The organism is Pseudomonas sp. ASL9, assembly GCF_056680335.1.
Genome location: NZ_CM155277.1, coordinates 4,880,172 through 4,995,514 on the forward strand (window position 1 = coordinate 4,880,172; position 115,343 = coordinate 4,995,514).

General features: G+C 57.7%; 103 protein-coding genes (2 of these 103 cut by a window edge). 82 read left to right on the forward strand and 21 right to left on the reverse strand.

The features are described 5' to 3' along the window. The 60 genes from AC1ME2_RS22460 to AC1ME2_RS22755 form a co-directional block, all read left to right on the forward strand. Positions 1-1,144, forward strand: the 3' portion of a protein-coding gene (locus AC1ME2_RS22460; protein ID WP_480436881.1) for a flagellar hook-associated protein 3. Its footprint begins 458 nt before the window's first position; the window shows 1,144 of its 1,602 coding nt (coding positions 459-1,602); its start codon lies beyond the left edge, outside the window; its stop codon occupies positions 1,142-1,144. Positions 1,145-1,260: 116 nt separating this feature from the next. Next, positions 1,261-4,848 carry a glycosyltransferase gene (locus tag AC1ME2_RS22465; protein WP_480436882.1) on the forward strand — a complete coding sequence of 1,196 codons (3,588 nt, stop codon included), beginning with the start codon at positions 1,261-1,263 and terminating at the stop codon, positions 4,846-4,848. Between the two features lie 215 nt (positions 4,849-5,063). Further along, positions 5,064-5,837 (forward strand): glucose-1-phosphate cytidylyltransferase, encoded by a 774-nt coding sequence (gene rfbF, locus AC1ME2_RS22470; RefSeq protein ID WP_480436883.1) that lies wholly within the window; start codon positions 5,064-5,066, stop codon positions 5,835-5,837. Then, positions 5,819-6,901, forward strand: coding sequence for a CDP-glucose 4,6-dehydratase (gene rfbG, locus AC1ME2_RS22475; RefSeq protein ID WP_480436886.1), 1,083 nt, complete (start codon positions 5,819-5,821; stop codon positions 6,899-6,901). The genes rfbF and rfbG overlap by 19 nt, the downstream gene beginning before the upstream one ends. Further along, entirely contained in the window at positions 6,898-7,458 is a 561-nt protein-coding gene (locus tag AC1ME2_RS22480; protein WP_480436888.1) for a dTDP-4-dehydrorhamnose 3,5-epimerase family protein, read from the forward strand. Before rfbG ends, AC1ME2_RS22480 begins: the two co-directional genes overlap by 4 nt. Continuing rightward, positions 7,455-8,678, forward strand: coding sequence for a methyltransferase domain-containing protein (locus AC1ME2_RS22485; protein ID WP_480436890.1), 1,224 nt, complete (start codon positions 7,455-7,457; stop codon positions 8,676-8,678). The genes AC1ME2_RS22480 and AC1ME2_RS22485 overlap by 4 nt, the downstream gene beginning before the upstream one ends. Further along, positions 8,675-9,802: a DegT/DnrJ/EryC1/StrS family aminotransferase gene (locus AC1ME2_RS22490; RefSeq protein ID WP_480436893.1), complete on the forward strand. Its 1,128-nt coding sequence runs from the start codon at positions 8,675-8,677 to the stop codon at positions 9,800-9,802. Before AC1ME2_RS22485 ends, AC1ME2_RS22490 begins: the two co-directional genes overlap by 4 nt. Then, complete coding sequence (locus AC1ME2_RS22495; protein WP_480436896.1) at positions 9,799-10,464, forward strand: acetyltransferase; 666 nt, start codon at positions 9,799-9,801, stop codon at positions 10,462-10,464. The genes AC1ME2_RS22490 and AC1ME2_RS22495 overlap by 4 nt, the downstream gene beginning before the upstream one ends. A gap of 29 nt (positions 10,465-10,493) precedes the next feature. Further along, the gene (locus AC1ME2_RS22500) at positions 10,494-11,222 is read left to right on the forward strand and encodes a cephalosporin hydroxylase family protein (protein WP_480436899.1); all 729 of its coding nucleotides are present in this window, start codon (positions 10,494-10,496) and stop codon (positions 11,220-11,222) included. Positions 11,223-11,277: 55 nt separating this feature from the next. After that, positions 11,278-14,208, forward strand: a complete 2,931-nt coding sequence (locus AC1ME2_RS22505; protein WP_480436900.1) for a TIGR00180 family glycosyltransferase — start codon at positions 11,278-11,280, stop codon at positions 14,206-14,208. Between the two features lie 30 nt (positions 14,209-14,238). Then, positions 14,239-15,240 carry a UDP-N-acetylglucosamine 4,6-dehydratase (inverting) gene (pseB, locus tag AC1ME2_RS22510; protein WP_480436902.1) on the forward strand — a complete coding sequence of 334 codons (1,002 nt, stop codon included), beginning with the start codon at positions 14,239-14,241 and terminating at the stop codon, positions 15,238-15,240. After that, positions 15,237-16,406, forward strand: a complete 1,170-nt coding sequence (pseC, locus tag AC1ME2_RS22515; protein WP_480436904.1) for a UDP-4-amino-4,6-dideoxy-N-acetyl-beta-L-altrosamine transaminase — start codon at positions 15,237-15,239, stop codon at positions 16,404-16,406. The genes pseB and pseC overlap by 4 nt, the downstream gene beginning before the upstream one ends. 734 nt (positions 16,407-17,140) lie before the next feature. After that, positions 17,141-17,761 carry a pseudaminic acid biosynthesis-associated methylase gene (locus tag AC1ME2_RS22520; protein WP_480436906.1) on the forward strand — a complete coding sequence of 207 codons (621 nt, stop codon included), beginning with the start codon at positions 17,141-17,143 and terminating at the stop codon, positions 17,759-17,761. Then, positions 17,758-18,468: a pseudaminic acid cytidylyltransferase gene (pseF, locus tag AC1ME2_RS22525; RefSeq protein ID WP_480436908.1), complete on the forward strand. Its 711-nt coding sequence runs from the start codon at positions 17,758-17,760 to the stop codon at positions 18,466-18,468. Before AC1ME2_RS22520 ends, pseF begins: the two co-directional genes overlap by 4 nt. Next, positions 18,465-19,973, forward strand: coding sequence for a UDP-2,4-diacetamido-2,4,6-trideoxy-beta-L-altropyranose hydrolase (pseG, locus tag AC1ME2_RS22530; protein WP_480436909.1), 1,509 nt, complete (start codon positions 18,465-18,467; stop codon positions 19,971-19,973). Before pseF ends, pseG begins: the two co-directional genes overlap by 4 nt. Then, positions 19,966-21,018: a pseudaminic acid synthase gene (gene pseI, locus AC1ME2_RS22535; RefSeq protein WP_480436912.1), complete on the forward strand. Its 1,053-nt coding sequence runs from the start codon at positions 19,966-19,968 to the stop codon at positions 21,016-21,018. The genes pseG and pseI overlap by 8 nt, the downstream gene beginning before the upstream one ends. 229 nt (positions 21,019-21,247) lie before the next feature. After that, positions 21,248-22,174 carry a ketoacyl-ACP synthase III gene (locus tag AC1ME2_RS22540; RefSeq protein WP_480436913.1) on the forward strand — a complete coding sequence of 309 codons (927 nt, stop codon included), beginning with the start codon at positions 21,248-21,250 and terminating at the stop codon, positions 22,172-22,174. 81 nt (positions 22,175-22,255) lie between these two features. After that, positions 22,256-23,548, forward strand: a complete 1,293-nt coding sequence (locus tag AC1ME2_RS22545; RefSeq protein WP_480436915.1) for a motility associated factor glycosyltransferase family protein — start codon at positions 22,256-22,258, stop codon at positions 23,546-23,548. Beyond that, positions 23,545-23,808, forward strand: coding sequence for a hypothetical protein (locus tag AC1ME2_RS22550; protein ID WP_480436917.1), 264 nt, complete (start codon positions 23,545-23,547; stop codon positions 23,806-23,808). The genes AC1ME2_RS22545 and AC1ME2_RS22550 overlap by 4 nt, the downstream gene beginning before the upstream one ends. A gap of 371 nt (positions 23,809-24,179) precedes the next feature. Then, positions 24,180-25,322, forward strand: coding sequence for a flagellin N-terminal helical domain-containing protein (locus AC1ME2_RS22555; protein ID WP_480442286.1), 1,143 nt, complete (start codon positions 24,180-24,182; stop codon positions 25,320-25,322). Between the two features lie 290 nt (positions 25,323-25,612). Then, entirely contained in the window at positions 25,613-26,470 is an 858-nt protein-coding gene (locus AC1ME2_RS22560; protein ID WP_480436919.1) for a flagellin domain-containing protein, read from the forward strand. Between the two features lie 72 nt (positions 26,471-26,542). Continuing rightward, a complete protein-coding gene (locus tag AC1ME2_RS22565) occupies positions 26,543-26,899 on the forward strand; it encodes a flagellar protein FlaG (protein ID WP_480436921.1) in 357 nt (118 codons plus the stop codon). 81 nt (positions 26,900-26,980) lie between these two features. After that, the gene (gene fliD, locus AC1ME2_RS22570) at positions 26,981-28,396 is read left to right on the forward strand and encodes a flagellar filament capping protein FliD (protein ID WP_480436922.1); all 1,416 of its coding nucleotides are present in this window, start codon (positions 26,981-26,983) and stop codon (positions 28,394-28,396) included. A gap of 128 nt (positions 28,397-28,524) precedes the next feature. Beyond that, positions 28,525-28,905, forward strand: coding sequence for a flagellar export chaperone FliS (gene fliS, locus AC1ME2_RS22575; RefSeq protein ID WP_480436925.1), 381 nt, complete (start codon positions 28,525-28,527; stop codon positions 28,903-28,905). Between the two features lie 26 nt (positions 28,906-28,931). Further along, positions 28,932-29,228, forward strand: a complete 297-nt coding sequence (gene fliT / locus AC1ME2_RS22580; protein WP_480436926.1) for a flagellar protein FliT — start codon at positions 28,932-28,934, stop codon at positions 29,226-29,228. Positions 29,229-29,395: 167 nt separating this feature from the next. Further along, positions 29,396-30,871 carry a sigma-54 dependent transcriptional regulator gene (locus AC1ME2_RS22585; RefSeq protein WP_480436927.1) on the forward strand — a complete coding sequence of 492 codons (1,476 nt, stop codon included), beginning with the start codon at positions 29,396-29,398 and terminating at the stop codon, positions 30,869-30,871. Between the two features lie 140 nt (positions 30,872-31,011). Beyond that, entirely contained in the window at positions 31,012-32,208 is a 1,197-nt protein-coding gene (locus AC1ME2_RS22590) for a sensor histidine kinase (RefSeq protein ID WP_480442287.1), read from the forward strand. Next, the gene (locus AC1ME2_RS22595; protein ID WP_480436928.1) at positions 32,208-33,653 is read left to right on the forward strand and encodes a sigma-54-dependent transcriptional regulator; all 1,446 of its coding nucleotides are present in this window, start codon (positions 32,208-32,210) and stop codon (positions 33,651-33,653) included. The genes AC1ME2_RS22590 and AC1ME2_RS22595 overlap by 1 nt, the downstream gene beginning before the upstream one ends. Positions 33,654-33,843: 190 nt before the next feature. After that, positions 33,844-34,170: a flagellar hook-basal body complex protein FliE gene (gene fliE / locus AC1ME2_RS22600; RefSeq protein ID WP_480436930.1), complete on the forward strand. Its 327-nt coding sequence runs from the start codon at positions 33,844-33,846 to the stop codon at positions 34,168-34,170. A gap of 14 nt (positions 34,171-34,184) precedes the next feature. After that, a complete protein-coding gene (gene fliF / locus AC1ME2_RS22605) occupies positions 34,185-35,969 on the forward strand; it encodes a flagellar basal-body MS-ring/collar protein FliF (RefSeq protein WP_480436931.1) in 1,785 nt (594 codons plus the stop codon). Then, a complete protein-coding gene (gene fliG, locus AC1ME2_RS22610; protein ID WP_480436934.1) occupies positions 35,962-36,981 on the forward strand; it encodes a flagellar motor switch protein FliG in 1,020 nt (339 codons plus the stop codon). The genes fliF and fliG overlap by 8 nt, the downstream gene beginning before the upstream one ends. 10 nt (positions 36,982-36,991) lie before the next feature. Then, positions 36,992-37,816, forward strand: coding sequence for a flagellar assembly protein FliH (gene fliH / locus AC1ME2_RS22615; RefSeq protein ID WP_480436935.1), 825 nt, complete (start codon positions 36,992-36,994; stop codon positions 37,814-37,816). Then, on the forward strand, positions 37,806-39,164 hold the full coding sequence (gene fliI, locus AC1ME2_RS22620; protein ID WP_480436937.1) for a flagellar protein export ATPase FliI: 1,359 nt from the start codon (positions 37,806-37,808) through the stop codon (positions 39,162-39,164). The genes fliH and fliI overlap by 11 nt, the downstream gene beginning before the upstream one ends. Positions 39,165-39,170: 6 nt before the next feature. Next, complete coding sequence (gene fliJ, locus AC1ME2_RS22625; protein WP_480436939.1) at positions 39,171-39,620, forward strand: flagellar export protein FliJ; 450 nt, start codon at positions 39,171-39,173, stop codon at positions 39,618-39,620. 91 nt (positions 39,621-39,711) lie between these two features. Next, a complete protein-coding gene (locus tag AC1ME2_RS22630; protein WP_480436940.1) occupies positions 39,712-40,017 on the forward strand; it encodes an STAS domain-containing protein in 306 nt (101 codons plus the stop codon). A 3-nt stretch (positions 40,018-40,020) separates the two neighbouring features. Then, positions 40,021-41,727 (forward strand): ATP-binding SpoIIE family protein phosphatase, encoded by a 1,707-nt coding sequence (locus AC1ME2_RS22635; RefSeq protein WP_480436942.1) that lies wholly within the window; start codon positions 40,021-40,023, stop codon positions 41,725-41,727. An 81-nt stretch (positions 41,728-41,808) separates the two neighbouring features. Beyond that, entirely contained in the window at positions 41,809-42,117 is a 309-nt protein-coding gene (locus AC1ME2_RS22640; protein ID WP_480442289.1) for an Hpt domain-containing protein, read from the forward strand. 71 nt (positions 42,118-42,188) lie between these two features. Further along, positions 42,189-43,613 (forward strand): flagellar hook-length control protein FliK, encoded by a 1,425-nt coding sequence (locus AC1ME2_RS22645; protein WP_480436943.1) that lies wholly within the window; start codon positions 42,189-42,191, stop codon positions 43,611-43,613. A 197-nt stretch (positions 43,614-43,810) separates the two neighbouring features. After that, the gene (gene fliL, locus AC1ME2_RS22650) at positions 43,811-44,305 is read left to right on the forward strand and encodes a flagellar basal body-associated protein FliL (RefSeq protein WP_480436944.1); all 495 of its coding nucleotides are present in this window, start codon (positions 43,811-43,813) and stop codon (positions 44,303-44,305) included. A gap of 9 nt (positions 44,306-44,314) precedes the next feature. After that, positions 44,315-45,283, forward strand: a complete 969-nt coding sequence (gene fliM, locus AC1ME2_RS22655) for a flagellar motor switch protein FliM (protein ID WP_480436945.1) — start codon at positions 44,315-44,317, stop codon at positions 45,281-45,283. Positions 45,284-45,345: 62 nt separating this feature from the next. Next, the gene (gene fliN / locus AC1ME2_RS22660; protein ID WP_480436946.1) at positions 45,346-45,813 is read left to right on the forward strand and encodes a flagellar motor switch protein FliN; all 468 of its coding nucleotides are present in this window, start codon (positions 45,346-45,348) and stop codon (positions 45,811-45,813) included. A gap of 21 nt (positions 45,814-45,834) precedes the next feature. Then, a complete protein-coding gene (gene fliO / locus AC1ME2_RS22665; RefSeq protein ID WP_480442290.1) occupies positions 45,835-46,260 on the forward strand; it encodes a flagellar biosynthetic protein FliO in 426 nt (141 codons plus the stop codon). Continuing rightward, positions 46,260-47,018, forward strand: a complete 759-nt coding sequence (fliP, locus tag AC1ME2_RS22670; RefSeq protein WP_480436949.1) for a flagellar type III secretion system pore protein FliP — start codon at positions 46,260-46,262, stop codon at positions 47,016-47,018. The genes fliO and fliP overlap by 1 nt, the downstream gene beginning before the upstream one ends. A gap of 19 nt (positions 47,019-47,037) precedes the next feature. Then, on the forward strand, positions 47,038-47,307 hold the full coding sequence (gene fliQ / locus AC1ME2_RS22675; protein WP_480436951.1) for a flagellar biosynthesis protein FliQ: 270 nt from the start codon (positions 47,038-47,040) through the stop codon (positions 47,305-47,307). 5 nt (positions 47,308-47,312) lie between these two features. Then, positions 47,313-48,098 (forward strand): flagellar biosynthetic protein FliR, encoded by a 786-nt coding sequence (gene fliR, locus AC1ME2_RS22680; protein ID WP_480436954.1) that lies wholly within the window; start codon positions 47,313-47,315, stop codon positions 48,096-48,098. A gap of 1 nt (position 48,099) precedes the next feature. Further along, positions 48,100-49,236 carry a flagellar biosynthesis protein FlhB gene (flhB, locus tag AC1ME2_RS22685; RefSeq protein ID WP_480436956.1) on the forward strand — a complete coding sequence of 379 codons (1,137 nt, stop codon included), beginning with the start codon at positions 48,100-48,102 and terminating at the stop codon, positions 49,234-49,236. A 210-nt stretch (positions 49,237-49,446) separates the two neighbouring features. Continuing rightward, the gene (gene flhA / locus AC1ME2_RS22690; protein ID WP_480436958.1) at positions 49,447-51,579 is read left to right on the forward strand and encodes a flagellar biosynthesis protein FlhA; all 2,133 of its coding nucleotides are present in this window, start codon (positions 49,447-49,449) and stop codon (positions 51,577-51,579) included. Positions 51,580-51,590: 11 nt separating this feature from the next. Next, on the forward strand, positions 51,591-52,913 hold the full coding sequence (gene flhF / locus AC1ME2_RS22695) for a flagellar biosynthesis GTPase FlhF (protein ID WP_480436961.1): 1,323 nt from the start codon (positions 51,591-51,593) through the stop codon (positions 52,911-52,913). 111 nt (positions 52,914-53,024) lie between these two features. After that, positions 53,025-53,858, forward strand: a complete 834-nt coding sequence (fleN, locus tag AC1ME2_RS22700; RefSeq protein ID WP_480436963.1) for a flagellar synthesis regulator FleN — start codon at positions 53,025-53,027, stop codon at positions 53,856-53,858. Beyond that, complete coding sequence (gene fliA, locus AC1ME2_RS22705) at positions 53,855-54,595, forward strand: RNA polymerase sigma factor FliA (RefSeq protein ID WP_480436964.1); 741 nt, start codon at positions 53,855-53,857, stop codon at positions 54,593-54,595. Before fleN ends, fliA begins: the two co-directional genes overlap by 4 nt. Before the next feature lie 261 nt (positions 54,596-54,856). Then, positions 54,857-55,231: a chemotaxis response regulator CheY gene (locus tag AC1ME2_RS22710; protein WP_480436966.1), complete on the forward strand. Its 375-nt coding sequence runs from the start codon at positions 54,857-54,859 to the stop codon at positions 55,229-55,231. 19 nt (positions 55,232-55,250) lie between these two features. Beyond that, entirely contained in the window at positions 55,251-56,039 is a 789-nt protein-coding gene (locus tag AC1ME2_RS22715) for a protein phosphatase CheZ (RefSeq protein WP_480436967.1), read from the forward strand. A gap of 33 nt (positions 56,040-56,072) precedes the next feature. Continuing rightward, positions 56,073-58,298: a chemotaxis protein CheA gene (locus AC1ME2_RS22720; protein WP_480436970.1), complete on the forward strand. Its 2,226-nt coding sequence runs from the start codon at positions 56,073-56,075 to the stop codon at positions 58,296-58,298. 51 nt (positions 58,299-58,349) lie between these two features. Continuing rightward, positions 58,350-59,504, forward strand: coding sequence for a protein-glutamate methylesterase/protein-glutamine glutaminase (locus tag AC1ME2_RS22725; RefSeq protein WP_480436971.1), 1,155 nt, complete (start codon positions 58,350-58,352; stop codon positions 59,502-59,504). Further along, positions 59,504-60,244: a flagellar motor protein gene (locus AC1ME2_RS22730; protein ID WP_480436972.1), complete on the forward strand. Its 741-nt coding sequence runs from the start codon at positions 59,504-59,506 to the stop codon at positions 60,242-60,244. Before AC1ME2_RS22725 ends, AC1ME2_RS22730 begins: the two co-directional genes overlap by 1 nt. Positions 60,245-60,254: 10 nt before the next feature. Beyond that, on the forward strand, positions 60,255-61,142 hold the full coding sequence (motD, locus tag AC1ME2_RS22735) for a flagellar motor protein MotD (protein WP_480436974.1): 888 nt from the start codon (positions 60,255-60,257) through the stop codon (positions 61,140-61,142). Between the two features lie 45 nt (positions 61,143-61,187). Beyond that, positions 61,188-61,976 carry a ParA family protein gene (locus AC1ME2_RS22740; RefSeq protein ID WP_480436976.1) on the forward strand — a complete coding sequence of 263 codons (789 nt, stop codon included), beginning with the start codon at positions 61,188-61,190 and terminating at the stop codon, positions 61,974-61,976. Between the two features lie 105 nt (positions 61,977-62,081). Next, positions 62,082-62,900 (forward strand): CheW domain-containing protein, encoded by an 819-nt coding sequence (locus AC1ME2_RS22745; RefSeq protein WP_480442292.1) that lies wholly within the window; start codon positions 62,082-62,084, stop codon positions 62,898-62,900. 54 nt (positions 62,901-62,954) lie between these two features. Then, positions 62,955-63,434: a chemotaxis protein CheW gene (locus AC1ME2_RS22750; protein WP_003343961.1), complete on the forward strand. Its 480-nt coding sequence runs from the start codon at positions 62,955-62,957 to the stop codon at positions 63,432-63,434. After that, positions 63,435-63,863, forward strand: coding sequence for a DUF2802 domain-containing protein (locus AC1ME2_RS22755; protein ID WP_480436977.1), 429 nt, complete (start codon positions 63,435-63,437; stop codon positions 63,861-63,863). Positions 63,864-63,880: 17 nt separating this feature from the next. On the opposite strand, the gene AC1ME2_RS22760 is transcribed toward AC1ME2_RS22755, so the two are convergent. After that, positions 63,881-64,204 carry an EscU/YscU/HrcU family type III secretion system export apparatus switch protein gene (locus tag AC1ME2_RS22760; protein WP_480436978.1) on the reverse strand — a complete coding sequence of 108 codons (324 nt, stop codon included), beginning with the start codon at positions 64,202-64,204 and terminating at the stop codon, positions 63,881-63,883. Then, positions 64,204-65,781, reverse strand: coding sequence for a flagellar hook-length control protein FliK (fliK, locus tag AC1ME2_RS22765; protein ID WP_480436980.1), 1,578 nt, complete (start codon positions 65,779-65,781; stop codon positions 64,204-64,206). Before fliK ends, AC1ME2_RS22760 begins: the two co-directional genes overlap by 1 nt. 198 nt (positions 65,782-65,979) lie before the next feature. Between fliK and ccmA the strand changes: the two genes are divergently transcribed. The 11 genes from ccmA (at position 65,980) to AC1ME2_RS22820 (ending at position 74,167) form a co-directional block, all read left to right on the forward strand. After that, positions 65,980-66,615 carry a cytochrome c biogenesis heme-transporting ATPase CcmA gene (gene ccmA / locus AC1ME2_RS22770; protein WP_480436981.1) on the forward strand — a complete coding sequence of 212 codons (636 nt, stop codon included), beginning with the start codon at positions 65,980-65,982 and terminating at the stop codon, positions 66,613-66,615. After that, complete coding sequence (gene ccmB, locus AC1ME2_RS22775; RefSeq protein ID WP_480436982.1) at positions 66,612-67,283, forward strand: heme exporter protein CcmB; 672 nt, start codon at positions 66,612-66,614, stop codon at positions 67,281-67,283. The genes ccmA and ccmB overlap by 4 nt, the downstream gene beginning before the upstream one ends. A 77-nt stretch (positions 67,284-67,360) precedes the next feature. Beyond that, the gene (locus AC1ME2_RS22780) at positions 67,361-68,146 is read left to right on the forward strand and encodes a heme ABC transporter permease (protein ID WP_480442294.1); all 786 of its coding nucleotides are present in this window, start codon (positions 67,361-67,363) and stop codon (positions 68,144-68,146) included. Next, on the forward strand, positions 68,143-68,319 hold the full coding sequence (gene ccmD, locus AC1ME2_RS22785; protein WP_480436984.1) for a heme exporter protein CcmD: 177 nt from the start codon (positions 68,143-68,145) through the stop codon (positions 68,317-68,319). The genes AC1ME2_RS22780 and ccmD overlap by 4 nt, the downstream gene beginning before the upstream one ends. Further along, positions 68,316-68,783 (forward strand): cytochrome c maturation protein CcmE, encoded by a 468-nt coding sequence (ccmE, locus tag AC1ME2_RS22790; protein WP_480436985.1) that lies wholly within the window; start codon positions 68,316-68,318, stop codon positions 68,781-68,783. Before ccmD ends, ccmE begins: the two co-directional genes overlap by 4 nt. Before the next feature lie 4 nt (positions 68,784-68,787). After that, positions 68,788-70,761 carry a heme lyase CcmF/NrfE family subunit gene (locus tag AC1ME2_RS22795; RefSeq protein ID WP_480436987.1) on the forward strand — a complete coding sequence of 658 codons (1,974 nt, stop codon included), beginning with the start codon at positions 68,788-68,790 and terminating at the stop codon, positions 70,759-70,761. Next, positions 70,758-71,294: a DsbE family thiol:disulfide interchange protein gene (locus tag AC1ME2_RS22800; protein WP_480436988.1), complete on the forward strand. Its 537-nt coding sequence runs from the start codon at positions 70,758-70,760 to the stop codon at positions 71,292-71,294. The genes AC1ME2_RS22795 and AC1ME2_RS22800 overlap by 4 nt, the downstream gene beginning before the upstream one ends. Further along, entirely contained in the window at positions 71,291-71,761 is a 471-nt protein-coding gene (locus AC1ME2_RS22805; RefSeq protein WP_480436989.1) for a cytochrome c-type biogenesis protein, read from the forward strand. The genes AC1ME2_RS22800 and AC1ME2_RS22805 overlap by 4 nt, the downstream gene beginning before the upstream one ends. Beyond that, entirely contained in the window at positions 71,758-72,996 is a 1,239-nt protein-coding gene (ccmI, locus tag AC1ME2_RS22810) for a c-type cytochrome biogenesis protein CcmI (RefSeq protein ID WP_480436990.1), read from the forward strand. The genes AC1ME2_RS22805 and ccmI overlap by 4 nt, the downstream gene beginning before the upstream one ends. A gap of 12 nt (positions 72,997-73,008) precedes the next feature. Continuing rightward, positions 73,009-73,416, forward strand: a complete 408-nt coding sequence (locus AC1ME2_RS22815; protein ID WP_480436992.1) for a hypothetical protein — start codon at positions 73,009-73,011, stop codon at positions 73,414-73,416. Positions 73,417-73,585: 169 nt separating this feature from the next. Beyond that, complete coding sequence (locus AC1ME2_RS22820) at positions 73,586-74,167, forward strand: hypothetical protein (protein ID WP_480436993.1); 582 nt, start codon at positions 73,586-73,588, stop codon at positions 74,165-74,167. An 85-nt stretch (positions 74,168-74,252) separates the two neighbouring features. Here the strand turns inward: AC1ME2_RS22820 and AC1ME2_RS22825 are convergent, their stop codons facing one another. The 6 genes from AC1ME2_RS22825 to gcl form a co-directional block, all read right to left on the reverse strand. Then, positions 74,253-75,251: a sulfate ABC transporter substrate-binding protein gene (locus tag AC1ME2_RS22825; RefSeq protein WP_480436995.1), complete on the reverse strand. Its 999-nt coding sequence runs from the start codon at positions 75,249-75,251 to the stop codon at positions 74,253-74,255. A 111-nt stretch (positions 75,252-75,362) separates the two neighbouring features. After that, positions 75,363-76,196, reverse strand: a complete 834-nt coding sequence (locus AC1ME2_RS22830; RefSeq protein WP_480436997.1) for an ion transporter — start codon at positions 76,194-76,196, stop codon at positions 75,363-75,365. Between the two features lie 46 nt (positions 76,197-76,242). Continuing rightward, positions 76,243-77,109 carry an urea transporter gene (locus tag AC1ME2_RS22835; protein WP_480436999.1) on the reverse strand — a complete coding sequence of 289 codons (867 nt, stop codon included), beginning with the start codon at positions 77,107-77,109 and terminating at the stop codon, positions 76,243-76,245. A gap of 126 nt (positions 77,110-77,235) precedes the next feature. Continuing rightward, entirely contained in the window at positions 77,236-78,129 is an 894-nt protein-coding gene (locus tag AC1ME2_RS22840) for a 2-hydroxy-3-oxopropionate reductase (RefSeq protein WP_480437001.1), read from the reverse strand. Between the two features lie 72 nt (positions 78,130-78,201). Next, complete coding sequence (gene hyi / locus AC1ME2_RS22845; RefSeq protein WP_480437002.1) at positions 78,202-78,984, reverse strand: hydroxypyruvate isomerase; 783 nt, start codon at positions 78,982-78,984, stop codon at positions 78,202-78,204. Between the two features lie 70 nt (positions 78,985-79,054). Next, entirely contained in the window at positions 79,055-80,830 is a 1,776-nt protein-coding gene (gcl, locus tag AC1ME2_RS22850) for a glyoxylate carboligase (RefSeq protein WP_480437003.1), read from the reverse strand. Positions 80,831-81,066: 236 nt separating this feature from the next. Here gcl and AC1ME2_RS22855 point away from each other — a divergent pair, with 236 nt between their 5' ends. Continuing rightward, positions 81,067-81,507, forward strand: a complete 441-nt coding sequence (locus AC1ME2_RS22855) for a GlcG/HbpS family heme-binding protein (RefSeq protein ID WP_480437004.1) — start codon at positions 81,067-81,069, stop codon at positions 81,505-81,507. Between the two features lie 109 nt (positions 81,508-81,616). Here the strand turns inward: AC1ME2_RS22855 and AC1ME2_RS22860 are convergent, their stop codons facing one another. Further along, positions 81,617-82,225, reverse strand: a complete 609-nt coding sequence (locus AC1ME2_RS22860) for a TetR/AcrR family transcriptional regulator (RefSeq protein ID WP_480437005.1) — start codon at positions 82,223-82,225, stop codon at positions 81,617-81,619. Between the two features lie 274 nt (positions 82,226-82,499). Between AC1ME2_RS22860 and AC1ME2_RS22865 the strand changes: the two genes are divergently transcribed. The 5 genes from AC1ME2_RS22865 (at position 82,500) to AC1ME2_RS22885 (ending at position 92,886) form a co-directional block, all read left to right on the forward strand. Next, positions 82,500-83,627 carry an efflux RND transporter periplasmic adaptor subunit gene (locus AC1ME2_RS22865; protein ID WP_480437006.1) on the forward strand — a complete coding sequence of 376 codons (1,128 nt, stop codon included), beginning with the start codon at positions 82,500-82,502 and terminating at the stop codon, positions 83,625-83,627. A 13-nt stretch (positions 83,628-83,640) separates the two neighbouring features. Next, positions 83,641-86,757 (forward strand): efflux RND transporter permease subunit, encoded by a 3,117-nt coding sequence (locus tag AC1ME2_RS22870; RefSeq protein WP_480437008.1) that lies wholly within the window; start codon positions 83,641-83,643, stop codon positions 86,755-86,757. After that, positions 86,754-89,885, forward strand: coding sequence for an efflux RND transporter permease subunit (locus tag AC1ME2_RS22875; protein ID WP_480437009.1), 3,132 nt, complete (start codon positions 86,754-86,756; stop codon positions 89,883-89,885). Before AC1ME2_RS22870 ends, AC1ME2_RS22875 begins: the two co-directional genes overlap by 4 nt. Further along, positions 89,886-91,385 carry an efflux transporter outer membrane subunit gene (locus tag AC1ME2_RS22880; RefSeq protein ID WP_480437010.1) on the forward strand — a complete coding sequence of 500 codons (1,500 nt, stop codon included), beginning with the start codon at positions 89,886-89,888 and terminating at the stop codon, positions 91,383-91,385. Between the two features lie 475 nt (positions 91,386-91,860). Further along, on the forward strand, positions 91,861-92,886 hold the full coding sequence (locus AC1ME2_RS22885) for an IS110 family RNA-guided transposase (protein WP_480437011.1): 1,026 nt from the start codon (positions 91,861-91,863) through the stop codon (positions 92,884-92,886). Positions 92,887-93,231: 345 nt separating this feature from the next. Here the strand turns inward: AC1ME2_RS22885 and AC1ME2_RS22890 are convergent, their stop codons facing one another. From AC1ME2_RS22890 to puuE, 7 genes are all read right to left on the reverse strand, one after another. Beyond that, positions 93,232-94,017 (reverse strand): outer membrane protein OmpK, encoded by a 786-nt coding sequence (locus tag AC1ME2_RS22890; protein ID WP_480437013.1) that lies wholly within the window; start codon positions 94,015-94,017, stop codon positions 93,232-93,234. Positions 94,018-94,351: 334 nt separating this feature from the next. Further along, the gene (locus AC1ME2_RS22895; protein WP_480437014.1) at positions 94,352-95,713 is read right to left on the reverse strand and encodes a nucleobase:cation symporter-2 family protein; all 1,362 of its coding nucleotides are present in this window, start codon (positions 95,711-95,713) and stop codon (positions 94,352-94,354) included. A gap of 140 nt (positions 95,714-95,853) precedes the next feature. Beyond that, on the reverse strand, positions 95,854-97,044 hold the full coding sequence (locus tag AC1ME2_RS22900) for a urate hydroxylase PuuD (RefSeq protein WP_480437016.1): 1,191 nt from the start codon (positions 97,042-97,044) through the stop codon (positions 95,854-95,856). A gap of 26 nt (positions 97,045-97,070) precedes the next feature. Continuing rightward, complete coding sequence (locus tag AC1ME2_RS22905; protein WP_480437017.1) at positions 97,071-97,595, reverse strand: ureidoglycolate lyase; 525 nt, start codon at positions 97,593-97,595, stop codon at positions 97,071-97,073. 131 nt (positions 97,596-97,726) lie between these two features. Next, positions 97,727-98,722, reverse strand: coding sequence for an allantoicase (gene alc, locus AC1ME2_RS22910; protein WP_480437020.1), 996 nt, complete (start codon positions 98,720-98,722; stop codon positions 97,727-97,729). Between the two features lie 43 nt (positions 98,723-98,765). Then, positions 98,766-99,281: a 2-oxo-4-hydroxy-4-carboxy-5-ureidoimidazoline decarboxylase gene (gene uraD, locus AC1ME2_RS22915; protein WP_480437021.1), complete on the reverse strand. Its 516-nt coding sequence runs from the start codon at positions 99,279-99,281 to the stop codon at positions 98,766-98,768. Further along, complete coding sequence (gene puuE, locus AC1ME2_RS22920; RefSeq protein ID WP_480437023.1) at positions 99,278-100,210, reverse strand: allantoinase PuuE; 933 nt, start codon at positions 100,208-100,210, stop codon at positions 99,278-99,280. Before puuE ends, uraD begins: the two co-directional genes overlap by 4 nt. A gap of 373 nt (positions 100,211-100,583) precedes the next feature. Between puuE and uraH the strand changes: the two genes are divergently transcribed. From uraH to AC1ME2_RS22935, 3 genes are all read left to right on the forward strand, one after another. Then, positions 100,584-100,937, forward strand: coding sequence for a hydroxyisourate hydrolase (uraH, locus tag AC1ME2_RS22925; RefSeq protein ID WP_480437026.1), 354 nt, complete (start codon positions 100,584-100,586; stop codon positions 100,935-100,937). Between the two features lie 215 nt (positions 100,938-101,152). Next, on the forward strand, positions 101,153-101,620 hold the full coding sequence (locus AC1ME2_RS22930; RefSeq protein ID WP_480437028.1) for an actin-binding ADF family protein: 468 nt from the start codon (positions 101,153-101,155) through the stop codon (positions 101,618-101,620). 196 nt (positions 101,621-101,816) lie between these two features. Continuing rightward, positions 101,817-105,899, forward strand: coding sequence for a dermonecrotic toxin domain-containing protein (locus tag AC1ME2_RS22935; RefSeq protein WP_480437030.1), 4,083 nt, complete (start codon positions 101,817-101,819; stop codon positions 105,897-105,899). A gap of 147 nt (positions 105,900-106,046) precedes the next feature. Here the strand turns inward: AC1ME2_RS22935 and AC1ME2_RS22940 are convergent, their stop codons facing one another. Next, positions 106,047-107,393, reverse strand: a complete 1,347-nt coding sequence (locus AC1ME2_RS22940) for an NCS2 family permease (protein ID WP_480437031.1) — start codon at positions 107,391-107,393, stop codon at positions 106,047-106,049. Between the two features lie 368 nt (positions 107,394-107,761). Between AC1ME2_RS22940 and AC1ME2_RS22945 the strand changes: the two genes are divergently transcribed. Then, a complete protein-coding gene (locus AC1ME2_RS22945; RefSeq protein ID WP_480437033.1) occupies positions 107,762-108,526 on the forward strand; it encodes a GntR family transcriptional regulator in 765 nt (254 codons plus the stop codon). Between the two features lie 92 nt (positions 108,527-108,618). Here the strand turns inward: AC1ME2_RS22945 and guaD are convergent, their stop codons facing one another. The 4 genes from guaD to xdhA are packed head-to-tail and all read right to left on the reverse strand — an operon-like array spanning position 108,619 to position 114,678. Beyond that, a complete protein-coding gene (gene guaD, locus AC1ME2_RS22950; RefSeq protein ID WP_480437034.1) occupies positions 108,619-109,950 on the reverse strand; it encodes a guanine deaminase in 1,332 nt (443 codons plus the stop codon). A gap of 7 nt (positions 109,951-109,957) precedes the next feature. Continuing rightward, positions 109,958-110,797 carry a xanthine dehydrogenase accessory protein XdhC gene (gene xdhC, locus AC1ME2_RS22955; RefSeq protein WP_480437035.1) on the reverse strand — a complete coding sequence of 280 codons (840 nt, stop codon included), beginning with the start codon at positions 110,795-110,797 and terminating at the stop codon, positions 109,958-109,960. A gap of 13 nt (positions 110,798-110,810) precedes the next feature. Further along, positions 110,811-113,231: a xanthine dehydrogenase molybdopterin binding subunit gene (xdhB, locus tag AC1ME2_RS22960; RefSeq protein ID WP_480437036.1), complete on the reverse strand. Its 2,421-nt coding sequence runs from the start codon at positions 113,229-113,231 to the stop codon at positions 110,811-110,813. Next, positions 113,224-114,678, reverse strand: coding sequence for a xanthine dehydrogenase small subunit (xdhA, locus tag AC1ME2_RS22965; RefSeq protein WP_480437039.1), 1,455 nt, complete (start codon positions 114,676-114,678; stop codon positions 113,224-113,226). Before xdhA ends, xdhB begins: the two co-directional genes overlap by 8 nt. A gap of 278 nt (positions 114,679-114,956) precedes the next feature. On the opposite strand from xdhA, the gene AC1ME2_RS22970 reads away from it, so the two are divergent. Continuing rightward, positions 114,957-115,343, forward strand: partial view of a GntR family transcriptional regulator gene (locus AC1ME2_RS22970; RefSeq protein ID WP_480437041.1) — the 5' portion only. Its footprint extends 273 nt past the window's final position; the window shows 387 of its 660 coding nt (coding positions 1-387); its start codon is at positions 114,957-114,959; its stop codon lies beyond the right edge, outside the window.

Consider the following 115,343-nt stretch of genomic DNA (forward strand, 5'->3'; position numbering starts at 1 on the left):
CTACAGCTATAAGGGTGATCAGACCTCGGTAAACCTGCCTATCGGCGACGGGCTTTCGGTGGCGAGCAATACCACGGGTTGGGATGCTTTCGAGCAAGCGATTAATACCACGCGCACGTCGAGCACCCTGACGTCGCCAATGGTGAATGACGGCAAGGTGAGTTTGTCTGGGGGGGTTGTGACCTCCAGTCCAACCTATAACTCCAAGTTTGTTGCTGGCCAGCCCTACACGGTGGCGTTTCTCAGCAGCTCGCAGCTGCAAATCACCGATGCGGGAGGCAACGATGTGACGGCTGAAGCCAGTCAGTCCGGTGCATTCAGTTCGGCAAATGCAGCGGATCAGCCTGTCAGTTTTCGTGGCGTCAATTTGAACTTGAACATCAACCTGACCGCTACGGAACGGGCAACCACCGCCACCGCCGATGCCGCCATCGCGGGTCACAGCTTTCAATTGGTTGCCACCCCGAGCAGTATCAGTACGTCGCGCAGCCCGGGTAACCCTTCGGCCGCAACGATCACCTCTGCATCGCCTGGCACCACTGCTGCGGACACGACTGCGTATAACAACAGTTTTCCGGCGGGTGGGGCGATTCTCAAGTTTAGTAACGCAACCGACTACGATCTTTATGCCGCACCGATCACGGGCAGCAGTACACCGGTTTCCAGCGGCAGCTTGGGCGGTATTACCGGTACTACTGCGAACGCGTCAGGCGTCAATTTTACCGTGAGTGGAACGCCAGCGGCGGGCGATCAATTCGTGGTCCAGGCCAATACCCATCAGACTCAGAACATTCTAAATACGCTGACGTCTGCTATTACCGCGCTGAACACGCCAGCCGATGGCGACCCGGTGGCCATGCAGAAATTGAGCGCTTCGCTGGATTCGGCGCTGGGCAACTTGACCAGTGGCACCGAACAGATAAGTACAGCGATTGCCTCCGGGGGGGCACGTCAAAACGCGGCGACCGACCAGGGCACCACCAATGACAGCCTGCAGGCCTCCAACAGCACGAACCAGTCTGCGATTACTGCCTCCGACCCGGTAGATGCTATCGCCCGTCTGACCATGCAGAAAACCATGTTGCAGGCTTTGCAGTTGGTGTTTACCCAAGTCTCTCAATTGAACCTGTTCAGCAAAATTTAAACGTCTGCCCGGGCGGTAGCGCGACCGTCGCTACAGCCCCGAGCGATAATCGTTCTTTAGCGGTTTCAGGGGGCTCGCTCGACTGAGTGGGCGCCCGCCGCTCGTGAGTCTGCGCCGTGAATCCAGTACCTCTCGTCAGCATTGTCATCCCCGCGTTCAATCCGCATTTTTTTAAAAAAGCATTAGTCAGCGCTTTGAACCAAAGCTACGGCAACCTGGAAATCATTATTTGTGACGACAGTCGCAGTGATGAGATCAAGGCTATCGTCGAGTCATTTGTGGGAATTACAACTGTCTCCCTGCGTTACGTGCGAAACCCGCAGCATTTGGGTTTCGTCGGTAACCTACAGGCCGGACTGGGGGAGGCGAGAGGCGAGTTCATCAAGTTTCTGTGTGACGATGATCAGCTGTTCCCTGCGATCATCGAGCGACAGGCGCAAGTATTTATCGAGCACGCGGATGTCAATTTGGTGCTGGCTCAGCGAATGTTCTGGGATGCCGACGATATTCAGCTGTCTGCCCGCCTGGAGAATACGCCGCTGGCGCCAACCAGCGGTTTGTTCAAGGGCGAGGATTTACTGGCGATTTTTGAGGCCTTCCCGGTCAATTTTCTGGGTGGTTTCAGCAATGCCCTGCTGCGTCGTCTGGATGTCCTGGAGTTTTTACCTGCCTTGACCCAATCCGGCCAGGGTTTTGCGGCACTGCTCGATTTTGCCTTGTACATTTGTTTGTTGCGGCGCGGGAACATGGTTTCGCTGAACCTGATTCTAAGTGTCGAGCGTCTGTACCCGGAGCGGCTGAGTCGGCAGCAACCGATGAGGGACGCGGCGGCGATTGAAATGCAGTGGCTAGTACAAATGCTCAAGGCGCGTAGCGGCGAGTCGGCTCCGGCCAGCGGTTGGGCTCGTTACGTCCCCTTGAAGCGCGCGGGCGGGTTGCCGCGAGACTGGGATGAGCTGCCTTTGAATCGCATGCTTGGTACCAGGCAGTCCGCCCTGAAATGGCGGGTGGGCGTTGCGAGTGAGAGTTTTGCCGAACTTTACGCGCAATGGCTGGCATGCCGTACGCTTTCTGGCGCGCAGCGCAAATTGCTGCCGGAAATCCTTGCGGGCTGGCCGCAGCAGCCCAAAATTGTTCCGGTTATTATTGATGAACAGGCCAGCAGCGCCGGCCTTGACGTCACCCTTCAGAGCCTTGCCGGTCAGCTCTATCCTCCTGAGCTGGTGCTGGTGTTGTCCAGCGCCTGTAGTGAGGCCTCGCTCGACGGGCGCGTTTTCAGCTTGCCGCTGCAGGACAATTGGCAGCAGCAACTCAATGGGCTTCTGCCGCAGCTCGAAGGCGCACACTGGTTCTATTTGCTGGGTGCCGGGGATCGCCTGGTGGCGCCTGCGTTGCTGGTACTGGCCGAACGCATTGCCATGTCCCCAGGTGCACTGTGCGTCTACAGCGACGAAGGCGCCCTGCGTGAGGGCGAGTCCGTCGAGCCGGTTTTCAAGCCTGATTTCAACCTGGACTTGCTGCGTAGCTATCCCTACGTGGGTCGGAATTTAGCCTTTCAGCGCCAGCGCGTTCTTGAATTGGGTGGCTTCAATCCGCTTTATGGCGCGCTCGCTGCCCAGGATCTGCTCTGGCGTCTGGTTGAGAATGATGGCCCTCAGACCATAGAGCATATTGCCGAAATTCTGCTGGAGTCATCGCTCTCCCTTTCCCGGTGGTTGTCTTTGCCCGAAGTGGTCGAGCAAAATCCTCTGGTGCTGGCGGCGCATCTGCAGCGTATGGGCATTGCTCATGAAATCAGGCGCGGCAGCATGCCGTTGCTCAATCGGGTTGATTACCTTCACACCAAGCGGCCGCTGGTGTCGATCATCATCTCTTGCAAAGATCAGTTGGCGGTGCTGCAACGCTGTGTTGAAAGTCTGCTGGAGAAAACGGCCTATAGCGAATACGAGTTGTTGATCGTTGACAGGGCCAGTGAAAGTACTGACGCCCGCGCCTGGCTGGCCAGTATGGCGCAGTTGGGCAGCGACAAATTACGTGTTCTGGACTATCCGTTGGAGCCCAATGCCGCGGCAATCGGTAACTTCGCAGCGCAGCAGGCACGCGGTGAATACCTACTGATGCTCAGCCCCTATGCGGTGATCACCAACGCCGACTGGCTGGAAGCTTTGCTCAACCATGCGCAGCGTCCAGAGGTCGGGGTAGTAGGCGCCAAGCTGTTCAGTCCTAATGGCTGTGTCCTGCATGCAGGATTGATTCTCGGTCTTCAAGGTCCCGCTGGGGTCCCGTTCTTCGGGGAGCCCATGTATGCAGCTGGCTACATGCAGCGCTTGCAAGTGGCCCACGATTTGAGCGCCGTCGGTGGCGATTGCCTGATGGTGCGTAAACAGGTCTTCGACGAAGTCAGCGGGCTGGATGAGGTGAACTTCGCGCAGACCTTCAATGAGGTGGATCTATGTTTGCGGGTGCGCCAACAGGGCTATCTGGTGGTCTGGACACCCTATGCCCAACTGGCTTTGGGTGCGCGGCCTGTTGCGGTGCAGGATGTCACGCTCGAAGAGCGACAGCTTGAGGAGCAAAAAAGGTTCTACCAGCACTGGTTGCCGACTATTGCCAAGGATCCTGCGTATAACCCGAACCTGGCCCTCACCAGTTCCAGCTTCAGCCTGGAGCCTGGGTTGAATTCGGGGTGGAACCCGTTCTCCAATCGTCAGTTACCGAATGTCCTGGCGTTGCCCATCAATGCCTCGGCGATTGGGCATTATCGCGTGACCCAGCCACTTATCGAGTTGCAGGCGGCGGGCCGGGCGGTCGGGCGTATTAGCTATGACATGCCATCGATTGTAGAGGTTGAGCGCCAGTCGCCTGACGTTATCGTTTTTCAGGGGCGCTACAGCGAAGGGCCGATCAATGAGATCGTCGTTTTGAAAAACTACTCTAACGCCCGGCGAATTTTCGAGCTGGACGACTATGTCATTAGCCCTACAAAAAAAAATGCCCATATTCGTAATATGCCGGACAACGCGGAGATGGAGCTTCTGGTTCGACGGGGTATCGGTTTGTGTGATCGAGTGGTGGTCTCGACTCAGCCTCTGGCCAATGCCCTGGCGCACATGCACCACGACATTCGTGTCGTGCCTAATATGCTGGCGCAAGATTTGTGGGCCGGACTGAGCAGTCAGCGCCGGACATCGAAAAAACCCCGGGTAGGCTGGGGTGGCGGTACCAGTCACTCTGGTGATCTGGAGATCATTGCCGAGGTCGTTCGCGAGTTGGCCAATGAAGTGGATTGGGTGTTCTTTGGAATGTGCCCGGACGCGTTGCGGCCTTACCTGCACGAATTCCATGGCGTGATCGCCCTCGATATCTACCCGGCGAAGCTGGCCAGTCTTAATCTTGACCTGGCCTTGGCACCGCTGGAATTCCATATATTCAATGACTGTAAAAGTAACCTGCGCTTGCTGGAGTATGGCGCTTGTGGATACCCGGTGGTGTGCACCGATACCGAGGCCTATCGGGGTTACCTGCCGTGCACCCGGGTAGTCAGCAACAGTACCGAGGAATGGTTGCAGGCCATTCGCATGCACCTGGCGGATCCGCAAGCCAGCTACCGCATGGGCGATGAACTGCGTGAAGCGGTACTGCGCGATTACATGCTGCAAGGGGACAACTTGCGGTATTGGGAACATGGCTGGTTGGCAGATTAAATCTCGCGGATTTAAGGGCTGTTTTGAGTCAATAATCTGCCAGCTCGGGCAATCCGAGCTGGCGCGTTTCCTGCAGGTCCCCCAGATATCGTCATAAAACGTGTGTTTTTCGGCGTTGCCAGAAGAACCATGAGCGGCGTTGAAGGTTTTATCTCGACGGCCTGCAGAGCCCATAAAAGCTTGGCTGAGCCCTGTGACAAACAATAGGGGACACGATGAAGGCAGTTATTCTGGCGGGCGGCCTTGGCACGCGCATCAGCGAGGAGTCGCACCTCAAGCCCAAGCCGATGATCGAGATCGGCGGCAAGCCAATTCTCTGGCACATCATGAAGCAATATTCTGCCCACGGAATTCACGACTTCGTGATCTGCCTTGGCTACAAGGGTTACGCGATCAAGGACTTTTTCGCCAACTATTTCCTGCACACCTCCGACGTCACCTTCGACATGTGCAACAACCGCATGGACGTTCATCAGAACTACAGTGAACCCTGGCGGGTGACACTCATCGACACCGGCGAAGAGACCATGACCGGTGGTCGTCTACGTAGGGCCAGTCGTTATCTGGAAAACGAAGAGGCGTTCTGCTTCACCTATGGTGACGGTGTTTCCGATCTGAATATCGGTGCACTGGTGGACTTCCACCTTTCCCACGGCAAATTGGCCACCGTCACGGCGGTACAGCCGCCCGGTCGCTATGGTGCTTTGGAGCGCGACGGCAATCTGGTCCGCGGGTTCACCGAAAAACCCCGTGGCGACGGTGGCTGGATCAATGGCGGCTTCTTTGTGTTGTCGCCCAAAGTACTGTCCCTGATTACCAGCGATGAGACGGTCTGGGAATCCGAACCGTTGACCGGTTTGGCCGAACGCGGGCAGTTGACAGCGTTCCAGCACGATGGCTTCTGGCACCCAATGGACACCCTACGCGACAAAAACTACCTTGAAAATCTGTGGCAAAGCGGGGAGGCCCCATGGAAGCAATGGGACTGAGCCCTGAGTTCTGGCACGGCAAGCGGGTACTGCTGACCGGCCATACCGGTTTCAAAGGCAGTTGGCTGGCGCTCTGGTTGAAGAGCCTCGGCGCTCACGTTACCGGCTTCGCTCTGGAGCCATCCACTGAGCCGAGCTTGTATGCGTTGGCCCGCGTCGGCGACAGCATCAATGATCAACGTGGTGACCTGCGCGACCTTGGCGCGTTGCTGGAAATACTGACTGACGTCGAGCCGGAAATCGTTCTGCACCTGGCCGCTCAACCGCTGGTGCGCGAAGGCTATCGTGATCCGTTGGGCACCTATTCCAGCAACGTCATGGGCACTCTCAACCTGCTCGAAGCGATTCGTCAGGTAGGGTGTGTGCATGCCTGTGTGTTGGTCACTACCGACAAGGTCTACGCCAACCAGGAATGGTTGTGGCCCTATCGCGAAAACGAACCGCTCGGCGGCCACGACCCTTACAGCAGCAGCAAGGCGTGCTGCGAGTTGCTGGCGCAATCCTATGCCGCGTCCTTCTTTGCTGCTGATCGCTACGCAGAGCACGGTTTGGCGTTGGCCACGGCGCGGGCCGGTAATGTCCTCGGTGGCGGTGACTTTGCCCCGGAACGTTTGATTCCCGACGTGCTCAGAGCATGGTCAGCAGGTGAACCGGTAACTTTGCGTTATCCCCAGGCCGTCAGGCCTTGGCAGCATGCATTGGAACCCTTGGCGGGCTACCTGCAACTGGCTGCGGCGCTGTATGAACACGGACCTGATTTTGCCGGGGCGTGGAATTTTGGCCCTGGCGAAAGCGACATGTGCAGCGTCGGCGATGTAGTTGAGCTGCTTGCCCAACGTTGGCCACAAGCACCAGGGCTGCGCATCGAACCCAGCGATTTGCATGAGGCGGGCCTGCTGCGTCTGGACAGCAGTCGTGCTCGTCAGTTGCTGAAGTGGCAGCCGCGATGGTCATTGCAGCAGTGTCTGGAGCAGACGCTGGATTGGCACCTGGCCTGGAAGAATGGCGAGGACATGCGTGAAGTAACGCTCGCTCAGCTGAACCTGTATCGGGGGCAGTTGTGAGCGAGTTTTTGTTGACCCCATTGCCGTTGGCTGGTTTGTTCAGCGTGCAGCACAAGCACCATGCCGATCAACGCGGGCAGTTTTCCCGGTTGTTCTGCGAAGGCAGCCTGAGTGCCTTCGGCCAGCCGTTTCATATTCGCCAGATCAATCATTCCTGCACCCGCGAGCGGGGCAGTGTGCGCGGCCTGCACTATCAGAAAGCCGAGCAACCGGAAGCCAAGTTGATTACGTGTCTGCGCGGTGAGGTCTGGGATGTGGCGGTGGATCTGCGCCCTGACTCCGAGACGTTTCTGCACTGGCATGCTGAGCACCTATGCGCCGCGGATGGCCGCAGTTTGTTGATCCCGGCGGGCTTTGCCCATGGCTTTCAGACCCTGACCGACGATGCTGAATTGCTTTATCTGCACAGTGCAGACTATGCCCCGGAACATGAGGGCGGTCTTTCAGCGCAAGACCCGCAGTTGGCGATAGCTTGGCCGTTGCTTGTCAAAAATCTGTCAGTACGGGATGCCTCGCATCCCTTGCTCGATCCTCAGTTCGCTGGAGTGCGTCTATGAACTGCCGAGGTTGCGGCACCCCATTGACCTTGTCTCTGATTGATCTCGGCACGTCGCCGCCCTCCAACGCCTACTTGCGTGCCGAACAGCTTGAACTGTCAGAGCAATGGGTGCCGTTGAAGGTGCAGGTGTGTCAGGAGTGCTGGCTGGTCCAGACCGAGGACTACACCAGTGCCGCCAGCCTGTTCGATGACGATTATGCCTACTTCAGTTCCTATTCCAGCACCTGGCTGGCCCATGCCGAGCGCTATGTGGCGGAGATGGTCGAGCGCTTTGGCCTGACGACTGACAGTCGGGTGGTGGAAATCGCCGCCAACGATGGCTATCTGCTGCAATACGTGGCCAAACGCGGCATCGCCTGCCTCGGCGTCGAGCCGACCCGCAGCACGGCTAAGGCTGCGCGGGAAAAGGGCCTGGAGATTCGCGAGCTGTTCTTCGGTCGAGAAACCGCTTTGCAATTGCTTGAAGAAGGCTGGGCGGCGGACCTGATGGCGGCCAACAATGTGTTGGCGCATGTCCCGGACATCAATGACTTTCTAATCGGCTTCGCTACGTTATTGAAGCCCACCGGTGTCGCGACCTTCGAGTTTCCGCACCTGCTTACGCTGATGGCAGGTGCCCAGTTCGACACGCTCTATCATGAGCATTATTCCTACCTGTCGCTGACCGCCGTGCAGCGGTTGTGCGAACGCAATGGCCTGGAAGTCTTCGATGTCAGCGAACTCCCGACCCATGGCGGTTCGCTGCGAGTCTTCGTTCAGCGTGCCGACGGTGTCCGCCCGCTGCAACCGGCGGTACAGCGTCTGCTGGGTATTGAGCTGGCCGCCGGGGTGAAAAACCCCGGGTTCTACGCCACCCTGGCCCCCGCCGCCGAACGCATCAAACACGAACTGCTGCGCTTCCTGTTGCAGGCCAAAGCGGAAGGCAAACGCGTGGTCGGCTACGGCGCAGCCGCCAAAGGCAACACCTTGCTCAACTATGCCGGGGTCAAACCTGATCTGCTGGCCTGGGTGGCGGATGCCAACCCGCACAAGCAGGGCAAGTTCTTGCCGGGCAGTCGCATCCCTGTGGTCTCTCCCGATCATATCGAGAAAGAAAAACCGGATTACGTACTGGTGTTGCCATGGAATCTGCTGGATGAAATCACCCAGCAGTACGCCTGCGTGAGCGCGTGGGGCGGTCGTTTTGTCGTTGCGGTTCCAGAGTTGAGCTACCGATGAGCAGAATTCATTACACCAAACCCAGCGTGGGTGAGCTTGAAGCGTCCTATGTACTGGATGCGGTGCAGAACGGTTGGGGCGAGCGCTGCTACGAATACATCACCCGGTTCGAGAAGGCCTTTGCCGAACACATGGGGGTGCCTTACGCGATCGCGACTTCAAGCTGCACCGGTGCCTTGCATATGGGGATGGCCGCACTTGAGATCGGGCCGGGCGATGAAGTGATTCTGGGCAACACCAACTGGATCGCTTCGGCGGCACCGATTACCTACCTTGGCGCCACCCCGGTGTTTGTCGATGTATCGCCGGACAGTTGGTGCCTGGACCCGCAAAAGGTCCGCCAGGCCATCACTCCCCGTACCAAAGCCATTGTCGCGGTGCACCTCTACGGCAATCTGTGTGATATGGACGCGTTACTGGCGATCGGCCGCGAGTTCGGCATTGCAGTGATCGAAGATGCTGCCGAAGCTATCGGTTCCCAGTGGCGCGCCAAGCCTGCCGGTTCGCTAGGGACTTTTGGGGCGTTCTCTTTTCATGGCACCAAGACCCTCACCACGGGCGAAGGCGGTATGTTCGTGACGTCGGACAGGGCCGTGTATGAGCGGGTTCTGACCTTGTCCAATCATGGTCGGGTGAACGGCAGTACGCGTCAGTTCTGGCCAGATTTTATTGGTTTTAAGTACAAGATGAGCAACCTGCAGGCCGCCATCGGCTGTGCTCAGATTGAACGGGTCAATGATCTGATTGAGCGCAAGCGCGCCATATTCGCCAACTACGCCAGTGCTCTGCTGGAGATCCCGGGTATTTCAATGAACCCGCAGCCGGATCATTCACGCAATGGCTATTGGATGCCGACGCTGGTGTTCGAAGACAGCACCGGGATTACTCGTGACACCTTGATCGAGGCTTTCAAAGCAGCCGATATCGACGCGAGAGTGTTCTTCTGGCCGTTGTCGTCGCTGCCGATGTTCCACGCGATGGATGTCGATACACCGGTGGCTTTTTCGCTGTCGGAGCGCGCGATCAATCTGCCGAGTTATCACGATATGACTGACTCGGATCAGCATCGGGTCATTGCAGTGGTTCGCGCTGTCTGCGCAAGCAGGGGGCTGGGGCTGCTGTGAATATTTACTTGTTGGGTGCGGCGAATCCTGAGGCCGTACGCATGATTCGTTCGGTGCAGCGTGCGAACCCGAACGTCGAGTTTTCGTTTCTGGACAATAACCCGGCCAAACAGGGCGGTGCTTTTTTTGGTGTTCCTGTGGTCGGTGGCACTGATCGTGTGGCTGATCTGAAGGGCCCGGACACCCTATTCGTCAACCTGATTACCGGCTCTACCGAGCTTCGCTATGAGACAACCTGCCAGATCGTCGAGGCTGGCGGAACCTTGGGTAACTTTGTGCATCCTGGCATTGATCTGACGATGACCCGAATGGGCGTTGGCTGCTATCTGCAGGAGGGTGTGATCATGCAGGCCGACGTCTCGTTGGGTGACAACACCAGTATCAGTGCAGGAAGCGTGATTGGGCATGAAGGCCGGATTGGTCATTCAGTGTTCATGGCGCCTGGGGTCTGTATCGCTGGCTGTGTCGAGATAGGAGACGGTGCCTTCATCGGCATCAATGCGACCATTTTGCCCCGTTTGCGCATTGGTCGTTGGGTCACTGTCGGCGCTGGGGCGGTCGTCACCCAAGACGTTCCTGACTATGCAGTGGTGGTGGGTAATCCCGCCAGAATCATCAGGTCGAATGCTGTTTCCTATCAGGATGGCCGGGTTTTCAAGTAAAGCCGCCCCTATTTTTTGGAGAGTTTCCTATGAATCCTCATGAACTGTTTCGTGAAGAAGTAAAACAAAATATTGAAGGCCTGGAGCAGGATAAAGAACTTCAAGCCACTTCTCTGGGTTGGGTGGGTACGACGGCAAAACACAAATACACCTACAACTTCAGCTGGATGGGGCGGCCGATCATTCAATTTCCTCAGGACATGATCGCCATGCAGGAAATCATCTGGTCGCAGCGGCCTGATGTGATTATTGAAACCGGAATCGCCCACGGCGGCTCCCTGGTGTTTTATGCATCAATGCTTGAATTGATAGGACACGGTGAAGTGGTGGGTGTTGATATTGATATCCGCCAGCACAACCGTGAGGCGATTGAAGCACACCCGATGAATCATCGAATTCATATGATCCAGGGATCGAGTATCGATCCGGCCATTGTTGAACAAGTTCGGGCACGTATCGCGGGTAAAAAAGTCCTGGTAGTGCTCGACTCCAACCACACCCACGAACATGTTCTCGAGGAATTGCGCCTCTACGCGCCGCTGGTTTCGATCGGTAGCTACTGCGTGGTCATGGACACCGTGGTTGAAGATATGCCGGAAGATGCCTTTCCGGATCGTCCATGGGGCAAAGGTGATAACCCGAAAACTGCGGTCTGGGCTTACCTGAAAGAAAATAGCGACTTCGAGATCGACTCTGCGATCCACAGCAAGTTGCTGATTACCGTCGCACCGGACGGTTATCTGCGTCGAGTTCGTTAAGTAACACTATTATCGTTGGGTTTTTTTTGCGATTCGCCGACTGTGGAGAAAGGTTATGCAAGGCAAGTACGGTTCTGAACACGCGTTACCCCTGAGTGAACTATTGACGGTGGTGGTGATTACCCACAACCGTCCAGCTTTTTTGCGCAGAGCACTGCAGTTCTATAGCACTCTGCCTTGCAAGGTTCTGGTACTGGACTCGTCGACACAGCCATCCCAAGGCGTGGCCGGGAATTTTGCGTCGGTTGACTATCAGTACCTTCCACAGTTCAGCTACTGGGGGATTCAGACCAAACTGGCCTATGGCGTCGAGCAAGTGACCACGCCTTATATGGTGTTCGCTGCGGACGACGACTTCATCGTGCATGAAGCACTCAACAAGTCGGTAGCGTTTCTGGAGGAGAACCAGGACTACGGGATGTGTCATGGTTACTGCCTGATGTACCTGGCTTTGGCCAATAGAGTGAACTACTACCGACGCGACAAAAAAGTCTGTGAAGACTACTCATCCGAGAATGCCCAGGACCGTGTGCTTGATTACATGGGCCAGTATATTCCACCGTTTTATGCCGTTACCCGCACGGCGATAATGCGTGACTGGTATGAGGCGATGCCGGAAGGTACCATTTTCCAATGGCAGGAAATCGGCCATGTGTACTACCTGCTAGCCCGTGCCAAGGCGCGGATCCTGCCGATTCCGTATGTTGTGCGGGAGATCAATTACGGCCGGTCGGACCACAATACTGAGGTGTATACCTCGCTCAGTTATACCGATTCAAAATCAGTGGTTGAGCGCGAAGCTTTTGCTGAGTTTCTGGCATCGCTACCCACCGGTATCAAAGACCTCGACCCTGAGCAGACCAAGCAGTTTGCGCTCGAGAGCTTTGCGGCGATGACCGATAGTTTGCGTAAAGGTAACGCACTGGCGTCGCAGCTGATCATCGAGTCCACATGGATGACTGCGGATGCTGAGCCGGTGCGGCACTTCGGGGCTAGGCAATATGTGGAAATGCCGTTCTACAACCAGGCGTTCTTTGATCAGTTGACTCAGTTCGAGTTTCTGATTCATGCCATGCCGGCTGGCCGTGTGCAGCTTCAGGAACTGGAAGGCGTTTGGACACGGCAGGAAGACTTGCTTCATGCGCGCAACAACGACACGGCCGAGAGCGTTGTTGACCGTTTGTGGCTGGCGCAGGACTGTAATGTTTTTAACCGGCACGTGGTCAAGCGTTTGGTAAAACAACTGGAAGACCTTGATCAGCATGATGAGGCCAGGTCGATGCGCGACTGGGCTCAGCGTCTGGAGTCAGTGTCGCCTTCTGACTACCGGCAAACATTCGACAGCATGCTTTCTGGTCGCCTGCTCAAGTGGCTGGACGCGCGCGGGCCGAATGCTGAAGAGGCCGAGTCTATTGCTGGGTATCTGGCAGCCCATGAGGGTGGTCCGCAGTTCGGTATTCTGTTGCTTGACCTGGATAATAACGTCGACAAACTGCAGGTCACCCTCGACAGTCTGGTAGAGGGAGGCTGCAAGAAATTCAAGATTGTGGTGTTCACCACCGGTGAACCGCAGGCGGCTACCACCGCGCAAAACGTCCTGCACTTCGTCAAGGTCACCGCTGCAAACTACATAGACAAGCTGAATCAAGTGGCTCGCCAATCATCCTGCGACTGGATGCTGCTGGCTGAGGCAGGAGACCAGTTCACCGCCAGCGGTTTGTTGCGCGCCAGCCTCGAACTGCGAGCTGTCCCCGAGTGTCGCGCCGTGGCTGCGGATGAAATTCACCGTCAGCCCAACGGTTCGCTGGTCGATGTATTTCGCCCAGGCTTCAACCTCGACTTGCTGCAAAGCCTGCCGACGCTGATGGCGCGGCACTGGCTGATCCGTCGCGATGTGCTGGTGGAGGCAGGCGGGTACTCGGCTGACTTCAGCAAGGCACTTGAACTCGACTTGCTGCTGCGGGTGATTGAGCAGGGCGGTATGGCCGGGCTGGCGCACCTGGATGAACCCTTGCTGATCTGCCCTGCCCCTGTTCTCGAAGACAATAACCATGAGCGCCTGGCGTTGATCCGGCACCTTGCGACCCGTGGTTACAAGGCGCAAATCAATTCGGCGGTGCCCGGTACCTGGCAGATTGATTATCGCCATACTGAGCGTCCGCTGGTGTCCATCATTGTGCCAAGCCAGGACAACCTCCCGCTGCTGGCGCGTTGCCTGGACAGCGTCCTGCAACGAACACGCTATCTGCGCTACGAAGTGTTGGTCATTGACAACCAGAGTCAATCGTCTGCGGTCGCGACCTGGCTGGACGGTCAGGAGCAAAAAGCCGGTAAGGTGAGGGTACTAAGATCCGAACAGCGCCTCAGCGCGTCAGCGCTGTACAACTCGGCCTGTCAGCAGGCGCAAGGCGAATACCTGATCCTGCTGGCGGCCGACAGCGAAGTGGTCAACCCCAACTGGATCGAGACCTTGCTCAATCAGGCGCAGCGTCCAGAGGTTGGCGTGGTTGGGCCCAAACTGGTCGACCGCGACGGCAGTATCATTCAGGCCGGGCTTATTCTTGGCATGCATGACGCGGTCGGCTCGGCCTCTGTCGGTGAACCTGCCAAAGCCATGGGTTATCTGCATCGTCTAGTCGTCGAGCAAAACTATTCGGCGGTATCCGCTGCGTGCCTGATGGTTAGCAAGGCGCTTTTTGACGAAGTCGGTGGGCTCGACGAAGGGGCTTTCGCCGAGGCTTATAGCGATGTCGATCTGTGCTTGAAAGTGGCCGAGGCTGGCTACCTGATAGTCTGGACAGCGCAGGTGCAAGTCATTTATCCGGGCACCTTACCAGCGTCGTCAGCCGCCCTGGAGGCCCTGCGTGATAAATGGGCCGGACCGTTCCAGCACGATCTGGCTTACAACAAGAACCTCGCCTTGACCGGTAAGGGTTTTACCCTTGGTAGCGCTTGCAGTGTGAACTGGGCGCAGTTGCTTGCTTAAGCCTGGCTCACAGGAAAAAGGACTCACGGCATGTTCAACGGCAAATCAATTTTTATCTCGGGTGGCACCGGTTCGTTCGGTCGCAATTTTATCCGCTGCCTGCTTGAGCACTATCAGCCCAAGCGTGTTGTGGTGTTCTCGCGCGATGAGCTAAAGCAGTACGAGATGCAGCAGATGTTCAACGCGCCGTGTATGCGTTATTTTCTGGGGGATGTGCGCGATGCCGAGCGGCTGCGTCTGGCCATGCGCGGGATCGACTATGTGGTGCATGCGGCGGCCTTGAAACAGGTGCCGGCCGCCGAGTACAACCCGACCGAATGCATCCGCACTAACGTCAATGGTGCGGAAAATATCATTGCCGCGGCCATCGATAACGGGGTGAAAAAGGTCATCGCCTTGTCCACCGACAAGGCGGCCAGCCCGATCAATTTGTACGGCGCAACCAAGCTGCTGTCGGACAAGCTGTTCGTGGCGGCGAATAACATTGCCGGTGACCAGCCGACTCGTTTTGCCGTCGTGCGCTATGGCAACGTGGCGGGGTCTCGAGGCTCGGTGGTGCCGTTTTTCAGTAAACTGATCAGCGAAGGTGCGCGGGAGTTACCCATCACCGACGTGCGCATGACACGCTTCTGGATCACCCTGGATCATGGCGTGCAGTTCGTGATGGACAGTTTTGCGCGTATGCACGGCGGCGAAGTATTTGTGCCGAAGATTCCTTCGATCCGGATTATCGATCTGGCCCTGGGCATGGCGGAGCATCTGCCACACAAAAATGTCGGGATTCGCCCAGGTGAAAAACTTCATGAGTTGATGGTGCCGCTCGACGATGCGCGAATGACCCTGGAGTTCTCTGATCACTACACCATCCAGCCGTCGATCCGCTTTACCAGCGTCGACGTCGACTATGCCGTCAATGGCCTGGGTGAGCGTGGTATCCCGGTCGATGAAACCTTCGAGTACCGCTCCGATACCAATCCTGAGTTTCTGAGCGTGGGTCAGATAGCGGATCTGCACGCTGAGCTGCATTCATGATTCAACACTCGATTCCCTATGGCCGACAGAGCATCGACCAAGCGGATATCGACGCTGTGGTGGAGGCTCTAAAGTCTCCATGGCTGACCCAGGGCCCAACCGTCGAGCGCTTTGAAACGGCGATGGCTGAACGCTGCCAGGCTGATTTTGCGGTCGCGGTGTGCAATGCCACTGCGGCGTTGCATATCGCCTGTCTGGCGGCAGGGCTGGGGCCTGGTGATCGGCTATGGACGACACCCAACACCTTTGTAGCCTCCGCCAACTGTGGACGTTACTGCGGCGCCGACGTGGATTTTGTCGACATCGACCCGCACACCTGGAACCTCGATGCAGGGTTGCTGGCGCAAAAACTCGACGCGGCCGAGGGTGCAGGGCGGCTACCGAAGGTGGTCGTGGCGGTCGCGTTTTCGGGACAGAGTTGCGACATGCGCGAGATGGCCCAGCTGGCTGAGCGCTATCGGTTTACGCTGATCGAAGACGCTTCCCATGCGGTGGGCGCCGCCTACCTTGGACGCCCCGTGGGCTGCGGCGCGTATGCGGCGATGACGATTTTCAGTTTTCACCCGGTGAAGATTATTACCTCGGGTGAAGGGGGGATGGTCCTGACCAACCGGCCAGAGCTTGCCGAGCATTTGCGTCGGTTGCGCAGCCATGGCATTACCAGCGATCCGGCGCAAATGTCGGTGCCCGATCACGGTCTTTGGTACTACCAGCAACTGGAGTTGGGTTTCAATTACCGGATGACCGACCTGCACGCTGCCCTGGGCCTTTCGCAAATGCTCAGGCTCGACGGGTTTATCGCCAGGCGGCGCCACCTTGCCGCCCGTTATGACCGCCTGCTGGCAGACCTTCCGTTGACGTTGCCCGCGATTCAGGTTGGCGCTGAGTCTGCTTGGCATTTGTATGTGGTGCGTGTGCGGTTTGATCGAGTCAAACTTAGCCAGCGCGAACTTTTCGAGGCGCTGAGGGCCGCCGGGATTGGTGTGAATCTGCACTATATTCCTGTGCACCTTCAGCCTTACTACCGCGCGTTGGGGTTCGCTGATGGCGACTATCCAGAGGCCGAGCATTATTTTAGCGAGGCGATCAGTTTGCCGTTGTTCCCGGACCTGACTGACGAGCAACAAGACTATGTGATCGAGCAGTTGCGTAGCCTGATGGGCTAAGCGCTGGTCCGGGATCTGTTGATGAGAGGCCTCGCGGCGTCTTCGACGCTGCGCTGTCGCGCAGCAAACAGGGGATGCGATTTGTGTGTCGTGATCGATGGTGGTGTGTCAGATGAGCCGCCTTCGCGAATAAATTCGCTCCCACCGGGATCTTGATTAGTCTTTGGTTTTTGTGTGAATTGACTGTCGAATTACGGTAAGGCCCCTTTTCCAGGAGGCCGAGCGCAGGCGTTGCGCAGGGGGTAACGAGGCAGGACGCCGAGTTAGCCGCACGGGGCCATGGACGGCCCCTTGCGGCGCCCCCCGGAGCAACGCCGGAGCGAGGGAAATCCGAGCTTAAGCGAGGATCCGTATGGTGGGGAAAAGCGTTTTGGCGGGACCTTTTTGCGGTTCGGCGTCCCGACGTTTGTAAAAGGTTCCTCGCTGTAAAAGCGAAACCATAAGCCCAGCAACCACATATGCCGGATATTCACACGAAGCAAAGCGCCAAATCATTGTTTTTAAAGGATTAAAAATCAGTTTGATGAGAGCTGCCGAAGGCTGCGATAGGCCGGGGTCGCGGGCGACCGGCACGACCTTCAGCGATCTAAAGAAAGCGACCGGTTCCGTCGGACGCGACCCCGGGGCGATCGCAGCCTTCGGCAGCTCCTACAGGGTCAGTGTTTGGCTGAAAAATTTGTGTGATTTATACTTTATTTTTCAATTACTTACAGGCTGTTTGATAAGAGTGACCCATGCGTGAATTAAGTGAGCAAGAACAGTTCTGGCAGGGTGAGTTCGGTGATCACTACGCAGGGCGTAATCAGGGCCAGCCGCTGATCGCTGCCAACCTGGCATTGTTTGCCAAAGCGCTGGCGCGAACCTCGCGGCTGGAGAGCCTGTTGGAGTTGGGCACCAACACCGGGAATAACCTGCAAGCCTTGCATCAGCTATTGCCAGGGTGTGTCCTGCAGGGCGTCGAGATCAATGCCCAGGCTCAGGCCTACGCTCAGGCGCTGGGGGTTGCAGATGTCTGGCATGGCTCCCTGTTCGACTATCCCCATGATCGGACGTACCAGTTGACCCTGAGCAAGGGGGTACTGATTCACCTCGCGCCCGAACTGTTGCCGGCGGCCTACGCTCAACTCTATCAACTGAGCCAGCGCTATATTCTGATGTGCGAATATTACAACCCGGTGCCGGTCGAGGTGTCCTACCGCGGTAATAGCGGTAAGTTGTTCAAACGTGATTTTGCCGGAGAAATGCTGGATCGCTACAGTGATCTGCACCTGCTCGACTATGGGTTCAGCTATCACCGCGATCCGCAGTTCCCGACCGACGATATTAACTGGTTTCTATTGGAAAAGCGCCCGTGACAGCGGTAGCAATCATCCCGGCGCGGGGTGGCAGCAAGCGGATCCCGCGCAAGAATATCAAGCTGTTCAACGGCCAGCCGATGATCGTCTGGTCAATTCGGGCTGCGTTGCGCAGCGGGTTGTTCGATCAGGTTGTGGTCAGCACCGACGATGAGGAAATCGCTACTGTCGCCAGGGCTCACGGTGCGCAAGTGCCCTTCATGCGCCCGGCGCAACTGGCCGATGATTTCACCGGTACGGCGGCGGTGATCAAGCATGGCGTGGCGACGCTGCAGGCGCAGGGGCACTGCTTTGATTACGCCTGCTGTATCTATGCCACGGCGCCCTTGTTGCAAGTGCGCTACCTGCGCGAAGGCTTGGCAATCCTTGAGCAGAACCCGGAAAAATCCTTTGCCTTTTCCGTGTGCGGTTTCGGCTTTGCGGTGCAGCGTGCGCTGAGTCTGAATGAGCAGGGCGCCCTGCAACCGCTGTACCCGGAGTACCGGGAAACCCGATCCCAGGACCTGCCTGTGGCCTATCAAGACGCCGGACAGTTTTATTGGGGGCGAACCGAGGCGTGGTTGCGTGGTGATGTATTGTTTTCGGAGCAGAGTTTGCCGGTGATCTTGCCCCGGCATCTGGTCCAGGATATCGACAGCGAAGAAGACTGGACCCGGGCAGAGTACCTCTACGCGGCGTTGCAGGCGGGTGGAGAGCTGGAGTCATGAGAGTGCTGATCCGCGCGGATGCCTCGCACGCCATTGGCAGCGGTCACGTTGCCAGGTGCTTGACCTTGGCCAAGGTGCTGCGTGATGGCGGGCATGACGTGGCTTTTGCCTGTCGCTTATTGCCCGGGCATTTGCTCGAGCATCTCGCGACTCAAGGATGGCGCGCTTATGGGTTGCCTGCGACGTACGCTGAGCAAGCCAATACTGGGCAAGACATCGAAGCCGCGCTGCCTTGGCAGGCGGACATTGCGGCACTGCAGCGGTTGCTGACGGTAGAGGATGCATTCGACTGGATCATCGTCGATCACTACGGCCTCGATCATCATTGGCAGACCGCCGCCCGACAATGGGCACCACGGATCGCCGCAATCGATGATCTGGCCAACCGCCGTCATGCCGTTGATCTGTTACTCGACCAAAACTTCAGCGGCACGCCGAGCGCTTATGCACCGTGGGTGCGACCCGAGTGCCAAACGTTGTTCGGCCCACGCTTTGCCATGATTCGCGATGAGTTCAAGCGCGACCCGGTGCCGATTCAGGCCCGGGCGCATCGGGTTTTGGTGAATTTCGGCGGCTTCGATGCCGCAGGGGAAACCTGGAAGGCGATGTTGGCGCTGAGTGAACTCGACGGGCTGGAAGTCGACTTTATCGCGGGCACCGGTAACCCCGAGTGGACGCGGATGCAGGCACTGGCCTCAGGACGCTCCACTTGGCGATTGCAAACCCACACGGACCAGTTCGCTGAATTGATGGCGCACGCCGATCTGTTTGTCGGCGCGGGCGGCGGTACCAGTTGGGAGCGTGCAGCCTTGGGACTGCCAACGATCTGTATCGCTGTGGCGGCCAATCAACAGGCCAACGCTGAACGTTTGGCTGAGGTCGGCGCGCACCTGTACCTGGGGCCGCGTGACCAGGTTTCTGTTGAGTCATTGCGTCAATCGATCAGTGTGTTGTTGGCCAACCAGGGTTTGCGCCGGAGTTTTGCCGAGCGCTCTCGCCAGATGGTCGATGGCTGTGGCGCACGTCGTGTGGCAGCGGCCTTGGCCGGTGAGTTTCTGCAATTGCGCCCGGCGACGATGGACGACGCACGTATGCTGTTCGATGGGCGCAACGCTGAAGATGTCCGGCGCTGGTCGGTGGAATCACACGCCATTGATTGGGCCAGTCATCTGATCTGGTTGGCTGCCACCCTCGTAAATGACCAACGCCTGCTGTTGGTTGCAGAAACAGTCGACGGCCCGGTGGGCGTGCTGCGCTATGACAGGGTGGATACACGGGCCGACGTATCGATTTACCTGTTCGAAGGGCGGTTCGGTCTGGGCTGGGGCAGGGCGCTACTGGCCGGAGGGGAGCGATTCATCAAGGGTTACTGGCCGCAACTAAGAGTGATCGATGCGCAGGTGCTGCCGGCCAATCAGGCGTCGATCAACCTGTTTCGCGATGCGGGCTACCAGCAGAGCGCCTGTCGCTTCGAGCGCTTATTAAAGGATCATGCAGATGACTAGTTTCAAGATAGGCTCGCGCTCGATTGGTGCTGATGCAGCGCCGTTCATCATCGCGGAGATGAGCGGCAACCATAACCAGTCATTGGAGGTCGCTCTGCAGATAGTCGAGGCGGCGGCCAAGGCCGGTGCTCATGCCTTGAAGCTGCAAACCTACACCGCCGACACCATGACCCTGGACCTTGAGCATGGCGAGTTTTTTATCAAGGACCCCAATAGCCTATGGGCCGGTTCGTCGCTCTACGCGTTGTACGAGAAAGCGCATACACCCTGGGCGTGGCACGCGCCGATTTTCGCCCGGGCCAAAGAGCTGGGGATGCTGGCGTTCTCCACGCCATTCGATGACACCTCGGTGGATTTTCTTGAAAGCCTGGACGTGCCGGCTTATAAGATCGCCAGTTTCGAAAATACCGACTTGCCGTTGATTCGCCGGGTAGCGTCGACGGGTAAACCGTTGATTATCTCCACCGGCATGGCCAGCATTGCCGAGCTGGACGAGACGGTCCGCGTTGCCCGTGCCGCCGGGTGCAAGGACCTGGTATTGCTCAAGTGCACCAGCACTTATCCGGCCTCGCCAGCAAACAGTCACTTGCGCACCCTCCCGCATTTACGCGAGTTATTCGGTTGCGAGGTGGGATTGTCTGATCACTCCATGGGTGTCGGTGTTTCGGTGGCGGCCGTGGCGCTCGGGGCAACGGTGATCGAAAAACACTTCACCCTGGACCGTGCCGCTGGCGGGGTCGATGCGAGCTTTTCCCTGAATCCAGCGGAAATGGCCAGCCTGGTTATTGAAACCGAGCGCGCCTGGCAGGCCATGGGCCAGGTCCGTTATGGCGCCACTGAGGCAGAGCTCACGTCACTGGTCTATCGCCGATCGCTGTATGTGACTCAGGATATGGTCGTCGGTGAGGTGTTCAGCAACGACAACCTGAGAGCGATTCGTCCCGGCTTGGGATTGGCCCCTAAACACCACGATGCAGTCATCGGGCGACGCGCCCGACAGGCCTTGAAACGTGGTACACCCCTGGACTGGTCGTTGGTCGAATAACAGCTTCTCTGGCTGATTCGGCAAAATAGAGTGACCTGCGAGTCATAACGCGCATCTTCACTGTATTGTATTGACACGGAATGATGGCGCTTGGCTCTTTATTGGCCCGGCGATTGCCATTTATTTTCCGGGCTGCCGCTCCTTGTGGACGACAGAAGATTTCTATTTTGCCGGCGCCCTCGATTGCTGCGAGCGGTGATATTTAGCTGTTTATGATTGGGAAGCCATAATGATTGGCATAAAAAGCATAGCGAGTTACGTGCCGGTAGCCGGCGTCGATAACTACGCCCAAGGTGCCAAATTCGACAAGGATGAAGAGTTCATCCTGGGCAAGATCGGTTCAGCCTTCCTGCCGCGCAAAGACGCCGAACAGGAAACATCGGACCTGTGCGTCGAGGCCGTCAATGCCTTGTTTGCAAAGAATCCTGACCTCAAGCGCGAATCCATTGACGTGCTGATCCTCGTCACCCAGAACGGTGACGAAGAGGCCTTGCCCCATACCTCTGCCATCGTTCAGGACAAACTCGGCCTGTCGACCCATGTGGCCGCGTTCGATATCTCCCTCGGTTGCTCGGGTTACGTCTATGGCCTCTATGCGCTCAAGGGCTTCATGGAAGCTACAGGGCTGAAGAATGGGCTGCTGGTGACCTGCGACCCGTACTCGAAAATTGTCGACCCCGAAGATCGTAATACCACCATGCTGTTTGGCGATGCTGCGACGGCCACGTGGATGGGCGAAGGGGCTGCCTGGCAACTGGGCAAGGCCAAGTTCGGCACCGACGGTTCCGGCGCACCGCACCTGAAAGTCAGTAACGGCGTGTTCTTCATGAATGGCCGACAGGTCTTCAACTTCGCCCTGCTCAAAGTGCCTGCGCACCTGCACGAGTTGCTGGATGAGTCTGGCTTGCAATCGGCCGATATCGACGCCTTTTGCATTCACCAGGGCAGCGCGGCGATTGTCGACGCGGTGGCCCGACGTTTTGAAGGCGATCCGGAGAAGTTTCTCAAGGACATGCTGGAAACCGGTAATACCGTTTCTTCGAGCATTCCTTTGCTGCTGGAAAAACACGTGCTCGACAGTACATGGAAACGGGTCGCGATAAGCGGCTTTGGTGTCGGCTTATCCTGGGGCTCGGCGATCATTCATCGGCCGTGACGGCATAAAGCATCTAAAGTAGCGCTTCAGGTGAGTTAACCTTGAGCGCTATTTTTTTGCGTACGTTTTGAGTGAGGCAGCATGAGCGAGGGCTTTCAGCGAAATGCCGAGGTGCTACTGAGTCGCTGGCCGGAGGTGTTCTCCCGGCTGGTGGCCGAAGACAGCGAGTCATTGCAGGTCGAACTGGTGGAAGGGCTGGGTTCGACCCTGAAGGTTGCCGGTATTCAGCTGACCAGCCGCCATGACCGCATTGCCGAAGCGCGCCTGCAAGCGGCCAGTTTGCCACCTGAGAGTCCGACGCTGCATGTGTACGGCACGGGCCTGGGTGATTTGCAGCAGGTCTTGCTGGAAAATCCCAGGCTGCAGCGTCTACAGGTGCACATCCTCAATGGTGGGTTGTTCGCTTTGGTCCTCAACCTGCTCGACCAAACGCCGTGGCTCAGTGATCCTCGGGTCGAACTGAGCTATGCCGCCGATTACCGGGAAATCCAGTTGCCGTTCTTTGCGCTGCCGTCCGAGCTGGAGCTGGCGGATGAGTTGAATGCCAAGATCCGTGATCGACTGGTCAGTGAAGTGCACTTGGGCTTCAATAATCGTGAGTTCGATCCGCAATCGCCGCTTATTCTCCAACGCTTGCAGAGCAGTCTTGAACTGATGCGCAGTGATCGTGACGTCGCTGAGCTGTTCGGCTCGCAGGCGGGCAAGGAAGTCTATGTGATCGGTACGGGGCCGAGCCTTGAGCAGCACTTCGAAAAGCTTCTGGCTATTCGTGCGCGGGTACAGCGGCCTCTGTTTATCAGTGTCGATACGGCCTATCGGCCGTTAATTGAGCACGGCATCAAACCTGACCTGGTGGTGAGCATCGATAAGGGGATCACTGCTCGGCACTTACCGTCATCGGACTCCGACACTGTCCTCCTGGTGTATCTGCCGATGAGCGACCCACAGGTGTTGCGGGCCTGGAAGGGCATGCGTTATTCCGGGTACTCCGCCAGTCCGATCTATGCCGAACTGCGCCAGCAGGTTGCCAGAGCGCAGTTATACGTCGGCGGTAGCGTGCTTCACCCCGCAGTGGATCTGGCGGTGAAGATGGGCGCGGCGCGTATAACCTTGTTTGGTGCCGACTTTGCCTTCCCGATGAACAAGACTCACGCAGGCTGGAATGACGGCGATCTAGGGCCTGGCGTTAGCCTCGCCAGGCACTGGGTGCTCGATGGTCATGGGCAGCGGGTCAAGACGCAGCTCAACTTCCGCCGCTACCTGAGCGAACTGGAGCGCTACATCGCCGGGCATCCAGAGGTGCGCTTTCTGAACAGCAGCCGTGCGGGCGCAATGATCGCCGGTACGGCCTTTAACCTGGAGTTTGCGCAATGAGCCCGCTGGCACGGTGTGTCATCGACTGTCGGCAGTGTGCCGGGTTGTTTCGTCTTGGGCGTAATGTTGAGGCGGCATTGGCCATGGTCGATCTGTTCGACGAAGCGCAAAGCCTGCTAAGCCGAGGCACGCCAGCATCCCAGCAACAATGGTTGCAGTTATTGCCACCGGTACTGGCCTGCCAGGAAGGTCAGGACTGGTTGGGCTTGGCTGACTATCTGGAGTATGAGTTGGTGGCGCTGCTGGAGAGCGAATCGTAGTTCGAGCACTTCATGTCTTGCATGCCTTTGGCCCTTTCTCAATTCCGTACCTCGGCCCTCTGTAGATGCATCACGAATTTTTTTCATCGGATCCCCGACCGGAGATAGGTGGGTTGGAGGGTTTTTTTCGATTTTTTTTCATCTTTTTTTGGAAAAAATCCGCAAAAAATAAAACCTTTAAAAACCATCGTTTATACCCGAAATACCCTACATTTGTCGGGTATGTAATTGTTTTAATTCCTAATAGGTCTTAAAAAGACAGTTAAAGCCACTTGTAATTTTTCCGATAAACATTTTGTAGGTTTTCAGGGTGTGCCGGATGCAGCCTGTTTTTGAAAGCCAGCAATCTTTTTTTTGCGAGGAATTTCACGATGGCTTTAACCGTAAATACCAATGTCGCTTCGTTGTCGGTTCAGCGGAATCTGAACCGCTCTTCCGATGCCCTCAGTACTGCGATGTCACGTCTGTCTTCCGGTCTAAGAATTAACAGCGCCAAAGACGATGCGGCTGGACTGCAGATTGCGAGTCGTTTGACTACTCAGATTCGAGGGATGACCGTAGCGGCCAGAAATGCGGGCAACGCGATTTCCATTGCGCAAACGGCGGAGGGGGCATTGCAGGAGTCGACCAATATTCTGCAACGAATGCGGGAGCTGGGGATTCAGTCGAAAAATGGTGATAACAGTCAGAAGGAGCGGACGGCGCTCAACGCTGAGTTTAAAGAATTGACTGCGGAGTTGACCCGCCTTTCAAAGAGCACCTCATTCGGCAGTGATTTGAAGTTGCTGGATGGCAGTGCTGGCACGATGACGTTTCATATTGGGGCCAATGTGGGTGCAACTGAAGAGATTAGTTTATCGCTGACGGATGATTTCTCAGCTGCATCCTTATTCAAGGCTAAGGATGCCGGGGTTGCATCGGTAGCCGTTTTAGGCACGGCGGAAGTCAAAGAGGTCAAGGGCGTCCTGCCGGTTGCGGCTGTTGCCGCCGTCCCGGCAGATCCGACGGCCACTCCGCCAACCCTGGGGTCGCCAGCTATCGCAGAAGTCCTGGAGGTGCTGGCTGTCGCTGCAAGCCCGGCCGTTCCACCCGTATTAGGCCGGCGTGCCTACGCCATCGGAGATGAGCTGATTCCTGGCATCGATGGGAAAGGTCTCTATGAAGGTTTGGCCCGTGTTGATGAAAAAAAACCTACGGCACTGGAACTGGAGCTTGAAGACGCGGTGGTCGCGGCAAACATCGGTGAAACGATCAAGCAGATCGACACCGCACTGGAAACCATCAACGCTGCTCGCGCCAATCTGGGTGCCAAGCAAAACCGTTTCGCCAGCACCATTTCCAACCTCAATAATATGGTCAAAAACACCACTGCCGCGCGCGGCCAAATCGAAGACGTCGACTTCGCCGCCGAAACCGCCGAACTGACTAAACAACAAACCCTGCAACAAGCGTCGACGGCCGTCCTGGCTCAGGCCAACCAGTTACCGGCTGCAATTCTTAAATTGCTGCAATAAAGAGAACGCCTTCGGGCGAGTGTCCAAGCCTGGCATCCAAGCAAGGGTGCCAGTCCTCGAATAATGGGAGGTGCAGGGCTGGCGTGTGGTTAAAAGCGAGTGGAAAGGTAAGGCGAAAATACTCTGCAACCCCCGACAACTGTAGGGATGTCAGGGTGGTGGCAATATTTTTTTAAAAAGCCCTCAAGCTCCTTGCTATCTCGACGATAACTATTACGAAGGTTCTCTAGGCCACACCCGGCGCTTGCCAGGGCCGGAAGCCGCAGTACCCAATCATTGAGGAACTCATCATGTCTTTAAGCGTAAACACCAACGTCACATCTTTGATTGTTCAGCGGAACCTGGGCAAAGCAGCAGATGCCCTGTCTACCTCTATGACTCGCTTGTCTTCCGGCCTGAAAATCAACAGCGCTAAAGATGACACCGCAGGCCTGCAGATCGCTACCCGTATGAGCAGCCAGATTCGTGGTCAGACCGTGGCAGTGAAAAACGCCAACGACGGTATCTCGATGGCTCAGACCGCTGAAGGCGCTCTGCAAGAGTCCACCAACATTCTGCAACGTATGCGTGAACTGGCTGTACAGGCACGTAACGGCACCAACGGCAGTGCGGATCAGTCTGCAACTAACTCAGAATTCGCAGCGATGTCTGACGAACTGACCCGTATCTCTGCCAGCACCAACTTGAACGGCAAGAACCTGCTCGACGGTTCTGCCGGTACCATGACCCTGCAAGTGGGTTCCAACGTAGGCACAGCTAACCAGATCAGCCTGGACCTGAGCAGCAAGTTTGACGCTGCCAGCCTCTCCGTGGACAGCGGCACGCTTGTACTGACCGGTACCAGTGGCGCTGCAGGTACTGCAGGCACCAACATTGATAACGCGATCACTGCGATCGATGCGGCTATCGCCTCAATCGGTTCGACTCGCGCAAACCTGGGTGCTTCACAAAACCGTCTGACCAGCACCATTTCCAACTTGCAGAACATCACTGAAAACGTGACCGCTGCACAAGGTCGCGTACAAGATACTGACTTCGCCGCTGAAACTGCTCAGTTGACCAAAAGTCAAACCCTGCAGCAAGCGTCCACCGCTGTGTTGGCTCAAGCCAACCAGTTGCCTTCTTCTGTACTGAAGCTGCTTCAGTAATTTCAGAATGAGTTTGGCGGGGGAGTGCGCTTGTCGTGCTCTCTCGCTTTTTTACTTTAGGAGGTCATGGACATGGATATGAGCGTCAAACTGAACTTGTCTTATCCCGCTGTTGCGCCGTCGAGCAGTGCTGCTAATAAGCCGACTGTGGCGCCTGCGCCTCTGGTCGATAGCGTGGCAGCGTTGCCTGCGAGTAAGGACGCGGACTCGAGCAAGTTGAAAATAGCCGTTCAAGAGATTGAGAAATTCGTTCAATCAGTCAAGCGTAACCTTGAGTTTTCGATTGACGAATCATCCGGGAAGGTTGTGGTAAAAGTGATCGCCAGTGAAACCGGTGAGGTGGTCAGGCAGATTCCCTCGGAAGAGGCGCTGAAGTTGGCAGACAACTTGAGCAATGCAAGCAGCGTGTTGTTCAACGCAAAAGCTTGAAGCTGGCATGAATAGTGTCTGCATATTCTTTTGTTCGTTGTAGTGGTCAAAAGACCGACGAAAAACTGAAAGGAGACGCACATGGCAAGTCCAATTACTCCAAGTGTAGGCCTTGGCTCAGGCCTTGATATTGGATCTATCGTCACTGCATTGGTCAATGCCGACAAGTCGGCCAAGCAAACGCAAATAAACAGTCAGACGACCCTTACGACGTCGAAGATTTCCGGGGTGGGCTCGCTGCAAAGCGCGTTGACAGCTTATCAGAGCGCGCTGACCAATCTTGGTAGCGCCACAAATCCGGCTTTTTCTGGTTTTGCGGCGACCTCATCGACCCCTGCAACCCTGACCGCGACCTCGGACAACACGGCGGTTAATGGCAGTTACAACATTGTTGTTCAGAATTTGGCTACCAGTTCCAAAGTCGCTACGGCTTCGTTCTCTGGAGGGGCTACCAGTGCTATTCCGAGTGGTAACTTGACTATCACTCAAAATAGCACTGCGACCAGCTTCGCGATTCCAGCGAACTCGACGCTGCAGTCGGTTCGTGATTTGGTCAATACCCAGACGGCAACCAGTGGCGTCAGTGCCAACATCGTGACTGATAACACGGGGGCCTCGCGTTTGGTGTTTGGTTCTACGACCACAGGTGCCGGTTCGGATATCACCACCACCAGTGATGTCGCTGGCCTGACGATTGCCAGCAACACTCTGCTCGATTCAACAACCCCTGGCAGTGCTGGCTATATTGGCAATCAGGCGGTCGATGCAAAACTCACCATTGATGGATTGGCGGTCAAGAGTTCGTCCAATACGGTGAGCAACGCAATCAGTGGCTTGAACATGACGCTGGTTTCAGCCAACAGCTCGACGGTGACGGTTGCGACCAATACCGATGGCTTGAAAACCTCGTTGCAGTCCTTTGTCGATGCCTATAACGCGGTGGTCAAGACAATTACCTCCTTGACTCAGGCCACTGCGGACGCCAGTGGTAATCTCACCGTTGCGGCTCCGATGACGGGTGACTCCCTGCCACGCACATTGCTCGCGTCGTTGCGTGACCAATTGGTCACGCCGGGGCCTGGTAGTCAGTTGTCTGTACTGTCTCAGTTGGGTATTCAGACGGACCAGAAGGCCGGTACGCTGAACTTCGACAGCACCAAGTTCACTGCTGCGATGACCAACAATAGCTTGGGAGGTCAGGTTCAGCAGCTGTTCAGTGGTACTACCAGTACCAATGGTTTGCTGGCGCGGATGGGGGCTGTCCTTACGCCCTATACCCAGACTGGGGGTATTCTCGCTACCCGTTCGAGCAGTTTAAATACGCAGAAGAGTGCGCTCACCGATCAGCAGGCTGCTCTGGATCTGCGGGTAACGAACATGACCGCCACCTTGACTGCCAAGTACAACGCGATGGACTTGTTGGTGGGCCAGATGAAGGCGACGGCGACCAGCATTACTTCATTCTTCACTGCGTTGAGCACGTCGAAGACGGGCTAATTTCTGTATCAATGCCAAAAGCCCGGCTGCGTTAATCGCATGCCGGGTTTTTGGCTTCAGGCCTAAAGTTTTGTGAGGTTACGTCGATACCTTGGGTATACGAACTATTGAGTTTGATGAGGCAGAACATGAACCCGATGTTAGCTCTTCGGCAGTACCAAAAAGTAAACGTCCATGCCCAGACCTCTGAGGCTAATCCTCATCGTCTGGTGCAGATGCTGATGGAGGGCGGCCTGGATCGCATCGCCCAAGCTAAAGGTGCGATCGTACGCAAGGACATTCCTGGCAAAGGCGTGCTGATCAGCAAGGCTATCGGGATCGTGGGTGGCTTGCGCGAAGGGCTGGATTTAGAGAACTCGGCGGATGCCCTGGGTAATCTGGACAACCTGTACGTTTACATGATGAAGCGCCTGGCTGAAGCTAATATCAAGAGCGATCCGACAGCGCTCGACGAAGTCAGCGATTTACTGCGCACCATCAAAGATGGGTGGGATGCGATTGCTCCCTAATAGCCCGCTGTTTTGAGGAGATCGCCATGAGTCTTGCGTTGCAGCGTATTGAAGAAACCCGTGAAGCATTGGTTGGGGCACTGGCCGAGCGCGACTGGGAAACTATCGGTAAGCTTGATCTGGCTTGCCGTGCCTGTGTTGACGATGTCATCAGCGAGGCGCCGCAAAATGAGCCTGAGTTGCGCAGTAATCTGGAGGAGCTGCTGGGGGTTTATCGGCAGCTGATTGAGGTCGCGACGGGGGAGCGTCAAGCGATAGTCGATGAGATGATGCAGATCCAGCAAGCGAAGAGCGCGGCAAAGGTTTACCATCTGTTCGGTTGACGCTCTGTTGATCTAAAAAAAAATACGCCATAAAATTGACTATGTGCGGTTTTTTGACTTAACTAGTGTGGTTAACTGTTTGTGACGTCTAAATGCCGCATTGGTCATTGACGCCAAGCTTGCCCCATTTTATGGGCATTGAGTTTGACTAGGGAAGTTGCTATTGCATGTGGCGTGAAATCAAGATTCTACTGATCGATGACGATAGCCAGCGCCGCCGGGACATGGCGGTCATTCTGAATTTTCTTGGCGAAGAAAATTTGTCCTGCTCTAGCCTTGACTGGCAGCAGGTAGTCGGTTCTTTGTCCTCTACCCGAGAAGTGCTTTGCGTGCTGGTTGGCGCGGTGAGCGAGCCGGGCAGTGTTCAAGGACTGCTTAAGACCGTCGCTGCCTGGGATGAGTTCCTTCCCGTCATGTTAATGGGCGATATTTCTGCCACTGACATGCCGGATGACTTGCGCCGTCGCGTGCTGTCGACCCTGGAAATGCCGCCCAGCTACAGCAAGCTGCTCGATTCCCTGCACCGTGCTCAGGTGTACCGTGAAATGTACGATCACGCACGCGAGCGTGGTCGTCATCGTGAGCCGAACCTGTTTCGCAGCCTGGTAGGTACCAGTCGCGCTATTCAGCATGTCCGGCAAATGATGCAGCAGGTTGCCGATACGGATGCCAGCGTGCTGATCCTGGGCGAGTCCGGCACCGGCAAGGAAGTGGTCGCACGCAATCTGCACTATCACTCCAAACGCCGCGACGCGCCGTTCGTGCCCGTCAACTGCGGAGCGATACCTGCCGAACTGCTGGAGAGCGAGCTGTTTGGCCATGAGAAGGGGGCATTCACCGGAGCGATCACCAGTCGTGCCGGGCGCTTCGAGCTGGCCAACGGTGGCACGTTGTTCCTCGACGAAATCGGCGACATGCCGCTGCCCATGCAGGTCAAGCTGTTGCGTGTACTGCAAGAGCGCACCTTCGAGCGCGTCGGCAGCAATAAAACCCAGAGCGTCGATGTGCGAATCATTGCTGCGACGCACAAGAACCTTGAGAGCATGATTGAGGTCGGCACGTTCCGTGAAGACCTGTACTACCGCCTGAACGTATTCCCTATCGAGATGGCCCCACTGCGTGAGCGTGTCGAAGACATTCCGTTGCTGATGAACGAATTGATCTCGCGCATGGAGCACGAGAAGCGTGGCTCGATCCGTTTCAATTCGGCGGCCATCATGTCGCTTTGCCGCCACGCATGGCCAGGCAACGTCCGCGAACTGGCCAATCTGGTCGAACGCATGGCGATCATGCATCCCTATGGGGTGATCGGCGTTGCCGAGTTGCCGAAGAAGTTCCGGTACGTCGATGATGAAGATGAGCAGCTGGTTGATAGCCTGCGCAGCGATCTGGAAGAGCGTGTCGCTATCAACGGTCACGCGCCCAATTTCGCTTCCAGTGCCCTGTTGCCGCCTGAAGGTCTCGACCTCAAGGATTATCTGGGTGGGTTGGAGCAGGGCCTGATCCAGCAGGCGCTGGACGATGCCGGTGGTATTGTGGCGCGTGCCGCTGAGCGTCTGCGTATTCGCCGTACAACGCTGGTGGAAAAAATGCGCAAATACGGCATGAGCCGTCGTGATGGGGATGAACAGGCGGAGGATTGACGCCTGTTTTGTTTCCCGGATAATTAAACCCCTGATAAATCAGGGGTTTTTTTTAGGCACGGGTATTGCTATGTCTCTTGAAACATACCGTTTAATGACGGTTCTCCATGCGAGAGATTACTATGCCGCAGTCCGCCCAGATGTTTTCTGTCCTTCCTGGCGAAGCGCAGCCGTCCCTAGATCAGGGAAATCGGACTGGGCTTGAGCAGGCGTTCTTACTGTTCAATCAGGTGTCGAGCCAGTTGAGTGACTCCTACAGTCTGCTCGAAGCGCGGGTGACTGAGCTCAAGGGTGAATTGGCGGTCGTCAGCGCCCAGCGGATGCAGGAACTGGCAGAAAAAGAGCGTCTGGCCAATCGCCTGCAAAATCTGCTGATGCTGTTGCCCGGTGGCGTCATTGTCATGGATGGTCAGGGTATGGTGCGTGAAGCCAATCCTGCTGCATGCGGTCTGTTGGGGGAGCCATTACTCGGTGTGCTCTGGCGGAATGTGATCAATCGTTGTTTCGCGCCACGCAAAGACGATGGTCATGAAGTTTCCCTCAAGGATGGGCGACGCTTGTCTATTGCGACTCGCTCACTGGATGCCGAGCCCGGCCAATTAGTGCTGCTCAACGACTTGACCGAGACCCGTCATTTGCAAGAACAGCTGGCTCGCCACGAACGCCTGTCTTCCTTGGGGCGAATGGTTACCTCCCTGGCTCATCAAATTCGTACACCCCTTTCCGCAGCCTTGATCTATGCCAGCCATTTGGCCGAGCAGGAGCTGCCGGTGGCGACGCAGCAACGTTTTGCCGGGCGCTTGAAGGAGCGCTTGCATGAGCTTGAGCATCAGGTGCGCGATATGCTGGTCTTTGCTCGTGGCGAGTTGCCGCTTACCGATCGCCTGACGCCCGATCTGTTGTTCCAGTCGTTACAGGCAGCAGCCCACACGCATGTGCAGGGTTTGCCGGTGCGCTGGCAGTGCGACAGTCGCGAGGGTGAGGTGTTGTGCAATCGCGACACACTGGTGGGTGCGCTGCTCAATCTAATTGAAAACGCTGTGCAGGCCAGTGCCGGTAAAACTCGCTTGAAAATCCATCTCTACAGCCGCGACAACACTGTGCGCTTATGTATTAGCGATAATGGCAGCGGGATTGACGCCTCAGCACTGGCGCGTATAGGCGAACCATTTTTCACCACCAAGTCCAACGGTACCGGGTTGGGTCTGGCGGTTGTCAATGCGGTGACCCGTGCACATCAGGGACAGTTGCAGATTCGCTCCCGTCCTGGTCGTGGCACCTGCGCGATTGTCACGTTGCCATTGATTTCGGCTGCCAGTGACCGGGGTGTGAACTGATGGCAATCAAGGTTTTGCTGGTCGAGGATGACCCCTCATTGCGTGAGGCTCTGGGCGAAACCTTGATGTTGGCCGGTCACGATTTTCGTGCCGTCGGTTCTGCCGAAGAGGCGCTTGAGGCGGTGGCCGAGGAGTCTTTCAGTCTGGTGGTCAGCGACGTCAACATGCCAGGCATGGACGGTCATCAATTATTGAGCCTGTTGCGCAGCCGTCATGCGCAATTACCTGTGCTGCTGATGACTGCGCACGGTGCGATCGAACGCGCGGTAGAGGCGATGCGGCAAGGGGCTGTGGATTATCTGGTCAAGCCTTTCGAGCCCAAAGCGTTCATGGCGCTAGTGGCGCGCCACGCGCTGGGTCGTCCTGGGCCTGCTGACGGTGAAGGGCCGGTGGCGTTCGAGCCTGCAAGTGCACAATTGCTGGATCTGGCCAGTCGCGTGGCCAGGAGCGATTCTACTGTGCTGATTTCCGGTGAGTCGGGTACGGGCAAGGAAGTGTTGGCGCGATTTATTCACCAGCAATCGACTCGGGCCAACAAACCGTTCATCGCCATCAACTGCGCGGCGATCCCGGACAATATGCTCGAAGCAACGCTGTTTGGTCATGAAAAAGGCTCTTTTACCGGTGCTATCGCGGCGCAGCCGGGCAAGTTTGAACAGGCAGATGGCGGCACGATCCTGTTGGATGAGATTTCTGAAATGCCCCTAGGCCTGCAAGCCAAATTGCTGCGTGTGCTTCAGGAGAGGGAAGTGGAACGTGTAGGTGCGCGCAAACCCATCGCCCTGGATATTCGCGTGCTGGCGACCACTAACCGCGATTTGGCGGGTGAAGTGGCGGCAGGGCGTTTTCGCGAAGATCTTTATTACCGGATTTCGGTGTTTCCACTGGCTTGGCGGCCATTGCGCGAGCGTACTGCCGACATTCTGCCGCTGGCCGAACGGCTACTGTCCAAGCACGTCAATAAAATGAAACACGCCGCTGTGCGGCTGTCAGCAGACGCACAAGCCTGCCTGGTTGGCTATCCATGGCCGGGTAATGTACGAGAGCTGGATAACGCGATTCAAAGGGCATTGATTCTGCAGCAGGGCGGGGTGATCCAGGCGCAGGATTTCTGTTTGGCGACCCCGGTCACCCCATCGCCATTGCCAGCGCTGGGTGTTCCATCGCAGCCGCGCATCGCCGCACCTGCGCCCGAGTCTTCATGTGGGGTGTCTTCAGTCCCGGTAGGGGAACCGCAAAATCAGGTCGGAGAATCTGCCGGCGCCTTGGGTGATGATTTGCGGCGGCGAGAGTTCCAGATGATCATCGATACCCTGCGCGCTGAGCGCGGTCGGCGCAAAGAAGCGGCTGAGCGCTTGGGCATCAGTCCTCGTACTTTGCGTTACAAATTGGCGCAAATGCGCGAAGCAGGAATGGATGTCGAAGCATACCTGTTCGCTACTTGAGGTCGTGTCGTGTATAACGCGCATCTCGTCTAACAATTCGCAGGCAAACGCGGGCTCCCATAGGCTTCATTCCAGTTTGATGCAGGGAGGGCGGCTAAAGGCTATTACTCGGCTGGCACTCTTGTTGCTTTGTCATTAATAGCCGCTTGCCGAGTGTCAAAAATATGCGGCCCCTAGTGAGAGAAACGTCATGAGCCAAGGTGTTGAATTTAATCGCTTGATGTTGGACATGCGCTCCATGCAGATGGACGCCATGGCTATGCCAAAAGCAGCAAGCACCCCGGAAATCGGCGGCAGCAGCTTTTCCGACATGCTTGGTCAGGCGGTCAACAAGGTCAACGATACCCAGCAGGCCTCCAATCAATTGTCGAATGCGTTCGAAATCGGCAAAAGTGGCGTTGATCTCACCGACGTAATGATCTCCTCGCAGAAAGCAAGCGTCTCGTTCCAGGCGTTGACCCAAGTTCGCAACAAGCTGGTTCAGGCGTATCAAGACATCATGCAGATGCCGGTTTAAGGACGTATTGAGTCATGGCTGAAGCAGTCACCGATAACGTGCCGGCTAAATCGGGTGCCTCCCAAGGCAAGCCGCCGTTGTTTGGTTTGTCTTTTCTGGAGAATCTCTCCGAGATGACCATGTTGCGTCAGGTGGGCCTTATGGTCGGCCTGGCAGCGAGCGTGGCGATTGGTTTTGCCGTTGTGCTTTGGTCCCAACAGCCTGATTATCGGCCGTTGTACGGCAGCCTTGCAGGTATGGACGCCAAGCAGGTTATGGACACGCTGGCGGCCGCTGACATCCCTTATACCGTTGAGCCAAATTCTGGTGCCTTGTTGGTCAAGTCGGATGACTTGCAGCGTGCCCGGATAAAACTGGCTGGCGCGGGTGTAGCGCCGGGTGACGGCAACATTGGCTTCGAAATTCTCGACAAGGACCAGGGCCTGGGCACCAGCCAGTTCATGGAAGCTACGCGCTATCGTCGCGGCCTTGAAGGTGAGCTGGCGCGGACCATCTCCAGCCTCAATAACGTCAAGGGTGCCCGGGTGCATCTGGCGATCCCGAAAAGCTCGGTGTTTGTGCGTGACGAACGCAAGCCAAGCGCTTCTGTGCTGATCGAGTTGTATGCCGGCCGATCATTGGAGCCAGGTCAGGTGCTGGCGATCATCAATCTGGTGGCAACCGCTGTTCCTGAGCTGAGCAAGTCACAGATCACTGTGGTCGATCAGAAGGGCACTCTGCTGTCCGATCAGGCTGAAAACTCCGAATTGACCATGGCCGGCAAGCAGTTTGATTACAGCCGCCGCATGGAAACCATGCTCACTCAGCGTGTACAGAACATCCTGCAACCGATTTTGGGCACCAATCGCTACAAGGCCGAAGTCTCTGCCGATGTGGATTTCAGTGCTGTTGAGTCGACAGCGGAAAGCTTCAACCCTGATCAACCCGCGTTGCGTAGCGAGCAGTCAGTCGACGAGCAGCGCTCGTCCGGTTCGGGTTCGTCAGGTGTTCCGGGCGCGTTGAGCAATCAACCACCGGGGCCTGCCTCTGCACCGCAGAAAGCCGGTCAAGGCAGTGATGCCGCAAGCGCTATACAGCCAGGTCAGCCGTTGCTCGACGCAAATGGCCAGCAGATCATGGACCCGGCGACCGGTCAGCCGATGCTGGCACCTTATCCTGCGGACAAGCGTAAACAATCAACCAAAAACTTCGAGCTGGACCGCTCCATCAGTCACACCAAACAACAGCAGGGCCGCGTGAATCGCTTGTCCGTGGCGGTGGTCGTGGATGATCGGGCCAAAGTTGATCCCAAGACAGGCGAGACAACGCTCACGCCGTGGAATGCCGACGAACTGGCACGTTTTACCCGGCTGGTGCAGGATGCCGTTGGGTTCAACGCGAGTCGTGGCGACAGCGTCAGCGTGGTCAATGTGCCATTCTCTGCCGAGCGCGGCGAAGTGATCCCGGAGATTCCTTTCTATTCTCAGCCATGGTTCTGGGACATCGTCAAACAAGCGCTGGGCGTATTGTTCATCCTGGTGCTGGTCTTCGGTGTTCTGCGGCCGGTGTTGAACAACATCACCAGCGGCAAAAACAGGCAGTTGGTTGGCGTCGACGGCGATGTCGAATTGGGTGGTATGAGCGGTCTGGGTGGCGAACTGTCCAATGATCGCGTCAGCCTGGGCGGTCCGCAAAGTATTTTGCTGCCTAGCCCGAGCGAGGGTTATGACGCACAGCTCAATGCAATCAAGAGCCTGGTAGCTGAAGACCCGGGTCGTGTGGCGCAGGTCGTGAAAGAGTGGATTAACGCAGATGAGTGAAAATCGGGCTGTTACCGCTAAAATGACCAAGGTCGACAAAGCGGCCATTCTCCTGCTCTCCCTGGGTGAAACCGATGCGGCTCAGGTGCTCCGGCACATGGGGCCTAAAGAGGTCCAGCGCGTGGGTGTTGCCATGGCGCAAATGCGCAATGTGCACCGCGAGGAAGTCGAGAAGGTGATGAGTGAGTTCGTCGAAATTGTCGGCGACCAGACCAGTCTCGGCGTCGGCTCCGATGGTTACATCCGCAAAATGCTCACACAGGCACTGGGCGAAGACAAAGCCAACGGCCTCATCGACAGGATTTTGCTGGGGGGTAATACCAGCGGCCTGGACAGCCTGAAATGGATGGAGCCGCGCGCAGTCGCCGACGTCATTCGCTATGAACACCCACAGATCCAGGCCATCGTGGTCGCTTATCTTGACCCTGATCAGGCCGGTGAAGTGCTTGGCCATTTCGATCACAAGGTCCGTCTGGATATCATTTTGCGCGTTTCCTCGCTCAACACCGTGCAGCCGGCGGCGTTGAAAGAGTTGAACCAGATTCTGGAAAAACAGTTCTCCGGCAACTCCAACGCATCGCGTACCACCTTGGGTGGCATCAAGCGCGCAGCCGATATCATGAACTTCCTCGACAGCTCCGTCGAAGGCCAGTTGATGGACTCGATCCGCGAAGTCGACGAAGACCTGTCCGGTCAGATCGAAGACCTCATGTTCGTGTTCAACAACCTGTCCGATGTCGACGATCGTGGTATCCAGGCGTTGTTGCGGGAGGTGTCTTCCGATGTGCTGGTGTTGGCGCTTAAGGGCTCCGACGAAGCGATCAAGGAAAAAATCTTCAAGAACATGTCCAAGCGTGCGGCTGAATTGCTGCGCGACGATCTCGAGGCCAAAGGCCCTGTGCGGGTCAGCGATGTGGAAACCGCGCAGAAAGAAATCCTCACTATTGCTCGCCGTATGGCCGAAGCCGGAGAAATCGTTCTCGGTGGCAAGGGCGGCGAAGAGATGATCTGAGGATCCCTGCATGTTTAGCTCCAACAAAGAGCCGCCCAGCGAGTTGATCCGCGCCAAGGATGTTGGCGGTTTCGATGTATGGTCGCTGCCCAGTTTCGACCCGCAACGCGAAGCCCCACCAGAGCCTGAGCCGATTGAGGCCGAGCCGGCGGAGATGGAAGAAGTGCCTCTGGACGAAGTCCAGCCGCTGACACTTGAAGAGCTGGAAAGCATCCGTCAGGAAGCCTACAACGAAGGTTTTGCCACCGGTGAGAAAGAGGGCTTTCACAGCACTCAGCTCAAGGTCCGGCACGAGGCCGATGTGGCTTTGAACGCTAAACTCGCGAGCCTCGAACAATTGATGAGTCAGTTGTTCGAGCCTATAGCCGAGCAGGACACGCAGATTGAAAAATCGCTGGTCGAACTGGTAGGGCACATTACCCGCCAAGTCATTCAGCGTGAGTTGACCACAGACTCCAGTCATGTTGGTCAGGTATTGCGTGACGCCTTGAAGTTATTGCCGATGGGCGCGCAGAACGTGCGTATTTTCATTAATCCTCAGGATTTCACCCAGATCAAAACCCTGCGTGAACGCCATGAAGAAACCTGGCGTATCGTGGAAGACGATGCCTTGCAGGCCGGAGGCTGCCGAGTCGAAACCGAGCACAGCCGGATCGACGCGACCATCGAAACCCGAATCTCTCAAGCGCTGGCGAAGATGTTCGATCAGTTGCACGATCAGGCTTTGCACCCTGCGCCTGCGGACTTGAGCCTCGATCTGGGGGCCGCAGCCCAAGGTGCTTCAGTCATTGCTGACGATACCTCTCTCGAAAAAGCAGGCCCCGATGCGCCTTGACCGGACCAGCTTCGGTAAGCGTCTCGGTTCTTATGCCGACGCCATCGAGCTGGCGGGTCAGCCTGTCGTGGAAGGGCGTTTGTTGCGCATGGTCGGTTTGACGCTGGAGGCCGAAGGCTTGCGTGCGGCGATGGGCAGTCGGTGCATGGTGATCAACGATGACAGCTATCACCCCATGCAAGTCGAAGCTGAGGTGATGGGCTTTTCTGGGTCCAAGATATTCCTGATGCCAGTGGGCAGTGTTGCCGGTATCGCGCCGGGTGCACGGGTCGTGCCGCTGGCCGATACCGGCCGTTTGCCGATGGGCATGGGCATGCTGGGTCGGGTTCTTGATGGCGCGGGACGTGCGCTCGACGGCAAAGGCGGAATGAAAGCCGAAGACTGGGTGCCGATGGATGGCCCGACCATCAACCCCCTCAAGCGCAACCCGATCAGCCAGCCGCTGGATGTGGGTATTCGCAGCATCAATGGATTGCTGACGGTCGGCCGTGGTCAGCGCTTGGGCCTGTTCGCCGGTACTGGCGTGGGCAAGAGCGTGTTGCTGGGGATGATGACGCGCTTCACCGAAGCCGACATCATTGTGGTTGGCCTGATTGGCGAGCGGGGGCGGGAGGTCAAGGAGTTCATCGAGCATATCCTCGGTGAGGAAGGCCTCAAGCGCTCGGTGGTGGTCGCTTCCCCAGCCGATGATGCACCCTTGATGCGTATGCGGGCGGCCATGTACTGCACGCGCATCGCTGAGTATTTTCGCGACAAGGGCAAGAATGTTTTGTTGCTGATGGATTCGTTGACTCGATTCGCTCAGGCCCAGCGGGAAATCGCGCTGGCCATCGGCGAGCCACCTGCCACCAAAGGTTATCCGCCGTCAGTTTTTGCCAAGCTGCCCAAGCTGGTGGAGCGCGCCGGCAACGCTGAAGCTGGAGGTGGCTCGATCACCGCGTTCTATACCGTGCTGTCTGAAGGTGACGATCAACAGGATCCGATTGCCGATGCCGCGCGAGGCGTTCTCGACGGGCACATCGTGTTGTCCCGTCGGTTGGCTGAGGAAGGGCATTACCCGGCCATTGATATCGAAGCGTCCATCAGCCGGGTCATGCCTTCGGTGGTCAGCCCAGAGCACATGGGGCAGGCGCAGCATTTCAAACAACTGTGGTCACGCTACCAGCAGAGTCGTGACTTGATCAGCGTCGGTGCCTATGTGGCCGGTGGTGATCGGGAGACCGACATGGCGATTTCCTTGCAGCCAGCGTTGGTGCGTTACCTGCGCCAAGGGCTCAATGACAACGTCAGCCTGCAAGAGAGCAAAACGCGCCTGGCCGCAGTGTTCAACCCCGCAGCAGGCGGCTGATAAGTTATGGCCCAAGGTCGAGCGGCACGCCTGACGCCTGTGGTAGGCATGGCTGAAAAAGCAGAACGTGCAGCGGCTCAGCGCCTTGGGCACTTCCAGGGGCAAGTCAGTCTTGCTGAAAGTAAACTCGCTGAACTTGAGCGCTTTCGTCACGAGTACCAGTTGCAGTGGATCGACAAAGGCGGTCGCGGGGTGACGGGACAGTGGCTGATGAATTATCAAGGCTTCCTCAATCAGCTGGAAACGGCTGTGGGCCAGCAGCAGAAGAGCCTTACGTGGCATCAGGAAAACCTCAACAAGGCCCGTGGTGCCTGGCAGCAGTGTTATGCGCGGGTCGAAGGGTTGCGCAAGCTGGTTCAGCGTTATATTGATGAAGCGCGGCAACTTGAAGACAAGCGCGAACAAAAGCTTCTCGACGAACTTTCTCAGCGGTTACCGCGCCACGAGCAATTTTAATGCAGGTTATTGAATTTGTTCAGGTTGCCGCCGACGTGGCGGAGTGCTACACCTTGTCAACTGTATCTGAGCTAACCCAAGGAACCTTCCAATGTCCGTAACCGCTGAGCTCTCCCACGATGGGCGAGAACTGAATATCCTCATTACCGGGCGCTTTGATTTCGCTGCGCATCAGGCATTTCGCGAGGCTTACGAGAGTGCCGCGGGCACGCCGCAATGCTTCGTTGTCGATCTTAAGGAAACCAGTTACCTGGACAGCTCTGCGCTAGGGATGCTGTTGTTGCTGCGTGACCATGCGGGCGGTGAGCATGCGAATATTCGTCTGATCAATTGCAATGCCGACGTGAGCACCATTCTGACCATCTCCAATTTCTCGAAACTGTTCACGATCGGCTGACCCATGCCTACCGTTCCCGAAAGCCTGTGCGTGTTGATCGCTGACGACAATCCCAGTGATCGCCTGCTGCTGGCGACCATCGTTCGTCGCCAGGGCCATAAAGTGATTAGCGCCAGCAATGGCCTGGAGGCGTTGGCGTTGTTCGAAAAAGAGCGTCCGCAGTTGGTGCTGATGGATGCTTTGATGCCGGTGATGGACGGTTTTGAAGCCGCGCGCAGGATCAAGCAGATGGCCGGCGAAGCGCTGGTGCCTATTATCTTCCTGACGTCGCTAAGCGAAAGTGAAGCGCTGGTTCGGTGTCTGGATGCAGGGGGCGACGACTTTCTCGCCAAGCCTTACAGTCAGGTGATCCTGGCCGCGAAGATCAATGCCATGGACCGCTTGCGGCGGTTACAGGAAACGGTCCTGCAGCAGCGTGATCAGATTGCCAGGCACCATGGCTACTTGCTCAATGAGCAGCGGGTCGCCAAAGCGGTGTTTGATCAGGTCGCCCACTCCGGCTGCCTGAACGCACCGAATATTCGTTACTTGCAATCACCCTATGCCTTGTTCAACGGCGACCTGTTATTGGCCGCCTACACGCCTGCCGGCAATATGCATATTTTACTGGGCGACTTTACCGGCCATGGCTTGCCGGCAGCCGTGGGTGCCATGCCCTTGGCTGAGGTGTTTTACGGCATGACCGCTAAGGGGTACGGCCTGCCCGAAACCCTGCGGGAAATGAATGCCAAGCTCAAGCGTATTTTGCCGGTGGACATGTTCTGCTGTGCGACCCTGCTGTGCGTGAACTTCACTATGCGCCAGGTTGAAGTGTGGAATGGTGGCCTGCCCGACGGCTATCTGTACCACGTTGCCAGCGGTGACCGTACGCCGCTGGTGTCACGGCATTTGCCGTTGGGCGTACTGGACCGGGCGCGTTTCGATCACAAGACTGAAATGCACCCGCTGGCCTTGGGTGATCGGATCTTCCTGTTGTCCGACGGTGTACTGGACACCAGCGACAGTGCCGATCAGCTGTTTGGTGTCGAGCGATTGCACGCGGTCTTCTCTGCCAATTGTCAGCCGGATGCGCTGATCGATGAGATTCAGCAGGCCTTGAACGACTTCCGTGGGCTGGCCCTGGATGATGTGAGCATGGTCGAGATCAGTTTGGTCGACCCGGCCCGACTGGGGCCAACGGCGGTCACTTACTCGGACAGTGGGGAATCCAGTCCGCTGGACTGGTCGGTGAGTTTCGAATACCGCGCCGCCACCCTCAAGCGCTTTAACCCGTTGCCTTATCTGTTGCAACTGCTGCTCGAAGTCCATGGGCTGCGCAGCCAGAGCGGGGCGCTGTACAGCGTGCTCGCCGAGTTGTACACCAACGCCCTGGAGCATGGGGTGCTGGGTCTCGACTCCGGGCTCAAGCGTGATGCGCAGGGTTTTGCCCACTATTACCGAGAGCGCGGTGAGCGCCTGGCGAATCTTGAAGAGGGTTATATACGCCTGCATTTGCAGGTGGTGCCGCGCGGGAAGGGCGGTCATTTGACGATACGCGTCGAAGACAGCGGTGCCGGATTCGACGTCGACCGTGTTTTGGCGCCACCGACGCAGGCGCGTGAATTGTCCGGGCGGGGCCTGGATCTGGTTCGCGAATTGAGCCAGCACGCGTATTGGTCGCAGGATGGGCGTACAGCATGCGTGGAATTTTCCTGGGGGGCTCTGGCATAATCCGTTGATTCTTGATCAAGGAGCGAGCAAGTGTCAGTCACTCATCTGGACTACCGCGTACTGTTAGATTTGCAAGAAGTGATGGAAGCTGAATACCCCGTCTTGCTCGATACTTTCTTGAGAGACTCTGAGCAGCGTCTGGCACACATGCACCGTGCGCTAAGTGCACAGGCGCTCGGTCTGCAAGAGCTGGGCATGGCTGCTCATAGCTTCAGGGGCAGCAGTGGCAACATGGGGGCCACTCGGCTGGCAGAGCTGTGCTGGCAGCTCGAAGAGCGAGCTCGGCGCAATGAGCTGGTCGGAATGGATGAGCTGCTCAGGAAGCTCGACGTTGAATTCATCACGGTCCAGCGTTTATTCGACGTCGAACGTCAGCGTTTTATCCGTTAAGGCTGCCCCGTTAAGAAGCTGGCCCGTCCTTTGCTACGGATCTTTGTAATTGTGCCCGTACGGAGACTGACATGCCCCTTGCCACCCATCCGCTTCTTCAGGCTACTTCCGTAGTCAAATCCCAGCCAGCTGTCGCCAGCAATGCGACAAAACCTGCTGAGACCGGCAAGGAAGACACTTCCAGCTTTGCTCGAGTGTTTGCCAAGCATGCCCAGCCCAAGACTGTGGCAAGCCATGACAATCGTACAAAATCAGTCCACGACAAACCCGAGGCAGGTAGTGGCAAGCAAGCGGTGAGCGACAAATCTGCCGCTTCCACGTCAGCGGTTGCCGATAGCGGCAAATCCTTGCCTGCCGATAAGGTCAGTCAAAAAACGAATGATGACAATGCAGACGGCAAGGCCGACGATAAGGCGAACGACAAGGCGATCGATCCGGCGCTGACCGACGTCGCACCTGTTGATCCGACTCTGGATCCCGCCGCAGTACAAGCGTTAGTCGCGCAGCCTCCTGTTGAACCTGTTATGCCTGTTGCTCCCGTGGTTGCGCCACCGGTTGACGTGCCGGTCTCCGTGACGGCTGCGGTGGCCGCGTTGCAGCCGGCTGTCCCGGTCCAGGACAAGGGTTTCGACCCGGCGGCTGATCCTCTGGCAGGTTTGCCTGCCGTGCAAATGGCGCTGGAGCAAAGTGCCAAAGCGTCAACATCCGCGCCCGCACCTGCCTCCGCGCCCGCAACATCTACCTCGACTGCCGCGAAAACATCGTCGGTTCAAGGCGACGTGGACCCGTTGCAGGCTGCCGCCAATAACCTGGCAGTTATCACCGATCAGCCGCCCACTGACGGTGCGAGTACTGAGAGTGGCGATAAAGCGTTTAAAGGTCTTATCGAAGACGGTTTGAAAGATGTCAAATCATCGGCCGCCGATACACGGATTGATGACTTCGCCAATCGCCTTGCCGCCCTGAGCCAAGCAGTGGAGCCCAAAGTGGCCGCTGCCTTGCCGATGACTCAGTCATTGACCCAGCCATTGGCCATGCACCAGAGCGGCTGGAGTGAGGCGGTGGTGGATCGAGTCATGTACATGTCCAGTCAGAACCTGAAGTCAGCAGACATACAGCTGGAGCCAGCCGAGTTGGGGCGTCTGGACATCCGTGTCAACATGGCGCCTGACCAGCAGACCCAAGTCACGTTCATGAGCGCCCATGCTGGCGTGCGTGAAGCGCTGGAAGGGCAGATGTCCAAGTTGCGTGATTCATTCACTCAGCAGGGGCTGGGCCAGGTCGACGTCAGTGTGGCGGACCAGTCCCGAGGCTGGCAGGGTCAAGGTCAAGGGCAGAATCAGCAGCAGGCTAATCAAGGGCAGCGAAGTGGCGGCGTAGCGGGTGTCGGTTCCGATCGGGTTGATGGTCTCGACGACAGTGCGGTGCATGAAGTGACTCAGGCCAGTCAGCCAATGAAAGTGATTGGCTCCAGTAAGGTCGATTATTACGCTTGATGCCGCACGTGCTACTCGTAGGCACGCACTTACTGCTGCGTGTGCCGTCGCGACGGTGGTGTGTCTGACACACCACCTCAGCCAATTTGCTTTCGCAGAATGGAAGCATCCGCCGACCCTGCAACATATCTGGCATAACACTTGCTCTGCCTCTGTCACGCATTGGTGAACCCCCCGAATAGTGACGGATTATTGGCATGGCGAAGAGCGAAGAAGTGAAACCCTCTGCCGGGAAAGGCAAACTCAAGCTCATTATTATTATTGTGGTGGCCTTGTTGCTTGCTATCGGCCTGTCGATCGGCGCCACCTGGTTCTTCATGCACTCGTCCCAAAGCAAGCCTGAACCGGTCGCAGCGGCCAGCAACGTCAAGGCTCCGGCGATTTTCGAGCCAATGGCACCAGCCTTTGTGGTCAATTTCAACCAGAACGGTCGCCAGCGTTATATGCAGGTCAGCATTACCTTGCTGGCGCGTAACCAGGGCGACCTCGACGCGTTGAAAGTCCACATGCCGGTTATCCGCAATAATCTGGTCATGCTCTTCTCTGGGCAGACATTCGACTCGTTGGCGACCCCGATCGGCCAGGAAATGCTGCGTCAGAAGGCTACTGCCAGCGTGCAGGAAGTGGCACAGAAAGAGGTTGGCAAGGTGGTGGTTGAACAATTGCTTTTTACTAATTTCGTATTGCAGTAGGACCACGACATGGCCGTGCAAGACCTGCTGTCCCAGGATGAGATCGATGCGTTACTGCACGGCGTCGATGATGGTCTGGTTCAGATCGAAAGCGCCGCTGAGCCGGGTAGTGTCAAAAGTTATGACCTGACCAGTCAGGACCGCATCGTCCGTGGGCGCATGCCGACCCTGGAAATGATCAACGAGCGTTTCGCCCGGTACACCCGCATCAGCATGTTCAACATGCTGCGTCGCTCTGCAGACGTCGCGGTAGGTGGTGTGCAGGTCATGAAATTCGGTGAGTACGTGCACTCGTTGTACGTACCTACCAGCCTCAATCTGGTCAAGATCAAGCCTTTGCGCGGCACTGCGTTATTCATTCTGGACGCCAAGCTGGTGTTTAAGCTGGTGGACAACTTTTTCGGTGGTGACGGGCGACACGCCAAGATCGAGGGGCGTGAGTTCACGCCGACCGAGTTGCGCGTGGTGCGCATGGTGCTCGAACAGGCGTTCATCGACTTGAAAGAAGCCTGGCAGGCGATCATGGAAGTCAACTTCGAGTACATAAACTCTGAAGTGAACCCGGCCATGGCCAACATCGTCGGTCCCAGCGAGGCCGTGGTGGTTTCGACGTTCCATATCGAACTCGATGGCGGTGGCGGCGACCTGCACGTGACCATGCCTTATTCGATGATCGAGCCGGTGCGCGAAATGCTCGATGCCGGCTTTCAGTCCGACCTGGATGACCAGGATGAGCGCTGGAGCAAGGCCTTGCGTGAAGATGTGCTGGATGTCTCTGTGCCGCTGAGTGTTGTCGTGGCCCGCCGTCAATTGCGTCTGCGGGACATCCTGCACATGCAACCCGGTGACGTGATCCCGGTAGAGTTGCCTGAGGCGCTGGTCATGCGTGCGGGTGGGGTGCCTTCATTCAAGGTCAAGCTGGGTTCGCACAAGGGGCATCTCGCGCTGCAAGTTATAGAACCGATTGAACGCCGCTGACCTTTATCGTCAGCGTGAATAATGTGATGTGTTAACGAATCAATGCCCGCCGAGGACAACCGATGGCTGATGAAAACGAAATAACGTCTGCTGAAGATCAGGCATTGGCCGATGAATGGGCAGCAGCGCTGGGTGAGTCCGGCGATGCCAGCCAGGATGATATCGACGCCTTGCTCGCAGCCGATACCGGTCGCTCTTCCGCGTCCAGTCGTTTGCCACTGGAAGAGTTCGGCAGTGGGTCAAAAAGCAACGGAGCCGTGACCCTGGAGGGCCCCAACCTGGACGTGATTCTGGATATTCCAGTCTCGATCTCCATGGAAGTGGGCAGCACCGACATCAATATTCGTAACCTGCTGCAACTCAATCAGGGTTCGGTCATCGAGCTTGATCGGTTGGCGGGCGAGCCGCTGGACGTGCTGGTCAACGGCACGCTGATCGCTCACGGTGAAGTGGTTGTGGTCAACGAAAAGTTCGGTATCCGCCTGACTGACGTGATCAGCCCTAGCGAACGCATCAAGAAGTTGCGTTAAGTGATTAAGCGCCTCGGTGTGATGCTCGCCTTGCCACTAAGCGCGATGGCGGCCGAGCCAGTTGTGCAGGCTGCTGCTGCGCCGCAAGTCAGCAGTGCGCTGAGCAGCGGCATGGGCGGTCAATTGACGCAATTGGTCCTGGGCCTGCTGCTGGTGATTGGCTTGATCTTCGCGCTGGCATGGCTGCTGCGCCGGGTGCAGAGTGCCAGCCCGCGTAACGGTCAACTCATTGAGGTGCTCGGCTCGCGTGCACTGGGGGCGCGTGATCGGCTGGTGCTGGTGCAGGTGGGTAGCGAGCAGATTTTGCTCGGAATAACCCCGGGGCGGATTACGCCCTTGCATGTGCTCAAAGAGCCGCTGCAAGTGCCTGCCACTTCGCAGGCTACGTCGGAGTTCGCCCAGCGTCTGATGGAGCTGCTGGGCAAGGATCATAAGGATAAGAAGTGATGGGCGCGTTGCGCATAGTCTTGACGTTGTTGCTGGTATTGGCAGCGCCGCTGGTGTTCGCGGCCGATCCTCTGTCGATACCCGCGATCACCTTGTCCAGCGGTGCCAACGGTCAGCAGGAATACTCGGTCAATCTGCAGATCCTGCTGATCATGACCGCGCTGAGCTTTATCCCAGCGTTCGTCATGTTGATGACCAGCTTTACCCGGATCATCATCGTCTTTTCGATTCTGCGTCAGGCCTTGGGTTTGCAGCAGACGCCTTCGAACCAGATTCTCACCGGCATGGCGCTGTTTCTGACCATGTTCATCATGGCGCCGGTGTTCGACCGGGTGAATAAGGATGCGCTGCAGCCTTACCTGAGTGAAAAGCTCAGCGCGCAGGATGCAGTGCTCAAGGCTGAAGTGCCGATCAAGGACTTCATGTTGGCGCAGACTCGCCAGAGCGATCTGGATTTGTTCATGCGCCTGTCCAAGCGTACCGATATCGCCAGTCCCGATCAGGCGCCACTGACCATTCTGGTCCCGGCGTTTGTGACCTCGGAACTCAAAACAGCGTTCCAGATCGGTTTCATGATCTTCATTCCGTTCCTCATTATCGACCTGGTGATTGCCAGCGTGCTGATGGCCATGGGCATGATGATGCTGTCGCCGCTGATTATCTCCCTGCCATTCAAAATCATGCTGTTTGTATTGGTGGACGGTTGGGCCTTGATCATTGGCACGCTGGCCAGCAGCTTTGGCGGGGTATCACCATGATCGATGGGGAGCGCGCGCAATGACGCCGGAAGTCGCCGTTGACCTGTTTCGCGAGGCATTATGGCTGACCACGATGATGGTCGCCGTGCTGGTAGTGCCGAGCCTGATCGTGGGGTTGTTAGTGGCCATGTTTCAGGCTGCGACGCAGATTAACGAACAGACCTTGAGTTTTCTGCCGCGCCTGTTGGTGATGTTGATCACTCTGATTGTCGCGGGCCCTTGGCTGATCCGGGTGTTTATGGAATACATCCAGTCGTTGTACGGCAGTATTCCGCAGTTGATCGGTTAGCGATCATGCCCGCCGTGCTTGCCCTCACGGACACGCAGATCGGGACCTGGGTCGCGAGCTTCATGCTGCCGCTGTTTCGGGTCGCAGCGGTGCTGATGACCATGCCGATCTTTGGCACGACGCTGGTGCCCAGGCGTGTGCGCATGTATTTCTCATTGGCGATTACGGTAGTGATTGCACCCAGCCTGCCACCGATGCCGGAGATTCATGCGCTGGATTTGAGTGCGCTGATGCTGATCGCCGAGCAGATTGTTATCGGTGCAATGCTGGGATTGTCCTTGCAGTTGTTCTTTCAGTCGTTCGTCATTGCCGGGCAGATCGTTGCGGTGCAGATGGGCATGGGCTTCTCCTCGATGGTCGATCCTACCAACGGCGTGTCGGTGGCGGTGATCGGGCAGTTTTTCACGATGTTGGTGACTTTGCTGTTCCTGGGCATGAACGGCCATCTGGTGGTCTTTGAGGTGCTGGTGGAAAGCTTCACCACGTTGCCAGTGGGTAGTGGGGTGAATCTCACGCACGTTTGGGAACTGGTCGGTCGCATGGGTTGGGTATTGGGCGCCGGCTTGTTGCTGGTCTTGCCCGCCATCACTGCGTTGCTGGTGGTGAACGTTGCATTTGGCGTGATGACCCGCGCCGCGCCACAGTTGAATATTTTCTCTATAGGCTTCCCGCTCACGCTGGTGCTGGGCATGGTGATCCTGTGGATCACCCTCGGCGACATTCTCAATCAGTATCAGCCGCTGGCCGTGGAGGCCTTGCAGTTGCTGCGCAGTCTGGTCCGGGCGAACTGACATGGCTGAGAACGAGAATGGCCAGGATAAAACCGAAGACCCCACGTCCAAACGGGTCAAGGAATCCCGTGACAAGGGTGAGACCGCCCGCTCCAAAGAACTCAATACCCTGGTCATCATGATGGCGGGGGCAGGGGGCTTGCTGGTATTTGGTAGTCAGTTGGCGGAGATGATGCTCGAGTTGATGCGGGTTAATTTTACGCTTCCGCGTGAAGTCATCATGGATGACCACTACATGGGCCTGTATTTTCTCAATGCTGGGAAGGCGGCGCTGGTTGCCGTTCAGCCGCTGATGCTGACCATGGTTTTGGCGGCACTCATCGGCCCGATCTCGTTGGGGGGGTGGATATTTTCTACCGAGACAATGGTGCCCAAGTTCAGTCGAATGAGTCCGGTGTCCGGGATCAAGCGCATGTTTTCCGTCCAGGCGTTGGTCGAGCTGATCAAGGCGCTGGCCAAGTTTTTCATCATTCTGATGGTGGCGTTGGCGGTACTGTCCAAGGACAAGGGTGCTCTGGTCTCTATCGCCCATGAGCCATTGGAGCTGGCGATCATTCATAGCGTGCAGGTGGTAGGCTGGAGTGCGTTGTGGATTGCGTGCGGGTTGATCATCATTGCTGCGGTGGATGTGCCGTTCCAGTTGTGGGAGAGCCATAAAAAGCTGTTGATGACCAAGCAGGAGGTGCGTGACGAGCACAGGGACAGCGATGGGCGGCCAGAGGTCAAACAGCGGATTCGTCAGTTGCAGCGCGAGATGTCCCAGCGACGAATGATGACGAAGATTCCCGATGCGGACGTGATTATTACCAACCCGACGCATTTTGCCGTGGCGCTCAAATACGATCCCGAGCAGGGCGGGGCGCCGCTGTTGTTGGCCAAGGGTAATGATTTTCTGGCATTGAAGATTCGAGAAATCGGCGCCGAGCACAACATCCTTCTTCTTGAGTCACCCGCTTTGGCGCGTTCGATTTACTACTCCACCGAACTGGACCAGGAGATTCCTGCCGGCCTGTACCTTGCCGTGGCGCAAGTGCTGGCGTACGTCTATCAGATTCGCCAGCATCGCGCAGGCAAGGGCAAGCGCCCGGACCCTTTGGGCGATATGCCGATCCCGAACGATTTGCGGCGTGATTCGTAGGTTTACCTGATACACCGCATCGCTCCTTTCGCAGCCTTCGGCAGCTCCAGCCAATGTCAGCTACAGTCCCGCAGGGACCCTATTTGCTGCGCGAGAGCGCGGCATCGCCTACAAAATTGCGCTGATTCCAATAGTTGGAAAGCTTCTTGCACTGACCTTGCTACGTCGCTTAATGGCGTCAAAAGTTTGGTCTAGCGGGCAGGAAAAGAATTGGTCGATCGCTCTCAATTAATCAACGCTGCGCGCAGCAATCTGGTTGGCCTGGGTCGTGGGCAACTGGGTGTGCCGCTGCTGCTGTTGGTCATGTTGGCAATGATGATGTTGCCGATGCCTCCATTTCTGCTGGATGTATTTTTCACGTTCAACATCGCGCTATCGATTGTTGTCCTGCTGGTGTGTGTGTATGCCCTGCGGCCGTTGGACTTCTCGGTATTCCCCACCATCCTGCTGGTTGCTACATTGCTGCGTCTAGCGCTGAACGTGGCGTCGACGCGGGTGGTCATGCTTCACGGTCAAGACGGCCACGCCGCTGCCGGTAAGGTGATTCAGGCCTTTGGCGAGGTGGTGATTGGCGGTAACTACGTCGTTGGTATCGTGGTTTTTGCGATTTTGATGATCATCAACTTTGTCGTTGTTACCAAGGGTGCGGGCCGAATTTCCGAAGTGAGCGCCCGTTTCACCCTCGACGCGATGCCCGGCAAGCAGATGGCTATCGACGCCGACCTAAACGCCGGCCTGATCGATCAGCCCGAAGCCAAGCGTCGTCGCCTTGAAGTCGCCCAGGAAGCCGAGTTCTACGGGTCAATGGATGGTGCCAGCAAATTTGTGCGTGGCGACGCCATTGCCGGCTTGTTGATTCTGTTCATCAACCTCATCGGGGGGGTGGCCGTCGGTATTTTCCAGCACAACATGTCATTCGCCGATGCGGGCAAAGTTTACGCGCTGCTGACCATTGGTGACGGTTTGGTGGCGCAGTTGCCATCACTGTTGCTGTCCACTGCTGCAGCGATCATGGTGACCCGTGCTTCCGGTTCGGAAGAAATGGGCAAACAGATCAATCGGCAGATGTTCACTTCGCCCAAAGCGCTGGCTGTGGCCGCAGGCTTGATGATGGTCATGGGACTGGTGCCAGGCATGCCGCATTTTTCCTTTCTCAGCCTGGGTCTGGTGGCTGCGGGTGCTGCGTACCTGATCTGGAAAAAACAGAGCATGATCAAGGTGAATGCGTTGCAAGAGGTCCAGCGCCAACAGGAGTTGCTGCCTTCGCCGACGCGTGTGCAGGATTCAAAAGAGCTGGGATGGGATGATGTTGCGCCAATCGACATGATCGGTCTGGAGGTGGGTTACCGCTTGATTCCGTTGGTAGATCGCAATCAGGGTGGTCAACTGCTGGCGCGGATCAAGGGCGTGCGCAAGAAGCTTTCCCAGGAGTTGGGCTTTTTGATGCCGACCGTGCATATCCGCGACAACCTCGATCTGGCGCCCAGCGCCTATCGTCTGACACTGATGGGCGTCACCTTGGCTGAAGCCGAAATTTACCCGGATCGCGAACTGGCGATCAATCCGGGGCAGGTCTTTGGTACGCTCAACGGGATCACCGCCAAGGACCCGGCGTTCGGTCTGGAGGCGGTGTGGATCGAAGTCAGCCTGCGCAGCCAGGCACAATCGCTCGGTTACACGGTGGTGGATGCCAGCACAGTGGTGGCGACACACCTCAATCAGATTCTGTACAAGCATTCTCATGAGCTGATTGGTCATGAAGAAGTGCAGCAATTGATGCAATTGTTGGCCAAAAGCTCGCCCAAGCTGGCTGAAGAGCTGGTGCCTGGTGTCCTTTCACTCTCGGCCTTACTCAAAGTATTGCAAGCGTTGCTGGCCGAACAGGTTCCGGTCAGGGATATCCGCAGCATCGCCGAAGCCATCGCTAACGCGGCACCTCGGAGTCAAGATACCGCCGCGCTGGTCGCTGCGGTGCGCATCGGATTGTGTCGCGCTATCGTCCAAAGCATTGTAGGCGCTGAGCCGGAGCTGCCTGTCATCACCCTTGAGCCAAGGTTGGAACAAATATTGCTCAATAGTCTTCAGAAGGCGGGTCAGGGTCAGGAAGAGGGCGTTCTTCTTGAGCCAAGCATGGCTGAAAAGCTCCAGCGTTCGTTGATTGACGCTGCCCAGCGCCAAGAGATGCAGGGTAAACCAGTGATTTTGTTAGTCGCAGGCCCGGTTCGCGCAATGCTGTCACGATTTGGGCGGTTGGCTGTACCGAACATGCATGTTCTGGCGTATCAGGAAATTCCTGACAATAAGCAAGTCACGATCGTCGCGACGGTGGGGCCCAACGGCTGAGGTAGGGAGTCATGCAAGTTAAGCGTTTTTTCGCCGCCGACATGCGTCAAGCCATGAAACTGGTTCGCGATGAGTTGGGCGCCGATGCGGCCATCATTGGTAACCGGCGGATTGCCGGTGGTGTAGAGCTGACTGCTGCGCTGGATTACAAGCTTTCTGCGTTGGCGCCACGTGTGCCGAACATCGAGCTCGAAGATGAGCTGCGCAAGACTCAATCACGCATTGTTTCAGCTCAGGCTGAACTCACCACCCGTGGTGACATCGACTCGTCAATCAATCGTCAGCTGTTCTCCGGTGTGCCGTTGACGGCAGCCGAGTCGCACATCGAGCCGACGTTCAGCGAACCGCCACGCCCAGCCGCTCCGGCCCCTGCCGTTGAGCCAGTCGGCGGGCAGCGCGCTTACGAGTCCATGCGTTTTGAATTGAATGGTTTGCGCGAACTGCTTGAAGTGCAACTCGGGTCGCTGGCCTGGAATCAACTGCAAGGCACCCGTCCGCAGCAGGCTAACCTGTGGCGTCGCCTGCAACGCGTCGGCCTGTCGGGACCTTTGTCCCGGGACCTGTTGGCGATGATCCCCGATATTGAAGAGCCCCGTCAGGCATGGCGCATGTTGTTGGCCCACTTGGCACGGATGATCGCAACCCCCGACGTCGAACCTCTGGAAGAGGGCGGGGTGATCGCCATGGTCGGTCCGGCAGGCATGGGCAAGACCACCACGCTGGCGAAACTGGCGGCGCGGTATGTCTTGAAATATGGTCCGCAACATATCGCGCTGGTGAGCATGGACAGCTACCGGATTGGTGCCCAGGAGCAATTGAAAACCCTGGGCCGAATCCTCAATGTGCCGGTCACCCACATCGATCCAGGCCAGTCGCTGGGTCAGGCGCTGGAGCCATTGCTGCGCAAGCGAGTGGTCTTGATCGACACTGCGGGCTTGCAGTCCAGCGACCCGGCACTGCGCATGCAGTTGGAAAGCCTCGCTGGGCGCGGGATCAAAGCACGTAATTATCTGGTGTTGGCAACTACCAGTCAGAAACAGGTTCTAACCGCTGCATACCACAGCTACAAGCGCTGTGGTCTGGCCGGCTGCATTCTCACCAAGCTGGATGAAACTGCCAACCTGGGTGAGGTGTTAAGCCTGGCAATCAGTCATGAATTACCGGTGGCCTACCTCACGGATGGGCCACGGATACCGGATGATTTGCACTTGCCGCGCCGGCACCAGTTGGTGAGTCGAGCGGTCAGTGTGCAAATGCAAGAAGAGCCGAGCGAGGAAGCTATGGCAGATATGTTCGCGGATCTTTATCACAGCCCGAACAAAAGGGTTGGGTAAAGCAAGACATTGGAATGTACCTACATCATGGTCTGCCAAGCATTGTTCACTCAACGAACGCGCAGCCAGTAATGTGGCCTCGGTCTAAGCAAGACAAGGTAAAAAATTAACATGGGCAGCATGCATCCCGTACAGGTTATCGCGGTGACCGGCGGCAAAGGTGGCGTCGGTAAGACTAACGTGTCAGTGAACTTATCACTGGCTCTGGCTGAACTCGGCCGGCGCGTCATGCTGCTGGATGCCGATCTGGGCCTGGCTAATGTCGATGTATTACTCGGCTTAACCCCAAAACGCACCCTCGCCGATGTCATCGAGGGGCGCTGTGAGCTGCGCGACGTGCTGCTTCAGGGGCCGGGCGGGATTCGTATCGTGCCGGCCGCGTCGGGCACTCAGAGCATGGTTCATCTGACTCAGGCGCAACATGCCGGGTTGATCCAGGCTTTCAGTGACATCGGCGATAACCTCGATGTACTGGTGATTGACACGGCTGCGGGCATCGGCGAATCGGTCGTCAGCTTCGTGCGCGCAGCCCAGGAAGTATTGCTGGTGGTGTGTGATGAGCCGACCTCGATTACCGACGCTTACGCACTGATCAAGCTGCTTAACCGTGATTACGGGATGAACCGCTTCCGGGTGCTTGCCAACATGGCGCAAAGCCCTCAGGAAGGCCGCAATCTGTTCGCCAAGTTGACCAAGGTCACGGACCGCTTCCTGGATGTCGCCTTACAATACGTCGGTGCAGTGCCTTACGACGAATGCGTACGCAAGGCCGTGCAGAAGCAGCGCGCCGTGTATGAAGCGTTCCCTCGCTCCAAGTGCTCGCTGGCGTTCAAAGCCATCGCCCAGAAAGTCGACACGTGGCCGTTACCGGCCAACCCGCGTGGGCATCTGGAATTTTTCGTTGAGCGGCTCGTACATCCGACGAGTGCGGGACCGGTGTTATGACAGCCAGCGGCTATCGCATGTACAGCAAGGCGTCCAAAGACTCCCAGTACGAGCTGATTGAGCGCTATGCGCCGCTGGTCAAACGCATCGCCTATCACCTGCTTGCGCGCCTGCCCGCCAGTGTGCAGGTCGAGGATCTGATCCAAGCGGGAATGATCGGTCTGCTCGAAGTCTCGACCAAGTACGACGCCACCAAGGGGGCGAGTTTCGAGACGTATGCCGGGATTCGTATTCGTGGCGCCATGCTTGATGAGGTCCGCAAGGGTGACTGGGCTCCTCGCTCGGTGCATCGCAATACACGCATGGTAAGTGACGCAATTCGGGCAATTGAAGCTAAAACGGGTCGTGACGCTAAAGATCACGAGGTTGCGGCCGAACTCCAATTGAGTCTCGATGATTATTACGGGATTTTGAACGACACCTTGGGCAGTCGGCTCTTCAGTTTCGACGATCTGTTGCAGGACGGCGAGCATGAAGGGTTGCACGAGGATGGCGCAAGCACTCAGCTTGAGCCGCTGCGCGATCTGGAAGATGAACGTTTCCAGATGGCGTTAGCAGATGCGATAGCCAATTTGCCAGAGCGTGAGCGATTGGTGTTGGCGCTGTACTACGACGAGGAGCTGAACCTCAAGGAAATTGGTGAGGTATTGGGGGTCAGCGAGTCGCGGGTCAGCCAGTTACACAGCCAGTGCGCAGCTCGTTTGCGAGGGCGTTTGGGAGAATGGCGAGCGCGTTGACAGGCAGTGAGTGGCCCTTGGTGGTTTCGCGCTATCTGTAAGCCGGCTGTGCAAAGCGTTGCGTGCGAAGAAGATAAGACTAGGCAGGAGTCGGTCGGTCAAGGTCCTATAGGACCTGCCATGCCAGCTCACGACCTGTTGGTTTACCAAGCCCGTCGTCGTTTTCGTGCAGCTGTTGTGTGCTGCGCCGGTTTTGATTGAACAGCGTATTCAGGTGCTGAGTGCGTTAAAGACTGCTTGGAGGTCGAATTGAACAAAAACATGAAAATCCTCATTGTTGATGACTTCTCAACGATGCGGCGGATCATAAAAAACCTGTTGCGTGACTTGGGGTTCACCAATACGGCTGAAGCGGACGACGGAACTACCGCGCTGCCGATGCTGCAAAACGGGAGCTTCGACTTTTTGGTGACTGACTGGAACATGCCGGGTATGTCCGGCATCGATCTGTTGCGCCACGTGCGTGCCGATGAACGCCTTAAACATCTACCGGTGTTGATGGTAACGGCTGAAGCCAAGCGTGATCAGATCATCGAGGCCGCTCAGGCCGGAGTGAACGGTTATGTGGTCAAGCCCTTCACAGCTCAAGTGCTGAAAGAAAAGATCGAAAAGATCTTCGAGCGCGTTAATAGCTGATGTTTGCCGTGAGGGCTCTATGGAGCACACAGATTCGTCATTGGGCGACTTCGAGTCGATCCTGAAAAAACACGCACACGAGTTGGTCAGTAGCCTTGAAAAAGGCCGGTTCGGTGATGCTGCGAAGTTGATTCATGAGCTTAACAAGGCCCGCGACAGTGGCCTGTATCAGGAGGTCGGCAAACTTACCCGCGAACTGCACAGTGCGATCGTCAATTTCCAGATTGACCCGAACACGCCGCAAGCCGAGGAAGTCTCGCAGATCAATGATGCCACCGAGCGCCTGTCCTATGTGGTCCGGCTGACCGAGGCTGCGGCCAACCGCACCATGGATCTGGTGGAATTCAGCACGCCACTGATGAGCGGACTCGGCGCCGATGCTGCCGCCTTGAGTGTCGACTGGGGACGCTTCATGCGTCGCGAAGTCGGTGCTGAAGAGTTTCGTGAGTTGGCCCGGCGTGTCGATGGTTTTCTGAAACGTAGCGAAAAGGAAACCCGAGAAGTGTCGGGCCATCTCAACGATATTCTGTTGGCTCAGGATTACCAGGACCTTACCGGCCAGGTGATCAAGCGCGTGACCCAATTGGTCACGGAAGTGGAAAGCAACCTGCTCAAACTGGTGCTGATGGCCAGCCAGGTCGATCGTTTTGCTGGGATCGAACATGACCATCAATCGATACGTGCAGAAAAAGATCAAGAAAAACATCTGTCTCAGGGTGAAGGTCCGCAGATTCATGCCGATAAGCGTGAAGACGTTGTATCCGGTCAGGATGATGTTGACGATCTGCTATCCAGCCTGGGCTTCTAGGTCGGTCGACGGTTAATTTTAGGGAGCACCCCAATGAGCTTCGGCGCCGATGAAGAAATCCTTCAGGATTTTCTAGTAGAGGCCGGCGAGATTCTCGAGCTATTGTCCGAGCAGTTGGTCGAGCTGGAAAGCCGACCAGATGATTCGGAATTGCTCAATGCAATTTTTCGCGGTTTTCACACTGTAAAAGGGGGCGCCGGCTTCCTCCAGCTCCACGAGTTGGTGGAGTGCTGCCACATCGCCGAGAACGTCTTCGACATCCTGCGTAAGGGTGAGCGTCGCGTCGACTCGGAATTGATGGACGTGGTCCTGGAAGCACTGGATGCGGTCAATGGCATGTTCACTGAAGTGCGTGAGCGCACTGAGGTGACTCCGGCTACGCCCGAATTGCTGGCGGCATTAGCCCGTTTGGCCGCGCCTGCGCCCGCCGCAGAGGTCGCGGCGGCTGTGCCCGTCAGTGTCGAAGAGCCACCTGCCGATCCCGCAGGCGACATCACTGATAACGAATTCGAACAACTGCTCGACTCGCTCAATGCCGTCAAGGCGCAGGCGGCCGCTTCAGCGGGTGCGCCAGCAGCGGTCGCATTGCCTGCGATTGACCCGAATGCCAGCGACGAGATCAGCGATGCTGAATTTGAATCACTGCTCGATCAGTTGCATGGCAAAGGCCAGTTCGCCGTCGATGTCACGCCTGCTCCGGTTGCTCCAGTGGCGGTGCTCACGGCTCCCGTCAGCAATGAAATTACCGATGACGAATTCGAAGCACTGCTCGATCAGTTGCACGGAAAAGGTTCGTTCGTAGCCGATGCACTGGAGCCTGCCGTCCTCGCTCCAGTGTCCGTCGCCAAGGCGCCTGCAAGCGCTGCGGGTGGTGATCAAATCTCTGATCACGAATTCGAAGCCTTGCTTGATGAGTTACACGGTAAAGGCAAGTTTGAGCCTGATGCTGTTGCGACAGTCGTTGCACCGGCGCCAGTCGTGGCTAAAGCCGCAGTAGCGCCTACGCCTGCGCTGGTCAGAGCTGTTGCGGCGGCTCCTGCTCCTGCTCCGGCCAAAGCGCCCGCGCTGGAGAAGCACGCAGTTTCCGAAGCCGAGACCACTGTGCGGGTCGATACCGCACGCCTCGACGAAATCATGAACATGGTTGGCGAGTTGGTGTTGGTGCGTAACCGCTTGGTCCGTCTGGGCCTAAACAGTGGCGACGAAGCCATGTCCAAGGCAGTGTCGAACCTTGACGTGGTGACGGCTGATCTGCAGACCGCAGTGATGAAAACCCGCATGCAGCCGATCAAGAAAGTCTTCGGGCGCTTCCCACGTCTGGTCCGCGACCTTGCACGTCAGTTGAAGAAAGAGATCAGTCTGGAACTGGTCGGCGAAGAAACCGACCTGGACAAAAACCTGGTCGAGGCGCTGGCCGATCCGCTGGTCCACTTGGTACGCAACGCCGTCGACCACGGCATCGAAACCCCGGAAGAGCGCGCAGCTGCGGGCAAGCCCCTGTGCGGTCGGGTGATTCTGGCGGCCGAACAGGAAGGCGACCACATCCTGCTGTCGATCTCCGATGACGGCAAGGGAATGGATGCCAATGTCTTGCGCGCCATCGCTGTGAAGCGCGGTGTGATGGACAAGGATGCCGCCGACCGCCTGACCGAAACCGATTGTTTCAATCTGATTTTCGCGCCGGGTTTCTCGACCAAGACTGAGATTTCCGACGTGTCCGGGCGTGGCGTGGGCATGGACGTGGTGAAAACCAAGATTGCCCAGCTCAACGGCTCGATCAACATTTATTCGACCAAGGGCCAGGGTTCGAAGATCGTCATCAAGGTGCCGTTGACCCTGGCGATCATGCCGACCCTGATGGTGATGCTTGGCAATCAGGCGTTTGCCTTCCCGCTGGTCAACGTTAACGAGATCTTTCACCTTGATCTCTCGCGCACCAACGTCGTCGATGGCCAGGAAGTGGTTATCGTGCGTGACAAGGCCCTGCCGCTGTTCTATCTCAAGCGTTGGTTGGTCGCCTCGGCTGCTCACGAAGAGCAGCATGAGGGGCACGTAGTGATCCTGTCGGTTGGCACACAACGCATCGGTTTTGTCGTCGATCAGTTGGTGGGCCAGGAAGAAGTCGTCATCAAGCCGCTGGGCAAAATGCTGCAGGGAACGCCGGGTATGTCGGGTGCCACCATTACCGGTGACGGTCGGATTGCCTTGATTCTCGATGTACCAAGCATGCTCAAGCGTTACGCCGCGCGGCGTATTTGATTCTGGGGCTGCAGGTCGCCTTTGGCGCCTGCGGCACCTAACGGAGTGTTTATGGCAGTTAAGGTCCTGGTGGTGGATGATTCAGGTTTCTTCCGCCGCCGCGTCTCGGAAATTCTTTCTGCGGACCCGAATATCCAGATAGTCGGCACGGCGACTAACGGCAAGGAAGCTATCGAGCAAGCGCTGGCACTCAAGCCTGATGTGATTACCATGGATTACGAGATGCCGATGATGGATGGCATCACGGCAGTGCGTCATATCATGCAGCGCATCCCGACACCGGTCCTGATGTTTTCCTCACTGACCCATGAGGGCGCCCGAGTCACGTTGGACGCGCTGGACGCTGGTGCGGTCGATTTTCTGCCCAAAAACTTCGAAGATATCTCGCGCAACCCTGAAAAGGTCAAACAGCTGCTGTGCGAGAAAATTCACACTCTCTCGCACAGTAACCGTCGTTTCACCGGTTACAGTGCTCCGGCGCCGCAGGCCGCCCCATCGGGTACGGGCTCCGCGCCGACCAAAACCAACACCTTGAGTGCCGGGTCTGCGACGTCCCGTGTGTTACCGACTCGATCGGCGCCTTTACCGGCAAATACTTCCTCGACGCACTTGCCAACGCATGCTTCGCCCGCCCCCAAGCGCAAAGCCTACAAGCTGGTGGCAATCGGTACCTCAACCGGTGGTCCGGTGGCGTTGCAGCGAGTGTTGACGCAACTGCCCGCTAACTTTCCGGCACCTATCGTCCTGATCCAGCACATGCCGGCAGCGTTCACCAAGGCGTTTGCCGAGCGCCTGGACAAGTTGTGTCAGATCAGCGTCAAAGAAGCCGAAGACGGTGATATTTTGCGTCCGGGTCTGGCATTGCTGGCCCCTGGCGGCAAACAAATGATGATCGATGGTCGCGGCGCGGTGAAGATCCTACCCGGCGACGAGCGCTTGAATTACAAGCCCTGCGTGGATATCACCTTCGGTTCAGCGGCCAAGTCCTACGGTGACAAAGTTTTGGCGGTAGTGCTGACTGGCATGGGTGCCGATGGCCGCGAAGGCGCGCGTCTGCTCAAGCAGGGCGGCAGCCATATATGGGCGCAGGATGAGGCGAGTTGCGTGATTTACGGCATGCCCATGGCCATCGTCAAAGCCGAGCTCGCGGACGCTGTGTACAGCCTGGATGAGATTGGCAAGCATTTGGTTGAGGCCTGTCTCTGATGGATGTACTGAGTCTTATTGGGATCATCCTGGCCTTTGTTGCCATTATTGGCGGCAATTACCTGGAAGGCGGGCACTTGAGCGCATTGCTCAATGGTCCGGCGGCCTTGATCGTACTGGGCGGCACCCTCGCTGCTGCGTTGCTGCAGTCTCCCATGAGCTCTTTCATGCGAGCCCTGCAGATTGTTGGGTGGATTCTGTTCCCTCCACGTATCGACCTGCCGGGCGGGATCGACCGTGTCGTCAACTGGAGTCTGACTGCGCGCAAGGAAGGTCTGCTCGGGCTTGAAGCCATAGCAGACGCGGAGTCCGACAGCTACTCGCGCAAAGGCTTGCAATTGCTGGTCGATGGTGCTGAACCCGAAGCGATTCGCAGCATTCTGGAAGTGGATTTCATGACCCAGGAAACGCGCGATACTCAGGCGGCCAAGGTTTTCGAAAGCATGGGTGGCTACGCGCCGACCGTTGGCATCATCGGCGCGGTCATGGGCTTGATTCATGTGATGGGCAACCTTGCGGACCCGAGTCAGCTGGGTAGCGGGATTGCTGTGGCATTCGTTGCGACCATTTATGGGGTGTCGTCAGCCAACCTGATTTTGCTGCCGATCGCTAACAAACTCAAAGCCGTCGCCCTGCGTCAGTCGCGTTATCGCGAAATGTTGCTCGAAGGCATTTTGTCCATCGCCGAGGGCGAGAACCCACGCTCGATCGAGTTGAAGCTGCAAGGTTTCATGGAGTGATGCAATAGTCATGGCCCGCCGTCGCCGCCCCGAAGAGCATGAAAACCATGAACGTTGGCTGGTGTCCTACGCGGACTTCATCACCTTGCTGTTCGCTTTTTTTGTGGTCATGTATTCGATTTCATCGCTCAACGAGGGCAAGTACAAGGTGCTATCGGAGGCTTTGAACGGTGTGTTCAGCGATGCCGAGCGCAGTGTCAAACCGATTCCTATTGGTATCGACCGCCCCCTGACAGTCAGGCCCGCAGAGCCGCTGATCAAGGACAGCGAGGAGGTCGACGCGGGCTTGTCGCCAAACTCGACTGACCCGCTGCGTGCGATTGCGAGCGACGTGCGCGATGGCTTTGGCGATTTGATCAAGTCCAATCAGTTGACGGTCCGCGGCAACGAGTTGTGGATTGAGATCGAGCTCAACTCCAGCCTGTTGTTCGGCAGCGGCGATGCCATGCCCAGTGACACTGCGTTCAATATCATCGAGAAGGTCGCGAAGATTTTGCGTCCCTTCAACAATCCTGTGCACGTTGAAGGTTTTACCGATGATCAGCCGATCAGCACGTCGCAGTACCCGACTAACTGGGAGCTGTCGTCGGCTCGGGCCGCGAGCATTGTTCGCATGCTGGCCATGGACGGGGTCAGCCCTGCACGCATGGCGTCAGTTGGGTATGGTGAATTCCAGCCGGTGGCCTCTAATACGACCGCCGAAGGTCGTGCCCACAATAGGCGCGTGGTTCTGGTGATTTCACGCAATCTGGAGGTACGCCGCAGCCTTACAGGGACAGGCACCGCCAATGCAACACCTGATGCCGCATTGAGGCGTGCTGGCACACAAACTGCACCGACGCAGGGTACGCAGCTGGTACGTGGGAAGGCCGTCAATTCTCCGTCACCCGTCTTATAGTCAATTCTCGGTATGGCCAACGCCATGTCGGGAGGAAAAAGCACAATGAGAGTCTGGGCAGTAGCCAATCAAAAGGGTGGCGTCGGTAAGACCACTTCCTCTATCGCTTTAGCCGGTCTGCTGGCGGAGGCGGGCAAGCGCGTGGTCATGGTCGACCTCGACCCCCATGGGTCCATGACCAGCTACTTCGGGCATAACCCGGATACGCTGGAGCACAGCGCCTACGATCTGTTCCTGCACAAAGGTGTGGTGCCTGAGGGCCTGCCTGGCCAATTGCTGTTGCCCACCAGTGATGAACGTATTTCCCTGATGCCATCCAGCACGGCGCTGGCTGTGCTGGAGCGCCAGTCTCCGGGCCAAAACGGCCTGGGCCTGGTGATTGCCAAAAGCCTGTCACAGCTGTGGCAGGATTTCGACTACGCCATCATCGACAGTCCGCCGCTACTGGGCGTGTTGATGGTCAATGCTTTGGCGGCCAGTCAGCAGTTGGTCATTCCTGTGCAAACCGAATTCCTTGCCGTGAAGGGTCTTGAACGCATGGTCAGTACGCTGGCGATGATCAATCGTTCGCGCAAACAGGCGCTGCCTTACACCATTGTTCCGACCTTGTTTGATCGTCGCACGCAGGCGTCCATGAGCACCTTGAGGATGCTGCGCGATGGCTATCCGGACAATATCTGGAAGGCTTATGTGCCAGTGGATACCCGCTTGCGCGATGCCAGCCGAGCCGGGCTGACACCTTCGCAGTTCGACAGTAAAAGTCGGGGCGTAGTGGCTTATCGGGCGTTGCTTAAAGATCTGCTTTCCCAGCAACTCGTTGCTCAGGTCGCTTGAGGTGTTTGTACTCGACTCGCCGACAGATTCAAGTCGGGTGCCGGCGCAGCCGATAACGATAAACAGTGAAGGTTATTTCTACGGGATTTATGTATGGGCACCCTTATGAGCCGCCCTGTCGATATCGCAACACGGCCACAGTTAGCGCTGCAGTCTTATCTGGATGCCCTGCTTCAGGACGCGACAGAAGAGCAGGCGCTCAGTTCCAGCCTGGACGAGTTCGAAGCCGCAGTGCTTGAGGAGCAGGCCCGCGATGCTGTAGTTCGCGTGGTGCTCAATCCGCGGGTGGTTGCGGTTGCCGCACCTGCGCCGGTTGCCGTTATCGCCAAAGTTGCGGTGCCGGCGCCCGTTTTAGAGCGGGTTGAGACGCCGTTGGTGACCGTGGTCGAGCCCGTGGTGGAGGTGCATCTGCCCGCCAGCCATCGCACTCCACCGCCGTTGTCCACTGACGGTAGACCTGCTTGGGCTGCGGAGCCATTCGAGTGCCTGTTATTCGATGTCGCCGGGCTGACCCTGGCCGTGCCGCTGGTGTGTCTGGGTTCGATTTATTCACTGGCTGGACAGGAGTTGACACCGCTGTTTGGTCAGCCGGACTGGTTTCTCGGCATTCTGCCCAGCCAGACCGGAAACCTGAAAGTGCTTGATACCGCGCGTTGGGTCATGCCGGATCGCTACCGTGATGACTTTCGTCAGGGCCTGCAATACGTGATCTCGGTTCAAGGCTACGAGTGGGGGCTGGCGGTGCATCAGGTCAGTCGCTCGTTGCGCCTGGACCCGAACGAAATCAAATGGCGCACCCATCGCGGCCAGCGTCCCTGGCTGGCGGGCACGGTGATCGAACACATGTGCGCGCTGTTGGATGTTTCCGAATTGGCCGAGCTGATAGCCAGCGGCGCGGTCAAGAAAATGCACACCATCAAATAATCATAGGGCGGCGCAAAGCACCGTCTGCACAGCACACACTTGAGGGGTTAGGGTATGAATAAGTCGTCAGCACAGGGTTCCGAAGATCCTATCCTGCAATGGGTTACCTTCCGCTTGGACAATGAGTCTTACGGCATCAACGTGATGCAGGTTCAGGAAGTGCTGCGCTATACCGAAATCGCCCCCGTGCCAGGCGCGCCAAGCTATGTTCTGGGCATCATCAATCTGCGTGGCAACGTTGTGACCGTGATTGATACCCGCCAGCGTTTCGGGCTGGACCCGGTGGAAGTCAGTGACAACACCCGTATCGTTATCATCGAGGCTGACAAACAAGTGGTCGGTATCTTGGTCGACAGCGTGGCTGAAGTGGTCTACCTGCGTCAGTCTGAAGTCGAAACTGCGCCGAACGTGGGCAATGATGAATCGGCCAAGTTCATTCAGGGTGTGTGCAACAAGAACGGTGAACTGTTGATCCTCGTCGAATTGGACAAAATGATGTCCGAAGAAGAGTGGTCCGATCTGGAGAATATCTGAGTGATCTTAGAGATTGCGGTCATTTTCCTGGGCCTTCTCTGGACAGTGTCGTTGGTGTTGTTCCTTGCGTACAGCAAGCGCCAACGGCTGCTGGCTGCACAGCAGGCTGAAGGTTATGCAGGGCAGGATCAACGACTCAAAGAGTTGGCCAGGCGCCTGGACGACTACCAGAGTGGCACCATTCGCATGGGTGAAGACCTGCACGAACTGCGCGCGGTGGTCGGCCCTTTGCCTGACAAGCTGATAGCGCTCGAACAGCGCGACCCCTCCAGCCTGTCCTTTGCCCAAGCTGCCCGGCTGGTCGGCATGGGTGCCAGTGCCGACGAGTTGACCCAATCCTGTGGCCTGACTCAGGCAGAAGCTCGGCTGATGAGCAAAATGCACGATTCGCCAGGGCGCAGATTAGCCATGGAAGAGTCCAAGAGCTGAACCACGCCGCGCCGTTCTCAGGCTGACGGCGTTATATCTCGCTCCACTGGCGGCGCATCTGGATCCTGGCCTTCGGGGAATTTGCCTTTGAGGTGCCAGGCGAATGCAATGATTTCTGCGATGGTGCGGTATAAGGCCTCTGGAATGCTGTCACCCAGTTCCATGCGTGCCAGCAATTTGACCAGTTCGGCATTCTCATAGATGGGCACGTTATATTCCCGGGCAATGGCCAGGATCGCTTCGGCCAGTTGGTCGTCGCCTTTGGCTGTCAGCGTGGGTGCTTGCTGCCCGTCATAGCTGAGGGCGATCGCCTGGCGCGGGGCGTGTTCGGGTCGGGTCATCAGGCGGTCTCGTCGATCCAACGTTGTTCGAGGGAGGTGCGCGGGCCTTGTGGCGGTTTGCCCTGGTGGCAGGCCAGCTCGCCGACCGTCAGGCCTGACGCGATCAAACGCTCGCGCAAATGGCCTAGCTCATGGGCGATCATGCTCACGCTTTGCGGGCGTTCGGCCCACAGTTGGCTGGACAAGCTGCCCCGGATCAATTGCGCCTGGACCTGTAATGGCCCTAGCGGCTCAAGATCAAACGCCAGTTCAACCCGCCACAGTTTTTCCTTCGCCGGTTTAACGGTGTTGTCATCCTTATTGTTCGCTTCGTCCTTGTCCGGGGTCTCTTCACGCTGCAATTTGACCTGCAACGGCACGATGTCCTGCAGGTTGCGCATGGGGATTTCGAGCTGCCAAGTGGTCAATTGAGTTCCGTCGGCGGTCGTGCGTGTTTGCTCCAGGCCAGACAGTTGATGGCTTTGCAGGCGTGACACGGCAGCCGCGGCTAGTTTCAGCAGGGTCTCCAGATCCTCACTGTTTTCCCAATTCATGTTGCGCGAGGGCAGGGGGAAGCTGCTCGGTTGCGTGCGAGCGCCGACCAGTCCCAGCGTGCCCAAGGCGCTGCGGATGACACTGGGCATGGCGCGGATCAGGGTGTTGGCGGCGGCCGCAGCGCCGTAATTGCTGTTGTCGGGCAGGCCGGGAAGAATTTGCGCGATGAGCCGCAACAGGTTGGCTTTCAAGTCCAGGACGGTGGCTGGGGTTTGGCCACTGAGTAATTTGGCTTCAAGGAACACCCCGCTGCTGTTCAACGCCAGCGCGAGCGTTTTTGGATCTGACAGTTGGCGGATATCCGGCAGGTCGTCCAGCAGGGTATCGATGCTGGCGCGCAGGTCCGGCGGCAGGTCGGCGCTTTGCTGGACGGTCTGTAGCACCTTGATCAGCCCATCCAGTGAGCCTTGGCGGCTTTGTTGGGTGCTCAACTGCTGCGCAACCGCCAATTGGTCGAGCCGACCGGTCAGCGGCACGAAGGTCAGCCTCTGTGTCCCCTGGACCTGGGCGCTGAGCAAGCTGCCGACGGTCAGCGGCTGCGGGCTGTCGACCGTCAGGCTGACGCCGGCAAGCAGGGTATTGAGCAACGTGATCACGTTGCGGTACAGCGCGGGTTGACCGGCGCTTTGCGCGAGCACCTGGCTGGTCAGTACGGTGCCCTGCAACAATGTGCCAACCGGTAATTGTTGGGTGTCGATGCTCATCAGGCTGGCGACGGCGGCGCTCAAACTCTGTTGCGCCGTGATTGCCAGGCTACTGGGTGTTGGCTGGGTGACGGTCAGGCTGGTGCCTATCGGCAGAGGTCGCTGGCTTATGGCCTGCACCAAAGCTTGGCGGCCACCGTCCAGCGTCAGTCGCATCAGTACTTGAAATGCCTGATCGGCCGGTTTCAGGCTCACGACTTCGGCGTCAACTGACTCGCCGGCCGCCACTAAACCGTCCACAGGTTGTATCAATTTGAGAATTTCGTTCGGCGTCACGCCGGCTTTGACCAGTACGACGGTCGGGGGGAGTGGTGCAAGGCTGCTGATGTCGCCTGTCATTGGGTTACAACCTGTCGAAATTGCCCTCTTGGTACCAGGGTATGACATGTATAATGCCGCCCCGTCTCGTGTGGCACGCATAAAAATACCTGCGATCCACGGTTTCAGGCCGGGCGTTCATTCAATCGTCATCAGTATAACGGCTGCTGTTTAACCGACTTGAACCACTCTGCTCTTGATCAAAAGAAAAGGTCAGCCATGCCCAGCCCTCTTCTAGAAGCCGTGGCGCTTGCTTGCGAGCGCGACTGGCGGATGCTCTTCGAGAATCTCGAGATGCGTCTGGCCGCCGGTGACATGTTGCAAATCAGCGGCCCGAACGGCAGCGGCAAGACCAGTCTTTTGCGCTTGCTGGCCGGGCTGATGCAGCCGACCGCAGGGGAGGTCCGGCTCAACGGTCAGCCTCTGGCGCAGCAGCGGAACGAGCTGGCACGCAATCTGCTCTGGATAGGTCATGCTGCAGGCATTAAGGATCTGCTGACCCCGGAAGAGAACTTGACCTGGCTCTGTGCCTTGCACCGTCCCGCCGAACGCGACGAGATCGGGCAGGCGCTGTTGTCGGTCGGCTTGTGCGGTTTTGAGGATGTGCCGTGTCATACCTTGTCGGCCGGGCAGCAAAGGCGGGTCGCGTTGGCGCGTTTGTACCTGGCAGGTCCGCCCTTGTGGATTCTCGATGAGCCCTTTACTGCCCTCGACAAGCAGGGTGTGGCCCAGCTTGAAGAACATTTGGCCGAGCATTGCGAGCAGGGCGGGATGGTAGTCTTGACCACCCACCACACACTGACCCGGATTCCTGCCGGCTATCGGGATCTTGATCTGGGGCATTGGGCCGTATGAGTCACGTCTTTACCCTGTTGGTCGCCCGTGAAGCGCGCCTGTTGTTTCGCCGTCCAGCGGAACTGGCCAACCCACTGGTGTTTTTCGCAATCGTTATCGCAATGTTTCCGCTGGCCGTCGGCCCGGAGACTCAATTGTTGCAAACCTTGTCGCCGGGATTAGTCTGGGTGGCAGCGTTATTGTCAGTCCTGCTCTCGCTTGACGGGCTGTTTCGCAGTGATTTTGAAGACGGTTCTTTGGAGCAGTGGGTCCTTTCGTCGCACCCCCTGGCTCTTCTTGTTTTGGCCAAGGTGCTGGCACACTGGGCGTTTTCCGGGCTGGCGTTGGTGTTGTTGGCACCGTTGCTGGCACTGATGCTGGGTTTGCCCAGCGAATGTGTGCCGGTGTTGCTGATCTCGCTGCTGCTGGGCACGCCGATATTGAGCCTGCTAGGCGCGGTAGGCGCGGCGTTGACCGTGGGTTTGAAACGTGGTGGATTATTGCTGGCGTTGTTGATCTTGCCCTTGTATATCCCGGTATTGATCCTTGGCAGTGGCGCGTTGCAAGCGGCCCTGCAAGGCATGCCGGCAACCGGTTACCTGCTCTGGCTTGGCAGCCTGACCGCCCTGGCGGTAACCCTGACACCTTTTGCAATAGCCGCTGGCCTGAAGATCAGCGTCGGCGAATAATTGAGGTTCCGATCACCAGTGCGTAAAGGCTGGTGGCCGACAAAGACCCTGGATGCACCGTGATGAAAGGCAGTGTGATGAAAGTCAGCATCAGTTGGGCCTGGTTCCACAAACTGGGCTCACCTAAATGGTTTTATGGCATCAGCGGGCGAATGCTGCCCTGGCTGAGCATCGCCGCCGTGTTGTTGATCGGCATCGGCCTGGTTTGGGGGCTGGCCTTTGCGCCGCCCGATTATCAGCAGGGCAATAGCTTTCGCATCATCTATATCCACGTCCCGGCAGCCATGGTCGCTCAGTCGTGCTACATCATGCTCGCGGTCTGTGGTGTGGTCGGGCTCGTCTGGAAGATGAAAATTGCCGATGTCGCGCTGCAATGCGCCGCGCCCATTGGCGCCTGGATGACCGCCGTGGCGCTGGTCACTGGCGCCATCTGGGGCAAACCGACCTGGGGCTCGTGGTGGGTCTGGGATGCGCGACTAACGTCGATGTTAATCCTGCTGTTCCTGTACTTCGGTCTTATTGCACTGGGCCAGGCAATCAGCAATCGTGACAGCTCGGCCAAGGCCTGTGCGGTACTGGCGATTGTGGGCGTGATCAACATCCCGATCATCAAATATTCGGTGGATTGGTGGAACACCCTGCATCAGGGCGCGACCTTCAGCCTTACCGAGAAACCGGCGATGCCGGCCGAGATGTGGCTGCCGTTGCTGTTTATGGTCCTGGGTTTCTACTGTTTCTTTGGCGCGGTGCTGTTGCTGCGTATGCGCCTTGAAGTACTCAAGCGCGAAGCGCGCAGCAGTTGGGTCAAGGCCGAAGTTCTGAAAAGCCTGGGTCAAGTGCCGGTCAAAGGAGCCCCGCTTTGAGTTTTGCCTCCTTTAGTGATTTTCTCGCCATGGGTCACCATGGCTTATATGTCTGGTCGGCCTACGGCATCAGCCTGTTTGTCCTGGCCCTCAACGTGGCGTGGCCGGTGCTGGCGCGTCGGCGTTACCTGCAACAAGAGGCGCGACGTTTGCGCTGGGAGAATAAGAAGTGAATCCGCTGCGTAAAAAACGTCTGTTGATTATTGTCGCGATTCTGGCGGGGGTCGGCATTGCCGTTACCCTGGCCTTGAACGCGCTGCAGCAGAACATCAACTTGTTCTACACCCCGAGCCAGATCGCTAACGGCGAAGCGCCACATGACACCCGTATTCGTGCCGGTGGCATGGTCGAGAAAGGATCGCTGCAACGCTCCGGCGATTCGCTGGACGTCAGATTCATTGTCACCGACTTCAATAAATCGGTCACCATTACCTATCGCGGCATTCTCCCGGACCTGTTCCGTGAAGGGCAGGGTATCGTCGCGTTGGGTAAAATCAATGCTGATGGCGTGGTTGTCGCCGACGAAGTACTGGCTAAACACGATGAAAAATACATGCCGCCGGAAGTGACCAAAGCGCTGAAAGAAAGCGGTCAGTTGGCACCCATGACGTCTACCACACCATCCAAACAGGGGTGAAACCATGATTCCCGAACTCGGCCATCTGGCCATGATTCTGGCACTGTGCTTTGCCATCGTGCAGGCAATCGTGCCGTTGATCGGCGCCTGGCGTGGTGATCGCCTGTGGATGAGCCTGGCCCAGCCGGCCGCATGGGGGCAGTTCGCCTTCCTCGTCTTCTCCTTCGCCTGCCTGACTTACTCGTTCATGACCGATGATTTCTCGGTCGGTTACGTGGCGAACAACTCCAACAGCGCCTTGCCCTGGTATTTCAAGTTCAGCGCGGTGTGGGGTGCCCACGAAGGTTCGTTGCTGCTGTGGGCCTTGATCCTCGGCGGCTGGACCTTTGCCGTGTCGATCTTCTCCCGGCAATTGCCGCAAGTGATGCTGGCGCGCGTACTGGCAGTGATGGGTATGATCAGCGTCGGCTTTCTGCTGTTCCTGATCCTCACGTCCAACCCGTTCTCGCGCATCCTGCCGCAAATTCCGGCCGACGGCCGCGACCTCAACCCGCTGTTGCAAGACATCGGTCTGATCGTGCATCCGCCGATGCTGTACATGGGTTATGTCGGTTTCTCCGTGGCCTTTGCCTTCGCCATCGCGGCCTTGCTCGGCGGACGTCTGGACGCTGCCTGGGCGCGTTGGTCGCGACCATGGACTATCGTCGCCTGGGCCTTCCTCGGCGTTGGTATCACGCTCGGCTCCTGGTGGGCTTATTACGAGCTTGGCTGGGGCGGCTGGTGGTTCTGGGACCCCGTGGAAAACGCTTCCTTCATGCCATGGCTGGTCGGCACCGCGCTGATTCACTCGCTGGCGGTCACGGAAAAACGTGGGGTGTTCAAAAGCTGGACCGTGCTATTGGCGATTGCTGCATTCTCGCTGAGCCTGCTGGGTACTTTCCTGGTTCGTTCCGGCGTGCTGACCTCGGTGCATGCGTTTGCCTCCGATCCGGCCCGTGGCGTGTTCATCCTGATCTTCTTACTGACGGTAGTCGGCGGCTCACTGACCCTGTTCGCCTTCCGCGCACCCGTGGTCAAAAGCCACGTAGGGTTCGCCTTGTGGTCGCGTGAAACCCTGTTGCTGGGCAATAACCTGGTGTTGGTGGTGGCTGCGTCGATGATTCTGTTGGGCACCCTGTACCCGTTGGTACTCGATGCACTGACGGGTGCCAAGATGTCGGTCGGGCCGCCGTACTTCAATGCGTTGTTCGTGCCGTTAATGGCGCTGCTGATGGCCGTGATGGCGGTCGGCGTGCTGGTGCGCTGGAAAGACACGCCGGTCAAATGGCTGGTGAGCATGCTGGCGCCGGTGTTGGTTGGCAGTGCGATATTGGCAGTAGTGGCTTGCTTCGTACTAGGCGATTTCCAATGGGCAGTGCTGGCGACCTTCATGCTCGCGGCCTGGGTGCTGTTGGCGGGTGTACGCGACCTGCTGGACAAGACGCGCCACAAAGGTCTGGTCAAAGGTGCTCGCGGGTTGACCCGTAGTTACTGGGGCATGCAAGTGGCCCACATCGGTATTGCCATCTGCGCACTGGGTGTGGTCCTGTCCAGCCAGAACAGTGCTGAGCGTGACCTGCGCATGGCGCCGGGCGAATCGATGGAGCTGGCCGGCTATATGTTTGTTTTTGATGGCGCCAAACATGTCCAGGGCCCGAATTACACCTCAGACAAAGGCACCATCCGTGTGCTGGAAGACGGTAAGCAAGTCACCGTCCTGCACCCGGAAAAGCGTCTGTATACCGTGCAGCAGTCGATGATGACGGAAGCTGGCATCGACGCCGGTTTCAGCCGTGATTTGTATGTTGCCCTCGGCGAACCGCTGGAAGATGGTGCTTGGGCGGTACGGGTTCACGTCAAGCCGTTCGTGCGCTGGATCTGGTTCGGCGGCTTGTTCACCGGCTTGGGCGGAGTGTTGGCAGCGACGGACCGCCGTTACAGGGTCAAGGTCAAAAGCAAGGTGCGTGATGCGCTGGGTCTGTCGGGAGCCACGGTATGAAGCGTTGGATCCTGCTGGTGCCGCTTGCGCTGTTTTTGGGCATGGCGGCGTTTCTCTACCGCGGTCTGTACCTTGACCCGGCCGAGCTGCCGTCAGCGCTGATAGGCAAACCGTTTCCGGCGTTCTCGCTGCCGGACGTGCAAAGCGGCAAAGTCATCACCCAGGCCGACCTGCTGGGGAAACCGGCGTTGGTCAACGTCTGGGGCACTTGGTGCATCTCATGCCGTGTGGAACACCCGGTGTTGAACAAACTGGCTGAGCAAGGCGTGGTGATCTACGGCGTCAACTACAAGGACGTGAACGCCGACGCGCTGAAATGGCTGAAGGATTTTCACAATCCTTATCAGATGAATATTCGTGATGAAACCGGCAGCCTCGGTTTGAACCTGGGCGTCTATGGCGCACCGGAAACCTTCTTGATCGACAGTAAGGGTGTGATTCGCCACAAGTACGTTGGCGTGATCGACGAGACTGTCTGGCGTGAACAACTGGCCGGGCTGTATCAAGGTCTGGTCGACGAGGCCAAGCCATGAAGCGTTGGATTGCAGCGGCTGTTTTAAGTGTGGGCCTGGCTAATGTGGCGCAAGCCGCGATTGACGCCTACGAGTTTCGTGACGAGGCAGAACGCGCCCGTTACAGCGAATTGACCAAAGAGCTGCGTTGCCCCAAATGCCAGAACCAGGACATCGCCGACTCCAACGCGCCGATTGCCGCTGACCTGCGCAAAGAGATCTACCGCATGCTTGGCGAAGGCCAGAGCAATCAGCAGATCATTGACTTCATGGTTGATCGCTACGGCGACTTCGTGCGCTACAAGCCTGCGCTCAATTCGCGCACCTGGTTCCTCTGGTTCGGTCCTGGTGCCTTGTTGATCGGCGGCCTGCTGGTGATGGGTGTGATCGTTACGCGCCGACGTGGCAAGCGTGCCGAGGATGCTGACGTACTTTCCGGCGAGGAGCGTGAGCGCCTGGCCCAACTGTTGGATAAAAACCACGAATGATTGATTTCTGGCTAGCTGCCGGCCTGCTGTTGCTGGTGGCCCTGAGTTTCTTGTTGATCCCTGTCCTGCGTGGCCGTCGCGCCCAAAGTGAAGAGGATCGTACCGCGCTCAACGTTGCCCTGTATCAGGAGCGCCTGGCCGAGTTGCAAAGCCAGGAGGAGGAGGGCGTGCTCTCTTCGGCGCAAATGGCTAGCGGTCGTGCCGAGGCCGCCCGTGAGCTGCTGGCTGACACAGAAGGCGCCGACATCCAGCGCACCTCACGCCTGGGCAAACCCTTGCCGTTGCTGGCAGCGTTGTTGGTGCCGGTACTGGGTTTGGCGCTGTATCTGCATTTCGGGGCCAGCGACAAGGTTGAACTGACCCGTGAGTTTGCCCAGGCACCGACCTCACTGGATGAAATGTCCAGCCGCCTGGAGCGCGCGGTAAAAGCCCAGCCGGATTCGGCTGAAGGCATGTACTTCCTCGCCCGCACCTACATGGCTCAGGAGCGTCCAGCCGATGCGGCGAACATGTTCGAGCGTGCCGTGGGCCTGGCCGGACGTCAGCCAGAGCTGCTCGGGCAGTGGGCGCAGGCGCTGTATTTCGCCAGCAACAAAAAATGGTCGGCGCAGATTCAGGCCTTGACCGATGAAGCACTCAAAACCGATCCGAACGAAGTCACCAGTTTGGGGCTGCTGGGTATCGCGGCGTTCGAAGGCGAGCGTTATCAGCAATCCATAGACTACTGGAAGCGCCTGTTGGCGGTATTGCCTGCTGAAGATCCTTCCCGTTCTGCGCTCGAAGGGGGTATCACCCGTGCCAATGACAGGTTGGTGGCGAGCGGTGGCAAAGTGGCCGTGGCACCAACAGTTGTCGCAAAAGCCGCGAGTGCTCCAGCGGCCGGCAACAAGGTTGCTGGGTTGCTCAAGGTTCGTGTCGATCTGACCGCAGCCGTCAAAGCCAGCGTCCAGCCGGGTGACAGCGTGTTCATCTTTGCCCGCGCCACGTCAGGCCCGCCGATGCCGCTGGCCGTCAAACGCCTGACTGTGGCGGACCTGCCGGCCGACGTTGAGCTGGCCGATGCCGATGCGATGATGCCGCAATTGAAACTGTCGAACTTCCCTGAAGTCCAACTGGTAGCACGGGTGTCCCGCGCCGGTCAGGCGACCAAAGGTGAGTGGATCGGTCGCAGCCAGCCGTTGGCCAGCAGTACGAAGGCCCAGCAGGCATTGACCATCGACAGTCCTGATCAATAGAGAGAACGTCCCATGACCGCTGTCGCACGCATCACCTTGTTGAGTCTGGTTCTTGGCTTGAGTGCATGCGCCGTCCAGCACCCTACGGCTCCGCAAAGCAGCGAGCCGATTCCGACACTGCCGAGCAAACCGCAACCGAGTAAACCCCACACAGCGCCGCAGACGTCTCCCCAGCGTCCGGCGCCCGCCACGGGCCCGAAAACCTCCGCCCACTTCGCCCCGCCGCCGGGTGGCAATTGCCACTGGGATGCGCGCCTCAGTGTGTACGTACTGGATGACGAGGCCGACACCTTCTACCGCCAGCGCACCTACTACCGCTGGAGCAACGGCTGGAGTTGGTCGACCGGGCGTAACGGGCCATGGCAGGCGACAGATGCCAATGGCGTACCGCCAGGGTTGGGGCGGCAGTACGGTCATTAAGTAAGAGTAAAGAACGGCGACCTTAGGGTCGCCGTTCTTTATTACATTAATTTCAGTCTTTTCCTACATTTTTTTCCTGTACTTACAATTATCTATAGAGGAGATTGTTGCGAGTTATTTGGTTGGCAGAACTATATTTCCATACGCTTGCTTGCGACTGGGGAACACTGTGAAATATTGGATTGCGGTAACGCTTATGGTGATGGCTGCGTCTCATGCTTCGGCTGAATCTTGCGACTATGTAATACCGCGCACGGTGGATCTGCCCTATCACGAAGGTGCCTATACTCCCGTCTACTTTTCAAGGTATCAATTTAATTTGCCCAGTCAACCTGGCGTGCTGTTAAGTGGGGATGGGTTTATGGCAAGTTATCCGGGGCGGGACTATATAGGGCAACAGCACCTAGATCCGGAACCATGGAGCGATCAGCTCGGCAGGTTTACATCGCGTCCTGTTAATGTGGTGGAATTTTATCGTTTGATATATGGCCTCTCATCCACGAAGAATCTTAATGCGGCAGAACGAGATGAAGTGCGGCTTCAGCGGTCACTTCTGAAGCTGGATTGTAATGCGAGCGTTACAGTATATCGCGTGGGTGGAACAGTTGATGTTGTTCTTCAGGCCAGGCGGACAGAAACCGGCTTTCATACTCTGTTGCTTCTAAGTGATGAAGGGATTGAACTCATTACATTGCGACGCCCTATGAGAGAAGTAATGCAGGTGATTGCGAGTATTAAACGAAGGGTGTAATCCAAACACCGATCTCCTACAGCGATTACATATTGCCAAAAAAACGGCGACCCTAGGGTCGCCGTTCTTGTTTACGCGGGCCGGCTTATTTCACCGTGTAAATCTGGTCAAAAATGCCACCGTCGCTGAAGTGGGTTTTTTGCACGGTGCGCCAGTCACCGAAGGTTTTTTCTACCGAGAGGAAGTCTACTTTCGGGAAGCGGTCGCTGTATTTGGCCAATATGGCCGGGTCACGTGGGCGCAGGTAGTTGGTGGCTGCGATTTCCTGGCCTTCCGGGGACCACAGGTATTTCAGGTATTCCTCGGCAAGGGCGCGGCTGCCTTTCTTGTCGACGACTTTATCGACCACGGTCACGGGTGGCTCGGCTTCGGCTGAAACGCTTGGGTAGACCACTTCGAACTGGTCACGACCAAATTCACGGGCGATCATTTCGGCCTCGTTTTCGAAGGTCACCAGCACGTCACCAATCTGGTTGGTCATGAACGTGGTAGTGGCGCCACGGCCGCCTGTGTCAAGGACCGGCACATTGTTGAACAGCTTTCCGACGAATTTTTTCGCCGCGTCTTCATCGCCGCCGTTCTTCAGCGTATAGCCCCAGGCCGACAAATAAGTGTAGCGCCCGTTACCCGAGGTTTTCGGGTTGGGCACGATCACCTGGACGCCATCCTTGACCAGATCTGGCCAGTCTTTCAGTGCTTTGGGGTTGCCCTTGCGCACAATGAACACCGTGGCAGAGGTGAAGGGTGCGCTGTTGTTCGGCAGGCGAGTGACCCAATCCTTTGGCACCAGACCGCCGTTGTCGGCCAGGGCATTGATGTCGGTGGCCATATTCATAGTGATTACGTCAGCCGGCAGGCCATCGATCACCGAGCGGGCCTGTTTGCTTGACCCGCCGAAGGACATTTGCAGGGCAACGTTTTCATTGTGTTCGGCTTGCCAGTGTTTCTGGAATGCGCTGTTGTAGTCTTTGTAGAAATCACGCATCACGTCGTAGGAAACATTGAGCAAGGTCGGGGCGGCGTGGGCCACGCTGCCGAAGGCCAGGCCTACGGCCAGAAGTGAGGCGCCAAAAAAATTGTTCACTGCGCATTCCTTATTGGAGGTGTGGGTGAGGCTGCTTATAGGGCCAGTGGCTCATTGTTGGCGACTATAGGCGTATGCCTATAGTCGTTTAAATACCTAAAAGCGATTTGCTTATGCGTTGTTCTCGTTTTTTGGAAACAAGACATTGCCACAGCGAGCGCAGAACGCCGCACTGGGCTGGTGGTCGTTCTTCGCGCAGACCGGACACGTGTGCTCAAGTTGCTCGCCACGCATGGCGTTGGCCAGCTCGGCGGTGAAGATCCCGGTGGGCACCGCGATGATGGAGTAACCGGTGATCATCACCAGCGACGACAACATTTGCCCCAGCGGAGTCTTGGGCACGATGTCGCCGAAGCCCACCGTTGTCAGGGTGACAATGGCCCAGTAGATCCCTGTAGGGATGCTGGTGAACCCATGTTCCGGGCCTTCGATCACGTACATCAGGGTGCCGAAAACAATGACCAGCGTAGAGACGGTGGCCAGGAATACGATGATCTTTTGCTTGCTGCCGCGTAGCGCCGCGAGCAGGTAGTTGGCCTGCTTGAGGTAATGGCCGAGCTTGAGCACCCGGAAGATTCGCAGCATACGAATGATACGAATGATCAGCAGGTATTGAGCGTCGCTGTAATACAGCGCGAGAACGCCGGGCACAATCGCCAGCAGGTCAACCAGGCCATAGAAGCTGAAGGCGTAGCGCATCGGTTTAGGCGAGCAGTACAGGCGCAGGGCGTACTCGATGGTGAACACCAGGGTGAACCCCCATTCGATAGACGCCAGCAGGTTGGCGTAGTCGTGATGAATGCTCTCGATGCTGTCGATGATCACCACGACCAGGCTGCTCAGAATGATCAGCAGCAAGGTCTTGTCGAAGCGTCTGCCCGCGACCGTATCGGTCTGGAAAATGATGATGCGTAGCTGTTCTCGCCAGCCTGTGTTGCTGTCCATGGGCTATTTCCGAATTGAATATTCGCAAAGCCTAGAAGCTTTTCTGTCACCCGCGCAACGGGTGATCGAACGCTGACTGACGCAACAGGCGGGCACTGGCCTCAACCAGCCAGCAGGCGAGGATAAAAGGTGCAGTCAAGGTGGGCAGGCCTAGCCCGGCAAAACCCGGTTGCAAGACAATGGCCAGCACAATGGCAAACAGGGGCCGCCAAGGTTTGTTGTGCTGTTGGCTGAACGCCAGGCCGGCCAGCGCCGGGTTATAGCTGGCCAGGCCAAGCAGTGCAGTGGCCGGCTCATTGTGCAGCAGGGCAAAAGCGATTCCGCCCGCGCAACCCAGCAAAGCCCAGCAGGCAGAACGGCGATTGGCGATGAGCAATCCGGCTCCGATCATCAGCCCTGCCAGAGGCTGATCCAGAAAAAACACCTGGCCGAAACCTTGGGGCAGGGCATGCAGTAATGTGTTGCCAGTAGTGTCAAATGCAGCCGTTTGAGGTTTGGCAAAGGCGAGAAGCAGCCAACTCAATAGCACGAAGGGGGCGGTGTAGGCTTTTAGGCAATGGGCCTGAGGCGTGTGTTTTATCCACTGATGCATCAGCATCGCACTCAAGCCACCGCTGGCGATAATCAGCAGCGGCAGCAGGGGCGTCCAGGGAAACTGACTGCACAGCAGCAAACCCAGCAATACCCCGTTGTAGCTGTAGAGTCCTGCCTGACGATCGACCTTGGCGTAACCGCGACGCTGTGCCGTGAGCAGTCCCGCCAGCGCGCCCAACAATGCGCCGCCGAGGAGGGTGGGGCCCGTCAGCAAAATCGCCAGCAGGCACAATAATCCACAAAATGGATGGCGTTGCAGCAGGACCTGGCTGAAGCCGTTGAGTAGCGCTTCGGCCCAGTCGGGGCAGGTGGGGTGCATGGTGGGTCTCTAGTGCAGCGCAAGGCCTATTCGCAGGCAAGCCTGCTCCCACAGGTTTTGAATTACGGACAGATCTGTGGGAGCAGGTTTGCAACTACGCGTCCCGCTGCGAAGCTTGACGCGGTTTTATTTTTTATCGCGAATCGAGAAGTTCGCCATGTGTTCCAGGCCTTTGATCAGCGCCGAGTGATCCCAATTGCTCCCGCCGATGGCTGTGCAGGTGCTGAACACTTGTTGGGCGTTGGCGGTGTTGGGCAGGTTGATCCCCAGTTCGCGGGCGCCATTGAGGGCTAGGTTGAGGTCTTTTTGATGCAGGCTGATGCGGAAGCCTGGATCGAAGGTGCCTTTGATCATGCGCTCGCCATGCACTTCCAGGATCTTCGACGACGCAAAACCGCCCATCAGCGCTTCGCGGACTTTAGCCGGATCGGCACCGTTCTTCGCAGCGAACAGCAATGCTTCGGCCACGGCCTGGATGTTCAGTGCCACGATGATCTGGTTCGCGACCTTGGCGGTCTGGCCATCGCCATTACCGCCGACCAGCGTGATGTTCTTGCCCATGCTCTGAAATAACGGCAGTGCGCGTTGGAACGTTGCTTCTTCACCGCCGACCATGATGCTCAAACTCGCGGCCTTGGCCCCGACTTCACCGCCGGACACCGGTGCATCCAGGTACTGCGCGCCTGTGGCATTGACCTTGGCAGCGAAGCTTTTGGTTGCGGTCGGCGAGATCGAACTCATGTCGATCACCACCTTGTTCGGGCCCAGGCCTACGGCAATACCGTCGGCGCGGAACAGCACGTCGTCGACCTGCGGGGTATCGGGCACCATGATGATGATGAACTCTGCTTCCTGGGCCACTTCTTTCGGGTTGGCCAGCGCGACAGCGCCTGCAGCGATCAAGTCAGCCGGGGCCGGGTCGTGGTGTGCGGAAAGGAACAGACTGTGACCGGCTTTTTGCAGGTTCAGTGCCATTGGGAGGCCCATGATGCCGGTGCCGATAAATCCGATTTTTGCCATGAGAGTTGTCCTCGTTTATCAAGAATTCCGATCCCTGTGGGAGCAGGCAAGGCTGCTCCCACAGATTTTTTTTCAAATCAAATTATGGGTTTTCAACCAGCCCAGCCCGGCTTCAGTGTTGGTCAGCGGCTTGTATTCACAGCCGACCCAGCCTTGATAGCCGATGCGGTCCAGGTGTTCGAATAAAAAGTGGTAGTTGATCTCGCCGGTGCCCGGTTCATTACGCCCGGGGTTGTCGGCCAGCTGGATGTGATTGATCACTGGCAGGTTGCTGTCCATGGTCCGGGCCAGATCGCCCTCCATGATTTGCATGTGATAGATGTCGTATTGCAGGAGCAGGTTGCTGCTACCGACTTTGTCGCGGATCGCCAGCGCTTGAGCGGTGGTGTTCAGGTAAAAGCCGGGGATGTCGCGGGTGTTGATCATTTCCATGACCAGCTTGATGCCTGCGGCTTGCAGCGTGTCGGCGGCGTACTTGAGGTTGTCGACAAACGTAGCTTCCACGGTGGCGTCATCGACGCCTTGCGGACGGATGCCGGCCAGGCAGTTGATCTGGGTATTGCCCAGTACGTGTGCGTAAGCGATGGCCAGACTGACCCCGGCGCGGAACTCCTCGACCCGGTCCGGGTGACAGGCAATTCCGCGTTCGCCCTTGGCCCAATCACCAGCGGGCAGATTGAACAGCACCTGTGTCAGGCCATGGGCATCGAGTTTCGCCTTGATCTCTGCAGAGTTGAATTCATAAGGAAACAGGTATTCGACGCCGCTGAAACCCGCATCGGCAGCGGCCTTGAAGCGGTCAAGAAAGTCCCGCTCGGTAAACAACATGGACAGGTTGGCTGCGAAACGCGGCATATAGGTCTCCTGTAAAGGTGGGAGGGCGCAGTTCCCACGCGGAGCATGGGAAGCGACAACGTTCATGTGATCAGTCCAGCATCGAAATCGCTGTCGGGGCGTCGCTGCCGACCAGGGCCAGGTCTTCGAATTCGTTGATGGCGTTGATCTCGGTGCCCATGGAAATATTGGTCACGCGCTCAAGAATGATCTCGACGATCACCGGCACTTTGAACTCTACGAGCATTTTTTCGGCCTGCCGCAGGGCGTCCTGGATCTTGCCTGGTTCGAACACCCGCAGCGCTTTGCAACCCAGGCCTTCAGCCACGGCCACATGGTCAACGCCATAGCCCTTGAGCTCTGGCGCATTGATGTTCTCGAAGGCCAGTTGCACGCAGTAATCCATTTCGAAACCACGCTGAGACTGACGAATCAGCCCCAGGTAAGAGTTGTTCACCACCACATGGATGTACGGCAGGTTGAACTGCGCGCCGACGGCCAGCTCTTCGATCATGAACTGGAAATCGTAATCGCCGGACAAGGCGACGACCTTGCGTGTCGGGTCGGCTTTGACCACGCCCAGCGCGGCGGGAATGGTCCAGCCCAAAGGTCCGGCCTGACCACAGTTGATCCAGTGGCGCGGCTTGTAAACGTGGAGGAACTGCGCGCCGGCAATCTGCGACAGCCCGATCGTGCTGACATAGCAGGTGTCCTTTCCGAACACCTGGTTCATCTCTTCGTACACCCGTTGCGGCTTGACCGGCACGTTATCGAAGTGGGTCTTGCGGTGCAGGGTGCGTTTGCGTTCCTGGCAGTCGGCAAGCCAGGCGCTGCGATCCTTGAGTTTGCCAGCGGCTTTCCATTCTCGGGCCACTTCAAGGAACATCTTCAGCGCTGAACCCGCATCGGAAACAATGCCCAGGTCCGGGTTGAATACGCGGCCAATCTGGGTCGGTTCGATGTCGACATGGATGAAGCGTCGACCTTCGGTGTAGACCTCTACCGAGCCCGTATGACGGTTGGCCCAGCGGTTGCCGACGCCCAGGACCACATCGGACTTGAGCATTGTCGCGTTGCCATAACGGTGGGAGGTTTGCAGGCCGACCATACCCACCATCAGCGGGTGGTCATCGGCAATGCAGCCCCAGCCCATCAGGGTTGGAATGACTGGGATACCGGTTAGTTCGGCGAATTCTACCAACAGTTCGGAGGCATCGGCGTTGATCACCCCGCCGCCACACACCAGCAGCGGGCGTTCGGCCTGATCGAGCAGGGCCAGGGCCTTTTCGATCTGCACGCGGTTGGCCGCTGGTTTGTTCAGCGGTAACGGTTGGTAAGCGTCGATATCGAATTCGATCTCGGCCATCTGCACGTCGAACGGCAGATCGATCAACACGGGGCCAGGGCGGCCGGAGCGCATTTCGTAGAAGGCTTTCTGGAAGGCGTACGGCACCTGACCGGGTTCGAGCACGGTGGTCGCCCATTTGGTCACAGGCTTGACGATGCTGGTGATGTCCACCGCTTGGAAGTCTTCTTTGTGCATTCGCGCCCGAGGTGCCTGACCGGTGATGCACAGAATCGGGATTGAGTCGGCCGAGGCACTGTAGAGGCCTGTGACCATGTCTGTGCCTGCCGGACCGGAGGTGCCGATGCACACGCCGATGTTGCCAGCTTTGGTCCGGGTGTAGCCCTCGGCCATGTGCGAGGCGCCTTCAACGTGGCGGGCGAGGACGTGATCGATGCCGCCGAGTTTATTCAGCGCGGCATAGAGCGGGTTGATCGCCGCCCCTGGAATACCAAACGCGGTGACGACGCCTTCGCGGCGCATCACCAAAACGGCGGCTTCGATTGCTCTCATTTTGCTCATGTTTTGTGCCTCGTTGTTTTTGTAATTGTATACAATTTGCTTTCGGCGGAGTTTATTCACGGTAAGGCTAATCGGTCAATCCATTTTTTTGATGGACTGTGTTCAGCCAGGAAAAGGCGTTAGCGAGGATTTTTCAAGATTTGGCGGATTTTATAGAATTTATCGTATACAAAAATACTGATTATTGTGTTCTATTATTGCTCGATCATTGTTTCCATCACCTCAGGACGGCACACATGAACGTTTTAACCTTGAAGGTCGCAGTTAATCTGGTGAACCGAGCCATGGCGGCGGGGAGGGAGATCTCCGCAGCACCGCTGACCATCGCGGTACTCGATACCGGCGGTCACTTGATCACGTTGCAGCGCGAGGACGGGGCCAGTCTGTTGCGTCCACAGATCGCCATTGGCAAGGCTTGGGGCGCGGTGGCGCTGGGCAAGGGTTCGCGGTTATTGGCGCTGGATGCTCAGACGCGACCAGGTTTTATTTCGTCGCTGAATACCCTGGGGCAGGGCGCATTGGTCCCAGCGCCAGGCGGTGTGTTGATTCGCGATAAGCAGGGGGCCGTGATCGGCGCTATCGGTATCAGCGGCGACACGTCGGACATCGACGAGCAATGCGCGATCAGTGCGATAGAGGCGTTGGGGCTGGCGGCGGATGCGGGAGTGAGTGCGTAGGTTTGAGTGGTCAGATACATCGTCTTCGCTGCTCCCACAGTGGCTTGCAGATCATCTGTGGGAGCAGGCTTGCAACTACGCGTCCCGCTGCGAATAGCTTGACGCGGTCTTACTGATCCAGCTCACACCCTTTGAGCACCAAGCGGATGATGGTTTGCGCGGCGGCTTCGTAGTCGTTGTCGTCGAGTTTGGCTTTGCCGGTGACGGTGGAAATCTGCCAGTCGAAGTCGGCGTAGGTCTGGGTCGCGGCCCAAATGGTGAACATCAAATGGTGTGGGTCGAGCGGTGCGATCTGGCCGCTGTCGATCCAGGCCTGGATGCAGTCGATGTTATGTCGGGCCTGGCTGTTGAGCTGCTCGACCTGCTCGGCAGTCAGGTGCGGTGCGCCGTGCATGATCTCGCTGGCGAACACTTTCGAGGCGAACGGCAAGTCGCGTGAAATGCGGATCTTCGAGCGAATGTAACCACTCAGCACGTCAGCCGGCACGCCGTCGCGATTGAACGGCGTCGATGCCTGCAGGATCGGCTCGATAATGCTTTCGAGCACCTCGCGGTAGAGGTTGTCCTTGGATTTGAAGTAGTAGTAGACGTTGGGTTTGGGCAACCCGGCCTTGGCGGCGATATCGCTGGTCTTGCTGGCCGCGAAACCTTTGTCCGCAAACTCTTCGCTGGCTGCGCGCAAGATCAGTTCTTTGTTGCGCTCGCGAATGCTGCTCATAAACCAGAGGTTTCCTTGCCTGTTTTGGCGGTTGCGCATGGTAGCATCCGGCCTGCGGCAGGCTCAAGAATGCCCGGCAGGGCGCCTGGCGGGTGATACGGCTCGGGTAGCTGTCGCCGAGCTGAACAAATTCAAAGATGGTCGGCATTTCGGGCAGTCGCACTGCTAAAGTTCTACGCAGTAATGAGGCCATAGGCCATTTCCGATTTCCATGCGGCCGACATTCACATGCCGCTGCAGGGTCTCGATGTTGATCTGTTGTGGGTGAGAAACATTGATAAAGAGCAGGCGAAAGACGTTCGGTCTGGTGATCGGTGTTTTACTGTCATTTCTGTTAGTAATTGCGCTGCTTTTTTATCTGTTCGCTGGCAGGCCCAAGCAAAAACCTCCCGCGCCGGGTGAACCGGTGGCTGCGGTTGCAGTGAAGTTGCAGGATGTGCCCGTGTACATCGATGCCTTGGGCACGGTAACGCCGACGCGCAGCGTCACGGTTGTCACCCAGGTCGACGGGATTCTCGCATCAGTTGAATTCAAGGAAGGCCAGCACGTCAGCAAGGGCCAGGTCATCGCCCGTATCGACGACCGCGAACTCAAGGCCTTACTGGCACAAGCCAAGGGCGTGCTGGCCCACGATCAGGCGGTGCTGACCAACGCCCAGCGTGATCTGGCGCGTTTTCGTGAACTGATCAAAGTCGGCTCGACCAGTCAGCAAACCCTCGATACTCAGGCTTCCTTGGTGCAGCAACAACAGGGTACCGTCGACGCAGACCAGGGCAGCGTGCAAAACCTCCAGGTGCAGCTCAGCTATTGCACGATCACTTCACCGATCAATGGTGTAGTGGGATTGCGCCTGGTCGACCCCGGCAACTACGTCACCACCGGCACCACCACCGGTATCGCGGTCATCACCCAAATGACCCCAGCGACCGTCGTGTTCTCTGTGCCTGAAGATGACCTCGGCACCATCAACCAGTCCCTGACTCGGGGCGCGGTGACCGTGCTGGCGTATGACCGCAACAAGACCTTGCTGCTGGCCACCGGCAGCCTGTTGGCGCTGGACAATCAGGTTGATGTCAGCACCGGGACGATCAAGGTCAAGGCGCAGTTCGATGATTCGGGCGATAAGTTGTTTCCCAACCAGTTTGTCAACGCGCGGCTCAGGTCCGAGACGCTGAGTCAGACGCCGGTGGTGCCGACCCTGGCGATCCAGCACGGCAGCAAAGGTGACTTCGTGTTTGTGGTAGCTGGCGACAAAGCCAGCCTGCGTACGATCAAGGTTGGCCCGACGATGGGCGATGCCACGGCGATCCTGGATAACGGGCTCAAGATCGGGGAGCAGGTGATCACCGAGGGCGCGGACAAGCTGGACGATGGATCACCCGTGAAAGTGGTCGCTCAGTGAGGGGCCTCCAGCCATGAACATCTCACGCCCTTTCATCGAACGCCCCGTTGCCACCACCTTGATCATGATTGCGGTACTGCTGATGGGGTTGCTGGGTTATCACTTGCTCTCGATCTCGGCGTTGCCCGAGGTTGATTACCCGACCATTCAGGTGTTCACCCAATACACCGGGGCCAGCCCGGAAGTGGTCAGTTCCTCGATCACCGCACCCCTGGAGCGTCAACTCGGTGAGATGCCGGGCCTGAAGTCGATGAACTCGACCAGCTCCGACGGCGCCTCAGTGATCACCCTGCAATTCGATTTGTCGTTGTCGCTGGATATCGCCGAGCAAGAGGTGCAGGCGGCGATCAATGCCGCCGGCACTTTCCTGCCGAGCAATCTGCCGTACCCCCCGGTCTACAGCAAGGTCAATCCGGCGGACGCACCGGTTCTGACGTTATCGCTGACGTCCGATGTATTACCGCTGACCAAGATCGAAGACTTGGCCGATACCCGTCTGGCGCAGAAGATTTCGCAGATTGCCGGCGTGGGGCTGGTGACCATCAGTGGCGGCCAGCGCCCTGCGGTGCGCATCGAGGCCAATACCTCGGCGCTCAATAACCTCGGTCTGTCACTCGAAGACCTGCGTACATCGTTGGGTAATGCCAACGTGAACCAGGCCAAGGGCAACATCGATGGCAAGTTCCAGGCGTATTCGATTGGCGCCAACGACCAGTTGCAGTCTGCCGAGGAGTATCGCGATCTCGTGATCGCCTACAAGAACGGCGCGCCGATTCGTCTGGCGCAAATTGCCACGTCCATCCAGGGGGCAGAGAACCCCCGTCAGGCGGCCTGGACCAACAGCACGCCGTCGATTCTGCTGAACATCCAGCGCCAGCCCGGTGCCAACGTGATCGACGTTGTTGACCGGGTTCAGCAGTTGCTGCCCAAGCTACGCGCCAGTCTGCCCGCGACGCTCAAGGTCAGTGTCTTGACCGACCGGACCCAAACCATCCGGGCGTCGGTCACTGATGTGCAATACGAACTGGGCGTCGCGGTGCTGCTGGTAGTGATCGTGATTTTCATCTTCCTGCGCAACTTCGCGGCGACGATCATCCCGGCAGTGACGGTGCCACTGACCTTGGTCGGTACCTTGGCGGTGGCGTACGTATTGGGCTTTTCCCTGAACAACCTGACCTTGATGGCACTGACCATCGCCATCGGTTTTGTGGTCGATGACGCCATTGTGATGATCGAGAACATCACCCGCTATATCGAGGCCGGTGACACCCCGCTTGAAGCGGCGCTCAAAGGTTCGGAGCAGATCGGCTTCACCATTATTTCGCTGTCGATCGCCTTGATCGCCGTGATGATTCCGCTGCTGTTCATGGGTGATGTGGTGGGTCGGCTGTTTCGTGAATTTGCGATGACCGTGGCGGTGACCATCGTGATTTCTGCGCTGATCTCCCTGACCCTGACGCCGATGATGTGTGCAAGGATGCTCAAGGCCAAGCATGAAGAGCGTCGCGACGACTTCTTTGACCGGATCAACGGCTACTACGTGCGCGGCCTCGATTGGGTGCTGGCGCATCGCACCCTGACGTTGATCTCAATAGCGCTGACGGCACTGCTGACCCTGCTGATCATCGTGATCATGCCCAAGGGCTTTTTCCCTGAGCAGGATACCGGGCTGATTCAGGGCATTTCCCAGACCTCTCCGACCATTTCCTTTCAGCAGATGGTGATCCAGCAGCAGCGGCTGGCCGAGCGCGTTTTGCATGATCCTGCGGTCGCCAGCCTGTCCTCGTTCGTCGGCATCGACCAGACCAACCCGACCATCAATCAGGGCAACCTGCTGATCAACCTCAAGGACCGTGGGCAGCGCGACAGCAGTGCGGTGGTGATCCGGCGGTTGTCCGATGCCAATGCGGGTGACGCCGGTATTCGTCTGTACCTGCATGCGGTGCAGGATTTGACCCTGGACGCTACGGTGTCGACCACCAGCTACCGGCTCGGGTTGCAGGCGACTGACCCCGAACTCCTGGAACTATGGACCGGCAAGCTCCTGGCTGCGATCAAGAAGGACCCCATGTTCACCGATGTGCAAAGTCAGGCGTTGCAGTTCGGCAATCAGATCCAGCTGAACTTCGACCGCGCCACCGCTTCGCGACTGGGTGTCACGCCGCAGGCCATCGACGATGTGTTGTACGACGCGTTCGGCCAGCGGCAGGTGTCGACCATCTACACCCAGCTCAATCAGTATCACGTGGTCATGGCCACCGACCACCCGCCGCGTAACCTCGGCAACTTGTTGACCGGTTTGTACGTGACCACGGGCACTGGCGGGGTGGCGCCGCTGTCGAGCATGGCCACCCAGCAAGTGGTCCGCACTCCGATCACCATCAACCGATTGGGGCAGTTTCCCTACGCCGACGTGTCGTTCAACCTGGCACCCGGCCAGACGTTGGGCGCGGCGTTGACGCGGCTCAAGGACATTCAAACCACCGTCGGTCTGCCATTGAGCGTGCAGGCCTCGCTCGAAGGTGCGGCGGCGACTTTCCAGTCGTCATTGTCGAACCAGGTGTATCTGGTGGTGGCAGCGATTGTGGTGGTGTACCTGATGCTGGGGATCCTCTACGAAAGCTTCGTACACCCGGTGACGATTCTCTCGACCCTATTGTCGGCGGCACTCGGTGCGTTGCTGGCGCTGCTGATTACCGGAACCCAGTTCGACATCATCGGCCTGATCGGCATCGTATTGCTGATCGGGATCGTGATGAAAAACGGGATCATGATGGTCGACTTCGCCCTCGAATTGGAACGAAAGGGCGGGTTAGGCCCGGTAGAGGCGATTCGACAGGCTGCGGAACTGCGCTTTCGGCCGATCCTGATGACCAGCATGGCCTCACTGTTCGGCGCGGTGCCGCTGGCGTTGGGTACCGGTATCGGTTCCGAACTGCGCCATCCGTTGGGGATCGCGATCATCGGTGGTCTGTTGCTGAGCCAGTTGCTGACGTTGTTTTCCACGCCGGTGATTTTTCTCGCCATGCATGAGCTGGAGCGTCGATTCACTGGTCGCCGCGCTGACGCCAATGGGTCTCGCACCGACGCCATGGGTCCTGGCTTTGAAGCGGCGGACGAGCCGCAATGAACCTCAGCGCGCCGTTTATCCACCGCCCTATCGCCACCACCTTGCTGGCGGTGGGGCTGGCGTTGTTTGGCGTGCTGGCGTTCATGTTGTTGCCGGTGGCGCCGTTGCCCGAGGTGGACTTTCCGTCCATTAGCGTGCGTGCTTCGTTGCCCGGTGCCGCCCCGAGCACCGTGGCCACTTCGGTGGCGACCCCGCTGGAACGCCAGTTCGGGCAGATTGCCGGGGTCACCCAGATGACCTCCGTCAGCACCTTGGGCTCGACCCGGATCACCCTGCAGTTCGACTTGAATCGTGACATCGATGGCGCTGCTCGCGATGTCCAGGCGGCGATCAATGCGGCACGGACCAACCTGCCCAGCGACTTGGCGGGTAACCCGACCTACCGCAAGGTCAACCCGGCCGATTCGCCGATCATGATTATCAGCCTGACGTCAGAGACCGCCACGCCTGGGCAAATGTACGACGTGGCCTCGACCTTGCTGGAGCAAAAGCTGCTACAGACAACGGGCATCGGTGACGTCACGGTGGGCGGCGGCGCGTTGCCGGCGGTGCGCATCGAACTGAACCCGGATCGGCTCAACCATTACGGGGTCAGCCTGGAACAAGTGCGGGGGGTAGTCGCCGCCTCTAACGCCAATTTGCCCAAGGGTGCGGTGGCCGTGGGTGATCAGTCGTTCGGCATTAACGCCAACGACATGCTCTTCAGCATGCACGACTACGAACCGCTGGTGGTGAAGCAGAGCAACGGCGATCTGGTACACATCGCTGACCTGGGTTATGTGCGTGAAGACGTCGAAGACCTGCGTAACTTCGGGCTGTCCAACGGCAAGCCGGGGGTGTTGCTGGTGGTATTCAAGCAGCCGGGGGCCAACGTGATCGAGGCGGTGGATGCAGTGAAGGCTGAACTGCCGTTTCTGCAAAACTCGATTCCCGCGACGATCAAAATCAAGCTGTTGATGGACCGCACCACCACCATTCGCGCCTCGTTGCATGATGTAGAACTGTCGCTGATAGCGTCGATCCTGCTGGTCACCCTGGTGACCTTCCTGTTCTTTCGTGACTGGCGCAGCACCGTGATTCCGGCCGTGGTGGTGCCGCTGTCGTTGTTGGGGACGTTCGGCGCGATGTACTTCCTCGGCTATAGCCTCAATAACCTGTCGTTGATGGCGCTGACGATCTCCACCGGTTTTGTCGTCGACGACGCCATCGTGGTGGTCGAGAACATCATGCGCCATCTGGAGAGGGGCGAATCGCGAGTACAGGCCGCGCTGGCGGGTGCGCGCGAAGTAGGATTTACCGTGCTGACCATCAGCGTTTCGCTGGTCGCGGTGTTCATCCCGCTGCTGTTGATGGGCGGCATCGTCGGGCGCTTGTTTCGCGAGTTTTCGATTTCGCTGTCGGTGGCGATCGTGATTTCCATGCTGGTGTCCTTGACGGTGACACCGATGCTGGCCAGCGTTCTGTTGCGCCCTCCGTCGGAGATTGTGAAGGACGAAGAGCATCCCGACTCGATCTTCCATCGATTTTACGACCGAACCCTGGGCTGGGTGATCGAGCACTCACTGCTCATGGGCTTTACCACGGTGTTGATTATCATTTTGGCGGGGGTACTGTTTGTGCTGGTGCCCAAGGGTTTCTTTCCCCAGGAAGACACCGGGCGCTTGCAGGGCAGCATCGTTGCTGCGCAGGGTATTTCATACGCCGAGATGCAAAAATCCTTTCAGGCGATCAACGAGAAAGTCACGCATAACCCTAACGTCGCCACCGTGGGTGGTTTTGTCGGCGGTGGCGGCGGCGGAGGGGGCGCAGTCAACAGTGCGCAGTTGTTCGTCACTCTCAAACCGCCGGGGGAACGCACGGACAGCGCCGATCAGGTTATCGCGCAGATTCGCCGGACACTGGGCAGCATGCCGGGCACACGCCTGTATTTGCAGTCGGCCCAGGACATCACGGTAGGCGGGCGCCAGAGTGGCGCGCAATATCAGTACACCATGACCGCCGATGATCAGGATATGCTGGATCTCTGGGTGCCCAAGGTGGTGGAGGCGCTGCATAAGTTGCCGCAACTGACCGACCTCAATACCGATCAGCAGGACAACAGCTTGCTGGCTAATCTCAAGATCAATCGCGACGCAGCGGCCAGGCTGGGCGTTGATATTTCGGCGGTCGATCAGACCTTGTACGACGCGTTCGGTCAGCGCCAGGTGTCGACCATCTACCGTTCCGCCAACCAATACCACGTGGTGATGGAGATCGCGCCACCGTACTGGCACGACCCCGAGTCGCTCAAGGCAATCTACGTCCCGGTCGGCACAGTGGCTGCGCCTAAGGGGAAGGGGAGCAGTCCGGCGCCGACGCTGTCGCCAACGGCCAACCCGAAACTGGTCCCACTGTCGGCGATTGCCAACTATGAAGTCGACCGGACGGCGATCTCCATCAGCCATCAGGGCACTTTCCCGGCCGTGACGGCGTCGTTCAACCTCGCGCCCGGCACCTCCATTGGTCAAGCCACGGCGCTGGTAGACAATGCGGTGGCGCAGTTGCGGATGCCGGCCAGCGTGGTGGGCCAGTTCGCCGGCACCGCCCAAGTGTTCCAGAGTTCGGTGGCCAGTGAACCGTTGTTGATTGTCGCGGCGTTTCTGTCGGTGTACATCGTGCTGGGCATCCTCTACGAGAATTTGATGCACCCGCTGACCATTCTTTCGACCCTGCCTTCCGCTGGCGTTGGCGCGTTGATCGCGTTGCTGCTGACCGGCACTGAGCTGTCGATCATTGCGCTGGTTGGGGTCATTCTGTTGATTGGCATCGTGAAGAAGAACGCGATCATGATGATCGACTTCGCGATCACTGAAAGAAAAGAACGGGGCGCCAGCGCGCAGGACGCGATTCGTCGCGCCTGCCTGATCCGCTTCCGGCCGATCATGATGACCACCATGGCGGCCATTCTGGGTGCGTTGCCACTGGTGTTGGGCAGCGGTTATGGCTCGGAACTGCGCCGACCGCTGGGTATTTCGATCATCGGCGGCCTACTGTTCAGTCAGATGCTGACGCTGTACACCACGCCGGTGATTTACCTTTGGCTCGACCGGGCGTCCCAGCGCTTGGGTCGACGCAGCAAGGAGACATAAATGCTGATCTTCGAATGTCATAGAGGACTGCGGCTCTGGACGCCCTTGGCACTGGCGATCAGCCTGACGCTCGGCGGCTGCATGGTCGGCCCTGATTATCAGAAGCCTGCGATTGAGTTGCCGATGTCATTCAAGGAAGGCGCGCAATGGCAGCGTGCCGCCGCCAATCCACAAGGTGCGCTGGACAGCCAGTGGTGGCTGGACTATCACGATGCGACCCTGAATGACCTGATTGCACGTTCGGCCAGGGCCAACCAGTCGATCATTGGCGCTGAAGCGGCCTATCGCCTGGCACAGGCACAAGTCGCGTCGAGTCGCGCCAGCCTGTGGCCGACAGTGGGTGTCGGGTTGTCCGGTTCACGCGGCTCCAGGTCCAGCTCCAGCTCGGGTTTAGGAACCAGCACGGGCACGGTCACGTCCGGCAGTGGGTCGAGCAGTGCTACGGGCGGTGTCGTGCAGAGTGTAAGCGCCACGTTGAGTGCCAGTTGGGAACCCGACTTGTGGGGGGCAGTACGGCGCGGGATCGAGTCGAGCAGTGCTTCGGCGCAGGCCTCCGACGCGCTGCTCGCTGGCGTGCGCCTGTCGATCAGTGCCAGCGTGGCCACCAACTATTTCGGCGTGCGCCAACTGGATATCGACGTACGGCTGCTGGAGCAACAACAACGCATCAATCAGCGACTTCTCGACATGATTCAGGTCGAGTTCGTGCAGGGCACAGCGTCCAACGACCAGCTCCTGATTGCGCAGGATCAGCTGACCACAGTAGTTGCGGCCTTGCAGACCTCGCAACGCTCGCGTGAGCAATTTGAACACGCACTGGCGGTGTTGGTGGGTGTGTCACCTACAGAGTTCACCCTCGCGCCCGTTGCAGACTTCACCTTCGCAATGCCAAGACCGCCGCTGAGCTTGCCATCGACGCTGTTACAACGTCGGCCCGATGTGGTGGCCGCCGAACGTGCCGCCGCAGCCGCCAACGCACGGATCGGCGTCGCCAAGGCAGTGTTCTTCCCCACCCTGGACCTGAGTGCCCAGCTCGGTTATCGCAGCAGTGCCTTGGGCGGCTTATTCTCCCTGCCGAATCGAATCTGGACCCTGGGCCCTGCACTGGCCGAGACGATTTTCGACGGGGGTGCGCGCGAGGCTGCCGTACAACAGGCTCGGGCCAGCTACGACCAGGATGCGGCCAGCTACAGAGGCACGGTACTGGGCGCCTTGCAGAACGTTGAGGACAACCTGTCCGCAATCAATCACCTGCAACAACAGGCCGATGCTTTCCAGCAGATCTACCAGCGCAATCAGCAATTATTCGGCAGCCAAGAGGCCCAGCAAAAGGCCGGCACCGTCAGCGAGCAAGGGGTGCTGACCCAACAACTGATCTTGCTCCAGACCGAGCAGAACCTGCGCGATACCCAGGGGCTACTCAGCCAGGGCAGCGTAGCGCTGATACAAAGCCTGGGCGGTGGCTGGCAGCAGAATGAAAAGACCGTGTCCGAACAATGAGGCCGCGCCCCACGCGGGCGCGCGGATTGAAACCTCTCTTTTAAATGATTATTTTCTGACGTAGTAGATCAACTGTGGGAGCAGGCTTGCCTGCGAATCGGTCCGGGGTCGCGTCCGACCGTAGCAGTCGCAAAATGGCCGAATTCACCACCGCATGAAGGTCCTCCGGCCCTTTTTTGCAGGTATTTGGTTCACTCTGAATGCCCGTGGGAGCAGGCTTGCAACTACGCGTCCCGCCGCGAAAGCGTTGGATCAGGCTCAAATATTCTGCAAGTCATGACGCTCTTCTTTACACGACGGGCCTCTTCGCAGGCAAGCCTGCTCCCACAGTTGATCTCCTATCAAAAAATCTGTAACTAATTGAAAGATAAATAAAATTTTAAGATAAACGCTGATCCCTAATGAAATGGTTACCCCCGCCTACCCAGTGAACGCTCACTAAGCTTTCACTGGGTATCTATCGGAGACCATTTTCATGAAACCCGCAGCGATCGTCAGCATTGACTTGGGAAAGCAGAGTTTTCACGTGGTTGCTCACGACAACGAGGGACATGAGCTTCATCGCAAAAAGCTCAGCCGCGCGGCCTATCCCAAATATTTTGCCAATCTTCCACCTTGCACTGTCGCGATGGAAGCGTGCGGCGGGGCTCACTTCATGGCTCGGGAGATGATCAGGTTTGGGCATGAACCCAAGCTGATTGCGGCCCAGCATGTGCGCCCTTACGTCAAAAGTAACAAAAACGATTTCGCCGATGCCGAAGGCATTTGCGAAGCCGCCACTCGGCCCAGCATGCGATTTGTGGCACCCAAGTCCGAAGCGCAGCAAGCTCTGGCCATGCTCAATTCAGTGCGCGACTCTTTCATCAAAGACCGTACAGCCACCGTCAACTGTATCCACGCCGCGCTTCTGGAAGTTGGTATCGGCTTGACTCCAAGTTTCAAAGCCATCAGGGAATTACCCGTTTTACTCGAAACCTGCGCCTTCTCACCGCTGATCAAAACGGTGTTGATGGACCTGCATAGCCACTTCACTTACCTGGACCAAAAGGTCAAGGCGATGGACCGTCAAGTCGAATGCCAGGCCGCCGAAGATGATCTGGCCCGCCGTTTGATGACGATTCCATGCATCGGTCCGATCACCTCCAGCGTCCTGGCTGCCGAGTTGGGCAGCGGCCTTCAGTTCAAGTGTGGGCGTGACTATGCGGCCTCGATAGGGCTTGTCCCCAAGCAGCACACCACCGGAGGCAAGGCGGTGCTGCTAGGCATCAGCAAGCGCGGCGATAGAAATCAGAGGCGTCTGTTGATCCAGTGTGCTCGGATCTACTTGATAACGCTGGATCGACAGACGGGCCCACTGGCGGATTGGGTCCGCCAACTGCTGAGCCGACATCATTCAAATAAGGTGGTTTGCGCCTTGGCCAACAAAATGGCACGTATCGCTTGGGCGATTGCCGCAAACCACAGTGAATTCGATGCAGGGCCAAGCGCTATGGCCGCCTGACCCTGCTGTCACCCAAGCACCACCCACCTGGTTTTGCCCTAATGAGGACCGTCGGGCGCGATTTTCATCGAGGCGCAGGCATATACCCAGACGCTGGATAGATGAACGCAAGCCTTCCATTCATCGAATTCAGTATTGCAGAAAAGGGGGTAACCATAGATGGAGCTGACTTGTCTGCGAATCGGTCCGGGGTCGCGCCCGACCGCAGCAGTCGTAAAATGGCTGACTTCACCACCGCATGAAGGTCCTCCGGCCCTTTTCGCAGACAAGTCAGCTTCCACAGTAGGTGTGCATTCACCTCGAAGTCTGAGCTGGCTTCAATCCTGTGGAAGCGAAGGCGGTCGATCAGAACATTACTTTGACCAACAGGCTGGCGGTGTTCTGGTCGGTATCGAAATCGGTGCTGCTTTCGATCCCGTATTTGTTTTTCCAGTAGTCGTACTCGACACCGACATAGAGCTGCTTCTCACCCATGTTCATCGCCTTGCCCAGGTCGTATTTGATCTGCGGGTTGAAGTGCAGGTTGGCGTGGTAGGTGCCTTGCGCGGTTTTGTCGTTGCTCACCACCCAGTCCATGTAACCATCGATCAGGATGTCCGAGCCGCGCACGGGGATGGTGTAAGACCAGACGGGCGTGATCTGCCACACGTTATTGCCCGGGCGATCGTCGTTGGGATGGCGCTGGTAGAAGTTCAGCTGGAAGTAGTCGAAACCGGGGATCGCCAGGTCGAAGCCTGGACCGATCAGGTAAGACTTGACGTCGCCCTTGCCGAACTCATAAGTCAACGCCAGCAGCACATCTTTGACCGGGCCGAATTCGAACTTGCGATCAAAAATTTTGCCCATCGAGAGGCGGGGGCTGAACTCACCGTAAACGCCGTACTTACCGTTTTGGGGGTCCCCCTTGCCGCTGTAGTAGGTGTTGTCGACAAACAGAAAGTTGTCGCCGTACTTCCAGCTATCGGCATGCTCGAAGGTGATGGTCTGTTGTGTTTCAGGGTTGACGGTGTAGTTCTGGCCATACAGATACGTGAGGCTGTTGCTCTGCCATTGCACAAGGTCGCCGGCTAGGGTCTGGTCGGCTGCCAGTAGGCTGCCAACAACGATCAGGCTGGAAAAAAAACGGGTCATGCGGGTTGCTCCCAGGGGTAAGTGGCTCGGTTTTTTACGCGCAGCGCTCTGTAGTGGCGCCTTGTTTTGGTGCTTTAAAGTTGCCTGTTTGATCAGTTTTTATAGGTGTGCAAGCACTGGGCCAAGGCCTTGGAAAAAGGCGAAAAAGCCCCGCCGACCGCACTGAAAACAGTCGGTTAGGGTGATTTTCTGGCATGACTCATCGATCTGCTGGTGGATGGAATATCTGTCCATCCAGTCAGCTATGTTCAGGCAGGTTTTTTTGCCCCTGATTTGAGCGGCGGCGGAGAATATGGGTTCAGGTCGCGCCGCTCAAGTGTCCTGGGTCAATCGATCAGTGCAGGTGCGCGGGCTTGGTCATGGCCCGGCGCTCGGCGCCACCCAATACGTTGAACAACACGTTCAACAGCACTGCACTGAGCGTGGCCAGGGCGATGCCGCTGTGGGTGATCGGCCCCATCCATAACGGCAGGTGGGCGAAGAACTCCGGACGTACCACCGGGATCAAGCCCATGCCAATGCTGACCGCCACCAGTAACTGGTTGCGACGGTCACCGATATCGGCTTCCTGCAAGATCTTGATCCCGGTCGCGGCAACCATGCCGAACATGGCGACAGCGGCGCCGCCCAGGACAGCTGGCGGGATTGAGGCAACCAGAAAGGCCGCTTTGGGCAGCAGGCTCAAACTGATCAGAAAGCCGCCCGCGACCACCGTGACGTAACGGCAGCGCACGCCAGTCATCTGCACGAGGCCGATGTTCTGGGCGAAGGACGAGTGGGTGAAGGTGTTGAGAAAACCGGCGAGGAGGGAGGCCGCCGCGTCGCACAAAAGGCCGCGCCGTAGCATGCCCGGCGTGACTTCGCGGTCGGTGATTTTGCCCAGCGCGAGGAACATGCCGGTGGACTCGACGAAGATGATCACCACCACCAGGCACATGGACAGAATGGGCGCGAGGTGGAATTGCGGCATACCGAAGTGCAGTGGCGTGACCACCCTGACCCACGGTGCTTGAGCCAGGCCGCTGAGGTCGACCATGCCGATCAGGCCTGACAGGAGGTAACCCAGGCCCATGCCGATCAGCACCGAGATATTGACCCAGAAGCCACGCATGAAACGGTTGATCAGCAGAATGGTCACCAGCACCAGTGCGGCCACTGCCAGGTAGATTGGATCACCGAAACTCACGGCCTTGCTGCCGCCACCGGCCCAGTTCACAGCGACCGGGAATAGCGACAAACCGATGGAGGTGATCACCGTGCCGGTCACCAGGGGCGGAAAGAAACGCACGATTTTCGACATGAACGGCGCAATCAGCATCCCGAAAAAACCAGCGGCGATGGTCGCACCGAAGATCCCGGTCAAACCGACGCCAGGCATTCCGGCCATCGCCACCATGCTGCCGACGGCGGCAAAGCTGGCGCCCATCATGATTGGCATGCGAATGCCCAAAGGGCCGACGCCCAGCGATTGCACGACCGTGGCAATACCCGCGACCAGCAGGTCGGCGTTGATCAAAAAGGCGATTTCTTCGCGGGACAATCCCGCAGCCTGGCCGATAATTAGCGGCACCGCGACGGCACCGCCGTACATCAGCAAGACGTGTTGCAGGCCTACCAGAATCATTTGCAGCAATGGCAATGGCAGGGGCTGGCGTGGCGGCGCAGCGGGAATGCGCGCTTGATTTGACTCGGACATGCAACACCTCGGATTTTGTTTTTATTGTGGTGTGGCCAGTCAGGCTGACCTGAATCTCTCAAAACTGCTTCGCAGGCAAGCCTGCTCCCACAGGGGTACGCGCCATCTGTGGGAGCAGGCTTGCCTGCGAATGGCTTTACTCAGTTGGTCTGCGCCCCCTTGTCGATCCACGCGCCGATCAGGTCACGTTCCTGTTGGGTCATCTGGGTGATATTACCCAGCGGCATGATCTGCGAAATCACGGCCTGGGCCTGGATACGCGGGGCCAGTTGCTGGATTTGCTGCGGGGTATCGAACATCACGCCGGCGGGCGCCACGCTGAACAGCGGGCTGGTCGGCTTGGCCGAATGGCACACGGCGCAACGTTCCTGGATCACGCTGTGAACCTTGCTGAACTCGACGCCGGCGCGTGCTGCAGAGGCTTCCTCGGTCGATAGCTGCGAAGGGCCCGTGACATACGCCAGGCAGATCATGCCCAACGCAGCAACGGGCAGGGTCCAGGCAAATTTGTGGCTGTTGTGGCGGGTGTTGAAGTAATGGCGAACCAGAACGGCCAGTACCGCTATCCCGGCGAGGATCAGCCAGTTGTATTGGCTGCCGTAAGTGCTCGGGAAGTGGTTGCTGATCATGATGAACAGCACGGGCAGGGTGAAGTAGTTGTTGTGCCGGGAACGCAGCAAACCTTTGGCGGGCAGGCTGGGGTCTGGCGTGCGGTTTTCGGCGATGGCGGCCACCAATGCGCGCTGGGCGGGCATGATGATGCGGAACACGTTACCGACCATGATCGTGCCGATGATGGCGCCCACATGCAGGTACGCGCCGCGACCGCTGAACACTTTGCTGAAGCCGAACGCGGCGCCAATCAGCAGCACGAACAGGATCAGGCCGAGCAGGGCGGGGCGCTTGCCCAGTGGCGAGTCGCACAGTACGTCATAGATGAACCAGCCAGCGATCAGCGAACCGATCCCGATGGCGATGCCTTCAAGGCCCGAAAGACTGCTGCCAGGGGCGAGCAAATAAAGCGTCGGGTTGGAGTAGAACACCACGCACAGCAGCGCGACGCCGGACATCCAGGTGAAATAGGCCTCCCATTTGAACCAGTGCAGGTTGTCGGGCATGGTGGGGGGGGCGAGTTTGTATTTTTCCAGGTGGTAGATGCCGCCACCATGGATGGCCCATAAATCGCCAGCCAGGCCCTCACGCGGGTTGACCCGGTTGAGGTTGTTTTCCAGCCAGACGAAATAAAACGAGGCCCCGATCCAGGCCACACCGGTAATCATATGAACCCAGCGCACGCTTAGGTTCAGCCATTCCATCAGATGTGCTTCCACAGTATTGACCTCTTGCCTGTCACCACTTACGGGCGCTCAGACCTTTCTTGTTGGTGGGGGTCGAGGAACAGACACTGGTCCTCATCGAAAAAATGCTCATCGCAGTTATTGCCAGTTCCACTGCGATCAACCACCAGGAAATCATCCCGCTTTTCGATCGTCAGCACCGGGTGGTGCCAAACGCCGCGATGGTAATTAATGCCCTGCCTGCCATTGCTGACGAAGGCGCGGACCAACTCTGATTCAGGTTCATCGCCAAGGGGCGCGACCACGATCAGAAAGGGGTTGCCGAGCAGCGGTATGAACGCCTGACTGCCCAGCGGATGTCGTTCCAGCATGCGCACGGTCAGTGGCATCTGCAGCGCCTCGGCGCGGAAGATGCTGATGATCGCCTTGTCATCCGGCGTGGCGGTTTCAACCTCGGCCAGACGATGAAAACGCATGGTCGAGCCGTTGTTGATCATGAAGTGCACGCTGCCATCGGTTTCAATCACGTCACCGAAGGGGGCGAACGCTTCTTTGGTCAGGGGCTCGATCATTAGTGTTCGCATTTGGATTCTTCTGTCTTCAAATTCGATGTCGTCGGTTCAATCGATTCGCAGCGGGACGCGTAGTTGCAAGCCTGCTCCCACAGTGTATGCATTCCCCTGTGGGAGCAGGCTTGCCTGCGAAAAGGTCCACGCTATTTCGCGACTTTACCCAGTACACGAAGGCGACTCACGCCCCCATCCGGGAATACGTTCAACCGGATGTGGGTAATCGGGCCCAAGGCTTTGATTTGCTCGGCGAACGTGTGTTCGGCGTGCATTTCCAGTTTCTGGGCTGGCAGCAGTTCGCGCCAGAACAAGCTCTGGGTTTCGATCTGGTTGTCCGTGCCGCCTTTGACGAACGCGGCCTGAATCGAACAGGTGTCCGGGTAGTTGCCCTTGAAGTGCAAGGTGTCGACGATGACTTTTTCGATCTCGCCGGCATGACCCAGCGCGACGATCACCCAGTCATTGCCTGGCGTACGGCGACGCGCGGTTTCCCAGCCGTCGCCCATGTTGATCCCACGGCCTGGGTTCAGGATGTTGCTCATGCGGCCGAAGTGTTCGTCGGAGCAGGCCAGCGCCCGGCCGCCATTGAGTGCGGCAGCGAGGTCGAGTTGTTCGTTATCACCCACCGCCGACCAATCGCGGAATGGCACGCCGTACACACGCAGACGTGCAACGCCGCCGTCGGGGTAGATGTTGAAGCGCAAGTGGCTGAACGCCTGATCATTGCTGATCTCGTGGAAGTGGTGGCTATTACCTTGCAACTCGACGGCTGACAGCACTTCAGTCCACGGGGTGTTTTCGTCCGGCTCGCCAGTGGTCAGGAAGCACGCTTCCAACGAGGCCGAGGGCGGAAAGTTGCCGGTGAAGAATGAGGTGTCGATGTCCACACCCTTGATCGAGCCAGGCACGCCCAGGCGGATCACGGCACTGTCATACCCTTCGAAGCGCTTGCGGCGGGACTCCCAGCCGTCCATCCACTTGCCGTTGTCATCGAACACGCCCTCTTTCCAGACGGCCGGGGTCGGCTGGAACAGGCGGTTGGCGTCGGCGAACCAGTCATCGGTAACCGAGATGATTTTGGTGCCCAGACGGGCATCGGCCAGGTTGACGAACTTCTCGAACGGTGCGGCGTAAGCTTTCATTGTTCTTGTCTGCCTTTGCAAAAATTGGCGTGGGATAGGGCGATTACAGGTGCTGCAAGCGGAACATCGCGATCGTGTTGATTTCCGCCAGCGCGCAGGCGAACTCGGTGTCGACCGGGTTATGAATGCGCGTTTCGAAAGCGGCGAGGATCTGATGCCGGTCACTGCCTTTCACCGCCATGATGAAGGGGAACGCGAACGTGGCCTTGTAGGCGTCGTTCAGCTCGGTGAAGCGCTGAAACTCTTCGGCCGTGCATTGGTGGATACCGGCGCCTGCTTGCTCGTGCGTGCTGGCTTCGGTCAGTTGGCCTTGCACGGCGGCTTTGCCGGCAAGGTCCGGGTGGGCGTTGATCAAGGCCAGTTGCCGGGCATGATCAGCGCTCAACAGGATGTCGCTCATACGGGCATGCAGGGTTTCGATCTGGTCCAGGTCTGTGCCTTGGCCCAGGTCGTAGGCCTGCTCGGCTACCCAGGGTGAATGCTCGTAGATGTCAGCGAAGGCGGCGACGAACGCTTCACGGCTCAAGGACGATGGCGTGAGTGTCTGAAAGCGGCTCATAGCGTGTTCTCGGCTTTCTGATAAGGATGTTCGGTGTGCCAGTGCCGGGCGATATCGACGCGACGGCTGAACCAGACCTGCTCGTGCCCTTTGGCGTACTCGATAAAGCGCTTGAGCGCCGCCAGCCGCGCCGGGCGCCCGATCAGCCGACAGTGCAGGCCGATAGAGAGCATTTTTGGCGCCTCGGTACCTTCGGCGTACAACACGTCGAATGCATCCTTGAGGTACTGGAAAAACTGATCGCCATTGTTGAAGCCCTGGGCCTGGGTGAAGCGCATGTCGTTGGTGTCCAGGGTGTAAGGAATCACCAGGTGCGGCTTGCCGGTGGGGTTGTTCGGTTCCCAGTAGGGCAGGTCGTCGTCATAGGTATCGGAGTCGTAGAGAAAGCCGCCTTCCTCCATCACCAGGCGACGGGTATTGGGCCCGGTACGGCCTGTGTACCAGCCCAGCGGGCGTTCGCCGGTGATCTCGGTGAGGATGCGAATCGCCTCAAGCATGTGTTCGCGCTCTTGGGCCTCATCCATGTACTGGTAGTCGATCCAGCGGTAACCGTGGCTGCAGATTTCGTGACCGGCCGCGACCATGGTACGGATCACTTCCGGGTAACGCTGCGCGGCCATGGCCACGGCAAAAACCGTCAGCGGGATATCGAATGCCTTGAACAGCTTGAGCACGCGCCATACGCCGGCACGGCTGCCGTATTCGTAGAGCGATTCCATGCTCATGTTGCGCTCGCCCTGCAGTGGTTGGGCGGACACCATCTCTGACAGGAACGATTCGGATTCTTTATCGCCGTGCAGAATATTGCGCTCGCCGCCTTCTTCGTAATTGAGCACGAAAGACAACGCGATACGGGCATTTCCCGGCCAGTGGGGATGGGGCGGGTTGCTGCCGTATCCGATCAGGTCCCGTGGGTAGTCAGCGCTCACTGCGGTCTTCCTTATGTGCGTGTTGTCGGTGGCCGAGGTTGCCGGGTCAATCCAGGCTGGCACCACCGCGATGGATAGATTGTATACAACTTTGTAATCATCTTGTAAGCCTGTTTTTCGCATTTTTCAGAAAATAGTGCCTGCAAGAAACCTGCCTGAGTGATCAGCTTATAACCGTAAGAGGGCTTAATCAGCTGATTTATAGACGAAACAGGCGTCTTCCCGCGTCGTTCGCCGAATGGCGCTGAAAGGCGATATTTATTGTGTACAATATTCTCAATAAGTGTCTTAATTGCTAATCGCCGCTCGTGACCCTGGCACCATAAGGGTGCGGCCTGATCTTTCAACTGACTGTGCGAGGTGCTGACAAGCAATGGGACGATTGACGACGCATGTATTGGATGCCGCACACGGCTGCCCTGGTAGCGCCATCAAGGTCGAGCTGTATCGGGTGGAAGGTGAACGCCTGGAGCGGGTTGCCAGTGCGGTGACCAACGCCGATGGCCGCTGCGATGGGCCTTTGCTACAGGGCGATGATTACCGTTCGGGTGTCTACCAATTGCAATTCCATGCAGGTGACTACTACCGGGCACGGGGTGTGGACTTGCCTGATCAGCCCTTCCTTGACGTGGTGGTGTTGCGGTTCGGCATCGATGCCGCGCAGGACCACTACCACGTGCCACTGTTGATTTCGCCTTACAGTTACTCGACGTATCGCGGCAGCTAGTCGCTGCCGGAAAGCCCACTTCGTTACCTCTTGCCCGCCCACACTGCGGGCTTTTTTTTGGCTGAAAATCGTCTATGTGATCGTTGACACTTGGCTATCGCGATTCGACGTCAGGTTTAAAGATGTTATGAAGTATAGATATAACGACTGTTATTTCTGCCAGTTATGTTTTTATTTTAGGCGGATTATCTTGGATAGAAGGCGCTGCAACGCGTGTGGACGCTGTTGCAGAGTGGGCGAAACTTGGACGCGAGGGGGATAAAATGGATATCAGTGAATTGGAAATTTCAAACGACGTCATCGTGGCATTTAATAAAATAAAATCAGGTGACCTTCGATTCGCCATTTTCAATGTGACAGAGAGCGATAGCGCTGTCGTGCTGGATCGCACAGGGGGGCGAGAAAGTAGCTATAACTCTTTTGTGCGTGAGCTCCCTGCAGGTGAGCCGCGCTTTGCTGTTTTTGATTATGAATATGTACAGGGTGACAAAAAAGCCACAAGTGAACTGGTTTTAATTTGTTATATACCTGATACCGCACGTATCAAATCAAAGATGATTTATAGTTCCAGTAGAGAGGCGCTTAAAAAATCACTGACAGGTATACCTGTTGAGATACAGGCTACTGACTTTAGCGACTTAGATGAGGACAGTATTCTGGAAAAACTCTTAAGAAAAATATAACCGAGGCGTCCTCTTACCGCTGCCCGACATATCGCGGCAATGGGTCACTGCCGGGTAGCTCGCCTTGTCACCTCTTGCCCGCTCACGTTGTGGGCTTTTTTTCGTCCAGAAAAAACAGGTGGCCGATATTTATGTAGTCATTGCGATCAGACGGGCTTGGGCACACTTCCGGGTCTAATCAACTCCGGATGAATCCATGACCTCCACGACGCTAGCCCCCGCAGACCTCCTGACACAAGAGAACGAAGACATTCCGTCTGTCGATGCTTTGCTGTACCGCCGGATTGTATCGTTTGGCAGCTTGCCACCTGCGCGTTTCGTCGCCTTGTGCGAAGAGAAAGTCGCGCTGTCTGGCAACAGGATTCAGATATGGATCGGGGAGGAGGGCGAACGCGTGAAGCCTCTGGCCGAGTACCGCCGTTGTCATGCTGCATTGCACACCGCCGCGGAGGCGATGCGGGCCATTATCGGCAAGCTGAGCGCCGACAACGCTCAGCTTCTGAATGAAAACAAGGCCAAGCTGATCGAGTATCGTGAACAAGCCCTGCTCAGTGAAGCGCAGCTTCAGGCCTATGAGGGTTCGATCAGCGCTGTCGAATTGACGCGAATCCAGCAAGCGGTCGGCGCGCTTGACCCTCTTGCCGATTCAGTGCGGGTGACTGACCTGTGCATCGCTGTCGGCGAAACGGTTCATGCGCTGAGCGGCGTCCTGATTTTCACTACGCAACAGGCCCTCGATACGCCTGACTCCGAAGAATCCGCGCTGTTATTCATGCCGGGGAAAGGCGGTGGACTACAGAAGTTCTCATCGTTGCAGACGCTCAAAGATGACGTGCAGTTCACCTTGCAATCGGGTCTGGATACGCCGTTCTGGCGGCACCTATCCGGCCCGTCGCGAAGTGCGGCAATGGACGTGGCCAAGACCGGCCCTCTGGAGCTGATCACCCGTGTCACCGCTGCGCCGGCCTTGACCCATAGCGTGCACGTGCAGATTGAAAGCCTTGAAGCAGCCACTCGCGCGGCCACCGATGGCCAGCGATTTTTTGATGACGCCAGCAGCGAGGATGCCACGCTGAGACGTTTGTACCTGGAGTTGGCTGACAACCTGCAAGTCCATCGCAACGACGCGCGGGATCAGGCCATCGACCGTGTCGCCGAGCAGCAGCGCACAAGCGGATTGGTCGAGCAGATGCCGCAATGGCTGCTGCACGCCCCTGTCGATATTCGCCGTGAGTATGGCCAGCGATTGAGCGCATACCATGCAGCGGCGGCCTTGCTGGAACGCCAGCTGGACGCGGTGTTGCCGTCATTCGAAGCATTTACCCGCCAGACGCTCGCAGCTCGGATCAAGGACGATCTGAGCATTGATGTTGACACCGATCAGGTCTTTATCAACCTGCCCGAAAGCGCGACTCGGGACCTCGATATCGATCCGCAGCACGGCATGCTTCGTCATGGTAATCGGTGGAGTGCAGGTACTGAGCGGGTGCGGTTCTCCCTGGCTGAATTGGCGCGCAATAACATCGACCCCAAGGACGAAGAGATGACGGCGCGGCTGACCTTCGCCCGGATCGATTTGCCTGTCGGTGACGTTGAAACGGCGGCTGGCCTGACGGTCGATTACATCAGCCGAATCATTCCTCTGGTCAATATTGCGGCTCAGTACCGGGCGTTGTTGGGCAACGTGTTCCAGACGCGTTCGGCGACGTCGCCGCTGATTGCGCCCGACGTACTGCTCAAACCCTATGAACTGGAAATTCTGCTGGAAGGCTTTGCTGCCGTGCAAGGCAAGCGCTTGAGCGCTCATGGCTACCGTGTGCTTGAGTGGGCCGTGCAGGCACGTTCCAACGCTGATTTGCGCACAGCCCAACTGCGAATGAGCTGGATCGTTTTAAATCCGGGTCATGCGGTAAGCGGTGAAACCAAAAGCGCGACGCTTTCAGGTCTCTGCGTTATCCACCACGAGACGACAGGAACCACATTGGTCTATTTGCCCCAAGCGCCCACTGGCGTTTCGCTGATAGAGGCCGGGAGTCTGCGAGAAGCCAAGGAGCGGCTGATTAACAGGCTCATCAATAATCCGTCGCTGATCGAGTACCTGGTTTCGCGCACTGGCGAAGAGGGCAGTCAAGTGGCCCATACGCGTTATATCGAGCAGGCGCTGATAAGCAAGTTCGACGGTTTTATCACCTTCACTCCCGCCCTTTTTCTAAAAATAGCGGCTCAGCAGGTGGATGCGCGTGCCTGGCTGAACCATGCACATATCAAGCGCGAAGCGCGTAGCAACGCTGACATCAGCAGTGGACACGACCTGCGTAAAAGCCAGAAGTACATGGCGTACCTCAAGGCAATCCTGTCGTTCCTGCCCGGTGTGGGGACCGTGTTCAGCGTGCATGACGGCTGGAATGACGGCCACTCCGCTGTTGCAGCCTTCAGTGAGGGCAGAAAGTTCGAGGGCGAGGTGCTGACGGCAAGCGCATCCCTGAGCGTTCTGGACATCCTGCTCTCAGTGGTGCCCGGTGTCGCCACGGTTGCCGCCTTCGCCAAGGTCGCCCGCCGCGCGACAAAATTGCGCCAGGCGACCCGGTTGGCGGGCACGCTGCCCTCGGTCACACGCAAGCGCTACGTGCTCACGTCATTCAAAGGGTATGAGGCCGACGTTTCACTGGTCGGTGCGAGTAAGCAAAACGGGGTCAATGCGGGCACGGTGTTGAAAGACGGGCAACTATGGATTCAACGGCAAGGCAAGTTGTACAAGGTCTATAGGCGCAAAGGCGAGCAGTCACTTCGTCTGCAAAAGACGGCGGGTCAGGGGTATGAGCCACCGGTGCGTCTCGACTCGCAGGGAGACTGGGTTTATCACATGGACGTCGGCCTCAAGGGCGGTGTGAAATCGAGTATTGCCGAGACCTTGATCAGTGATGCCCATCCCGATGGCAACTTCACGCGCAAGCAGGCGCGCGAGTTGCTTGATCAGTTTGCGTTTCCTGTCGATCAACAACGTCGGCTTGAGTTGGACATGGCTGTGCATTACCAAAGCCACAGAGCAGTCCCAGGCTGGGCAGAGGCCCATCGACGCCAACCACCAGGTGAGTCGGGCGGGACGGTCGCGCCCCAGCCCATTCCCGTTGCCAACAAACGCAAGCAACCAGCGCCCTCAACCAGCGAAACCAATCGCCAGCCGCCGCAGCCGGTTCCGGGTACCAGTGGGAGCATCGCCGTGCCAGCAGACCATTGGAAAGGCTGGGGGCAGAAGCTGGACGAGCTGACTGTTCTGGAGCCCATCGGGCAACAGCCGCCGATCTTCCGAGTGGCCGGTGCGCCTGAGCGCGAAGTTGTTGTCATGGGCAGCGAATATTTCGACATCCTGCCTGCCGGTTCGACACAAAACCCGAGCATCGTCTTCCTGCGCAACCCGGCAGCGGGGACCTCCAGCGGCAGCTTCGCAGAACTGAACGAAGTCATCAGGATCAACCCGTTTGATCAACCCTTGATGGCTTCTTTCAAGGTGGGCCAATGGACCGTTCATGGGCCTTTGTTTTCGAAAAAAATCCAGCACCTGATTGCTGACATTCGCCCGGCGTTCACTCCCATATCGCAACGAGTACTGGCGGAGAAGCTTTACGAGTTGGCCGACGGCACAGGCCGGACCATGACCGCCACCCGCTTGATGAATATGAAAGCCACGCTCAATGCCTGGAGAAAGGGGCGCGCGGCGCCACTGGCAAAGCTCAACGATCCGCTGACCATGCTGGAGGGGGCCAGGCCTACAGGTATCGGCTATCAAAGCATAAACACCAGCTATGAAAGTTCGCTCGACACCTTTCATCGGCTGGACTTCCTGCCCGGGGATCCGTCAGACGTGGCAAAACTTAGAGGGGGGGTGGATACGATGAGTGCTCAGGAACTGAGCGAGTTGATGACGCGCCAGTTGACATCAAACGGTTATGAATTATTGCCCGATGGGCTCTTGATGCACTACTCGCACACGTTGACGTTTCACCGGCCCGGGTTGGATCAGCTTTACATGATGAGTGTGCGGCGGATCCATGGCCGTCAGGTGATACAGACGGTGCAGCCTCTGTCGTCTGGGTTTCCGCTGTCCAACCTGTGGCTCGATGGTTTCCTGAGTCGTTATGCCGGCACACCGATCGCTGCAAGGATCGCTGCTGCGAGGGGGCAGGGAAACCTGATCAGGCTGGTTGGCGGGACAAACACCACCAGGGTGTCAGGTGTTGGAACGCAGCTCTTTGTCATCAGGGTTGCTGACGACATCTGACGTCGGCTGACTTTCAAAATCATCAAGTTCAGTTTTTGTGGGAGCAGGCTTGCCTGCGAATGGCCTGATGCAACGTGTCAGTCATGCTGCTTTCGCAGCGGGACACGTAGTTGCAAGCCTGCTCCCACAACAGAGCTGTGTTCGGTCTTACAGGAAAATGAACTTGGCGATAAAAATCGCGCACAACACATACAGGCTGACCGAGATGTCCTTGTGCTTCCCGGTGCCGACTTTGAGCACAACGTAGGTAATAAAGCCCAGCGCGATGCCATCAGCCACCGAGAAGGTCAGCGGCATCATGATCACCGTGACAATCGCCGGAATGCTGTCGGTGGCGTCATCCCAGTTGATATGGGCCATGCCGCCCATCATCAACATGGCAACGTAGATCAGTGCACCGGCTGTGGCGTAAGCGGGGATCATGCCGGCCAGCGGTGCGAAGAACATCGCCACGATAAACAGCACGCCAACGGTCACTGCGGTCAGCCCGGTACGCCCACCCGCCGCAACACCTGCCGCACTTTCCACATAGCTGGTCACCGGTGGCACGCCAACCATGGCGCCGAACACACTGGACGCGCTATCGGCTTTCAAGGCCTTGGACAGGTTTTCGATTTTGCCGTCGGCTTTCACCAGCCCGGCCCGTTGCGCCACCCCCATCAAGGTCCCGGCGGTGTCGAACATGTGCACGAACAGGAACGCCAATACCACGCTGATCATGCTGACGTTGAACACGCCCTTGATGTCCATGGCCATCCAGGTCGGTGCCAGGCTTGGCGGCGTGGAGAAAATGCCGTTGTATTGCACCAGGCCCAGACCCCAGCCAGCCAATGTCACGGTGATGATGCTGATCAGAATCGCCCCGAACACCCGGTGATAGCTCAGCACGGCAATCATCAGGAAGCAGATGGAGGCCAGCAGTGGCCCCGGTTCGCGCAACGAACCGAGCTTGATCAGGGTGGAGGGGCTTGCGACCACGATGCCCGCGGTCTTCAAACCGATAATCCCGAGAAATAGCCCGACCCCGGCACCCATGGCGAAGCGCAGGCCCACCGGGATGCTGTTGAGCAGCCACTCTCGGATGCGAGACAGCGTCAGTACCATGAAGATCAGCCCGGAAATGAACACCGCGCCCAGCGCAGTTTGCCAGCTGTAACCCATGGTGCCGACCACGGTGTACGTGAAGAACGCGTTCAGGCCCATACCTGGGGCCAGCCCCACCGGCCAGTTGGCGTAAAGGCCCATCAACAGGCAACCGAGCGCTGCAGCGATGCAGGTGGCGACGAAGGCCGCACCGTGATCAATGCCCGCGTCGGCCATGATGTTTGGGTTGACGAAAATGATGTACGCCATGGTGATGAACGTAGTCAGGCCCGCCAACAGTTCGGTTCTGACGGTCGTGCCATGCAGGCTCAGCTTGAAGACTCGTTCAAGCAGACCACTTCGCGGCGGCGTGAGATCCAGTGTCGTTGCTTCGGATTTGCGACTTTCCACAGCGGTACTCCTCAAGACTTTTATTGTTTTTTCCCGCACCGACGTCGGCGCAGTGAGGCGGTGCGGCTTCCCTTGGGTTCAGCCTGTCTAATTTTTTGACCAGTAAGTCAGGAACCCGCACGAAACGGATTATGCTTTTGTATACAAAAAAAGCAAATAATGTTTTTTGCATTGTTCGGTTGTTTATAAAGATTGTGTGCATAACGCACCAAGGCAGGGCGAATGATTGTCCCTCTGCACGTCTGTAATGCGTTGTGTACAATGTGCCAGTGCTTTTACGGTGACTTTTGCGCAATACTTGCCATCGACCTACTGTCCGGTATTACAGTCACGGATATACCGCCGGAATCACTTCCACTCGAGTGCCCATGAACGAACAGTTGCAGCCCCTCAAGAAACAGCCGCGAACCGTCAAGTCCGGCCGTGTCGGCACGCAGGACGATATTGTCTACGCGCATATTTTCGAGGCGATTCTCGAACAGCGTCTGGCGCCCGGTACGAAACTGAGCGAGGAAGCTCTGGGGGAGATTTTCGGGGTCAGTCGCACGATTATTCGCCGTGCCTTGTCACGCCTGGCCCATGAAGGCGTCGTGTTGTTGCGGCCCAACCGTGGCGCAGTGGTCGCCAGCCCGAGTGTCGAGGAGGCCCGACAGGTGTTTTTTGCCCGGCGCATGGTGGAAAAAGCCATTACCGAACTGGCCGTCGAACACGCAACACCTGAGCAGCTTGCCCAATTACGGCAAATGGTCAGCGATGAGCGCGACAGTTTTTCCCGTGGGGACAGGGGGGCAGGGATTCGCTTGTCGGGCGAGTTTCACCTCAAGCTGGCAGTGGCTGCGAAGAATGCGCCGCTGATCAGCTTCCAGCGCAGCCTCGTTTCGCAGACATCGTTGATCATCGCCCAGTACGAAAGCGGCAACCGCTCGCACTGCTCCTACGATGAACACACCCAATTGATCGATGCCATCGAAGCGCGCAACACCGAGCTGGCCGTGAGCCTGATGATGCATCACATGGACCACATCGACAGCAAGCTCAACCTTGAGGAAGACAGCGCTTCAGATGACCTGCACGCGGTGTTTTCGCACCTGATGCACACCAAGAAAAAACCGGGGCGCAGTCCGGCGGTTTAAACCGCGAGACCGCATCGACCCTTTCGCGAATGAATTCGCTCCCACGGGGTTGGTGATCTGTTGGAGCGAATTCATTCGCGAAGGCGGCCTTATCAGCGACGATGCACCAACTGCCCCGCTGAGTACGTCTCCAGCACCGTCCGGTCATCCCCAAGCGTGGTCAGTACAAACAACGTCTCTTCGATGCTCTTGGTCTGTTTCAGGCGATAGGAGAGCAGCGGGGTGGCGTTGTAGTCGAGGACCAGGAAGTCAGCCTCATTGCCAGGGTGCAAGCTGCCAATTTTGTCTTCCAGGCGCAGTGCTCGAGCGCCGCCCAATGTTGCCAGGTACAGTGACTTGAACGGGCTCAGCTTCGCCCCCTGTAACTGCATCACTTTGTACGCTTCGTTCAGTGTTCTCAGGATCGAGAAGCTGGTGCCAGCGCCGACGTCAGTGCCCAGGCCAATATTGAGTTTGTGCTTCTCGGCCATCGGCAGATTGAACAGGCCGCTGCCCAAAAACAGATTTGACGTCGGGCAGAACGCCACGGCCGAGCCGGTCTCTGCCAACCGCTGACATTCGTCGTCACACAGGTGCACGCCGTGGGCGAATACCGAGCGCTCGCCGAGCAGGTTGAAGTGGTCGTAAACGTCCAGATAACCGCTGCGTTCCGGAAACAGCGCTTTGACCCATTCGATTTCTTGCAGGTTCTCACTGATGTGGGTTTGCATGTACACGTCAGGGTATTCACTGAGCAACTGCCCGGCCAACGTCAGCTGTTCCGGGGTGCTGGTCGGGGCGAAACGTGGGGTCACCGCGTAGTGCAAGCGACCTTTGCCATGCCAGCGCTCGATCAGCGCCTTGCTGTCGACGTAGCTCGATTCAGCCGTGTCGGTCAGGTAGTCCGGCGCGTTGCGGTCCATCATCACCTTACCGGCGATCATGCGCAGGTTGAGCTTCTCGGCTGCGGTGAAAAACGCTTCCACCGACGCCTTATGCACACTGCCGAACACCAACGCTGTGGTCGTACCATTGCGCAGTAATTCCTTGAGGAAAATATCCGAGACTTCAGCGCAATGGGACGGGTCAGCGAACTGTTTTTCGCACGGAAAAGTGTAGGTGTTCAGCCAATCCAGCAATTGCTCGCCATAGGAACCGACCATGCCGGTTTGTGGCAAATGGATGTGCGTGTCGATGAAGCCGGGAGTGATCAGCGCGTCAGGGTATTCGGTAATCTCGACATCGGCACCGAGCTGGCCCAGCAGGTCCGCAGCATGCCCAAGGGCGATAATCTTGCCATCTTCCACCACCAGCAAACCATCTTCGAAATACTCGTAAGACGCTTCGACCACCACCTCGGCGGGGTCGGCGATGCTGTGCAGGATGGCGGCGCGGTAGGCTTTCGTGGTGGTGTGGCTACCGGTTTTTGCAGAAACAGATGTCATAGGAATCTCATTGAGCTTGGCTGCGGCGTGAAGCCGGCAACAGGTGTGCAATAGGTTCGGCATTGTTGCTGTGTTGGCCGAAGTTGGCGTTGTAAGTGGCGATCACTTCAGCGGCGATGGACACGGCGATCTCGATGGGCAATTTGCCTTTGACTTCGGCCAGGCCCATCGGGCAGCGCATGCGTTGCAGCAGGGCCGCATCGAAGCCGCGCTCACGCAGACGATGTTCGAACTTGACCCGTTTGGTCTTCGAGCCGATCAAACCGAAATAGGTGAAATCGTTGCGCTTGAGAATGGCAGCGGTCAGCTCCAGATCCAGCTGATGGTTGTGGGTCATGACGATGCAATAGCTGCCGCTGGGCAACTGTTCGACTTCATCGACCGGCTCTTCGTTGACGATTCGTGTGACCCCGTCCGGGATCTGTGCGGGGAACTCCTGCTCCCGCGAATCGATCCAGCGCACCCGACAGGGCAGGCTGGCGAGCAGCGGCACCAGCGCCCGGCCGACATGACCTGCACCGAACACCGCAATCTGCGCCTGAGGCTGGCCCATGGGCTCGAACAGCAACACATTCACCCCACCGCAGCACTGACCCAGGCTGGCGCCCAGGCTGAAGCGCTCCAGACGCGTGTCTTGACTGCCGCTGGCGAGCATCTCGCGGGCGATTTGCATCGCTTTGTATTCCAGGTGCCCACCCCCGACGGTGTCGAAGATCCGCTCGGCAGTGACGACCATCTTAGAACCGGCGTTGCGCGGCGTAGAACCGCGCTCGTCGATGATGGTCACCAGCACGCAGGGTTCGCCCTGATTTTGCAGCTCGGCGAGAGCACTGATCCAGTTGTTCATGTGCGATCCTCCGCTAAACCACTGTGGGAGCAGGCTTGCCTGCGAACGATTCGGCGTCGAGCCCGGCCGCAGCAGTCGCACTGTTCAACTGACGCATCTGCTCACACCCCCACAACACCCGTTCCGGGGTCGCAGGTGCGTCGATCTTCGGTTGATGTCGGTAGTCGCCAAGGCTGGCGACGGCGTCCTTGATTGCGCACCAAGCGGCGATGCCAAGCATGAACGGCGGCTCGCCCACGGCCTTGGAATGAAACACGGTGTCTTCCGGGTTTTTGCGGTTTTCCACCAGCTTGACCCGCAGGTCCAGCGGCATGTCGGCGACCGCTGGAATCTTGTAACTGGCCGGGCCGTTGGTCATCAATTTGCCCTTGGCATTCCACACCAACTCTTCCATGGTCAGCCAGCCCATGCCCTGGATGAAGCCACCTTCAACCTGGCCTATATCGATGGCCGGATTCAGCGAGGCGCCCACGTCATGCAGGATGTCGGTGCGCAGCATCTTGTATTCGCCGGTCAACGTATCGATCACGACTTCAACGCAGGCCGCGCCGTAAGCGAAGTAGTAGAACGGATGACCACGCGCCTGGCTGCGGTCGTAATAGACTTTCGGTGTTTTGTAATAGCCCGTGCTCGACAACGATACCTGGCCGACCCATGCCTGTTGCACCAGGGATTCGAACGACAGAATCTGCTCGCCAACCCGCACATGGCCGTTGCGAAACTGCACTTGGTCTTCGCTGACCTTGTATTGCCGCGCAGCGAATTCCACCAGCCGATGTTTGAGAATTTCAGCGGCGTTCTGCGCAGCCTTACCGTTCAGGTCGGCACCGCTGGAGGCTGCTGTCGGCGAAGTGTTGGGCACTTTGTCGGTATTGGTCGCGGTGATCTGGATGCGGTCGATATCAACCTGGAACACCTCGGCCACCACCTGCGCGACTTTGATGTTCAGGCCCTGGCCCATCTCGGTGCCGCCATGGTTCAGGTGGATGCTGCCATCGGTGTAGATATGGATCAGCGCACCGGCTTGATTGAGGAAGCTGGCGGTGAAGGAAATACCAAATTTCACCGGGGTCAGCGCGAGGCCTTTTTTCAGCACCGGGCTGTGTGCGTTGTAAGCACGAATCGATTTGCGCCGTTCTGCGTACTGGCTGCTGGCTTCCAGTTCAGCGGTCATTTCTTCGAGCATGTTGTGCTCGACTGTCTGGTAATAATGGGTAACGTTGCGCTCGGTCTTGCCGTAGTAGTTGGCCTTGCGCACGTCCAGCGGGTCTTTGCCCAAGTGGCGGGCGATGGTGTCCATCACTTCTTCGATGGCGACCATGCCTTGCGGGCCGCCGAAGCCGCGATAGGCAGTGTTTGAGGCGGTATTGGTCTTGCAACGATGGCCATTGATGGTGGCATCGCCCAGGTAATACGAGTTGTCGGCATGGAACATCGCCCGGTCAACGATTGAGTTGGACAGGTCCGGCGAGCAGCCGCAGTTGCCGGCCAGCTCCAGCTGAATCCCGTGCAGGCGTCCGTTGCCATCGAAGCCGACGTCGTACTCGATATAGAAGGGGTGGCGCTTGCCGGTCATCAGCATGTCTTCGACCCGGGGCAGACGCATTTTGGTCGGCTGCCCGGTCAATACGGCAATCACCGCGCACAGGCACGCAGGGCTTGCCGCCTGGGTTTCCTTGCCGCCAAAACCACCACCCATGCGGCGCATATCGACCACGATTTTGTTCATCGATACGCCGAGCACTTCGGCCACCAGCTTTTGTACTTCGGTGGGGTTCTGCGTCGAGCAGTAGACAATCATGCCCCCGTCTTCGGTGGGCATCACCGACGAGACTTGGGTTTCCAGATAGAAGTGTTCCTGCCCGCCGATGTGCAAATTGCCTTGCAGGCGATGTGGCGCACTGGCGAGCGCGGTGGCCGAATCACCGCGCTGATGGGTATGGCTGTCGAGAACGAAATGCTTTTTGCGCAGGGCCTCGACCACATCCAGGACGGGTTCGAGGTCCTCGTATTCAATGATCGCAGCCATCGCGGCCTTGCGTGCGGTTTCCATATCCCGTGCGGCCACCGCGATCACGGGTTGACCGACGAATTCGACGACATCGATGGCCAGCAACGGGTCGCCGGGTAGCAGCGGACCAATGTCCTTGAGGCCAGGAATGTCTTCATGGGTGATTGCGATGCGCACACCTTCAAAGGCGTAACACGGCGATGTATCGACGCTGATGATCCGCGCATGGGCGCGGTCGGACAGGCGTGCATACACATGCAATTGATTAGGGAATTCCAGACGGTCATCGATGTACACCGCCTCGCCGGACACATGCTTGTCGGCGCTGTCGTGCTTGACGCTGCGACCCACACCCGTGGTCAGGTCTTGCTGAAACAGTGCAGCCATCTCGGCCTGGGTTTTTGCTGGGGCATGGTTAGACATAAGAGGTCACCCGCGTTTCGATGTGAGGCGTTTGCAGCTCGATGAAGCATTTGCGCAGCAGGTTCTGTGCACTGAGCAGGCGGTATTCCTTGCTCGCGCGAAAGTCTGACAGCGGGGTGAAATCATTAGCTAGGGCCGCGCAGGCACGCTCCACGGTGGCCGAGGTCCACGGTGCACCGATCAGCGCTTGTTCACAGGCAGTCGCCCGTTTCGGGATCGCCGCCATGCCGCCGAATGCCACTCGCGCATCGACGATGGCGCCATTCTCGACGTGCAAGCGGAAGGCCGCACACACCGCAGAAATATCGTCATCCAGCCGTTTCGACACTTTGTAGGCGCGGAACGCCTGTCTGGCGTTGGCCTTGGGCACGATGATTTTCTCGATGAACTCGCTTTCCTGGCGTGCCGTAACCCGGTAGTCGATGAAGTAGTCTTCCAGCGCGAGCGTGCGGCGAGTTTCGCCTTTGCACAGGACGATCTGCGCGCCGAGGGCGATCAGCAGAGGCGGGGCGTCACCAATGGGCGAGGCGTTGCCGATGTTGCCGCCCAATGTGCCCTGATTGCGAATCTGCAAAGAGGCGAAACGATGCAACAGCTCGCCGAAATCGGGGTATTCAGCCGTCAGCGCTGTGTAGCAATCGGTCAGCGAGGTTGCCGCGCCGATCTCCAGGCGGTCCTCGAAGTGCTCGATGCGTTTCATTTCGGCGATATTGCCGACGTAGATCATCACCGGCAGCGGGCGATGGAATTGAGTGACTTCCAGTGCCAGATCGGTGCCGCCCGCCAGCAGGCGTGCTTGCGGATAGGCGTCATACAAATCGGCCAGGTCGCTGACAGTCAGCGGCACCAGGCAGCGTTTGTCGCCGCTGTTGAGTTCGCCGGTTTCTGTCGGCGCGATGGTCCGCAAAAGGGCGATGGTCTCTGCCTGACGCTGATCGAATTGGTCGGGTTGGCGTTGACCACAGGCTTGCTCGGCGGCGGCAAGAATCGGGCGATAACCGGTGCAACGGCACAGGTTGCCAGCCAACGCTTCGTGGGCTTGATGGGCATTGGCTTCGCTGCTGTTCTTCTGCAACGCGAACAGCGACATGACGAAGCCGGGTGTACAGAAACCGCATTGCGAACCATGACACTCGACCATGGCCTTTTGCACGCTGTGCAGTTGGCCTTGATGTTTGAGGTCTTCGACGCTGATCAATTGTTTGCCGTGCAGCGAGGCAACGAAGGTCAGGCACGAGTTGAGGCTGCGATAACGCAGTTGCTCACGGCCTTCGCTGTCAGTGCTTAATTCGCCGACCACCACGGTACAGGCACCACAATCGCCGCTGGCGCAGCCTTCTTTAGTGCCGGGTTTACCCACATGCTCGCGCAGGTAGTTAAGCACGGTCAGATTCGGGTCCAGGGCATGCTCGGTTCGCAGCGTCTGGTTGAGTAAGAATTGGATCACGGAAGGCCTCGCTGCACGTTATTTTTGTAATCGACACATGAGCTGAATTTATCAGCTCTGACTTTTTGGTCAATAATTTTCTGACCTTTAAGTCAGGAAAGATCACTTTTCCCGATTTTGCCGATTAACGGTGTGCCTGGTCGGCAACAAAACTGTCGATCATTGCTCAAAGAAGTGCTTAATTCGTGCCAGATTCCACCCCCGTGGCCCTGCGCCATGGCTATGCATTGCGATACACTGCGCCGCTTGTCTGCAGAAACTGATTTTGAAGGAAGACCATGACGTTCAAGGCGCCGGATAGCCTCGCCGAGCAAATCGCTCATCACCTCGCAGAGCGGATCATCCGTGGCGAACTAAAGCCGGGTGAGCGTATTCAAGAGCAAAAAGTCACTCAGGCACTGAGCGTAAGCCGTGGTTCTGTGCGTGAAGCCTTGCTGATTCTTGAACGCCGGCACCTGATCGTGATCCTGCCGCGCCGTGGCGCCCAAGTGACCGAGCTTAGCGCGCACAACATTGAAAGCCTGTGCGCGTTGATGAGCGAGCTGTACATCCTGCTCGCCCATGCGGTGGCCAATCGTTGGGAGACTCCAGCGGACCTTGCGCCGTTTCTGCAGATTCAGCAGCGCCTGACTGACAGCTACCAGCGTCAGGACGTGAAGATGTTC

Coding starts and splice junctions, on each gene's coding strand:
- fliK (WP_480436980.1), bottom strand. CDS start 65,781: ATGACAGGCGACATCAGCAGCCTTGCACCACTCCCCCCGACCGTCGTA.
- fliQ (WP_480436951.1), top strand. CDS start 47,038: ATGACGCCGGAAGTCGCCGTTGACCTGTTTCGCGAGGCATTATGGCTG.
- AC1ME2_RS22640 (WP_480442289.1), top strand. CDS start 41,809: ATGGAAGCTGAATACCCCGTCTTGCTCGATACTTTCTTGAGAGACTCT.
- fliT (WP_480436926.1), top strand. CDS start 28,932: ATGAGTCTTGCGTTGCAGCGTATTGAAGAAACCCGTGAAGCATTGGTT.
- AC1ME2_RS22520 (WP_480436906.1), top strand. CDS start 17,141: ATGCGTGAATTAAGTGAGCAAGAACAGTTCTGGCAGGGTGAGTTCGGT.
- fliH (WP_480436935.1), top strand. CDS start 36,992: ATGTTTAGCTCCAACAAAGAGCCGCCCAGCGAGTTGATCCGCGCCAAG.
- fliE (WP_480436930.1), top strand. CDS start 33,844: ATGAGCCAAGGTGTTGAATTTAATCGCTTGATGTTGGACATGCGCTCC.
- AC1ME2_RS22550 (WP_480436917.1), top strand. CDS start 23,545: ATGAGCCCGCTGGCACGGTGTGTCATCGACTGTCGGCAGTGTGCCGGG.
- rfbG (WP_480436886.1), top strand. CDS start 5,819: ATGGAAGCAATGGGACTGAGCCCTGAGTTCTGGCACGGCAAGCGGGTA.
- AC1ME2_RS22905 (WP_480437017.1), bottom strand. CDS start 97,595: ATGCGAACACTAATGATCGAGCCCCTGACCAAAGAAGCGTTCGCCCCC.
- ccmI (WP_480436990.1), top strand. CDS start 71,758: ATGATTGATTTCTGGCTAGCTGCCGGCCTGCTGTTGCTGGTGGCCCTG.
- flhF (WP_480436961.1), top strand. CDS start 51,591: ATGCAAGTTAAGCGTTTTTTCGCCGCCGACATGCGTCAAGCCATGAAA.
- pseG (WP_480436909.1), top strand. CDS start 18,465: ATGAGAGTGCTGATCCGCGCGGATGCCTCGCACGCCATTGGCAGCGGT.
- AC1ME2_RS22870 (WP_480437008.1), top strand. CDS start 83,641: ATGAACATCTCACGCCCTTTCATCGAACGCCCCGTTGCCACCACCTTG.
- ccmB (WP_480436982.1), top strand. CDS start 66,612: ATGAGTCACGTCTTTACCCTGTTGGTCGCCCGTGAAGCGCGCCTGTTG.
- AC1ME2_RS22860 (WP_480437005.1), bottom strand. CDS start 82,225: ATGAGCAGCATTCGCGAGCGCAACAAAGAACTGATCTTGCGCGCAGCC.
- AC1ME2_RS22935 (WP_480437030.1), top strand. CDS start 101,817: ATGACCTCCACGACGCTAGCCCCCGCAGACCTCCTGACACAAGAGAAC.
- pseB (WP_480436902.1), top strand. CDS start 14,239: ATGTTCAACGGCAAATCAATTTTTATCTCGGGTGGCACCGGTTCGTTC.
- AC1ME2_RS22645 (WP_480436943.1), top strand. CDS start 42,189: ATGCCCCTTGCCACCCATCCGCTTCTTCAGGCTACTTCCGTAGTCAAA.
- AC1ME2_RS22505 (WP_480436900.1), top strand. CDS start 11,278: ATGCAAGGCAAGTACGGTTCTGAACACGCGTTACCCCTGAGTGAACTA.
- AC1ME2_RS22590 (WP_480442287.1), top strand. CDS start 31,012: ATGTTTTCTGTCCTTCCTGGCGAAGCGCAGCCGTCCCTAGATCAGGGA.
- AC1ME2_RS22720 (WP_480436970.1), top strand. CDS start 56,073: ATGAGCTTCGGCGCCGATGAAGAAATCCTTCAGGATTTTCTAGTAGAG.
- uraD (WP_480437021.1), bottom strand. CDS start 99,281: ATGAGCCGCTTTCAGACACTCACGCCATCGTCCTTGAGCCGTGAAGCG.
- pseI (WP_480436912.1), top strand. CDS start 19,966: ATGACTAGTTTCAAGATAGGCTCGCGCTCGATTGGTGCTGATGCAGCG.
- AC1ME2_RS22545 (WP_480436915.1), top strand. CDS start 22,256: ATGAGCGAGGGCTTTCAGCGAAATGCCGAGGTGCTACTGAGTCGCTGG.
- xdhC (WP_480437035.1), bottom strand. CDS start 110,797: ATGAACAACTGGATCAGTGCTCTCGCCGAGCTGCAAAATCAGGGCGAA.
- AC1ME2_RS22745 (WP_480442292.1), top strand. CDS start 62,082: ATGAGCCGCCCTGTCGATATCGCAACACGGCCACAGTTAGCGCTGCAG.
- AC1ME2_RS22635 (WP_480436942.1), top strand. CDS start 40,021: ATGCCTACCGTTCCCGAAAGCCTGTGCGTGTTGATCGCTGACGACAAT.
- AC1ME2_RS22710 (WP_480436966.1), top strand. CDS start 54,857: ATGAAAATCCTCATTGTTGATGACTTCTCAACGATGCGGCGGATCATA.
- hyi (WP_480437002.1), bottom strand. CDS start 78,984: ATGCCGCGTTTCGCAGCCAACCTGTCCATGTTGTTTACCGAGCGGGAC.
- AC1ME2_RS22730 (WP_480436972.1), top strand. CDS start 59,504: ATGGATGTACTGAGTCTTATTGGGATCATCCTGGCCTTTGTTGCCATT.
- gcl (WP_480437003.1), bottom strand. CDS start 80,830: ATGAGCAAAATGAGAGCAATCGAAGCCGCCGTTTTGGTGATGCGCCGC.
- fliF (WP_480436931.1), top strand. CDS start 34,185: ATGGCTGAAGCAGTCACCGATAACGTGCCGGCTAAATCGGGTGCCTCC.
- AC1ME2_RS22840 (WP_480437001.1), bottom strand. CDS start 78,129: ATGGCAAAAATCGGATTTATCGGCACCGGCATCATGGGCCTCCCAATG.
- AC1ME2_RS22780 (WP_480442294.1), top strand. CDS start 67,361: ATGAAAGTCAGCATCAGTTGGGCCTGGTTCCACAAACTGGGCTCACCT.
- AC1ME2_RS22485 (WP_480436890.1), top strand. CDS start 7,455: ATGAACTGCCGAGGTTGCGGCACCCCATTGACCTTGTCTCTGATTGAT.
- fleN (WP_480436963.1), top strand. CDS start 53,025: ATGGGCAGCATGCATCCCGTACAGGTTATCGCGGTGACCGGCGGCAAA.
- AC1ME2_RS22875 (WP_480437009.1), top strand. CDS start 86,754: ATGAACCTCAGCGCGCCGTTTATCCACCGCCCTATCGCCACCACCTTG.
- AC1ME2_RS22855 (WP_480437004.1), top strand. CDS start 81,067: ATGAACGTTTTAACCTTGAAGGTCGCAGTTAATCTGGTGAACCGAGCC.
- AC1ME2_RS22715 (WP_480436967.1), top strand. CDS start 55,251: ATGGAGCACACAGATTCGTCATTGGGCGACTTCGAGTCGATCCTGAAA.
- motD (WP_480436974.1), top strand. CDS start 60,255: ATGGCCCGCCGTCGCCGCCCCGAAGAGCATGAAAACCATGAACGTTGG.
- AC1ME2_RS22555 (WP_480442286.1), top strand. CDS start 24,180: ATGGCTTTAACCGTAAATACCAATGTCGCTTCGTTGTCGGTTCAGCGG.
- AC1ME2_RS22945 (WP_480437033.1), top strand. CDS start 107,762: ATGAACGAACAGTTGCAGCCCCTCAAGAAACAGCCGCGAACCGTCAAG.
- uraH (WP_480437026.1), top strand. CDS start 100,584: ATGGGACGATTGACGACGCATGTATTGGATGCCGCACACGGCTGCCCT.
- fliM (WP_480436945.1), top strand. CDS start 44,315: ATGGCCGTGCAAGACCTGCTGTCCCAGGATGAGATCGATGCGTTACTG.
- fliO (WP_480442290.1), top strand. CDS start 45,835: ATGCTCGCCTTGCCACTAAGCGCGATGGCGGCCGAGCCAGTTGTGCAG.
- guaD (WP_480437034.1), bottom strand. CDS start 109,950: ATGACATCTGTTTCTGCAAAAACCGGTAGCCACACCACCACGAAAGCC.
- AC1ME2_RS22630 (WP_480436940.1), top strand. CDS start 39,712: ATGTCCGTAACCGCTGAGCTCTCCCACGATGGGCGAGAACTGAATATC.
- pseC (WP_480436904.1), top strand. CDS start 15,237: ATGATTCAACACTCGATTCCCTATGGCCGACAGAGCATCGACCAAGCG.
- AC1ME2_RS22890 (WP_480437013.1), bottom strand. CDS start 94,017: ATGACCCGTTTTTTTTCCAGCCTGATCGTTGTTGGCAGCCTACTGGCA.
- AC1ME2_RS22565 (WP_480436921.1), top strand. CDS start 26,543: ATGGATATGAGCGTCAAACTGAACTTGTCTTATCCCGCTGTTGCGCCG.
- AC1ME2_RS22490 (WP_480436893.1), top strand. CDS start 8,675: ATGAGCAGAATTCATTACACCAAACCCAGCGTGGGTGAGCTTGAAGCG.
- AC1ME2_RS22540 (WP_480436913.1), top strand. CDS start 21,248: ATGATTGGCATAAAAAGCATAGCGAGTTACGTGCCGGTAGCCGGCGTC.
- AC1ME2_RS22725 (WP_480436971.1), top strand. CDS start 58,350: ATGGCAGTTAAGGTCCTGGTGGTGGATGATTCAGGTTTCTTCCGCCGC.
- AC1ME2_RS22815 (WP_480436992.1), top strand. CDS start 73,009: ATGACCGCTGTCGCACGCATCACCTTGTTGAGTCTGGTTCTTGGCTTG.
- AC1ME2_RS22895 (WP_480437014.1), bottom strand. CDS start 95,713: ATGTCCGAGTCAAATCAAGCGCGCATTCCCGCTGCGCCGCCACGCCAG.
- fliG (WP_480436934.1), top strand. CDS start 35,962: ATGAGTGAAAATCGGGCTGTTACCGCTAAAATGACCAAGGTCGACAAA.
- AC1ME2_RS22800 (WP_480436988.1), top strand. CDS start 70,758: ATGAAGCGTTGGATCCTGCTGGTGCCGCTTGCGCTGTTTTTGGGCATG.
- AC1ME2_RS22880 (WP_480437010.1), top strand. CDS start 89,886: ATGCTGATCTTCGAATGTCATAGAGGACTGCGGCTCTGGACGCCCTTG.
- AC1ME2_RS22830 (WP_480436997.1), bottom strand. CDS start 76,196: ATGGACAGCAACACAGGCTGGCGAGAACAGCTACGCATCATCATTTTC.
- xdhB (WP_480437036.1), bottom strand. CDS start 113,231: ATGTCTAACCATGCCCCAGCAAAAACCCAGGCCGAGATGGCTGCACTG.
- fliD (WP_480436922.1), top strand. CDS start 26,981: ATGGCAAGTCCAATTACTCCAAGTGTAGGCCTTGGCTCAGGCCTTGAT.
- AC1ME2_RS22805 (WP_480436989.1), top strand. CDS start 71,291: ATGAAGCGTTGGATTGCAGCGGCTGTTTTAAGTGTGGGCCTGGCTAAT.
- flhB (WP_480436956.1), top strand. CDS start 48,100: ATGGCTGAGAACGAGAATGGCCAGGATAAAACCGAAGACCCCACGTCC.
- fliI (WP_480436937.1), top strand. CDS start 37,806: ATGCGCCTTGACCGGACCAGCTTCGGTAAGCGTCTCGGTTCTTATGCC.
- rfbF (WP_480436883.1), top strand. CDS start 5,064: ATGAAGGCAGTTATTCTGGCGGGCGGCCTTGGCACGCGCATCAGCGAG.
- fliJ (WP_480436939.1), top strand. CDS start 39,171: ATGGCCCAAGGTCGAGCGGCACGCCTGACGCCTGTGGTAGGCATGGCT.
- AC1ME2_RS22585 (WP_480436927.1), top strand. CDS start 29,396: ATGTGGCGTGAAATCAAGATTCTACTGATCGATGACGATAGCCAGCGC.
- fliS (WP_480436925.1), top strand. CDS start 28,525: ATGAACCCGATGTTAGCTCTTCGGCAGTACCAAAAAGTAAACGTCCAT.
- AC1ME2_RS22500 (WP_480436899.1), top strand. CDS start 10,494: ATGAATCCTCATGAACTGTTTCGTGAAGAAGTAAAACAAAATATTGAA.
- alc (WP_480437020.1), bottom strand. CDS start 98,722: ATGAAAGCTTACGCCGCACCGTTCGAGAAGTTCGTCAACCTGGCCGAT.
- AC1ME2_RS22595 (WP_480436928.1), top strand. CDS start 32,208: ATGGCAATCAAGGTTTTGCTGGTCGAGGATGACCCCTCATTGCGTGAG.
- AC1ME2_RS22885 (WP_480437011.1), top strand. CDS start 91,861: ATGAAACCCGCAGCGATCGTCAGCATTGACTTGGGAAAGCAGAGTTTT.
- AC1ME2_RS22835 (WP_480436999.1), bottom strand. CDS start 77,109: ATGCACCCCACCTGCCCCGACTGGGCCGAAGCGCTACTCAACGGCTTC.
- ccmA (WP_480436981.1), top strand. CDS start 65,980: ATGCCCAGCCCTCTTCTAGAAGCCGTGGCGCTTGCTTGCGAGCGCGAC.
- AC1ME2_RS22795 (WP_480436987.1), top strand. CDS start 68,788: ATGATTCCCGAACTCGGCCATCTGGCCATGATTCTGGCACTGTGCTTT.
- fliN (WP_480436946.1), top strand. CDS start 45,346: ATGGCTGATGAAAACGAAATAACGTCTGCTGAAGATCAGGCATTGGCC.
- AC1ME2_RS22740 (WP_480436976.1), top strand. CDS start 61,188: ATGAGAGTCTGGGCAGTAGCCAATCAAAAGGGTGGCGTCGGTAAGACC.
- AC1ME2_RS22760 (WP_480436978.1), bottom strand. CDS start 64,204: ATGACCCGACCCGAACACGCCCCGCGCCAGGCGATCGCCCTCAGCTAT.
- fliA (WP_480436964.1), top strand. CDS start 53,855: ATGACAGCCAGCGGCTATCGCATGTACAGCAAGGCGTCCAAAGACTCC.
- fliP (WP_480436949.1), top strand. CDS start 46,260: ATGGGCGCGTTGCGCATAGTCTTGACGTTGTTGCTGGTATTGGCAGCG.
- fliR (WP_480436954.1), top strand. CDS start 47,313: ATGCCCGCCGTGCTTGCCCTCACGGACACGCAGATCGGGACCTGGGTC.
- fliL (WP_480436944.1), top strand. CDS start 43,811: ATGGCGAAGAGCGAAGAAGTGAAACCCTCTGCCGGGAAAGGCAAACTC.
- AC1ME2_RS22560 (WP_480436919.1), top strand. CDS start 25,613: ATGTCTTTAAGCGTAAACACCAACGTCACATCTTTGATTGTTCAGCGG.
- AC1ME2_RS22750 (WP_003343961.1), top strand. CDS start 62,955: ATGAATAAGTCGTCAGCACAGGGTTCCGAAGATCCTATCCTGCAATGG.